This is a genomic window from Streptomyces sp. NPDC028308 (assembly GCF_055565855.1).
Genome location: NZ_JBVHTO010000003.1, coordinates 390,210 through 505,552, shown reverse-complemented (window position 1 = coordinate 505,552; position 115,343 = coordinate 390,210). Strand labels below are relative to the sequence as shown.

At 73.4% G+C, this 115,343-nt stretch carries 95 protein-coding genes (1 of these 95 only partly in view); 39 read left to right on the top strand and 56 right to left on the bottom strand.

Going from position 1 to position 115,343, the window contains the following annotated elements:
- Positions 1-91: 91 nt before the first annotated feature.
- The 9 genes from ACZ4VA_RS09795 to ACZ4VA_RS09755 all read right to left on the bottom strand — a co-directional run bounded on the left by ACZ4VA_RS09795 (position 92) and on the right by ACZ4VA_RS09755 (position 12,772).
- Positions 92-2,704, bottom strand: a complete 2,613-nt coding sequence (locus ACZ4VA_RS09795) for an SWIM zinc finger family protein (protein WP_468080666.1) — start codon at positions 2,702-2,704, stop codon at positions 92-94.
- Complete coding sequence (locus ACZ4VA_RS09790) at positions 2,701-5,688, bottom strand: DEAD/DEAH box helicase (protein WP_468080664.1); 2,988 nt, start codon at positions 5,686-5,688, stop codon at positions 2,701-2,703. Before ACZ4VA_RS09790 ends, ACZ4VA_RS09795 begins: the two co-directional genes overlap by 4 nt.
- A gap of 409 nt (positions 5,689-6,097) precedes the next feature.
- Positions 6,098-6,679 carry a sugar kinase gene (locus ACZ4VA_RS09785; RefSeq protein WP_355782830.1) on the bottom strand — a complete coding sequence of 194 codons (582 nt, stop codon included), beginning with the start codon at positions 6,677-6,679 and terminating at the stop codon, positions 6,098-6,100.
- The gene (locus tag ACZ4VA_RS09780) at positions 6,676-7,857 is read right to left on the bottom strand and encodes an ROK family glucokinase (protein WP_355782833.1); all 1,182 of its coding nucleotides are present in this window, start codon (positions 7,855-7,857) and stop codon (positions 6,676-6,678) included. The genes ACZ4VA_RS09785 and ACZ4VA_RS09780 overlap by 4 nt, the downstream gene beginning before the upstream one ends.
- A 60-nt stretch (positions 7,858-7,917) precedes the next feature.
- Positions 7,918-8,769, bottom strand: a complete 852-nt coding sequence (locus tag ACZ4VA_RS09775; protein WP_355782836.1) for an ATP-binding cassette domain-containing protein — start codon at positions 8,767-8,769, stop codon at positions 7,918-7,920.
- Entirely contained in the window at positions 8,766-9,821 is a 1,056-nt protein-coding gene (locus ACZ4VA_RS09770) for an ABC transporter permease (protein WP_468080660.1), read from the bottom strand. The genes ACZ4VA_RS09775 and ACZ4VA_RS09770 overlap by 4 nt, the downstream gene beginning before the upstream one ends.
- Complete coding sequence (locus ACZ4VA_RS09765; protein WP_355782841.1) at positions 9,818-10,822, bottom strand: sugar ABC transporter substrate-binding protein; 1,005 nt, start codon at positions 10,820-10,822, stop codon at positions 9,818-9,820. Before ACZ4VA_RS09765 ends, ACZ4VA_RS09770 begins: the two co-directional genes overlap by 4 nt.
- Positions 10,823-10,890: 68 nt before the next feature.
- The gene (locus ACZ4VA_RS09760; protein ID WP_355782844.1) at positions 10,891-11,883 is read right to left on the bottom strand and encodes a sugar ABC transporter substrate-binding protein; all 993 of its coding nucleotides are present in this window, start codon (positions 11,881-11,883) and stop codon (positions 10,891-10,893) included.
- 151 nt (positions 11,884-12,034) lie between these two features.
- The gene (locus tag ACZ4VA_RS09755; protein WP_355782853.1) at positions 12,035-12,772 is read right to left on the bottom strand and encodes a GntR family transcriptional regulator; all 738 of its coding nucleotides are present in this window, start codon (positions 12,770-12,772) and stop codon (positions 12,035-12,037) included.
- A 128-nt stretch (positions 12,773-12,900) separates the two neighbouring features.
- Between ACZ4VA_RS09755 and ACZ4VA_RS09750 the strand changes: the two genes are divergently transcribed.
- On the top strand, positions 12,901-13,911 hold the full coding sequence (locus ACZ4VA_RS09750; protein ID WP_355782846.1) for a Gfo/Idh/MocA family protein: 1,011 nt from the start codon (positions 12,901-12,903) through the stop codon (positions 13,909-13,911).
- Between the two features lie 15 nt (positions 13,912-13,926).
- On the opposite strand, the gene ACZ4VA_RS09745 is transcribed toward ACZ4VA_RS09750, so the two are convergent.
- The 3 genes from ACZ4VA_RS09745 to ACZ4VA_RS09735 form a co-directional block, all read right to left on the bottom strand.
- Positions 13,927-14,598, bottom strand: a complete 672-nt coding sequence (locus ACZ4VA_RS09745) for a response regulator (RefSeq protein ID WP_468080657.1) — start codon at positions 14,596-14,598, stop codon at positions 13,927-13,929.
- Positions 14,599-14,641: 43 nt separating this feature from the next.
- Positions 14,642-15,565, bottom strand: coding sequence for a hypothetical protein (locus ACZ4VA_RS09740; RefSeq protein ID WP_355782851.1), 924 nt, complete (start codon positions 15,563-15,565; stop codon positions 14,642-14,644).
- Positions 15,566-15,877: 312 nt separating this feature from the next.
- Entirely contained in the window at positions 15,878-17,116 is a 1,239-nt protein-coding gene (locus ACZ4VA_RS09735) for a sensor histidine kinase (RefSeq protein ID WP_356166993.1), read from the bottom strand.
- 227 nt (positions 17,117-17,343) lie between these two features.
- Between ACZ4VA_RS09735 and ACZ4VA_RS09730 the strand changes: the two genes are divergently transcribed.
- Positions 17,344-17,541, top strand: coding sequence for a hypothetical protein (locus tag ACZ4VA_RS09730; protein WP_355789475.1), 198 nt, complete (start codon positions 17,344-17,346; stop codon positions 17,539-17,541).
- A gap of 52 nt (positions 17,542-17,593) precedes the next feature.
- On the opposite strand, the gene ACZ4VA_RS09725 is transcribed toward ACZ4VA_RS09730, so the two are convergent.
- Positions 17,594-18,403, bottom strand: coding sequence for an AIM24 family protein (locus ACZ4VA_RS09725; protein ID WP_468080745.1), 810 nt, complete (start codon positions 18,401-18,403; stop codon positions 17,594-17,596).
- Positions 18,404-18,498: 95 nt separating this feature from the next.
- Here ACZ4VA_RS09725 and ACZ4VA_RS09720 point away from each other — a divergent pair, with 95 nt between their 5' ends.
- On the top strand, positions 18,499-19,278 hold the full coding sequence (locus ACZ4VA_RS09720; protein ID WP_468080654.1) for an SDR family oxidoreductase: 780 nt from the start codon (positions 18,499-18,501) through the stop codon (positions 19,276-19,278).
- Between the two features lie 233 nt (positions 19,279-19,511).
- Here ACZ4VA_RS09720 and alc read toward each other — a convergent pair whose 3' ends face one another.
- Entirely contained in the window at positions 19,512-20,648 is a 1,137-nt protein-coding gene (gene alc / locus ACZ4VA_RS09715; RefSeq protein ID WP_468080652.1) for an allantoicase, read from the bottom strand.
- Positions 20,649-20,715: 67 nt separating this feature from the next.
- A complete protein-coding gene (allB, locus tag ACZ4VA_RS09710) occupies positions 20,716-22,053 on the bottom strand; it encodes an allantoinase AllB (RefSeq protein ID WP_468080650.1) in 1,338 nt (445 codons plus the stop codon).
- A gap of 254 nt (positions 22,054-22,307) precedes the next feature.
- Between allB and ACZ4VA_RS09705 the strand changes: the two genes are divergently transcribed.
- Positions 22,308-23,120, top strand: coding sequence for an IclR family transcriptional regulator (locus tag ACZ4VA_RS09705; RefSeq protein ID WP_356166794.1), 813 nt, complete (start codon positions 22,308-22,310; stop codon positions 23,118-23,120).
- A gap of 114 nt (positions 23,121-23,234) precedes the next feature.
- On the opposite strand, the gene ACZ4VA_RS09700 is transcribed toward ACZ4VA_RS09705, so the two are convergent.
- Positions 23,235-23,549, bottom strand: a complete 315-nt coding sequence (locus ACZ4VA_RS09700; RefSeq protein WP_356166797.1) for a DUF5955 family protein — start codon at positions 23,547-23,549, stop codon at positions 23,235-23,237.
- A 210-nt stretch (positions 23,550-23,759) separates the two neighbouring features.
- Here ACZ4VA_RS09700 and ACZ4VA_RS09695 point away from each other — a divergent pair, with 210 nt between their 5' ends.
- Both ACZ4VA_RS09695 and aceB read left to right on the top strand, forming a co-directional pair.
- Entirely contained in the window at positions 23,760-24,359 is a 600-nt protein-coding gene (locus tag ACZ4VA_RS09695) for a nucleotidyltransferase family protein (RefSeq protein WP_355786408.1), read from the top strand.
- 271 nt (positions 24,360-24,630) lie between these two features.
- The gene (aceB, locus tag ACZ4VA_RS09690; protein ID WP_468080647.1) at positions 24,631-26,256 is read left to right on the top strand and encodes a malate synthase A; all 1,626 of its coding nucleotides are present in this window, start codon (positions 24,631-24,633) and stop codon (positions 26,254-26,256) included.
- 63 nt (positions 26,257-26,319) lie between these two features.
- Here aceB and ACZ4VA_RS09685 read toward each other — a convergent pair whose 3' ends face one another.
- The 3 genes from ACZ4VA_RS09685 to ACZ4VA_RS09675 are packed head-to-tail and all read right to left on the bottom strand — an operon-like array spanning position 26,320 to position 29,117.
- Positions 26,320-26,595 carry an Rdx family protein gene (locus ACZ4VA_RS09685; RefSeq protein ID WP_356237823.1) on the bottom strand — a complete coding sequence of 92 codons (276 nt, stop codon included), beginning with the start codon at positions 26,593-26,595 and terminating at the stop codon, positions 26,320-26,322.
- Positions 26,596-26,599: 4 nt separating this feature from the next.
- A complete protein-coding gene (locus ACZ4VA_RS09680; RefSeq protein ID WP_389390364.1) occupies positions 26,600-27,523 on the bottom strand; it encodes a HipA family kinase in 924 nt (307 codons plus the stop codon).
- 40 nt (positions 27,524-27,563) lie between these two features.
- Positions 27,564-29,117, bottom strand: a complete 1,554-nt coding sequence (locus ACZ4VA_RS09675; RefSeq protein ID WP_356166806.1) for an IucA/IucC family protein — start codon at positions 29,115-29,117, stop codon at positions 27,564-27,566.
- 175 nt (positions 29,118-29,292) lie between these two features.
- Between ACZ4VA_RS09675 and ACZ4VA_RS09670 the strand changes: the two genes are divergently transcribed.
- Genes ACZ4VA_RS09670 through ACZ4VA_RS09660 form a run of 3 tightly spaced genes read left to right on the top strand, consistent with a single transcriptional unit; the run spans position 29,293 to position 32,932 of the window.
- Positions 29,293-30,804: an IucA/IucC family siderophore biosynthesis protein gene (locus ACZ4VA_RS09670; protein ID WP_356166809.1), complete on the top strand. Its 1,512-nt coding sequence runs from the start codon at positions 29,293-29,295 to the stop codon at positions 30,802-30,804.
- 32 nt (positions 30,805-30,836) lie between these two features.
- Positions 30,837-32,111, top strand: a complete 1,275-nt coding sequence (locus tag ACZ4VA_RS09665; RefSeq protein WP_355785157.1) for a VWA domain-containing protein — start codon at positions 30,837-30,839, stop codon at positions 32,109-32,111.
- Positions 32,111-32,932 carry a hypothetical protein gene (locus tag ACZ4VA_RS09660; protein WP_468080643.1) on the top strand — a complete coding sequence of 274 codons (822 nt, stop codon included), beginning with the start codon at positions 32,111-32,113 and terminating at the stop codon, positions 32,930-32,932. The genes ACZ4VA_RS09665 and ACZ4VA_RS09660 overlap by 1 nt, the downstream gene beginning before the upstream one ends.
- Positions 32,933-33,041: 109 nt before the next feature.
- On the opposite strand, the gene ACZ4VA_RS09655 is transcribed toward ACZ4VA_RS09660, so the two are convergent.
- The gene (locus ACZ4VA_RS09655) at positions 33,042-33,692 is read right to left on the bottom strand and encodes a winged helix-turn-helix transcriptional regulator (protein WP_468080641.1); all 651 of its coding nucleotides are present in this window, start codon (positions 33,690-33,692) and stop codon (positions 33,042-33,044) included.
- 86 nt (positions 33,693-33,778) lie between these two features.
- On the opposite strand from ACZ4VA_RS09655, the gene ACZ4VA_RS09650 reads away from it, so the two are divergent.
- The 4 genes from ACZ4VA_RS09650 (at position 33,779) to ACZ4VA_RS09635 (ending at position 37,012) form a co-directional block, all read left to right on the top strand.
- Positions 33,779-34,987, top strand: coding sequence for a pyridoxal phosphate-dependent aminotransferase (locus ACZ4VA_RS09650; protein ID WP_356166814.1), 1,209 nt, complete (start codon positions 33,779-33,781; stop codon positions 34,985-34,987).
- A gap of 131 nt (positions 34,988-35,118) precedes the next feature.
- Complete coding sequence (locus ACZ4VA_RS09645) at positions 35,119-35,718, top strand: histidine phosphatase family protein (protein WP_468080638.1); 600 nt, start codon at positions 35,119-35,121, stop codon at positions 35,716-35,718.
- Between the two features lie 93 nt (positions 35,719-35,811).
- Positions 35,812-36,441, top strand: coding sequence for a hypothetical protein (locus ACZ4VA_RS09640; RefSeq protein WP_356166818.1), 630 nt, complete (start codon positions 35,812-35,814; stop codon positions 36,439-36,441).
- A gap of 148 nt (positions 36,442-36,589) precedes the next feature.
- Entirely contained in the window at positions 36,590-37,012 is a 423-nt protein-coding gene (locus tag ACZ4VA_RS09635) for an acyl-CoA thioesterase (protein WP_355785611.1), read from the top strand.
- A 73-nt stretch (positions 37,013-37,085) separates the two neighbouring features.
- Here ACZ4VA_RS09635 and ACZ4VA_RS09630 read toward each other — a convergent pair whose 3' ends face one another.
- Positions 37,086-37,487 (bottom strand): winged helix-turn-helix transcriptional regulator, encoded by a 402-nt coding sequence (locus ACZ4VA_RS09630; RefSeq protein ID WP_355785608.1) that lies wholly within the window; start codon positions 37,485-37,487, stop codon positions 37,086-37,088.
- 90 nt (positions 37,488-37,577) lie between these two features.
- Here ACZ4VA_RS09630 and ACZ4VA_RS09625 point away from each other — a divergent pair, with 90 nt between their 5' ends.
- Positions 37,578-39,062: an MFS transporter gene (locus ACZ4VA_RS09625; RefSeq protein ID WP_356166825.1), complete on the top strand. Its 1,485-nt coding sequence runs from the start codon at positions 37,578-37,580 to the stop codon at positions 39,060-39,062.
- Here the strand turns inward: ACZ4VA_RS09625 and ACZ4VA_RS09620 are convergent.
- Positions 39,035-39,889, bottom strand: a complete 855-nt coding sequence (locus tag ACZ4VA_RS09620; RefSeq protein WP_468080635.1) for an NAD(P)H-binding protein — start codon at positions 39,887-39,889, stop codon at positions 39,035-39,037. The genes ACZ4VA_RS09625 and ACZ4VA_RS09620 overlap by 28 nt on opposite strands.
- Positions 39,890-39,984: 95 nt before the next feature.
- Between ACZ4VA_RS09620 and ACZ4VA_RS09615 the strand changes: the two genes are divergently transcribed.
- On the top strand, positions 39,985-40,839 hold the full coding sequence (locus ACZ4VA_RS09615) for an AraC family transcriptional regulator (RefSeq protein ID WP_355794490.1): 855 nt from the start codon (positions 39,985-39,987) through the stop codon (positions 40,837-40,839).
- Between the two features lie 110 nt (positions 40,840-40,949).
- Complete coding sequence (locus tag ACZ4VA_RS09610) at positions 40,950-41,765, top strand: chitosanase (RefSeq protein ID WP_356237818.1); 816 nt, start codon at positions 40,950-40,952, stop codon at positions 41,763-41,765.
- A 130-nt stretch (positions 41,766-41,895) separates the two neighbouring features.
- On the opposite strand, the gene ACZ4VA_RS09605 is transcribed toward ACZ4VA_RS09610, so the two are convergent.
- The 7 genes from ACZ4VA_RS09605 to ACZ4VA_RS09575 all read right to left on the bottom strand — a co-directional run bounded on the left by ACZ4VA_RS09605 (position 41,896) and on the right by ACZ4VA_RS09575 (position 47,848).
- Positions 41,896-43,281 (bottom strand): nucleobase:cation symporter-2 family protein, encoded by a 1,386-nt coding sequence (locus ACZ4VA_RS09605; protein WP_355786860.1) that lies wholly within the window; start codon positions 43,279-43,281, stop codon positions 41,896-41,898.
- A 327-nt stretch (positions 43,282-43,608) separates the two neighbouring features.
- Positions 43,609-44,985, bottom strand: coding sequence for an 8-oxoguanine deaminase (locus ACZ4VA_RS09600; protein WP_452921712.1), 1,377 nt, complete (start codon positions 44,983-44,985; stop codon positions 43,609-43,611).
- 181 nt (positions 44,986-45,166) lie between these two features.
- Complete coding sequence (gene pucL, locus ACZ4VA_RS09595) at positions 45,167-46,114, bottom strand: factor-independent urate hydroxylase (protein ID WP_355786854.1); 948 nt, start codon at positions 46,112-46,114, stop codon at positions 45,167-45,169.
- Between the two features lie 5 nt (positions 46,115-46,119).
- The gene (uraH, locus tag ACZ4VA_RS09590) at positions 46,120-46,509 is read right to left on the bottom strand and encodes a hydroxyisourate hydrolase (protein ID WP_355786851.1); all 390 of its coding nucleotides are present in this window, start codon (positions 46,507-46,509) and stop codon (positions 46,120-46,122) included.
- Positions 46,506-47,021, bottom strand: coding sequence for a 2-oxo-4-hydroxy-4-carboxy-5-ureidoimidazoline decarboxylase (uraD, locus tag ACZ4VA_RS09585; RefSeq protein ID WP_356166837.1), 516 nt, complete (start codon positions 47,019-47,021; stop codon positions 46,506-46,508). The genes uraH and uraD overlap by 4 nt, the downstream gene beginning before the upstream one ends.
- A gap of 201 nt (positions 47,022-47,222) precedes the next feature.
- Positions 47,223-47,591, bottom strand: a complete 369-nt coding sequence (locus ACZ4VA_RS09580) for a helix-turn-helix domain-containing protein (RefSeq protein ID WP_356237815.1) — start codon at positions 47,589-47,591, stop codon at positions 47,223-47,225.
- On the bottom strand, positions 47,588-47,848 hold the full coding sequence (locus ACZ4VA_RS09575; RefSeq protein ID WP_468080630.1) for a YkoF family thiamine-binding protein: 261 nt from the start codon (positions 47,846-47,848) through the stop codon (positions 47,588-47,590). The genes ACZ4VA_RS09580 and ACZ4VA_RS09575 overlap by 4 nt, the downstream gene beginning before the upstream one ends.
- A gap of 137 nt (positions 47,849-47,985) precedes the next feature.
- On the opposite strand from ACZ4VA_RS09575, the gene ACZ4VA_RS09570 reads away from it, so the two are divergent.
- From ACZ4VA_RS09570 to ACZ4VA_RS09555, 4 genes are all read left to right on the top strand, one after another.
- Positions 47,986-48,825, top strand: a complete 840-nt coding sequence (locus ACZ4VA_RS09570; protein ID WP_356166843.1) for a TIM barrel protein — start codon at positions 47,986-47,988, stop codon at positions 48,823-48,825.
- A 56-nt stretch (positions 48,826-48,881) separates the two neighbouring features.
- Positions 48,882-49,775 carry a 2-hydroxy-3-oxopropionate reductase gene (locus tag ACZ4VA_RS09565; RefSeq protein ID WP_355795096.1) on the top strand — a complete coding sequence of 298 codons (894 nt, stop codon included), beginning with the start codon at positions 48,882-48,884 and terminating at the stop codon, positions 49,773-49,775.
- 189 nt (positions 49,776-49,964) lie between these two features.
- Positions 49,965-51,422 carry a catalase gene (locus ACZ4VA_RS09560; protein WP_356166846.1) on the top strand — a complete coding sequence of 486 codons (1,458 nt, stop codon included), beginning with the start codon at positions 49,965-49,967 and terminating at the stop codon, positions 51,420-51,422.
- A 386-nt stretch (positions 51,423-51,808) separates the two neighbouring features.
- Entirely contained in the window at positions 51,809-52,033 is a 225-nt protein-coding gene (locus ACZ4VA_RS09555; RefSeq protein WP_356166849.1) for a hypothetical protein, read from the top strand.
- Between the two features lie 366 nt (positions 52,034-52,399).
- Here ACZ4VA_RS09555 and gcl read toward each other — a convergent pair whose 3' ends face one another.
- Positions 52,400-54,184 (bottom strand): glyoxylate carboligase, encoded by a 1,785-nt coding sequence (gene gcl, locus ACZ4VA_RS09550; protein WP_356166852.1) that lies wholly within the window; start codon positions 54,182-54,184, stop codon positions 52,400-52,402.
- A gap of 476 nt (positions 54,185-54,660) precedes the next feature.
- Between gcl and ACZ4VA_RS09545 the strand changes: the two genes are divergently transcribed.
- Positions 54,661-55,560 (top strand): hypothetical protein, encoded by a 900-nt coding sequence (locus ACZ4VA_RS09545; protein ID WP_468080740.1) that lies wholly within the window; start codon positions 54,661-54,663, stop codon positions 55,558-55,560.
- 60 nt (positions 55,561-55,620) lie between these two features.
- Here the strand turns inward: ACZ4VA_RS09545 and ACZ4VA_RS09540 are convergent, their stop codons facing one another.
- Positions 55,621-57,243 carry an AMP-binding protein gene (locus ACZ4VA_RS09540; protein ID WP_468080625.1) on the bottom strand — a complete coding sequence of 541 codons (1,623 nt, stop codon included), beginning with the start codon at positions 57,241-57,243 and terminating at the stop codon, positions 55,621-55,623.
- On the bottom strand, positions 57,240-58,943 hold the full coding sequence (locus ACZ4VA_RS09535) for an AMP-binding protein (RefSeq protein WP_468080623.1): 1,704 nt from the start codon (positions 58,941-58,943) through the stop codon (positions 57,240-57,242). The genes ACZ4VA_RS09540 and ACZ4VA_RS09535 overlap by 4 nt, the downstream gene beginning before the upstream one ends.
- Before the next feature lie 101 nt (positions 58,944-59,044).
- Here ACZ4VA_RS09535 and ACZ4VA_RS09530 point away from each other — a divergent pair, with 101 nt between their 5' ends.
- Complete coding sequence (locus tag ACZ4VA_RS09530) at positions 59,045-59,893, top strand: helix-turn-helix transcriptional regulator (protein WP_356166860.1); 849 nt, start codon at positions 59,045-59,047, stop codon at positions 59,891-59,893.
- A gap of 797 nt (positions 59,894-60,690) precedes the next feature.
- Positions 60,691-63,507, top strand: a complete 2,817-nt coding sequence (locus ACZ4VA_RS09525; protein ID WP_389390354.1) for a helix-turn-helix transcriptional regulator — start codon at positions 60,691-60,693, stop codon at positions 63,505-63,507.
- Between the two features lie 521 nt (positions 63,508-64,028).
- Here the strand turns inward: ACZ4VA_RS09525 and ACZ4VA_RS09520 are convergent.
- The gene (locus ACZ4VA_RS09520; RefSeq protein WP_468080621.1) at positions 64,029-65,243 is read right to left on the bottom strand and encodes a winged helix DNA-binding domain-containing protein; all 1,215 of its coding nucleotides are present in this window, start codon (positions 65,241-65,243) and stop codon (positions 64,029-64,031) included.
- 177 nt (positions 65,244-65,420) lie between these two features.
- Between ACZ4VA_RS09520 and ACZ4VA_RS09515 the strand changes: the two genes are divergently transcribed.
- On the top strand, positions 65,421-66,581 hold the full coding sequence (locus tag ACZ4VA_RS09515; protein ID WP_356166867.1) for a CorA family divalent cation transporter: 1,161 nt from the start codon (positions 65,421-65,423) through the stop codon (positions 66,579-66,581).
- A gap of 90 nt (positions 66,582-66,671) precedes the next feature.
- Here ACZ4VA_RS09515 and ACZ4VA_RS09510 read toward each other — a convergent pair whose 3' ends face one another.
- Together ACZ4VA_RS09510 and ACZ4VA_RS09505 are read right to left on the bottom strand one after the other, a co-directional pair.
- Positions 66,672-68,231, bottom strand: coding sequence for an MFS transporter (locus ACZ4VA_RS09510; RefSeq protein WP_355788584.1), 1,560 nt, complete (start codon positions 68,229-68,231; stop codon positions 66,672-66,674).
- Between the two features lie 119 nt (positions 68,232-68,350).
- Positions 68,351-69,355, bottom strand: coding sequence for an Lrp/AsnC family transcriptional regulator (locus tag ACZ4VA_RS09505; protein WP_356237810.1), 1,005 nt, complete (start codon positions 69,353-69,355; stop codon positions 68,351-68,353).
- A 186-nt stretch (positions 69,356-69,541) separates the two neighbouring features.
- On the opposite strand from ACZ4VA_RS09505, the gene ACZ4VA_RS09500 reads away from it, so the two are divergent.
- A complete protein-coding gene (locus tag ACZ4VA_RS09500) occupies positions 69,542-70,330 on the top strand; it encodes a polysaccharide deacetylase family protein (RefSeq protein WP_389390353.1) in 789 nt (262 codons plus the stop codon).
- 26 nt (positions 70,331-70,356) lie between these two features.
- On the opposite strand, the gene ACZ4VA_RS09495 is transcribed toward ACZ4VA_RS09500, so the two are convergent.
- Positions 70,357-71,574, bottom strand: coding sequence for a cytochrome P450 (locus ACZ4VA_RS09495; RefSeq protein ID WP_356166874.1), 1,218 nt, complete (start codon positions 71,572-71,574; stop codon positions 70,357-70,359).
- Positions 71,575-71,953: 379 nt separating this feature from the next.
- Here ACZ4VA_RS09495 and ACZ4VA_RS09490 point away from each other — a divergent pair, with 379 nt between their 5' ends.
- A complete protein-coding gene (locus ACZ4VA_RS09490) occupies positions 71,954-72,394 on the top strand; it encodes an SRPBCC family protein (protein WP_355794261.1) in 441 nt (146 codons plus the stop codon).
- Positions 72,395-72,423: 29 nt separating this feature from the next.
- Here ACZ4VA_RS09490 and ACZ4VA_RS09485 read toward each other — a convergent pair whose 3' ends face one another.
- The 6 genes from ACZ4VA_RS09485 to ACZ4VA_RS09460 all read right to left on the bottom strand — a co-directional run bounded on the left by ACZ4VA_RS09485 (position 72,424) and on the right by ACZ4VA_RS09460 (position 80,046).
- The gene (locus ACZ4VA_RS09485) at positions 72,424-73,134 is read right to left on the bottom strand and encodes a hypothetical protein (RefSeq protein WP_468080616.1); all 711 of its coding nucleotides are present in this window, start codon (positions 73,132-73,134) and stop codon (positions 72,424-72,426) included.
- 155 nt (positions 73,135-73,289) lie between these two features.
- Positions 73,290-74,441: an XdhC family protein gene (locus ACZ4VA_RS09480; RefSeq protein WP_356237808.1), complete on the bottom strand. Its 1,152-nt coding sequence runs from the start codon at positions 74,439-74,441 to the stop codon at positions 73,290-73,292.
- A 33-nt stretch (positions 74,442-74,474) separates the two neighbouring features.
- The gene (locus ACZ4VA_RS09475) at positions 74,475-75,932 is read right to left on the bottom strand and encodes an NCS2 family permease (protein WP_468080613.1); all 1,458 of its coding nucleotides are present in this window, start codon (positions 75,930-75,932) and stop codon (positions 74,475-74,477) included.
- 225 nt (positions 75,933-76,157) lie between these two features.
- Positions 76,158-78,542 (bottom strand): xanthine dehydrogenase family protein molybdopterin-binding subunit, encoded by a 2,385-nt coding sequence (locus ACZ4VA_RS09470; protein ID WP_356166880.1) that lies wholly within the window; start codon positions 78,540-78,542, stop codon positions 76,158-76,160.
- A 2-nt stretch (positions 78,543-78,544) separates the two neighbouring features.
- The gene (locus ACZ4VA_RS09465; protein WP_355783766.1) at positions 78,545-79,147 is read right to left on the bottom strand and encodes a (2Fe-2S)-binding protein; all 603 of its coding nucleotides are present in this window, start codon (positions 79,145-79,147) and stop codon (positions 78,545-78,547) included.
- Positions 79,147-80,046 (bottom strand): FAD binding domain-containing protein, encoded by a 900-nt coding sequence (locus ACZ4VA_RS09460; RefSeq protein ID WP_356237806.1) that lies wholly within the window; start codon positions 80,044-80,046, stop codon positions 79,147-79,149. The genes ACZ4VA_RS09465 and ACZ4VA_RS09460 overlap by 1 nt, the downstream gene beginning before the upstream one ends.
- Before the next feature lie 412 nt (positions 80,047-80,458).
- Between ACZ4VA_RS09460 and ACZ4VA_RS09455 the strand changes: the two genes are divergently transcribed.
- Positions 80,459-82,132, top strand: a complete 1,674-nt coding sequence (locus ACZ4VA_RS09455) for a PucR family transcriptional regulator (RefSeq protein ID WP_356166886.1) — start codon at positions 80,459-80,461, stop codon at positions 82,130-82,132.
- Between the two features lie 149 nt (positions 82,133-82,281).
- On the top strand, positions 82,282-83,055 hold the full coding sequence (locus tag ACZ4VA_RS09450) for a hypothetical protein (protein ID WP_356166889.1): 774 nt from the start codon (positions 82,282-82,284) through the stop codon (positions 83,053-83,055).
- 955 nt (positions 83,056-84,010) lie between these two features.
- Here ACZ4VA_RS09450 and ACZ4VA_RS09445 read toward each other — a convergent pair.
- Complete coding sequence (locus tag ACZ4VA_RS09445; protein WP_452921725.1) at positions 84,011-84,838, bottom strand: GntR family transcriptional regulator; 828 nt, start codon at positions 84,836-84,838, stop codon at positions 84,011-84,013.
- A 156-nt stretch (positions 84,839-84,994) separates the two neighbouring features.
- Here ACZ4VA_RS09445 and ACZ4VA_RS09440 point away from each other — a divergent pair, with 156 nt between their 5' ends.
- Together ACZ4VA_RS09440 and ACZ4VA_RS09435 are read left to right on the top strand one after the other, a co-directional pair.
- Complete coding sequence (locus ACZ4VA_RS09440; RefSeq protein WP_356166895.1) at positions 84,995-85,870, top strand: (2Fe-2S)-binding protein; 876 nt, start codon at positions 84,995-84,997, stop codon at positions 85,868-85,870.
- Positions 85,871-86,197: 327 nt separating this feature from the next.
- Positions 86,198-87,232: a DUF2637 domain-containing protein gene (locus ACZ4VA_RS09435; RefSeq protein ID WP_355794801.1), complete on the top strand. Its 1,035-nt coding sequence runs from the start codon at positions 86,198-86,200 to the stop codon at positions 87,230-87,232.
- A 62-nt stretch (positions 87,233-87,294) separates the two neighbouring features.
- On the opposite strand, the gene ACZ4VA_RS09430 is transcribed toward ACZ4VA_RS09435, so the two are convergent.
- The 3 genes from ACZ4VA_RS09430 to ACZ4VA_RS09420 all read right to left on the bottom strand — a co-directional run bounded on the left by ACZ4VA_RS09430 (position 87,295) and on the right by ACZ4VA_RS09420 (position 91,844).
- Positions 87,295-87,777 (bottom strand): ATP-binding protein, encoded by a 483-nt coding sequence (locus ACZ4VA_RS09430; RefSeq protein ID WP_356166898.1) that lies wholly within the window; start codon positions 87,775-87,777, stop codon positions 87,295-87,297.
- 511 nt (positions 87,778-88,288) lie between these two features.
- Positions 88,289-90,031, bottom strand: coding sequence for a pyruvate dehydrogenase (locus ACZ4VA_RS09425; protein WP_355780909.1), 1,743 nt, complete (start codon positions 90,029-90,031; stop codon positions 88,289-88,291).
- Positions 90,032-90,095: 64 nt separating this feature from the next.
- Positions 90,096-91,844 (bottom strand): protein phosphatase 2C domain-containing protein, encoded by a 1,749-nt coding sequence (locus tag ACZ4VA_RS09420; protein WP_356166903.1) that lies wholly within the window; start codon positions 91,842-91,844, stop codon positions 90,096-90,098.
- 508 nt (positions 91,845-92,352) lie between these two features.
- On the opposite strand from ACZ4VA_RS09420, the gene ACZ4VA_RS09415 reads away from it, so the two are divergent.
- Both ACZ4VA_RS09415 and ACZ4VA_RS09410 read left to right on the top strand, forming a co-directional pair.
- Positions 92,353-93,342 carry a helix-turn-helix transcriptional regulator gene (locus tag ACZ4VA_RS09415; protein WP_356166906.1) on the top strand — a complete coding sequence of 330 codons (990 nt, stop codon included), beginning with the start codon at positions 92,353-92,355 and terminating at the stop codon, positions 93,340-93,342.
- Positions 93,343-93,378: 36 nt separating this feature from the next.
- On the top strand, positions 93,379-93,861 hold the full coding sequence (locus tag ACZ4VA_RS09410; protein WP_355793983.1) for a DUF456 domain-containing protein: 483 nt from the start codon (positions 93,379-93,381) through the stop codon (positions 93,859-93,861).
- Between the two features lie 31 nt (positions 93,862-93,892).
- On the opposite strand, the gene ACZ4VA_RS09405 is transcribed toward ACZ4VA_RS09410, so the two are convergent.
- On the bottom strand, positions 93,893-95,353 hold the full coding sequence (locus ACZ4VA_RS09405; protein ID WP_356166908.1) for a GDSL-type esterase/lipase family protein: 1,461 nt from the start codon (positions 95,351-95,353) through the stop codon (positions 93,893-93,895).
- Between the two features lie 131 nt (positions 95,354-95,484).
- Between ACZ4VA_RS09405 and ACZ4VA_RS09400 the strand changes: the two genes are divergently transcribed.
- Positions 95,485-95,853, top strand: coding sequence for a PPOX class F420-dependent oxidoreductase (locus ACZ4VA_RS09400; RefSeq protein ID WP_355782906.1), 369 nt, complete (start codon positions 95,485-95,487; stop codon positions 95,851-95,853).
- A 22-nt stretch (positions 95,854-95,875) separates the two neighbouring features.
- On the opposite strand, the gene ACZ4VA_RS09395 is transcribed toward ACZ4VA_RS09400, so the two are convergent.
- The 5 genes from ACZ4VA_RS09395 to ACZ4VA_RS09375 form a co-directional block, all read right to left on the bottom strand.
- On the bottom strand, positions 95,876-96,376 hold the full coding sequence (locus ACZ4VA_RS09395; protein WP_389390344.1) for a methylated-DNA--[protein]-cysteine S-methyltransferase: 501 nt from the start codon (positions 96,374-96,376) through the stop codon (positions 95,876-95,878).
- Between the two features lie 2 nt (positions 96,377-96,378).
- Entirely contained in the window at positions 96,379-97,827 is a 1,449-nt protein-coding gene (locus ACZ4VA_RS09390; RefSeq protein WP_356166996.1) for a bifunctional transcriptional activator/DNA repair enzyme AdaA, read from the bottom strand.
- Positions 97,828-99,023: 1,196 nt separating this feature from the next.
- A complete protein-coding gene (gene rsgA / locus ACZ4VA_RS09385; RefSeq protein ID WP_355794319.1) occupies positions 99,024-100,136 on the bottom strand; it encodes a ribosome small subunit-dependent GTPase A in 1,113 nt (370 codons plus the stop codon).
- Positions 100,137-100,398: 262 nt separating this feature from the next.
- A complete protein-coding gene (locus ACZ4VA_RS09380) occupies positions 100,399-101,886 on the bottom strand; it encodes a cellulose-binding domain-containing protein (protein WP_356237800.1) in 1,488 nt (495 codons plus the stop codon).
- Between the two features lie 203 nt (positions 101,887-102,089).
- Positions 102,090-103,421, bottom strand: coding sequence for a radical SAM protein (locus ACZ4VA_RS09375; protein WP_355793300.1), 1,332 nt, complete (start codon positions 103,419-103,421; stop codon positions 102,090-102,092).
- A 256-nt stretch (positions 103,422-103,677) separates the two neighbouring features.
- On the opposite strand from ACZ4VA_RS09375, the gene ACZ4VA_RS09370 reads away from it, so the two are divergent.
- From ACZ4VA_RS09370 to ACZ4VA_RS09360, 3 genes are all read left to right on the top strand, one after another.
- Positions 103,678-104,922, top strand: coding sequence for an FAD-binding protein (locus tag ACZ4VA_RS09370; RefSeq protein WP_356166915.1), 1,245 nt, complete (start codon positions 103,678-103,680; stop codon positions 104,920-104,922).
- Positions 104,923-105,151: 229 nt separating this feature from the next.
- Positions 105,152-106,426 (top strand): ROK family protein, encoded by a 1,275-nt coding sequence (locus ACZ4VA_RS09365; protein ID WP_468080603.1) that lies wholly within the window; start codon positions 105,152-105,154, stop codon positions 106,424-106,426.
- Between the two features lie 82 nt (positions 106,427-106,508).
- Positions 106,509-109,403, top strand: coding sequence for a glycoside hydrolase family 2 TIM barrel-domain containing protein (locus ACZ4VA_RS09360; RefSeq protein WP_468080601.1), 2,895 nt, complete (start codon positions 106,509-106,511; stop codon positions 109,401-109,403).
- A 115-nt stretch (positions 109,404-109,518) separates the two neighbouring features.
- Here ACZ4VA_RS09360 and ACZ4VA_RS09355 read toward each other — a convergent pair whose 3' ends face one another.
- Positions 109,519-110,034, bottom strand: coding sequence for a hypothetical protein (locus ACZ4VA_RS09355; RefSeq protein ID WP_355795325.1), 516 nt, complete (start codon positions 110,032-110,034; stop codon positions 109,519-109,521).
- A complete protein-coding gene (locus tag ACZ4VA_RS09350; RefSeq protein ID WP_356237797.1) occupies positions 110,031-111,731 on the bottom strand; it encodes a PHP domain-containing protein in 1,701 nt (566 codons plus the stop codon). The genes ACZ4VA_RS09355 and ACZ4VA_RS09350 overlap by 4 nt, the downstream gene beginning before the upstream one ends.
- A 207-nt stretch (positions 111,732-111,938) precedes the next feature.
- On the opposite strand from ACZ4VA_RS09350, the gene ACZ4VA_RS09345 reads away from it, so the two are divergent.
- Positions 111,939-112,523, top strand: coding sequence for a TetR-like C-terminal domain-containing protein (locus ACZ4VA_RS09345; protein WP_355795006.1), 585 nt, complete (start codon positions 111,939-111,941; stop codon positions 112,521-112,523).
- An 85-nt stretch (positions 112,524-112,608) separates the two neighbouring features.
- On the opposite strand, the gene ACZ4VA_RS09340 is transcribed toward ACZ4VA_RS09345, so the two are convergent.
- The gene (locus tag ACZ4VA_RS09340) at positions 112,609-113,376 is read right to left on the bottom strand and encodes an isocitrate lyase/PEP mutase family protein (protein ID WP_356166928.1); all 768 of its coding nucleotides are present in this window, start codon (positions 113,374-113,376) and stop codon (positions 112,609-112,611) included.
- Positions 113,373-113,786: a hypothetical protein gene (locus ACZ4VA_RS09335; RefSeq protein ID WP_356166999.1), complete on the bottom strand. Its 414-nt coding sequence runs from the start codon at positions 113,784-113,786 to the stop codon at positions 113,373-113,375. Before ACZ4VA_RS09335 ends, ACZ4VA_RS09340 begins: the two co-directional genes overlap by 4 nt.
- 397 nt (positions 113,787-114,183) lie before the next feature.
- On the opposite strand from ACZ4VA_RS09335, the gene mmuM reads away from it, so the two are divergent.
- Positions 114,184-115,110, top strand: coding sequence for a homocysteine S-methyltransferase (mmuM, locus tag ACZ4VA_RS09330; RefSeq protein WP_468080597.1), 927 nt, complete (start codon positions 114,184-114,186; stop codon positions 115,108-115,110).
- 68 nt (positions 115,111-115,178) lie between these two features.
- Positions 115,179-115,343 carry the beginning of an ester cyclase gene (locus ACZ4VA_RS09325; RefSeq protein WP_356166934.1) on the top strand. It continues 258 nt past the right edge of the window, so only the first 165 of its 423 coding nucleotides appear in the window; the start codon lies at positions 115,179-115,181; its stop codon lies off the right edge, out of view.

The window sequence follows — 115,343 nt, the reverse complement described above, 5'->3', positions numbered from 1 at the left end:
GGCGAGGAAACGGCGTAGTCCGACCACAGGGAGGGGAGGGACACCTGGCGGCGAGTGCGGGTGGACGCGTGAGCGTCGGGTCGCCCCACGCTCACAGGTCGTCGGGCGTGCCCAGGCCGGTGAGCGCGCCCACCGGGTCGAGGTCGGGGGTGCCGCGGGGCCACCAGTCGTCGTGGCCCGGTTCGGACTCGTACGCGTACCAGAGGCCGTCCCGGCCGAGGCGGAGCTGGACGTGGCCGCGCGGGTGCGTGAGGTGGTTGCGCCAGGGCCGGAAGGCGGGGAGGTCGGCGGCGAGGAGCAGCGGGCGGGCCCGGTCGAATCGGCCCGCGGGCGGGTCCCAGGGCTCTTCGAGGACCGCGAGCCCCTCGATCCCGCCCTGGCGCCAGGCGGCCACCGCACGCGCCAGCTCGGCCGGGGTGCGCCCGGTGGCGGTCGCCAGCGACGAGTACAGGGCGCGGGTGCCCGCCGTGAGTCCGGAACCCGGACGGGCGGCGGCGAGCCGTACCGCGTCCTGCCACAGCGTCAGGTCCCCGACCGGATCCCGTCCCGCCGTCAGCAGCGCGTGCGCGCGGGCGGCCGCGTCGGTGGCCAACTGGTCGAGCGCGAACGGGTCGGGGCCGCCCGGCGCGCCCGGGTACGTCGGCGGCTGCTCGGGATGCGGCGGCGCGGGCAACGGGGCCGGCAGCGCGGGCAGCGAGCGGGGCGCGAGGGCGTCGCGGGCCCGTACGCCCGGCAGCGGGGCCGGTTCGCGGTCCTGGGCCGCGCGGGCCGCGCGCGCGGCGTTCCGGCGGGACAGCTCGTCGAGCAGTTCCCGTTCCCCGCGACCGCGCAGCAGGAGCAGCACGAAGGGGTCCTCGTCCAGGAGCCGGGCGGTCTGGTAGCAGAGGGCCGCCGCGTGCTTGCAGGGGTGCCCGGAGTCGGGGCAGCTGCACTGTGGTTGCAGGTCCCCGGGGCCGGGGAGCAGGGCCACGCCGCAGTCGGCGAGGGACTGGGGCATCTCCTTGTCGAGCAGCGCGGCGATGTCCGCGGGCCGCTCGGCCGCGATGTCGAGGAAGCGTTCCCAGTCGGCGTCGGTGAGCGTCCGCAGCCGTACCTGCACGCGGTACGGACGCGCACGCGTGCCGTGCACGTACGCGAGAACGACCCCCGGGGTGACCGTGATGGCGTCCACGTGGCCCCGTCCGGCGTATCCGCGCCCCCGGGCGAGCCGTGCCGGGTCGAGCGCCCCCTCCTCCAGCGCCGTCACCCACGCGTTCCCCCACCACGTCTCCGCGAACGCGTCGGAGGCGGGCGCCGACCGCGCCGGGAAAGCCGGAAACGTCCTGCGCAGCTCCCCGTCCCGGCCCGGCGATGCCATGGAGCGCCGGCCCGGTCCGCCCGCGTGCGTGCCCTGTGCTTCGCTCTCCCGCCGTGCCGGGCGGGCGGGCGCCGGCTCGGCATTGTCGCCGTCGCCGTCACCGCGTCGTGCGGCGCGGATGTCGCCGACGGAGGCCGTCGCCTGCCGCGGGTGCGGGGTGGACGCCCAGCCGGAACGCCATCCCGCGTCCGCCGCGTCGGCGTGTGTCCCGGCGTCGGCGTGCGTCTCCACGTCGGCATGCGTCTCCGCGTCCGTGTACGTGTCCGCGCCCGCGTAGGTGTCCGTGCCGGCGTCCGGGTCCGCGTCCGCTTGCCCGGATGCGCTGCGCGTCTCGTCGCCCGCTGTCGGTACGGCTTCCGCGGTCTCCGTGGAGGCGTGCGCCCGGCCCGAGGACTGTTCCTCGGCAGGGACGCGCCGCTCCCCGATACCGCTCCCCTCCTCCAACTGGGGCTCGTCCGTGGGGAGTTTGAAGGCTCCCGCCAGAAGGTCCCTGAGGTCCTGGGCGCGGTTCCCCGGCGAGGGGTGTCGGGCCGGACGACGCTCCCGGTCGCCGGGGGGTGCTCCGCCGGCGGCTCGGCGCCCGCGCTCGATGTCCCGGCGCGAGGCGGCTTTCCGCTCGCGGTCCTGCGCTCCGCGGGCGGCACGCAGGGCCTCCCGGGCGATGTCGGCGGGACGCGAGGTGCCGGCTGTCTCGCCGGTGTCGGCGGGACGCGCGGTACCGACGGTCTCGTCGGCCTCGTCGGCCTCGTCGGTCTCATTGGTACCGGGCGGCGCCTCGTGAGGTGTCGTCTCTCGACCCGCAGGGCTTCCCGGCTCGCTCGCGGGCTCCGGGGTGGGCCCGTCCTCTCCGGTCACCGCCGCCTCAGGGGCGACGGGGGCCGCCGTATTGCCGGTGGCCGCACGGCGCAGGGCCTCGCGGGCCGCGTCGCCCGGGCGGGTGCGGGGTGGCGCCGCCTCGACGGGCGCCGGAGTCCGAGTCGTCCGCGCCGGGTGCGCGTCCGGGCGGTCGCCGAACGCCTCGGACGCGCGGATGTCACGCTCCCGAGCGGCGCGCAGTGCCCGTCGGGCCGCGTCGGCGGGCCGGACGCCCTCGGGCTCCGCGGACTCGTCCTCCCGGTCGCGGTCGACCGGCGGCTGGTCCTCGGCCCCTGCTGCCCCCGCCCCTGCCCCTGCCCCAGGGGAGGACTCGCCGGAGGTCCCGGTCACCGGGGTCCGACCGGCGTCCGCGGAGCTCTCCCCCGCGGCTCCCCCGTCGGCGTCCCTCACCGTGCCGGTCCCCCCGGCGTCCTCCGCCGTACGCGTCTCCGTGAGGCGGTCCTCGCCAGGCTCGTCCGTCGCGGCGTTCATGCGGGCCTCCGCAGGGAGACCAGGTCGGACAGTTCCCGGTCGGTCAGTTCGGTGAGGGAGGCCTCGCCCGAGCCCAGGATGGCGTCGGCGAGGGCGCGCTTGGCCTCCAGCATCTCCGCGATGCGGTCCTCGACCGTGCCCTCCGTGATCAGGCGGTGGACCTGGACGGGCTGGGTCTGGCCGATGCGGTACGCGCGGTCGGTGGCCTGCTCCTCGACGGCCGGGTTCCACCAGCGGTCGAAGTGGACGACGTGGCCGGCGCGGGTCAGGTTCAGCCCTGTGCCCGCCGCCTTGAGGGAGAGCACGAGGACCGGCGTGGCACCGCTCTGGAAGCGGTCGACCATCCGCTCGCGCTCCACGACCGGTGTGCCTCCGTGCAGCAACTCGGCGGGGATCGCGCGGGTGGCCAGGTGGGAGGAGATGAGCCGGGCCATCCCCACGTACTGGGTGAAGACCAGCGCGGAACCGTCCTCCGCGAGCAGCGTGTCCAGCAGTTCGTCCAGCAGCGCCAGCTTGCCGGACCGGGCGGCCAGACCCTGGGCGGCCGCTGCCGCGCCCTCCTTCAGGAACAGCGCCGGGTGGTCGCAGATCTGCTTGAGGGAGGTGAGGAGCTTGAGGACCATGCCCCGTCGGGCGATGCCCTGGGCGGCCTCGATCGCGAACATCGACTCCCGCACCACGGCTTCGTAGAGCGAGGCCTGTTCCCTGGTGAGCGGGACGGGGTGGTCGGTCTCCGTCTTGGGCGGCAGCTCGGGGACGATGCCGGGGTCGGACTTCTTGCGGCGCAGCAGGAAGGGCCGGACGAGTCGGGCCAGCCGGGCCACGGCCTCGTCGTCCTCGCCGTTCTCCACCGCGCGGGCGTGGCGGGCGCGGAACGACTTGAGGGGGCCCAGGAGTCCGGGGGTGGTCCAGTCGAGGAGCGCCCACAGCTCCGAGAGGTTGTTCTCCACGGGGGTGCCCGTCAGCGCCACGCGCGCGGGGGACGGGATGGTGCGCAAGGCCTTGGCGGTCGCCGAGTACGGGTTCTTGACGTGCTGGGCCTCGTCCGCGACGACCATGCCCCACTGCTGCTGGGCGAGCCTGGTCGCGGCCGAGCGCATGGTGCCGTAGGTCGTGAGGACGAAGCCCCCGCCGAGGCCGTCCAGGGTGCGGTCGGGTCCGTGGAATCGGCGCACGGGGACGCCGGGGGCGAAGCGGGTGATCTCCCGCTGCCAGTTGCCCAGCAGGGAGGCGGGGCAGACGACGAGGGTCGGCTCGGCGCGGTCACGTCGCAGGTGCAGCGCGATCAGGGTGATCGTCTTGCCGAGGCCCATGTCGTCGGCGAGGCAGCCGCCGAGTCCGAGGGACGTCATGGTGTCCAGCCAGCCCAGGCCCCGGAGCTGGTAATCGCGGAGGGTGGCCGCGAGTCCGGGCGGCGGCGGCACGGGCGCCACACCCGCCGTGAGCCGGTCGCGCAGGGCGGCGAGCGCGCCGACGGGCACCGCTTCCACCGTCTCGCCGTCGACCTCCGCGCTGCCGCTGAGGGCGACGGAGAGGGCGTCGACCGGGTCGAGCAGGCCCAGCTCCCGCTTGCGCGCCTTGCGGACGAGCGCCGGGTCCACGAGCACCCACTGGTCACGCAGCCGCACCACCGGACGGTGGGCCTCGGCCAGGACGTCCATCTCGGCCTCGCTGAGCGGGTCGCCGCCGAGCGCCAGCTGCCAGCGGAACTGGAGGAGGTCCTCGCTCTCGAAGAAGCCCGTGCCATCGGTCGCGGAGCCGGGCGCCGGGCGGACCACGGCGGCCGCGGTGAGGTCCTGGGCCAGGTCCCGGGGCCAGTGGACGGCGACGCCCGCCGCGCCCAGCCGGGTCGCCGCCACGCCGAGGAGATCGGACAGCTCCTGCTCGGACAGGGCGAGGACATCGGGCGTGTCCTGCTCCGACAGGCGGTCCAGGGGCGGCCAGACGCGGGCCGCGCGGCGGACGGCGAGGGCGGCGTCCACCCGCGCGCGTGGCCCGAACGTCGCGTCGGCCGTGCCGGCCCACAGTTCGGCCGCGTCCACGACGAGCGTCGGGTCGGCGAGGCTGTGCACCTGGACGACGGCCGCGCCCGCACGGTGCGCGTCCTCGCTGTCGTCGAACAGCTGGTACGCCGACAGGTCCAGGCGCAGGGAGATCCGGACGCCCGCGTCCATGCCCGCGGCGACCTCGGCCGCCCAGTCGTGGGCGCCCGGCATGCGCTGCGGGCCGCGGGCGGCGAAGGGCCGGCCGGAGGCGTACGGCGCGGCGGGGGTGCGCGGCAGGGTGTCGGCGACCGCGTCCAGGAACGAGCGCATCAGCGCCTCCGGCTCGGGCAGCCGGAGCGGGCCCTTGCCGGGGAGGGGCACCGCGTGGCCCTCCGGGGGCAGGGCCGCGGCGATGGCCCTCAGGTGGGCGATGTCGTCCGGGTCCAGCGGTCCGGCCCGCCAGGCGTCGTGGGCGTCGGCCGTCAGGCCCGGCAGCAGCCGCCCGCGCGCGACGAGCCGCAGCGCGTGCAGTGCGGCGGCGCCCCAGCAGGCGGTGGCGGGGTGGGCGCCCGGGTGGCGCCGGGCGTCGGTGAGCAGCGGGAGGGCCTCGGCGATCCCCAGCGTCAGCGCGGGCACGGTCGCCCGCCGCACTCCGGAGTCGTGGCGCCGTACGACCGTCAGCTCGCTCCGTCCGACGGGGGGCGCGTCCGAAGCGGCATCCCGCGCGTGCCGGTCGTCCGGTCCTGCCGTCCCGCTCCCTCTTCCGGGGGCCGGTCCCCCGGTGTCTTCGGGCTCGCGCCCGGCCTGCGTACGCGCGGTGTCCTCCGCGTCGGGGTCCCAGAAGGCGATCCGGCCGTCGCGCGGCAGGGGCGCGGGCAGGAAGACGGCGGCGAGCCGCACGGACACGGCGGGGCCGCTCCCGGCCGGGGACCCCGCGGAGGCGTCTCCCAGGGAGCCCGGGCCGGTCCCGGCGGTCGCCGACAGCACCGCACCACTCATACGCCCGGTCACCTCCCGCCCCGTGTCGATTCAGCTGTCTTCGACTCTACGGGCGAGGTCTGACAATCGACCGCGCCACCAGCACCGACGGCCGTCCACGCGCCCCGGCGAACCGGGGCCGACGGCCACTCACGAACCCCGCGGAGCCGGCACTGCCGTGCATCCACGGACCCCGCGGAGCCAGTACCGCCCGGCACTCAGGGGCCCGCAGAACCGGTCCCCGACGAGCATCCACGGACCCGGCAGAACCGAGGTGGACGGGCGACGCCCGACCCCGGAGCGCCGGCGCGGGCGCGCACCGGCGCCCGGGGCGCCGGCCGTCGCCATGGTCGCCGCGACGGAACCCGCCGTCGGCCCCGCGGCACTGGCGAGGCCCACTCCCCCGCCGCGTCCCCGCTCCGTCCGCCCGTCAGGGCGTCGTGCGGGAGACGACGTACACCATGGGGTGCTCGGGGTCGGAGCGGTTCACGACGACGTCGTGGTTGGGCGCCGGGTTCTTCGTCTTGTGGACGAGTCCCGACCAGGGGCCGGGGCCCGTGAACTCCCAGCCGGTGACGCGCCGGTCGCGCGCGCTGATGGTGATGTCGTCCAGTTCAAGCTCGCTGCGGCTGGTCCCGATGTTCTGGAAGAACTCGGTCAGCTCCGCGTCGCTGGTGCGGAACTGGACGTACAGCCGGCTGGTCTTCCAGTTGTTCGTCTCGTAGTACGCGACGTCGGTGGAGTCGCCGGGGACGGGCACCTTGTACAGGCGGCGCTGGACGCGGGAGGGCCAGCCCTCGGTGAGGCCGGTCGCGGAGTACTTGGCCTCCTTGTCCTTGCCGCTGTTGCGGCTCTGGTCGGCCGAGATCACCAGGTAGCCGGCGGGCACGCCGATCAGGAGCACGATGATCAGCAGGGTCAGGGCGCGCCTGCGGATCACGTGGCGCCGGTCCTCGGGGGGCCTCGGCGGCTCGTCCGGCGGGGTGGCCTGGCGCGGCAGCGAGGCGGTCACATCGAGTCCGTGGTGGTGCGGCGGGACTCCGCGAAGCGCTCGTAGCGCTCGTAGCGCTCCACGCGGCGGCGCTTGGCACGGCGGAAGCGGCGGGCGACCAGCCGGGCGAGGTCGGCGGCGCCGACCATGCCGGCCTCGGGGCCGAGCTGGGCACGGGCGATCCGGGCCTCGGGGCGGTAGCCGCGGCCCGTGAGGTGCCGCCGGAACGCGTCGCGCGCGGGGCCGATCAGCAGGTCGTCGGCGGCCGAGACACCGCCGCCGATGACGAAGCAGGAGGGGTCCAGAGCTGCGGCCAGGTTGGCGATGCCGACGCCGAGCCACTGGCCGATGTCCTGGAGGAGCTCGATGCACATGGCGTCGCCCTCGCGGGCGAGTTCGGTGATGAGCGGTCCCGTGATGTCGGGGATGTTGCCCTTGACGCGCTCCACGATCCCGTACGCCACCGGGGAGTCAGCGGCGGCGAGTTCGCGGGCCTCGCGGACCAGCGCGTTGCCCGAGCTGTACTGCTCCCAGCAGCCGCGGTTGCCGCAGGGGCAGCGGTGCCCACCGGGCACGACCTGCATGTGGCCGAACTCGCCGGCGACGCCGAACTTGCCGCGCTTGACCTGGCCGTCCTCCAGGATCGCGCCGCCGATGCCGGTGCCGAGCGTGATCATGACGAGGTGGTCCTCGCCGCGGCCCGCGCCGAAGCGCCACTCCGCCCAGGCGGCGGTGTTGGCGTCGTTGTCGACCAGGACGGGGACGGCGAGGCGCCCGGCGATGCGGTCCCGCAGAGGCTCGTTGCGCCAGGACAGGTGGGGCGCGAACAGGATGCGGTTGCGGTCCGCGTCGACCCAGCCGGCCGCGCCGATGCCCACGGCGTGCACGTCGTGCCGGTCGGAGAGGTCCAGCACCAGCTCGACGATGGTGTCCTCGACGACCTTGGGGCTCTTGGACTTGTCCGGCGTCTCGGCGCGGACCTTCTCCAGGATGTTGCCGTCGGCGTCGACGACGCCCGCCATCACCTTCGTACCGCCGATGTCGATGCCCACGGTGGGGACGCGGGGCGCCGTCAGGTGGGATCGGCGCTCACGCGTGCCCACGGTCAGGACGGTGGCCCGGCGGGAACCGATGGGGGCGCTCCCTGCTCGAGCCGAGCCGAGAGCCCGGGGCAGGGCGAGGTCGCGGTAGGTGCTCATCGCGCCGATTCTGCCTCACACCTCCGCGGCCCCGCATGGCGGCGCCCTGACAAGGGTCCGTCACTCCCCGGGGACGTCGCTCCTGGAGTGCCCGCCGAGGTGGGTCGGGACCGGAGCGCGCTCCAGCTCGTGGCGGAGATCGTCCAGCTCGCTGCCGCCCGCCATCTGACGGGTGAGCTCGTCGAGGGTGATCTCGTCCCGGGTGTTGCTGCCGAACATGGCGCCGCGCTTGAGGAGCACGAAGCGGTCGCCCACGAGGTACGCGTGATGGGGATTGTGGGTGATCAACACAACACCCAGTCCGGCATCCCGTGCGGCAGCCACATATTTGAGGACCACACCGGACTGCTTCACGCCGAGGGCGGCGGTGGGCTCGTCCAGGACGAGGACCTTGGCGCCGAAGTAGACGGCGCGGGCGATCGCCACGCACTGGCGCTCGCCGCCCGACAGGGTGCCGATGGGCTGGTCGACGTCGCGCAGGTCGATGCCCATGCGCAGGAGTTCCGCGTGGGTGGTCCTGCGCATGAAGTCGACGTCCAGGCGCTTGAAGGGTCCGGCGCCCTTCGTCGGCTCGGAGCCGAGGAAGAAGTTCCGCCAGACCGGCATCAGCGGGACGACGGCGAGGTCCTGGTAGACCGTGGCGATGCCGAGGTCGAGGGCCTCGCGCGGGGAGGACAGCCGGGTGTCCGCGCCCTCGATGCGGAAGACGCCGGAGTCGTGCTGGTGCAGCCCCGCGATGATCTTGATCAGGGTCGACTTGCCCGCGCCGTTGTCGCCGAGCACGCAGGAGATCTCGCCCGCGTGGACCTCCAGGGACACGCCTTCCAGGGCGCGGACGTTGCCGTAGTACTTGCTGACGTCGGCCAGCTCCACCAGCGGCGTACGTTCCTCGACTGCCGTCTTGTCCGTCACTTCGTGGCCTCCGCGCGCTTGCGGACCCAGGCGTTGAGCAGGGTCGCGAGGAGCAGCATCGCTCCGAGGAAGAACTTGAACCAGTCGGGGTTCCACTCGGCGAACACGATGCCCTTGTCGGTCATGCCGAAGATGAACGCGCCGACCGCCGAGCCCACCGCCGAGCCGTAGCCGCCGGTGATCAGGCAGCCGCCGATGACGGCCGCGATGATGTAGATCAGTTCCTTGCCGACGCCCTCGCCGGACTGCACGACGTCGAACGAGAACAGCAGGTGCTGGCCGGAGATCCAGGCGGCGAAGGCGACGCCCATGTAGAGGCCGATCTTGGTCCGGTCGACCGGGACGCCGACCGCGCGGGCCGCGTCCTTGGCGCCGCCGACCGCGAAGATCCAGTTGCCGACGCGGGTCCGCAGCAGGATCCAGGACGCGACGGCGACGAGGGCGAACCACCACAGGATGGTGATCTTGAAGTCGACGCCGCCGACGGTGAGGACGGAGGCGAAGACGTCCTTGGCGGAGTCGAAGCCCTCCATGTCGGAGATCGACTTGGTGGAGACCGTGCCGCTGATGAACTTGGTGAAACCGAGGTTCATGCCGGTCAGCATCAGGAAGGTGCCGAGCGTGACGATGAAGCTCGGGAGCTTGGTGCGGGTCAGCATGAAGCCGTTGAAGGCGCCGATGGCGAGCGTCACGACGAGGGAGACGAGGACACCGACCCACACGTTCGCGGTCATCTGGTAGCTGAACATCGACGAGACCAGCGCGGACGACGTCACCATGACGCCCGCCGACAGGTCGAACTCGCCGCCGATCATCAGCAGCGCGACGGGCACCGCCATGATCCCGATGGTCGAGGCCGCGTAGAGGACCGTGCTGAGGCTGGACGCCTGGAGGAAGCTGTCCGCGACGACGGAGAAGAACAGGAACACGGCGATCGCGCCGACCACCGAGCCGAGCTCGGGACGGCCGAGGAGCCTGCGCAGCGGCGAGGTCTTCATCAGCCGTTCGTCGGCCTGGGTCTCCGGCGCCGGTGCCGGTGCTGTCGCGGTCATCGCGTCCCCCGCTTCGTGTACTCCTCGAGCGCGCCGGCCTGGTCCTTGGTGATGATCTGCGGGCCGGTGAGGACCGGCTTGCCGCCACCGAGGACGTCGGCGTTGTACTTGTACAGCCACAGCAGGTCCACTGCCTGGTAGCCCTGGAGCCAGGGCTGCTGGTCGACGGCGAAGCCGAGCGTGCCGTCCTTGAGCTCCGCGGCCACCTTGGCGTTCAGGTCGAAGGTGTCGACCTCGGCCTCGCTGCCCGCGTCCTTCTTGGCCTTGACCGCGGTGTCCGCGTAGGGGGCGCCCAGGGTGACGATCGTGTCGATGGACTTGTCGGCCTGGAGCTTGGCGCCGATGGAGGACTGCACGGCGGACATGTCGGTGCCCTGGACGTACAGGTTCTGCACGTCGCCGCCGAAGGTCTTCTTGACGCCGTCGCAGCGCTGCTCGTGTCCCACGTTGCCCTGCTCGTGCAGGATGCACAGGGCCTTCTTGCGGTGGCGCTTGTCGAGCTCGTCGCCGACGGCCTCGCCGGCGATGGTCTCGTCCTGGCCGACGTGGGTGAGCGCGCCGAAGGCCTTGGACTGCTCGGAGCCGGAGTTCACGGTGATCACCGGGATGCCGGCCTTCTCGGCGCGGGCGACGGCCGCCTTCATGGCGTCCGGCTTCGCGAGCGAGACGATGATGCCGTCGACCTTCTTGTCGACGGCCGCGTCCACGAGCTGCGCCTGCTGCTGGGCCTCGGCGTTGTGCGAGTACAGGAACTTGATGTTGTCCTTGACGGCGGCCTGCTCGGCGCCGCTCTGGACGATGTCCCAGAAGGTGTCGCCGTCACCCGAGTGAGTGATCATGGCGAAGGTCCAGCGGGGGGTGTTCACCGCCGCCTTCCCCTGGGCGGACGCGGCCTTGCGGGCGTCCTCGGCGCGCTTGCCGCCGGTGCTGCTGCAGCCCGCGAGGGACACGCCGAGCGCCCCTGCCAACGCGATGGATACCCATGTCCGAGTCCGTGCCACGAGGCCGTGCCCTTCTTGCTCTGCTACTTGGTCCGCCCAAGTATCGAACACGGGGAGCGTGCACGTGTTCATCGGGTACCGCGCGCGGTGTACTTCTCGAGTGCGGGCACGTCCTTCTCGGTGATGATCTGCGGGCCGGTGAGGACGGGCTTGCCGCCGCCGAGGGTGTTGGCGTTGTAGGCGTTGAGCCACAGCTCGTCGACGGCGAGGTAGCCCTGGAGGTAGGGCTGCTGGTCGACGGCGAAGCCGACCTCCTTGGCCTTGAGCCGCTTGACGACCTCCGCGTTCAGGTCGAAGGTGTCGATCTCCGCCTTGCTGCCCGCGTCCTCCTTGGCCTTGACGGCGAGGGCCGCGATCGGGGCGCCGAGCGTGACGACGGCGTCGATGTCCTTGGACGCCTGGAGCTTCGCCTCGATCGCGGACTGGGCGGAGGGGGCGTCGGTGCCCTCGACGTTGATGTTCTCCACCGAGCCGCCGAAGGTCTTCTTGACGCCCGCGCAGCGCTGCTCCAGGGAGACGTTGCCCTGCTCGTGGATGACGCACAGCGTCTTCTTCAGGTTGCGTCCGCTCAGCTCCTCGCCGACCGCCTCGCCGGCCACGGACTCGTCCTGGCCGATGTGCGAGAGGGCGCCGAAGTCCTTGGAGAACTCGGAGCCGGAGTTGATGGTGACGACCGGGATGCCGGCGGTGCGGGCCCTGGCGAGGACGTCCTTCATGGCCTCGGGCTTGGCGAGGGAGACGACGATGCCGTCGACCTTCTTGTCGATGGCGGACTGGACCAGCTCGGCCTGTCCCTTGGCCTCCTTGTCGTTGGAGTACAGGAACTGCACGTTGTCCTTGGCCGCCGCCTGCTTGGCGCCGCTCTGGACGATGTCCCAGAAGGTGTCGCCGGCGCCCGCGTGGGTCACCATGGCGATCTTCAGCCGGGGGGTGTCGACGGACTTGCCGCCGCTCGCGCCGCCGCCCGAGTCGTCCTCGGAGTCCTTGCCGCCGGAGCCGCTGCACCCGGCGGCGAGCGCGATCACGGCCAAAACCGCTGCTGCTGTTCGGGCTGTACGCATCCTGGGACCACCCTCTCTCGCGCCGCCCCGTTGCGGCTGAGGGGAGTTCTAGCCTCGGCCCCGCGCACCCGTCAATGGGTTTGTCAGAACATTCTTACGATTGAGATTGACGGACTCCCGGAGCCCTCCGCGGCGACGCCCACGACGGCGCTCAGGGCCGCACGAGGAGCTGGAACTCGAAGGAGTAGCGCGAGGCGCGGTAGGTGTGCGAGCCGAACTCGACGGCGCGGCCGGTGTCGTCGAACGTGGTGCGCTGCATGGTGAGCAGGGGCGCGCCCGCGGGCTCGCCGAGCCGTTCGCCCTCCTCGGCGGTGGCGGCGCGGGCGCCGACGGACTGGCGGGCGCTGTGCAGGGTGATGCCGGCGGCGCGCATCAGCCGGTAGAGGCCGGTGGCCTCCAGGCGGTCGCTGTCCAGCTGGAGCAGGCCGGGGGGCAGGTGGTTGCAGAGGTACGCCATCGGCTCCCCGTGCGCGAGGCGCAGCCGTTCGACGCGGTGCACCTCGCTGTCCTCGGCGACCCCGAGCGCGGCGGCGACCTCGGCGGACGCGGGTTCGAGGACGTTGTGCAGGACCCGGGTCGCCGGGCGCTGCCCCGCCGCCTCCAGGTCGTCGTACAGGCTGCTGAGTTCCAGTGGGCGCTTGACCTGGCTGTGCACGACCTGGGTGCCGACGCCTCGGCGCCGTACGAGCAGGCCCTTGTCGACGAGGGACTGGATGGCCTGGCGGACGGTGGGCCGGGACAGGCCGAGCCGTCCGGCGAGTTCGATCTCGTTGCCGAGCAGGCTGCCCGGGGTCAGGGTTCCGTGCTCGATCGCGGCCTCCAGTTGCTGCGACAGCTGGAAGTACAGCGGGACCGGACTGCTGCGGTCGACGCTGAGCTGGAGCGACACGGTCGGGTCCACATCTGGTTTCGGCACGGCCCGAGCGTAGCCGCGGGGAATGATGACGGGAAGTTCTGAAGTTCGATTGTCAGGACAAACCATTGACAGGGTGCGGGGTGCGCCCTCAGTTTGTTCCCATGCGCATCGGACTTATCGGAACGGGTCGTATCGGTACATTTCACGCGACCGCTCTCACCCGCCATCGCGAGGTCGGCTCCCTCATCGTCACGGACGCGGACAGCGCGCGGGCGCACGCACTCGCCGACCGGCTCGGTGCCACGGTGGCCCCCGGCACGGACGAGATCTTCACCTGGGGCGTGGACGCCGTGGTCATCACCGCGGCGACCGCGGCCCACGCCGAGCTGATCGGCCGGGCTGCACGCTCCGGTCTACCGGTGTTCTGCGAGAAGCCCATCGCCCTCGACCTGCCGGGCACGCTGGCCGCGCTCGCCGAGGTCGACGCGGCCGGGACGGTGCTCCAGCTCGGCTTCCAGCGCCGCTTCGACGCGGGCTACGCGGCGGCGCGCGAGGCGGTGCGCGCCGGCCGGCTCGGGCGGCTGCACACGATCCGGGCGATGACGTCGGACCAGTCGCCGCCCCCGGCCGCGTACCTCCCGCTCTCCGGCGGGCTGTACCGCGACTGCCTGGTCCACGACTTCGACATGGTGCGGTGGGTGACCGGCCGCGAGGTGACCGAGGTGTACGCGATGGGGTCCGACGCGGGGCCGGCGATGTTCCGCGAGGCGCACGACATCGACACGGCCGCGGCCGTCCTCACCCTCGACGACGGCACGCTCGCCACCGCGACGGCGACCCGGATGAACGGCGCCGGCTACGACGTGCGCATGGAGCTGGCCGGCGAACTGGACCAGATCGGTGTCGGACTCGACGACCGTACGCCGATCGCCTCCACCGAACCGGCCGGGCCACCGGCCGCGGACAAGCCGTGGACCGGTTTCCTGGAGCGCTTCGGACCCGCGTACGAGGCCGAACTCACCGCCTTCGTCGAGCTGGTGCGCGGCGAGCGCACCAACCCCTGCGACGGCCGGGAGGCCCTGCACGCGCTGCGCATCGCGGAGGCCTGCGAGCTGTCCCGCCTCGAACACCGCCCGGTACGCCTCGCGGAGATCCCGGGCGGCAGGAACTGAGGGTCTGTCCGGGCCTCAGGGGGTGTCCTCCTCCAAAAGGCCCGCGTCGTACGTCAACAGGGCTATCTGCACGCGGTTGTTGAGTCCGAGCTTGGCGAGGATGCGGGAGACGTGGGTCTTGACCGTGGCGACGCTCATGAACAGCTCGGCGGCGACCGAGGCGTTGGAGCCGCCCCGGCCGACGGCGACCGCGACCTCCCGCTCGCGGTCGTTGAGGGTGTCGATGCGCCGGCGGGCGGCCGAGCGGCGGGTGTCGGCCGGGGCCCCGGCGGCGTGCTCCATCAACTGCCGGGTGACGGCGGGCGAGAGCACCGGGTCGCCGGCCGCGACGCGACGCACCGCCTGGAGGATCTCGGCGGGCGGGGTGTCCTTGAGGACGAACCCGGCGGCCCCCGCGCGCAGCGCCCGCAGCACCTGGTCGTCGGCGTGGAAGGTGGTCAGGACGATCACCTGGGGCGCGTCCGGGCGGCCGCGGAGCCGCTCGGTGGCGGCGAGTCCGTCCACCCTGGGCATCCGGATGTCCATGAGGACGACGTCGGGCCGGGTGCGGTCGACGAGCGCGCCGACCTCGGCGCCGTCGGCGGCCTCGCCCACGATCTCGATGTCGTCGGCGCCGCCCATCATGAAGGACAGGCCGGCCCGTACCAGGGGGTCGTCGTCGACGAGGAGCAGTCGGATCGCAGTCATGGCCCTACCGTAGTGAGGCCGCCCGGCCGGGCGGCCCCTCCCGTCAGCCGCGCAGGGCGACGCCGTAGCGGGTGCGCAGCCGCTGGACCTCCCACCAGACCACCGCCGTCACCGACGCCGGTCCCCCGAGCAGGGAGCAGGCCTGCACCAGGGGCGGCCCGGGCGGGGGTCCGCCCATCACCAGGCCGATGACGGCGAACTCCCAGACCAGGACGCCGGTGAGCAGGGCGGGCAGCGCCGCGTGCACCGCGGCGGTGTTGAAGGCGCTGCGGACGGCGGGGCCGGTGGCGAAGACGACGAACAGCGCCGCCCACAGCATCGGCACCATCAGCGCGATCGCGGTATAGCCGGCCGCGTCGGGCCCCGCGACCTGCTGGACGCCGTAGGCCCCGAGACTCAGCAGCGGCACGGCGGTGAAGGCGCCGATGTAGCGGACCGCCGACCTGCCCGCGGCCCGTAGCCGCACCCGCATGCTGTCCTTGGCGGCCGGTGACGCCCAGCGGAACAGCATCGCGACGACGACGGGCGTGCTCAGCAGCAGGAGCCAGGGCGTGACGATCAGCCGGAACATGAACTGCTCCTCCGCCTGGGCCATGTCCTCCGGCCTGCCGTACGCGACGAGGATGACCACGGACATGAGGGTGGCGAGCCAGGCGCGCGTCTTCTGCACCCGCATCACCTCGGGGTCCTCGATCCGGCGGTGGCCCCGCGAGGGGAAGATCCGCCGGGCACTGCGGCGCGCCGAGCGGGCCAGCGGGTAGCCCAGCACCACGGGCAGGAACACGGCCCAGGTGCACGGGATGAGCAGCAGCGACCAGGCGCAGCCGCGGATCCTGCCGCCGAGCAGTTCGCGCAGCGGGGGCCACTCGTCCTCGCGCAGCCGCTGCCACACGGACTGCGGCGGTCCCGGCGGGAGGTACGGCGGGTAGGGTCCGGGCTGGGGCGGCCAGCCGGCCTGTTGCGGCACGTACGGCCCCGGATGCGGGGGCCACCCTCCCTGCGGCGGGTACGGGCCGGGCCCCTGCGGATACGGCCTCGGTGGCGGCGGCCGGTACGGATCGTGTCCCCCGAAAGTCACGCTGCGGTCCTCCTGATGCGCGAGTGCTGGGTGTTCCGCAGCCAGTCAACTGCCTCGCCCGCGCCGGGACATGAGGTTGCGCGTCTTTGCCCGGCGCGCGCCCGTGGATACGCTTCGCGCGCCCCCGGAGGGTCGCCCCGCACGCGGCACGCGCGCCCTGCTCGCGGGTGGCGGTGGGGCCGCGCCCGCGCCGGGGCGGTCTCAGCTCCAGGGCAGCCAGGCCCGTACCTCGAACCCGCCGTCCTCCCGGCCGCCGTGGTCGAGCCGGCCGCCCGCCAGCGTCGCCCGCTCGGTCAGGCCGATCAGCCCCTGGCCGGAACCGGGCACGGCCGGGACCGGGCCCACGGGCGCGGGGTTGCTCACGCGGACGGTGAGCCCGTCGCCCGGGGCACCCGCGACGGACACGCTGACCTCGGCCCCGGGTGCGTGCTTGCGGGCGTTCGTCAGGCCCTCCTGTGCGATGCGGTACGCGGTGCGGCCGACGGAGGCGGGGACGCCGGCCGGGTCGCCGACGCGGTGGTCCAGGTGGACCTTCATACCGGCGTCGCGGGACTCGCGGACGAGGGCGTCGAGGGCGGACAGCGTGGGCTGCGGGCGCCCCGACGCGTCGCCGCCCTCGTTCGCCCGCAGCACGCCGATGATCTCCCGCAGGTCCTGGAGCGCCTCGTGCGCGCTCTCCCGGATCACCCCGGCGGCCCGCGCGACCTCCTCCCGGGGGGCGTCCGGCCGGAACTCCAGGGCGCCCGCGTGCACGCTGAGCAGCGTGAGCCGGTGCGCGAGCACGTCGTGCATCTCGCGCGCGATGGACTCCCGGGCGAGCCGCTGCGCCTGCTCGGCCCGTAGCTCCGCCTCGGTCTCCGCCCGCCGTGCCCGGTCCCGCAGGCTCAGCAGCAACTGCCGCTTGGACCGGACGAACATGCCCCAGCCGACCACGGAGACGGTCACCAGCACGGTGAGGGCGACCGCGGCGGCGTAGGGCAGGTCCGGGTCGGGGCGCAGCCAGAAGACGAACGGGACGAGCGACAGTGTCACCCCGGCGACCCAGCCCACGTACGGGAACGGGCGGTGCACGGCGAGGGTGAAGAGGACGACCATGCCGGCGCCGCTCGCCGTGTTGGAGAGCAGGCCGACCGGGACCATCGCCACGGCGAGCGCGAGGGGCCACCGGCGGCGCAGCCACACCGCCGCGCAGGCCAGGGCGCCCAGCCACTGGTCGGCGACGGCGAGTCCCGGCGGGATATTCGGGTCCCCGGACACGGTGTCCGCGGCGAGCAGCCCGATGACGACGGCGAGCAGGAAGCAGCCGAAGTCGACGATCCAGTCGCGCACGGTGCGGCGCGGCCGGCCGGAGCGCCCGGTGCGGTCGGGGCCGGCCTCGGCGGTCAGGGCGGACGGCAGCAGCCAGCGGGGCCCGGGCAGGGGGCGCGGCTCCGGCACCATCCGCTCCGGCGTCCCCCGCGCCGCGAGCGCCGGATGTCTCTTCCTCACGGTCGACGAATCTACGCAGGCGCGGCCGCGCACACCCTCCCCCGGGACCGATCGCCTCCCTAAGTCGCGGCGTTCCGCGACTTTCGGCGAACTCCCCCTGCCCCGGGCGCGACTTCGGTCGCGCGGATCCCGCCCCGCGGCCGATGAGGTCCGGAGTGTCGCGGGGCGAGGATCGCCGGGTGAAAAGGATTCTGGAGGTTCTCGGCTTCGTCGCCCTGGTGCAGGGCACCGTCGGTCTGGTGCAGGAGGTCACGGGCCTGCTGCGCGGCTGGGGTCTCGTGCAGCGGTTCGGCCTGTTCGACGGTTACGAGATCTACGCGAGCGTCGCGCTGCTCGTGCTCTCGTTCGCCCTGTTCGCGGCGGCGGAGAGCGGGTAGGCCCGGCCGGACGCCGGCCGGTCCGTGCCGGGTGTCGCGGACCCGGGGTGCCTCAGCCCGCGTTCGTCGAGAAGAGACCGCCCGTCGGGCCCTGCTTGTCGCCGCCCTGTGCCTTGCGCAGGGCGTTGGCGAGGCTCTCGATCGTGAGGGACTGGAGGATGACGCTGCCGTTGCCCTCCGGGGTCGCGAGCGAGAGTCCCTCACCGCCGAAGACGGCGTTCATCAGCCCCTGGCGGTTGAGTCCGCCGATGCGCTGGACGCCGTACGTGATGCCCTCCTCGAAGGCGACGACGCACCCGGTGTCGACCTCGATCCGGCCCCCGAAGTCGGCGGGGTTCAGGTCGATGAAGTTGCCCGCGCCGGCGATGATCACCGTGCCCCGGCCCGTGAACTTCTCCAGGACGAAGCCCTCGCCGCCGCTGCGCCCGGTGCGTCCGCCCTGGAAGGCGATACCGAAGTCCACGGTCGACTCGGCGGCCACGAAGGCGTCCTTCTCGGCGAACCACGCGCGCGTGCCGTCCAGCTCCAGGGCGCGCATCTCGCCCGGCAGCACGCCCGCGAAGCCGACGGTGCCCTCGCCGCCCGCCGAGGTGAAGTACTGGAACGCGAGCGACTCACCGGCGAGCGCGCGCTGGCCGGCCTGCATGGCGGTACCCACGGCCTGGCGCAGCATCCCGCCCATGCCGCCGCCCGCGCCGGGCTGCCCGCCGCCGCCCGAGGGACCGGAGAGGCGGGTCTCCATGGTCACGTTCGTGGTCTTGAAGAGGAACTTTCCGGCCTCGCAGTACACGGTCTGGCCGGGGGCCAGGTTCACGACCGCCATCTGCATGGCGTTGCCGACGATCTCTCGCTGAAGGGTCACGAGAGGAGAACGCACGAAACGGAGGGAAGAGTTCCGGTCAGTTCGGTGTCCGTTCCCCGCCAGCACCCGGCCCGGCCGGCCGCTGGGATGGAGCCATGACTTCTTCGACGACTGCACGGACGCAGGAACCCGCGGGCGGACCGCTGCGCGGCAAGGTGGCACTGGTGACCGGCGGCGGGCGCGGGATCGGGGCGGCGACGGCGCTGCGGCTCGCCCGGGACGGCGCGGACGTGGCCCTCACCTACGTACACGACAAGGAGGCGGCCGAGGCCGTCGTACGGGAGGTCGCGGCGCTCGGGCGGCGGGCGCTCGCCCTGCGGGCGGACTCCGCGGACCCGGCCGAGGCCGCCGGGGCGGTAGACCGCGCGGCGGACGAGCTGGGGCGGCTCGACGTGCTGGTCAACAACGCGGGCGTGGGCCTGATCGGTCCGCTCGGCTCGCTGTCCCTCGCGGACGTGGACCGGGTGCTCGCCGTGAACGTGCGCGGGGTCTTCCTGGCGTCCCAGGCCGCCGCCGCGCGCATGGAGCGGGGCGGGCGGATCGTCACCGTCGGCACGTGCATGACGCAGCGCGTGCCCGGGCCCGGCGGCACGCTCTACGCGATGAGCAAGTCGGCGCTGGTGGGACTGACGAAGGCGCTCGCGCGGGAGCTGGGCGAGCGGGGCGTCACCGCGAACATCGTCCATCCGGGGCCGGTCGACACCGCGATGAACCCGGCGGACGGGCCGTTCGCGGCGGGGCAGGTGGCGTTGACCGCGCTGGGGCGGTTCGGGTCGGCCGGTGAGGTGGCGTCCGTGGTGACGTTCCTCGCCGGAAGCGGGGGCTCGTTCGTCACGGGGGCCGAGTACTCCGTGGACGGCGGGCACGCCGCGTAGGTACGACCCCGGGGAGCCTCTCCATCCGGGGGTGTGCCACCCGGCCTGCTTTTATCGGGCGTCGCCCCTCGGGCTCGGGGTGGGGTTTCTTCGCCCCCTCCGCCCCTTCCCGTCCCGACACGGGGCTCCGCCCCGGACCCCGCTCCTCAAACGCCGGAGGGGCTGAATTTTGGCGCCGGAGGGCTGAATCCCGGAGGGGCTGGATCGTCGGTCCGGCCCCTCCGTGGGTGGGGTCAGCCGCCGAGTTCGCGGTGGCGGGAACCGAGGCGGGTGGCGCCCTCCTCCGTGAGGGAGCCGAAGAGCCTGAGCCGGGAGATGCCGCCGTCGGGGAAGATGTCGACGCGCGCGTGGGTGGCGACGACGGGTGCGTCGAGGACGAAGCGGTGGTCGGTGTCGGGCTGGAGGCGGGTGCGCGGGAGGATCTCGGTCCACTCCCCGCCGTCCGCCCCGCTCGTGTCGTCGGGGTCGTTCCTGACGGAGACCGAGGCCCAGCCCGCGGAGTTGCCCTTCAGGTAGGCCGTGTCGATCTCGATCGCACGGATCTCCGACTGGGCGGCGAGCCGGTAGCGGATCCAGTCGTTGCCGGTGTCACGGCGGCGGCGGGTCTCCCAGCCGTCGTCCATCTTGCGGGAGCGGCCCGGCTGGATGGTGTTGGTGGCGGGCGAGTAGAAGCGGTCGGACGCGTCCTCGACCTGGCCGCCGTTCTCCAGGGCCGCCACGTCGAAGGCGCCGAGCACGGAGAGCCACTTCGGGTCCGGCACGACCTCGCCGTACACCCGCAGGCGGGCGATGCCGCCGTCCGGGTGCTGGTTGACCCGCAGGTGCGTGAAGCGCTGCTCCACGGAGACCGCGAAGCCGTTCGCCGCGTGGCCGCCGACCGCCGTGCGCGGGACCAGGGTCGTCCACTTCACGTCGTCCCCGAGCAGTTCCTCGGGCGACGGGGACCCGGCGACCGAGGTGCCCTCGACCGACACGGCCTGGGGGTAGTTGCCGCGGAAGTGGGCGGTGTCCACGACGATGCCGCGCACGACACCGGGGGCGCCGAGGCGTACGAGCGCCCAGTCGTGGTCCTCCGCCGTCGGCCACGGGTGCCCGGCCGAGGCGCCGCGCCGGCGGCGGGTCTCCCAGCCGTCCATGATCTTGCCCTTGTGGCCGAAGTGCTCGGGGTCGAACTCGGCGCGCTCCGGCACCAGGAGGTTCTCGCGCTGGGCGAAGAACTCGTCGTTGGCGGCGATGACACCGGCGCCCAGCTGCCGGTCGGCGAGGTTGGCGTACTGGGTGAAGGGGAGGTCGGCCGTGCGGTAGTCCGCGTACGGGTCGCCGCCGCCGTAGGGGTTCGCGTCGCCGGTGAAGCCGGTAATCGCCGTCACGATGATCAGATCTGCCTTTCGGGAGTGTCGGGAGTCGGCTGCCGCGGGTGCGGGCGCGCGGAGTCGGTCAGGGGTGCCGGGTGAGGAGCCGCCCGGCGGGCTCGGAGAAGCGGCCGTCGGCCACGATGCGCTCGCCGCGCAGCCAGGTGGACCTGACGACGCCGCTGAGGGTGCGGCCCGCGTAGGCGGTGACCCGGTTGCGGTGCTGGAGCTCGGCGGGGTCGACGGTGAAGGTCGCGTCCGGGTCCAGGACGGCGAAGTCGGCGTCGCGGCCCGGCTCGATGGCGCCCTTGTGGCCGAGGCCGACGAGTTCCGCCGTGCGCGTCGACATCCAGCGGACCACGTCCTCCAGTCCGTGCCCGCGCCTGCGGGCCTCGGTCCACACCGCGGACAGGCTCAGCTGGAGGCCGGAGATGCCGCCCCAGGCGGTGGCGAAGTCGTCGGTCTTGAGGTCGGCCGTGGAGGGCGAGTGGTCGGTGACGACGCAGTCGACGGTGCCGTCGGCGAGCGCCTGCCAGAGCAGGTCCTGGTTGGCGGACTCGCGGATGGGCGGGCAGCACTTGAACTCGCTGGCGCCGTCCGGGACCTCCTCGGCCGTGAGGGTGAGGTAGTGCGGGCAGGTCTCGACGGTGATGCGTACGCCCTCGGCCTTCGCGGCGGCGATCATCGGCAGCGCGTCGCTGGAGGACAGATGCAGCACGTGCACGCGCGCGTCGAGGCGCCGGGCCTGCGCGATGAGGTTGCCGATGGCGGTGTCCTCGGCGTCGCGGGGGCGCGAGGCGAGGAAGTCGGCGTACTTCCGGCCGCCCTTCTGCGGGGCGGCGGCCAGGTGGTGCGGGTCCTCGGCGTGCACGATGAGCAGGCCGCCGAAGCCGGCGATCTCCGCGAGGGACTGGGCGAGCTGCTCCTGGTCCAGCTCCGGGAACTCGTCCACGCCCGAGGGCGACAGGAACGCCTTGAAGCCGAAGACGCCCGCGTCGTGCAGCGGCCGCAGGTCCTTGACGTTGCCGGGCAGGGCGCCGCCCCAGAAGCCGACGTCGATGTGCGCCTTGGGCCGGGCGACGTCCTGCTTGGCCCGCAGGTGGTCGACCGTGGTGGTGGGCGGGAGGGAGTTGAGCGGCATGTCGACGAGGGTGGTGATGCCGCCGGCCGCCGCGGCGCGCGTCGCGGTCCAGAAGCCCTCCCACTCGGTGCGGCCGGGGTCGTTCACGTGCACGTGGGTGTCGACGAGTCCGGGCAGCAGGACGTCGTCGCCGAAGTCCTCCAGGCGGGCCCCGGCGGGCACTTCGGCGTCGTGCGCGCGTACGGCGGTGATCTTCCCGGCGGCGACGGCGACCGAGGCGGCACGCGTCCCTTCCGGAGTGATGACGCGTGTCGAGCGCAGCACCAGTTCGACGTCGGACACCCGGACCCCTCTCTCGGACGCTGTTCACTTCCACGGAACGGAATTCAACGTTCTGTTGAAGGAGTCTTCACTCCCGCCTCCGCGCCGTCAAGAGCCCGCGTCTCCACTGTGCGCCCGATCGGCCGCACTCTGGACGTTTCCACAAGGCGGAATTAGAATTTCAACAGGCAGAACGTAGCTACGCACAACCGGAGAGCCGACCGACCGCCGGGTAGGCTGCCTCTCTGCCCGCCTGCCCTCGAAAGGACCGCGCCGTGCCGACGTCCAGCGCCAGCGACGCCCCCGCACAAGCCGCCGCCAAGTCTTCCGCCGCCAGCGGTGGTGTCCAGTCCCTGGAGCGCGCCTTCGATCTGCTGGAGCGGATGGCGGACGCGGGAGGCGAGGTGGGCCTGAGCGAGCTCTCCGCCAGCAGCGGGCTGCCGCTCCCCACCATCCACCGCCTCATGCGCACGCTGGTGGCCTGCGGCTACGTACGCCAGCAGTCCAACCGGCGTTACGCGCTCGGCCCCCGCCTCATCCGCCTCGGCGAGTCCTCGGCCCGGCTGCTGGGCACCTGGGCCCGCCCCTACCTCGCCCGCCTGGTCGAGGAGACCGGCGAGACCGCGAACATGGCACTGCTCGACGGGGACGAGATCGTCTACGTCGCCCAGGTGCCGTCGAAGCACTCGATGCGGATGTTCACCGAGGTGGGCCGCCGGGTGCTGCCGCACTCCACGGGCGTGGGCAAGGCGCTGCTGGCGCACACGCCCGACGACGAGGTGCGCTCGCTCCTCGCCCGGACCGGCATGCCCGCCGCCACCGAGAAGACGATCACCACGCCGGACGGCTTCCTCGCCGCGCTGGAGGAGGTCCGCCGGATCGGCTACGCGGTCGACGACAACGAGCAGGAGATAGGAGTCCGCTGCCTCGCGGTCTCCGTGCCCAACTCCCCCACCGCCGCCGCGATCTCGATCTCGGGCCCGGCCGGCCGCGTCACCGAGGCGGCCACGGACAAGATCGTCCCCGTGCTCCAGCAGGTGGCACGGGAGCTGTCCGAGGTCCTGGCGAGCTCGGGTTCGCCGGCCTGACGGAGCCCCGGCACGCTCACCCCCGGCGCCCGCCTCCCCGAGGCGGGCGCCGCGGCGCGCCCGGGGGAAGCCCCCTCGGCCCGGACCGACGGCTCACGGCGGGACATACGGCGTTCAGCGCCGCGGCGGGGTCCCGAAGAGCTCCACCGCGCCGCGCACGTCGGCGAGTCCGGCCGCGAGGGCGCTGACCGAACCGATGGCACCGGCGATCAGCAGCAGGGAGCGGCGCAGCCGCGGGATCTCGGGGGCGCCGCCGACGGCCATCGCGGCCAGGGCGGCGAGTTCGTCCTCGGCGATGCCGCGGTCGGGGAAGTCCGCGGGGAGGGCGGCGAGTTCACGGCGCAGCCGGGACACGGCGGACCGCAGTTCCGCCACCCTCGGATCCTCGCCGCTGCCGGTCACCGGCCTCTGCCCCAAGCTCCGCAACACAGCTCTCCCCCCTCGCACGCCGTTGTGCGAAGCCCTACGTCTTTCGGCCCAACTCGCCCTGGGGCGTTGGTCGGACGCCGGAGGGACGCGGGCCAGTAAACGCCACCCGGCGCGCTCCGCGCCACTCCGCGGACGGAAATTCAGCCCCCGGCACCGTGTGCCCCGCACACCCCGGGAGCACACCCGGGCGGGGTCGGGTATGCAGGGGTCATGACGGAGAAGAAGGAACAGGTCACGGGCCTGCTGCTGGCGGCCGGGGGTGGCCGGCGGCTCGGAGGGCGGCCCAAGGCGCTGCTGCCGTACCGCGGACGCCTGCTCGTCGAACACGCGGTCGACGTCCTGCGGGCGGGCGGCTGCGCCCGCGTCCACGTGGTGCTGGGCGCCCGGGCCGCCGAGGTCCGTGAGCGGGCCGCGCTGGAGGGGTGCGTTCTCGTGGACAACCCCGCCTGGGAGTCGGGCATGGGCACGTCGCTGCGGGCCGGCCTCGACTCGCTCGCGGACACCGGGGCGGAGGCGGCGCTGGTCGCACTGGTCGACCAGCCGGGCATCGGGGCGGAGGCGGTGGCCCGGGTGCTAGCCGCGTACACCTCGCCGCGGACGCTCGCCGCGGCCTCGTACGGCGGGGAGCGCGGCCATCCCGTCCTGTTCGGCGCCGGGCACTGGGCGGGTGTCGCCGCGACCGCGACCGGGGACCGCGGGGCGCGCGCCTATCTCGGGACGCACGAGGACGCGATCACTCTCGTGGAGTGCGGCGACGTGGCGCGGCCCTTCGACATCGACACCGCGGCGGACCTCGTCCACCTGGAGTGAACGGGGTGGCACCGAGCGCCACCTTCTGTCGACCCGGAGAATCTCGACATCAACAAACCATTGAACTTCCACCATGAGGAAACTAGTATCCACTGCTCAGAAGCGCCCGACCGTTCCGAGGGCGCCGTCCGTCGCACCCGGGGGCCCTGGCACCCAGTGCCGCGGCGCATGGGCTCCTCACGTGGTTCGCTTCAGAGGTCCGTGAGAAGCCGTACCCGTGAGAAGCCCGCAAGCCCCCTCGTACGCAGCTCGCTGAAGGAAGTGACAGCTCATGTCCGCACCAGCGCCGTCCCCGCTGGCCATCGTCGACGCCGAGCCCCTGCCCCGGCAGGAGGAGGTCCTCACCGACGCGGCCCTCGCCTTCGTGGCCGAGCTGCACCGGCTGTTCACGCCGCGGCGTGACGAGCTCCTCGCCCGCCGTGCGGAGCGCCGCGCCGAGATCGCCCGCACCTCCACGCTCGACTTCCTCCCCGAGACGGCGGCCGTCCGCGCGGACGACTCCTGGAAGGTCGCCCCGGCTCCGGCCGCGCTGGACGACCGCCGGGTCGAGATCACCGGCCCCACGGACCGCAAGATGACCATCAACGCCCTGAACTCGGGCGCCCGGATCTGGCTCGCGGACTTCGAGGACGCCTCCGCGCCGACCTGGGAGAACGTGATCCTCGGCCAGCTCAACCTGACCGACGCCTACGAGCGCCGGATCGACTTCACGGACGAGCGCACCGGCAAGTCGTACGCCCTGAAGGACAACGCCGAACTGGCCACCGTCGTGATGCGCCCGCGCGGCTGGCACCTGAACGAGCGTCACCTCGTCGACGGCGACGGAACTCCCGTGCCCGGCGCGCTCGTCGACTTCGGCCTGTACTTCTTCCACAACGCCCGGCGGCTCCTCGACCTCGGCAAGGGCCCGTACTTCTACCTCCCGAAGACGGAGTCGCACCTGGAGGCCCGCCTCTGGAACGACGTGTTCGTCTTCGCGCAGGACTACGTGGGCATCCCGCAGGGCACCGTGCGCGCGACCGTCCTGATCGAGACGATCACGGCGGCGTACGAGATGGAGGAGATCCTCTACGAACTCCGCGACCACGCCTCCGGGTTGAACGCGGGCCGCTGGGACTACCTCTTCTCGATCGTCAAGAACTTCCGTGACGGCGGCGCCAAGTTCGTCCTGCCGGACCGCAACGCGGTCACGATGACCGCCCCGTTCATGCGGGCGTACACCGAACTCCTCGTGCGCACCTGCCACAAGCGCGGCGCGCACGCGATCGGCGGTATGGCGGCCTTCATCCCCTCGCGCCGCGACGAGGAGGTCAACAAGGTGGCCTTCGAGAAGGTCAAGGCGGACAAGGACCGCGAGGCCGGCGACGGTTTCGACGGCTCCTGGGTCGCCCACCCCGACCTGGTCCCCATCGCCATGTCCTCGTTCGACAAGGTCCTCGGGGACCGGCCGAACCAGAAGGACCGGCTGCGCGAGGACGTGTCCGTGGCGGCCGGCGACCTGATCGCGATCGACTCGCTCGACGCCAAGCCCACCTACGGCGGCCTGGTCAACGCCGTCCAGGTCGGCATCCGCTACATCGAGGCCTGGCTGCGCGGACTCGGCGCGGTCGCGATCTTCAACCTGATGGAGGACGCGGCCACCGCGGAGATCTCCCGTTCGCAGATCTGGCAGTGGATCAACGCGGGCGTCGAGTTCGAGAACGGCGAGAAGGCCACGCCCGAGCTGGCGCGGAAGATCGCCGGTGAGGAACTGGCCGCCATCAGGGCCGAGATCGGTGACGAGGCGTTCACGGCCGGCAACTGGCAGCAGGCCCACGATCTGCTGCTCCAGGTGTCCCTGGACGAGGACTACGCCGACTTCCTGACCCTGCCGGCGTACGAGCGGCTCAAGGGCTGACCTCCCGAGCGGCAGCGCGCCCCCGGTACCGCACGGCACCGGGGGCGCGCTCGCGTCCGCGGGTCACTTCTCGGAGTGGCCGAGGCTCCTGTCCGGGGCCACCAGGTCCCTGACCAGGCGCTTCACGGCCGTCGGCTCCGGGAAACCCTGCTCGCGGCGGTCCCAGACGACCTCGCCGTCGACCCGGACGACGAAGACGCCGCCCGTGCCGGGCTTCAGCGACAGCTCGGCCAGCTCGGTCTCGAAGGTGGTCAGGAGCTCCTGGGCGAGCCAGGCGGCGCGGGGAAGCCAGCGGCACTGGGTGCAGTACTCGATCTGGACGCGGTGCGGGGAGGTCACGGGTTCAGGGCTTCCTTTCCAGGTGCACGGACCAGTCCTGCTCGGCGGCCGGTTTGCCGTGCAGGTCGGGGACCCGCTTGAGCCAGTCCGGCCGGCCCCGCTGCGTCCTGGCCGCGCGGTGGGCGTCCTCGGCGGCGAGCTGCTCGCGGGTCGGGAAACCGGTGGGGAGCCAGGCGGCGGAGGCCCGCACACGCGCGTGGAGGTAGCGGACGTACGCCTCGCGCACCTCGTCCGGGCCGGCGAAACCGGGCTCGTCCGCGAGCCACGCGTCCGGCACCCGCCCGGCGACCTCGCGCAGCAGCTCCTCGGTCACCCGGGGAGCCAGTTCGGCGTCGGCGGCCCGCAGGTCGGGCGCGAAGCCGCCCAGCGCGTGGTGGCGGAAGTCGTACGCCTTCTCGGGCGAAGAGGCGTCCCAGCGGTGGTGGAAGACGAGGGCCGCGCCGTGGTCGATCAGCCACAGGCGCGGCGGGGCGACACCGAGGGTGGGCCAGAGCATCAGGTTCGAGCTGTGCACGGTCCGGTCCACGTTGACCGTGAGGGCGTCCAGCCAGATCACCCGGCCGGCCTCCAGCGGGTCGACGGTGGCCTGCTCCGCGATCTCGGGTGTGAAGTCCCGCGCTCCCGACAGGTAGTCCATGCCGAGGTTGAGGCCGGCGCTCGCGTGCAGCAGGTCCTGGACCTCCCGGTGCGGCTCGTGCGCGGCGACGGCCGGGTCGAAGTGGGTGAGGACGAGTTCCGGGATCCGCAGGCCGAGCGCGCGCCCCAGCTCCCCGACGATCACCTCGGCGACGAGCGCCTTGCGGCCCTGCGCGGAGCCGGTGAACTTCACGACGTACGTCCCGAGGTCGTCGGCCTCGACGACTCCGGGCACGGAGCCGCCCGCCCGCAGGGGGGTCACGTATCGGACGGCGGTCACTTCGCGCAGCACACGCCAACTGTAGATCAGGCGCCCGCGGCGGCCGCCGGGGTCAGGCGGGGCCCTCCGGCGCGGGCCCGTCCGAGGGGTCGTGGGCCAATGGGTTCGGCAGCGGGAGGTAGCGGGCGTCGGCTCCGTCGGCGCCCGTCCAGCGCAGCAGCAGGTTGGTCTTGCCGGGCAGGGCGGGCGCGGTGAGGAGCTGCCGGATCTCGGGCAGGCCGTGCCCGGCGTCGTAGCGGAGCAGCTCCCTCCGCACGGCGGGCCACGGGTCGGTCCCGGGGTGCCGTTCCGCGAGCAGGGCCGCGAGTTCGGCGAGGTGGTTGACCAGCAGGCAGTACACCAGCCGCTCCCAGCCGGCGGCGCGGGTCACCTCGCCCACGAGCTTGACGCCCTCCGCGTCCCGGAACAGGGCCTGGACGGGCATCCCCGCGCCGTCCACGGCGACGAGCGTGTTCTGCAGATGCGCCTCCAGGACGACGCCGTGGCGCGCGAAGGCGTCGAGGACCGGTGGCACGACCTGCCGCAGGTACGCCGCCCACCAGGCGCCGGTGTCGGTGGCCGTGTCGAGGGGGCTGCCGTCGAAGCCCTCGACGAGGGCGGCGGCGAGCAGCGGGGTCGCGCCGGGCAGGACGTGGCCGCGCAGTCCGTCGCGGACCAGCACGGCGAGTTCCTCGAAGGCGAAGGCGGCCGTGCGGTAGCCGCGGTCGCTCAGCCAGGCGGCGCCGCCGCACCCGGCGGCGAACGCCGAGGTGACCGCCGCGTCCGTGCGGCGCAGTCTCTGCAGGTCGTGGCGCCACAGGCGGCGGACGTCGTTGGTGATGCGCACGTCGAGGCTGAACTTGAGGAAGAGATCGTCCTCGGGGGTGCTGAGGGTGCGCACGGCGGCCGTCGGCCACAGCGGGCGCGCGGTGCGGCCGAGCCGCAGGAGCCTGCCGTCCGCGAGCGCGTCCCGGATCTCCGGGCGGGCGGCGACCAGGTCGAGCTGCCAGGGGTGGGCGGGCAGCAGCCGGTAGCCGTCCGGGGCCGCGCCGAGGGCGTCCAGGGCTCCCGGGTCGCCTTCCTCGGCCACCGCGTCCTCACGCACGGCGAGCAGTTCCAGCGGGAACTCGGCGTACGCCTCGGGCGCGTAGGGCAGCCAGCCGGCGACCGGTCCGCCGCCGCGCGCCTTGGGGGCGGGGTGGTACGGATGGCCCGTGAGCAGGGACTGCTCGGAGCGCCGGTAGAGGTCGTCCGGCGGGGTGGCGTCGGCACGGGCGGCGAGCAGGGCGGCCACCGCGTCCCGGCTGTCGATCATCTCGGCGGGCAGTTCGGAGTTGGAAAGACCGGTGAGGCGGCGCAGCTCGTCGGCGGTGAGTTTCACCAGCTCGGCGTGGGTCAGGCGGTGCCAGGCACCGGCGGCGTGGACCTCGGGGCGGGCGGGCCGCCGGGTGCCGGCGACCCGCAGCAGGCGGCCGCCGGCCCGGAGCCGGTACACGCCGGGAGCGCCCGCGGGCTCCCCGGCCTCCCGCAGCAGACAATTGAGCAGCGGCGCCGCCGCGTACGCGTCGGCCGCCTCCGCCACGTCGTCCAGGGAGGGCCCGGAGTGCAGGGAGTCCACGCGATCCATTCGTTCCCCACGTTCCATACGGTGCACTGTTCTCTGGTGATCAGTATGACCGTGTGTGACCGGTGTGCGGGCGCGCCGCCGTCCGGTCCGTCGTCCGTCGCCGGTGCCGGTGCCGGCTCGGTCCCCGTCGTCGCCGCCGGCCGCGACGCAGTCCCCGTACCCAAGGAGTCCGACCGTGCACCGTCCTTCCCGGCCCGAGGCCGAGTTCGCCGCGGAACTCGACGCCGTACGCCCCGACCTGTCGGAGCCGTATGCGGCGGCGCTGCCCGGCGCGCGGGCGGCCGTCCTGTCCCGGCTGTGGCGCGCGCTGGCCCATGAGCCGCTGCCGTGGGTCGAGTGGCGGGAAGAAGGGCGAGACGGGCTCCGCGTGCGGCTGGCCGACGGGCGGCGGCTGGAGGGGCCGTCCGCCGACCCGTACGCGACCACCGCGTACGCGGCCGAAGTCCGCCTCGACGGGCGGCCCTACGACCGCCCCGAGCGGCTGATGACGGATCTGGGCGTGCGCCACGGGCCCGCCTTCGCGGCCGAACTGGCCGGCAGCGCGGCCTCGTTGGCGCTGTCGCGTGCCGGCCGGCGCGTCCAGGAGCGGCCCGCCGAGACCGGCTGGGAGTGGGAGCAGCGGGTGGTCGACGGGCATCCCTATCACCCCAACTGCCGCTCGCGGCCCGGCTTCTCGGTGGCCGAGCAGCTCGCGTACGGCCCGGAGCACGGGCAGCCGGTGGAGCTGCGGTCCGCCGCCGTGGACGACTGCCTCGTCACCGGCGCGTGGCCGGACTTCCTGCGCGACGGCGGGCGCGTGCTGATCCCGGTCCACCCCTGGCAGGCGGACCACGTGCTGGACACGCCGAGCCACAAGGGGCCCACAGCCCATCCGCTGATGTCGCTGCGCACCCTCGCCCTGCCGGACGGGCCGCACGTCAAGACCGCCTTGAGCGCGCGGCTCACCTCCTCGGTGCGGGACATCTCCGTCTACTCGATCACGACGTCCGAGGCGGTCTCCGCGTTCATGGCGTCGGTCGCGGCGCGCACGGACGGCCTGCTGGACGTCACCCGGACCCTCGGGGCGGCCACCGCCGGCTCCCCCGACCTCGCGGCGGTGGTGCGCGAAGCCCCCGAGACGTACGCGCGAGGCGGTGAACGGGTGGTCCCGGTGGCGGCCCTCGCGACGACGGAACTGCCCCGGTCGGCGCGCTGGTTCGCCCGGTTCACCCGGCTGGCGCTGACCGCCTGCCTGCGCCTGCTGGACCTGGGGGTGGCGCTGGAGGCGCACGGCCAGAACCTCCTGGTCGTCCTCTCCCCCGCCGGCGACCCGGTGCGGCTCGTCTACCGCGACCTCGCCGACATCCGCGTCAGTCCGGCCCGCCTCGCGCGGCACGGCATCCCGGCGCCGCAGCTGTCCGGACGGATCGTCACCGACGACGAGACCGCCCTGCGCCGCAAGCTGTTCGGCTCGCTGGTCGGCGGCTCCCTCGGCGCGACGGCGGGTTCGGCGGCCGTGCTGCGCGAGGCCCTGGCGGACGCCGTACGGGACCTGCCGCGCACCCCGGATCTCGTCGCGCTGCTCGAAGAACCGCTGCCCACCAAGGCGTTGACGCTGATGCGGCTGTCTCCGGAAACGCCCGGCGACCTGTGGGCGCGGCTGCCCAACCCGGTGTCCGGGGAGGGCGCCGAGGGCCGCTCGTTTTGAAGCGCGGCACCTTTGCTCAATAGGATCCGCCGATGATCACAAGACAACGGCTGGCGGCGGGGATCTGCGCCCTGCTCGCCGCTCTGACGGCCGGGGCCGCGTTCCCGGCCGGAGCGGCCGCCGACGAACCGGTGGAGCAGGCCGCTCCCAAGGTCGAACTCGTGCTGGACGTCAGCGGTTCGATGCGCGCCCGGGACATCGACGGCGGGTCGCGGATGGCCGCGGCCAAGCAGGCGTTCAACGAGGTGCTCGACGCGACGCCCGAGGAGGTCCGGCTCGGCATACGCACGCTCGGGGCCAACTACCGCGGCGACGACCGCAAGACGGGCTGCAAGGACACCGAACAGCTCTACCCGGTCGGGCCGTTGGACCGGACCGAGGCCAAAACCGCGGTCGCGACGCTCACCCCGACCGGCTGGACGCCGATCGGCCCGGCGCTGCGCAAGGCCGCCGCCGACCTGGACGGCGGTGAGGGCACCCGGCGGATCGTGCTCATCAGCGACGGCGAGGACACCTGCCAGCCGCTGGACCCGTGCGAGGTGGCACGCGAGATCGCGGCCAAGGGCATCGGCCTCACCATCGACACGCTCGGGCTCGTGCCCGACGCCAAGACCCGCGACCAGCTCAGCTGCATCGCGGACGCCACCGGCGGCACGTACACCTCCGTCCGCCACAAGGAGGAACTCTCCGACCGGGTGGGCCAGTTGGTGGAGCGGGCCGCCGATCCGGTGGTGACACCGGTGGCCGTGGACGGGGCCGACGCCTGCGCGAAGGCGCCGACGCTGAAGTCCGGGCTGTACACCGACCGCGCGGAGTTCGGACAGCACCGCTGGTACCGCGTCGACGTGGAGCCGGGCCGGGAACTGCGTGCCTCCGTGAGCGTGGCCGCCGACCGCGCGGTGAACCCCGACCACGGGGTGCTGCTGCGCGCGGTCACCGTGCGCGGGCGGGAGATCGTCCGCGGTGAGGCGGCGGGCAACGGCCGCACCGACGTCGTCTCGACCGGACTGCGTTACCCGAAGGCGGAGAGCGACGACGGCGACGAGGACGACGCGCCGGCCGAGGCCGTGTGCCTCCAGGTGTCCCACTCCTTCTCGGCGGCCTCCGGCGTGAAGACCACGCCGGGTCTGCCGGTGGAGCTGACGGTCGACGTCGTCGACGGGCCCGACCAGGCGTCCGACGTCGCCGCCTTCGGTCTCGGGCGCGGCTGGTGGCTGCTGGGCGCCCTGGTGCTCACCGGCTTCCTCGCGGGTGTGCTGTGGGGCTGGATCTCCCGCTGGCGGGTCGCGGTCTGGAGGACCAACTGATGCGTATCGCACGTGTGCTGACCGCGGCACTGTTCATGCTCGGCGCGGCGGTGTCCCCCGCGGTCGCCGACGCCTCGCCCTCGCCGAGCCCGTCGGAGGACGGCGGCGCTCCCACGGAGGCGGGTACGTCGTTCCGCACCGCGACCGAGATCGACCAGGGAGAGCAGGCCACCGCGGGCGGGTCGACCGGTGACTACCTGTACTGGTCCTTCCCGGCCGACGCGGGGCAGCGGCCCACCGTGAAGGCGACGGTGAAGCTGCCCGATGCGTCCACCCGGAACGCCACGGAGACCTGGCAGGTCGACGTGTACGACGGACTGCGGCGTCGGCAGGCGTGCCAGTACGGGGCGCAGACGCGGACGGCGGCGAGGGACGCGGCGACGGTGGAACTGTCGTGCACCCTGCGCACGGTCCGCGCGTGGTCCGAGACGTGGGCCAACGACCCGCTGCCGGGCACGTACTACGTCCGGCTGACGGTCGTGGACCTGAAGGTGTCGGACCTCGGGCTTCCGGTCGACACCGAGGTCCGGGTCGACTCCAAGGACATCGGCGGCTCCGCCGCGGTCGACGGGTCTTTGGGCCGGCCGCTGGTGCCGGGGATCGCCGTGGCGTCCGCGCGGGACGACGAGTCCGAGGACTCCGGGTCGCCGGGGGCCGTGCTGTCCTCGATCGAGCCCGACGACGGCTGGGCCTCCGGCTGGTGGACCGACCGGTGGGCGTGGACCGCGGTGGGCGGGGTGCTGGCGGCGCTCGCGGGGGTCGGTGGCTACACGCTGACGCGCGGCTCCGGGCGGCCGTCCCGGGTGCCGCCGGGCGCCTGACCCGCGGGGAATCCGGTAGGAGGAGGCCCGTCGTGCCCTGGGCGCGGCGGGCCTCCGCACGTCCGCGGCCTCCCCCGGTGCGCGGCCCGTGCGGGATGCACGCCCGTCGTCACTCGCCGCGCAGCGCCTTGGCCAGGGCACCCTCGCCCGCGACCTCCACGCGCCGCTCGGCCACGGCCTGACGGAGCGTCAACGCGCCCTGCGCCACGGCCGTGCAGGTCTCCGCGTCCAGGGTCAGCGAGGTGTCGGGTTCGGCCGGCGCCGGGCCCTCCCCGTACGCCGGGCCCTCCCCGTACGCCGGGCCCTCCTCGGCGCCCACCCGCACGAAGAACTCGCCCTCCTCCAGCCGGACATGGACCAGCCCGTCCCCCTCGCCCTCCAGGCAGCGGAGCAGCGGCAGCGCGAACCAGTGGGCGCGGACCGCGTCCGTGGGCCTGCGCTCCTCCAGGGCGGGCGCGCCCCACTCGCCGAGCGCTTGCAGCACGGGGAGCAACTGCCGGCCACGCGAGGTGAGTTCGTACACGTACGCCGCGCCGGGGGGCGGCAGCCTGCGCCGGGTCGTCAGTCCGTCGCGCTCCATGTCCTTGAGCCGCGACGCCAGGACGTCCGTGCTGACGCCCGGCAGGTCCGCGTGCAGGTCGGTGTAGCGGCGCGGGCCGGCGAGCAGTTCGCGGACGACCAGGAGGGTCCAGCGGTCACCGACGGCGTCGAGGGCCCGGGCCGCGGAACAGTACTGGTCGTAGCTTCGGCGTGGTGACATGCGACGCAGTCTAGACATGTTGTTGGACTTTCCAAGCGCCTACTTGGTAAAACCAAGCAACACCACAACACGGAGGTGCGCACCGCATGGAGTTCCGGCAGTCGAGCAAGCTCAGCGAGGTCTGTTACGAGATCCGGGGCCCGGTGATCGAGCACGCCAACGCGCTGGAGGAGGCGGGCCACAGCGTCCTGCGCCTCAACACCGGCAACCCCGCGCTCTTCGGCTTCGAGGCGCCCGAGGAGATCCTCCAGGACATGATCCGGATGCTCCCGCAGGCCCACGGCTACACGGACTCGCGGGGCGTCCTCTCCGCCCGCCGCGCGGTCGCCCAGCGCTACCAGGAGCGCGGCCTGGAGGTCGGCGTCGACGACGTCTTCCTCGGCAACGGCGTCTCCGAGCTGGTCTCGATGGCGGTCCAGGCCCTGATCGAGGACGGCGACGAAGTCCTCATCCCCGCACCGGACTTCCCGCTCTGGACGGCCGTGACGACCCTCGCGGGCGGCAAGGCGGTGCACTACCTCTGCGACGAGCAGTCCGAGTGGTACCCGGATCTGGCCGACATGGAGTCGAAGATCACCGACCGGACCCGGGCCGTCGTGATCATCAACCCGAACAACCCGACCGGCGCCGTCTATCCGAAGGAGATCGTCGAGGGCATCCTCGACCTGGCGCGCCGCAACGGCCTGATGGTGTTCGCGGACGAGATCTACGACCAGATCCTCTACGACGACGCCGTGCACCACAGCGCGGCGGCGCTCGCCCCGGACCTCGTCGTCCTCACCTTCTGCGGGCTGTCCAAGACCTACCGCGTCGCCGGGTTCCGCTCGGGCTGGCTGGTCGTCACCGGGCCCAAGCAGCACGCGCGCAGCTATCTGGAGGGGCTGACCATGCTCGCCTCCATGCGGCTGTGCGCCAACGCGCCCGCCCAGTACGCCATCCAGGCCGCGCTCGGCGGCCGCCAGTCCATCCACGAGCTGACGGCCCCCGGCGGCAGGCTGCGCGAACAGCGCGACCGTGCCTGGGAGAAGCTGAACGAGATCCCCGGCGTCTCCTGCGTCAAGCCGAAGGGCGCGCTGTACGCGTTCCCGCGCATCGACCCCGAGGTGCACCGCATCCACGACGACGAGAAGTTCGTCCTCGACCTGCTGCTGCGCGAGAAGATCCAGGTCGTCCAGGGCACCGGCTTCAACTGGCCCCGCCCGGACCACTTCCGCATCCTCACGCTGCCGTACGCCGACGACCTGGACGCGGCGATCAGCCGCATCGGACGGTTCCTGAGCGGCTATCGCCAGTAGCCCGGCGCACCGCGGGCCGGCGGGCGCGACGGCCTCCGCCCGGCTCCGGACGCCACCGTCTGGCCGATCCGGTGCTGCGCGCCGCCGGGGCCGGTGACACCGTACGGGGAGAGCGACAGGAGGGCGCGGCGATGGGTGATGTGCTTCTGGTACGGCACGGCGAGACCGAGTGGGCGCTCACCGGCCGGCACACCAGCTGGACGGACGTCACGCTGACGGGCCGGGGCCGCGAGCAGGCGCGCGCGGTCGCCCCCCTCGTGCGCTCGCACCACATCGCCGCCGCGTTCGTCAGTCCCATGCGGCGGGCCCGCGAGACGGCGGAACTCGTGGGGCTCGACGGCGTGCGGCTCGACGCCGACCTGTGCGAGTGGGACTACGGCGGCTACGAGGGCCTGACGACCGTCGAGATCCAGCGGACGCGACCGGACTGGTTCCTGTTCCGGGACGGCGTGGCCGAGGGGCCCGCCGAGCATCCCGGCGAGAGCCCCGAGCAGGTCGGGGAGCGTGCCGACCGGATGCTCGCCAAGGTGGACGCGGCGCTGGCGAACACCGAGGGCAGTGTGGTGCTGGTCGCCCACGGGCACTTCCTGCGGGTCCTGACCGCGCGGCGCCTCGGGCTGCCGCCGTCGGGCGGCGCGCTGTTCCTGCTGGGTACCGGGACCATCGGCCGGCTCAGCACGGAACACGGGCGTCCGGTCGTCGCGAGCTGGAATGTCAGACCCCCCTCGTAGTCTTCGACAGTGCGGTGCCCGCCGGCACCGGTGCCTTCGAGGGCGCCGGTCCCCGGCTCCGGGTCCGCGCCCGCCGAGGGGAGGAGACGTGCCGTGACCCGACCGCCGACCGCTGCCCAGCGGCGCGTCCTCGACGCCGCGGACCCCGTCACGGGGCGGCTGCGGGGTACGGAGACCCAGCTCGCCGCCCTGGTGAAGCGCGGGCTGGCCTTCCGGCACCCGAGACCGCCGCACGACCACTTCCTGACGCCCGCCGGCCACCGCCTGCGCGAGGAGGCGTCCACGCCCGAGGAGCCGGCTCAGGCCCCCGCCGTGCGCGACTCCGGGGTCTTCGCCGCCCGGATCGGGGGCGAGGAGGACGCCGAGCCGGGTCCTGCCCGCGCCCGGGAGGTGCACAGCGCCTGGCAGGGGCTCCTGGAGCTGCGGCGGATGACCGGGGCCGGCGGCGCCACGGACCGGCCCTGCGGCTGGGAGCGCGCGCATCTGGTGCAGGCCGCCGCGCTCGCCCTGGAGGCCGCGGGCCACCCCCCGGACGGTCCGGCGGGGCCCGGTTACCGGGTGCGGGCGACTCCGCAGCCGGAGGCCGTCGCCGTGCGCGATCCGGACCCCGAGCGGCTGCGGGCCTGCGCGGCGACACTGGAGGGGGCGGGCTGGCAGGTCAGCGCGCACACCGAGCCCCGTACGGAGGCGCGCTACGTCCTGGCCTCGCCGCGGCGGGCCTGAGGCGCGCACGGGCTGCCCCAGGCCCGCCCGCGCCGGGTGCGCCCGTGGGACCCGGGCGGCGCGTGGGGCGGGGGTGTTGAGATCGTGGGTCCCGGGAACAGGCGTCCGCCTGCCCCGGACGCGTCCGGACCGTCGTGAAGGGGAAGTCGTGGCAGAGCCGTTTTCCGTGGGTGTGACCGTCCGCGGGTACGAGACCGACGTGCAGGGACACCTGAACCAGAGCGTGTACCTGCAGTACGCCGAGCACGCGCGCTGGTGCCTGCTCCAGGCGGCCGGGATCCGGCAGGCCGACCTGATGGCCGAGGGCGTGGGCCCGGTCGCCCTGGAGACGACCATCCGCTATCTGCGGGAGCTGCGCGCGGGCGACGAGACCGAGGTGACCTGCGCCTTCGTCTGGGGCGAGGGCAAGACGTTCCGGATCGAGCAGACGATCCGGAAGCTGGACGGCACGGTGGCCGCCGAGCTGACCGGTGTCGGCGGGCTGATGGACCTCACGAAACGCAAGCTGGTGGCCGACCCGCGCGCGTACTTCCGCACGATGGCCGACGACCCCGGCCCGTTCGGCCTCTGACACCCGCCGGGCGGACGCGCCCGCACCGGCGCGCGCCCGGACCACCGGATCCGGCCCAGGCCGCCGACTCGCCCTAGACGTCCAGCAGTTCGGGCCGGTGCACGGCGTCGTAGGCCGCGCGGGACTCGGCGATCGTGACGCGGTGCCGCTCGGCCCAGTCCGTCAGGGACAGCAGCGTGGCGTGCAACTCGCGGGCCACGGGAGTGAGTTCGTACTCGACCTTCGGGGGCACCGTCGCGTGGACGGTGCGCGTCACGAGTCCGTCGCGCTCCAGGTTGCGCAGGGTGAGGGTCAGCATGCGGCGGCTGATGCCCTCGACGCTGCGCTCCAGTTCGGTGAAGCGGATCGGGCCGTGCGCGGCGGCGACGATGATCAGCACGCTCCATTTGCCCGCGACCCTGTCAAGAACCTCGCGGACCGGGCACGCCTGCGCGAGCACGGCCTGCGGGGTAACACCGGTGTTCCCCTGGGACATCGAGGTGCCTCCTTATGCGGGTCTCCATGGTCACTCACGATGTACCCCGTTACAAGTCGTGCACCTTTGGAGAACGCGGAGGCCCTCACCATGCCGACCAGGACCGGATCACCGAACCGGGGACCGTACTCCCCCCGGGCGTCCCTCGCCGTGCTGTGCGCGGGGACCCTGATGACGATCCTGGACGGCAACGTCGTGACGGTCGCCATGCCCGCGATCCAGAACGACCTCGGCTTCTCGGGTCCGGGCCTCGCCTGGGTCGTGAACGCGTACCTGATCCCGTTCGGCGGGCTGCTGCTGCTCGCGGGCCGGCTCGGCGACCTGCTGGGCCGCAGGCGGATGTTCACCGCCGGGCTCGCGGTGTTCACCGTGGCGTCCGTGCTGTGCGGGGTGGCCACGGACCGGGGCGTGCTCGTGGCGGCCCGCGCCCTCCAGGGCGTCGGGGGCGCGATGACCTCGGCGGTCGTGCTGGGCATGCTGGTCGCGCTGTTCCCCGGGCCGGGCGAACGGGCCGGGGCCATCGCGGTGTTCAGCGCCGTGGGGGCGGCCGGCGGGGCGCTGGGCACCTTCCTCGGCGGGGCGCTGACCCAGGCACTCGGCTGGCACTGGATCTTCCTGATCAACCTGCCGATCGGGGTGGCGGCGTGGGTGGCCGCGCTGCGGGTCCTCGCCCCGGACCGCGGTGCCGGCCTCGGCGGGGGCGCCGACTACCCCGGTTCCGCGCTGGTCACCGGCGCGCTGATGCTGACGGTGTACACGATCGTCGGGTCCGGCGGTCGCACGTCCGGCGCGGACGCCGCCCTCGCGGCGGTCTCGCTCGCCCTCTTCGCCGCCTTCGCCCTGCGCCAGGCACGGGCCGCCCGCCCGCTGCTGCGGCTCGCGCTGTTCCGCTCGCGTCTCCTGACGGGTGCCAACGCCGTCCAGGTCCTGATGATCGGCGCGATGTACGGCTTCCAGTACGTCGGCGCCCTGTACCTGCAACGCGTTCTGGGCTACGGCGAGTTGCTCACCGGCACGGCGTTCCTTCCGGCGCCGGTCGCGATCGGGGTGCTGATGCTGGGGCTGTCCGCCCGGACGATCGCCCGCTTCGGCCCCTACCGGGTCCTGCTCGCCGGACTCGCCCTCGTCACCGCCGGCCTCGCGCTGCTGACCCGCGCCCCGGTCGACGGGCACTACGTCACCGACGTCCTGCCCCCGCTCCTCCTGCTCGCCGCCGGTTTCGCGGCGGCGATGCCCGCGGTGACGGGACTCGCCATGTCGGGCGCCCGGGAGGAGGACGCCGGGCTGGCCTCCGGCCTCTTCAACACCACGCAGGTGGTGGGCGGTTCGCTGGGCCTCGCGGTGCTCACGACGCTCGCGGCGGCCCGCACCGGGCGGCTGCTCGGCGAGGGCGAGCGGGCCGTCGCGGCGACCGCCGGCGGCTACCGGCTGGCGTTCGCCGTGGGCACGGGGCTCGCGGCGGCCGCGCTGGTGCTGGCGGCGGGGGTCCTGCGGCCGGTGCGCGTTCCCTCCGCCCCCGAGCCGGAGGGAACGGCCGCGCCGGGCGGTCAGCCGCCGGCGAACGCCGCCCTGTGATCGCGGGCCCAGCGCTCGTAGGTGCGCGGCTCCCGGCCCAGCACCCGCCGTACGCCGTCCGTCACCACGGCGTTGCGCCCCTGCCGTACGTACGCGGTGCCCGCCAGGACACCCTCGACGTAGGTCTCGGACATGCCCGCCGCGAGGAACCGCTCGCGGGCCGCCTCGGCGGGGACGTCCTCGGTGCGAACCGGGCGGTCGAGGACACCGGCGAGGATCGCCGCCTGGCCGGCCGTGGTGAGGAGTTCGGGCCCGGTCAGTGTGTGGACGCGGCCCGAGTGCCGCGGGTCGAGGAGCGCCGCCACCGCGACCTCGGCGACGTCGCGCGGGTCGACGACGCCCTGGGTGCCGGGGCCGGTCAGGTCGGGCACCGGATCGCCGGAGCGGATCGGCTCCGCCCAGCTCAGGGTGTTGGAGGCGAAGGCGGAGGGGCGCAGCACCGCCCACTCCAACCCGCTGTCCCTGACGGCCTGTTCACCGCCGAGATGCCAGATGCCGACGGGGCCGAGGACCGGGTCGCCGGTGCCGATGGCGGAGAGCTTGACGACCGCGCGTACGCCCGCCGTCCGCGCCAGGGCGACGAGGGCCGCGTCCTGCTCGGCGTCCCCGGGGCCGAGGACGCCCACCGCGAACAGTGCGGTCGCGCCGGCCAGCGCGGCCGCCACCGAGTCGGGCTCGCGGTAGTCCCCGCGCACCGCCTCCACCCCGGGCGGCGGCGTGGCGCGGGACGGGTCCCGGGTGAGGGCGCGGACCTTCTCGCCGCGCTCCGCGAGCAGTCGTACGACGTGGCTGCCGATGGTGCCCGTGGCACCGGTCACTAGGATCATGGCCTCACCGTGCCGGGCGGATGTCGGCCGGAGCTAGGAAATTCCGGCACGGTTCACGGGCCCTGCGGGTGCTGTGCCGCGTCTACCGTGAAGGGGTGAGCACCCCGTACGAGACGAAGCCCGCCGCGGACTCCCTCATCGAGGAACCGCTGGTGCTGCCCGCGGCCCTGAGCCCGTGGTTCGCCCGCGCCGGTCTCACCGCCGTCGACGGCATTCCGGCGGGGCCGTTCGCCCAGGTCCCGGACACGGCGGCGAAGGTGGTCGTGCGGATCGAGGAGAACGGCCGCCGTGACGTCCTGGTGGTGGGACCGCGCACCCGTGCCTCGTACCACGCGGGCAAGCGCCTGGCCTCCTGCGTCCAGTTGCGTCTCGGGCCGGGTGCGGCCCGCCCGCTGCTGGGCGTCCCGGCCGTCGACCTGGTGGGTGTGGTCCGGCGCCTCGGAGACTTCCCGGCCGACACCGCCCGCCTGCTGGCCGGCGAACTGCTGTCGTCGGAGCCGGAGGAGGTGGTCCCCCGGCTGGCCCGGGTGCTGCCGGGGCGGCTCGCCCCCGCCGATCCGGCCCGCGTCCGGCTGCTGCGCGCGGCGGTCCGGGCCATGTCGACCGGGACGGGCCGGGTGCCGCCGGGCGTCGGTGAGCTGGCGGGCCGGCTCTCGGTCAGCGAGCGCCAGCTCCGCAACCTGTTCGCGGAGGGTGTCGGGCTCTCCCCCAAGCACTACGCCCGCATCGCCCGGGTGCGCCACGTCCTCACCCGGGCCCGCCACGCTCCGGACACGTCCTGGGCCCAACTGGCCGCCGCCACCGGCTACTACGACCAGTCCCATCTCACCGCCGACTTCCGCACCCTGATGGGTGTCCCGCCGACGTCGTTCTTCACCGGGCGCCTCCCCGCCGCGCAGCCCTGCCAGGCCCTGACCTCGCGGTCGGCCCGTCCCGCACCCGGCGGCTGAGCGGCGCGCTCCCGACTCGCCGTCCTTGACGGGTATACGTCACCCGCAAAGTCTGGTAGGAAACCTTCCTAACAGTTCGTGAACGACGTACTCCCCTCACTGGAGGTACCGTGCACACCCCCCACATACGTACTTCGCGCCGCACGCTGCTCGCGCTGATCGGAGCCTCCCTCGTGGCGGCCCCGGTCATCGCGACCCAGACGGCGACGGCCGCCCCGGTCGGTCTCGACGACCCGGCGAAGAAGGAGATCGCCATGAAGCTGGTCTCCAGCGCGGAGAACTCCTCGCTGGACTGGAAGGCGCAGTACAAGTACATCGAGGACATCGGCGACGGTCGCGGCTACACCGCCGGGATCATCGGTTTCTGCTCCGGCACCGGCGACATGCTCGACCTGGTCGAGCTGTACGCGCGCCGCAAGCCCGGCAACGTGCTCGCCAAGTACCTGCCGGCGCTGCGTGACGTGGACGGCACCGACTCGCACGACGGTCTGGACCCGAACTTCCCGGCCGACTGGCGCAGGGCCGCCCAGGACACGGTGTTCCAGCAGGCGCAGAACGACGAGCGCGACCGGGTGTACTTCAACCCGGCCGTCCGGCAGGGCAAGTCCGACGGCATCGGCGTCCTCGGCCAGTTCGCGTACTACGACGCCATCGTGATGCACGGCGACGGCGGCGACAGCACCAGCTTCGGCAGCATCCGCCGCCGGGCACTGGCCAAGGCCAAGCCGCCGGCCCAGGGAGGCGACGAGGTGACGTACCTGAACGCCTTCCTCGACGCGCGCGTCTGGGCGATGAAGCAGGAGGAGGCCCACTCGGACACCAGCCGCGTCGACACGGCCCAGCGGGTCTTCCTGCAGAAGCGGAACCTGAACCTGAACCCGCCGCTGGACTGGAAGGTCTACGGGGACAGCTTCCACATCGGCTGACCGGCCGCCCGGAGCAGCGGCCCGGGGCGGACGGCGGAGGGCGCGGCACCCGCGTGGGTGCCGCGCCCTCCGTGTGCCGCGGTGGCGGCGGCCTTGTCCGGAGGCCGGACCGCCGTGGTGCGCCCGGTCGTCAGTGGGCCGGCAGCGCCTTGCCACGCGGGCCGAGTTCCTCGCCCGCCTCCATGGGATGGGTGACGTCCTCCGCGTCCTGGTTCTTGCCGAGGTGGTTGAAGACGATGTTGAGGAGCACGGCGGCCACGCAGCCGGTCGAGATCCCCGAGTCCAGGACGATCTTCGCGGTCTCCGGGAAGGCGTGGTAGAACTCCGGCGCGGTGATCGGGATGATGCCGACGGCGATCGAGACGGCCACGATCAAGACGTTGTTGTCCTTCTCCAGTCCCGCCCGCACCAGGGTCTGGATGCCGCTCGCGGCGACCGAGCCGAACAGGACGACACCCGCGCCGCCGAGCACCGGCCGGGGGACGACCGCGATGAGCGAGGCGGCCATCGGACACAGCCCCATCAGCACCAGGAACCCGCCGCCGGTCGCGACGACGTACCGGCTGCGCACCTTCGTCATGGCGACGAGCCCGATGTTCTGCGCGAAGGCACTGCACATGAAGCCGTTGAAGAGCGGGCTCAGTGCCGAGCCGAGGGTGTCGGCGCGCAGACCGGCCGCGATGGTCTTCTCGTCGGCGGGCCGTTCCACGATCTCGCCCAACGCGAGCATGTCCGCGGTCGATTCGGTCATCGAGACCACCATCACCACGCACAGCGAGAGGATCGCGGCTACCTGGAACTGCGGGGCGCCGAAGTGGAACGGGGTCGGGAAGCCCACCACGTCCGCGTCGGCGACCGGCCCGAAGTCCGTGACGCCGAACGGGATCGCGACGAGCGTGCCGAGCACCAGGCCGAGCAGGACGGCGATCTGCTTGACGAAGCCCCGGGTGAAGCGGCGCAGCAGCAGCACCATGACGAGCGTGACGGCGGCGAGACCCAGATTGGTCTTCGAACCGTAGTCGTGGGCCGCGGGGTTCGGTCCCTGGGCCCAGCCGAAGGCGACGGGCAGCAGCGAGATGCCGATCAGGGTGATCACGGTGCCGGTGACCACCGGCGGGAAGAAGCGGACCGCCTTGCAGAAGAAGGGGGCGGCTATGAAGCCGAGGACACCGGCGACGATGACGGCGCCGAAGATGATCGGCAGCGCGTCGCTCTTGTCGTCGGCGGAGGCGACGACGGCGGTCATCGGCGCGACGCCGGCGAAGGTCACGCCGTTGACGAACGGCAGCCTGGCTCCGATCTTCCAGAAGCCGAGGGTCTGCAGGAAGGTGGCGAGGCCCGCGGTGAACAGGCAGGCGCCGGTGAGGAAGGTCAGTTCGGTTCCGGACAGACCGACGGCGGCGCCGACGATCAGCGGCGGGGCGACCACTCCCGCGTACATGGCTGCGACGTGCTGGAGGCCGCTGGCGGCCATCTTCAGGGGCGGGAGTTTCTCGTCCACCGGGTGCTTGGACACACCAGTGGGGACTGCATCGGTGCGGGGCGCGGGCTGGGCGGCCACGGCGGCTCCTCCGGTCGGTTACGCGTCCGCCACGGCGGCGACGCGGGTTTCAGGGAGGTGATGCGCGGTCGTGCGGGACCGGGACGATACGTCACGGAGAGGGGGTCTCCGGGGCGATGGCCGCCGCGGGGCGCACCGGTCCCCCGGCGTCCTCGCGACGGAGACCGTCCCGGGGAACCCGCACCTGTGTGCGCGTTCCCCGGACACGGCCACCACGGACCCCGCTCGGGTCCATGGCTACCGGCCGAGGGCCGTCCCCCTCAGCCGGAGATCTCCAATTGGTCAGGCCTGCGCGGCGATCCGCGCGAGGCGCTGTGCCTCGTCCCGCGTGGAGCGGGCGACGGCGTCCTCGTCGACGTTCAGGAGCCGGCTGTCCTCGACGACCGGCCTGCCGTCGACGAGCGAGAGGGTGACCGGGGCCGCCGCGCCGAAGACCAGCGCGGTCACCGGGTCGGCGATCGAGGCGTGGGCCAGGGTGTCCAGCTTCCACAGCACCAGGTCGGCGAGCTTGCCGGCCTCCAGGGAGCCGATCTGCGTGGCCCGGCCGAGGACCTGGGCGCCGCCGTACGTGCCGAGGCGCAGCGCCTGACGGGCGTTCAGGGCGGCCTCGCGGTGGGCGCCGAGGCGGTTGATCAGCAGGGCGTTGCGCAGTTCGGTGTGCAGTTCGCCCGACTCGTTGGACGCGGTGCCGTCGACGCCGAGGCCGACCGGGACGCCGGCCGCCAGCATGTCGGGGACGCGGGCGATGCCCGCGGCGAGCCGGGCGTTGGAGGACGGGCAGTGGGCCACGCCGGTCTTCGTGCGGGCGAAGGCGGCGATGTCGGAGTCGTTCATGTGGACGCAGTGCGCCATCCACACGTCCTCGCCGAGCCAGCCGGTGGACTCGAAGTACTCGGTCGGGCCCATGCCGAACAGTTCCTTGCAGAACTGCTCCTCCTCCACGGTCTCCGAGCCGTGCGTGTGCAGCCGTACGCCCTTGCGGCGGGCCAACTCGGCTCCCTGCCGCATGAGTTCGGTGGAGACGGAGAAGGGCGAGCAGGGCGCGACGGCGATCTGGGTCATGGCGTCGAAGGACGCGTCGTGGTGCTCGTCGATGGTCGCCTCGGTGGCGGCCAGCGCCCCGTCGAGGGTCTCGACGGCGAAGTCGGGCGGCAGCCCGCCGTCCTTCTCGCTGCGGTCCATCGAACCGCGGGCGAGGGTGAAGCGGACACCGGTCTCGCGGGCCGCCCGGATGATGGCGCCGGACAGGTCGCCGGAGCCCTTCGGGAAGACGTAGTGGTGGTCCATGGCGGTGGTGACGCCACCGCGGGCCATCATGGCGAGGGAGCCCTGCGCGGCGGAGTACGCCATCCGCTCGTCGACGCGCGCCCAGGTCGGGTAGAGCGCGACGAGCCAGTTGAAGAGGTTGTGGTCCGTGGCCAGGCCGCGGGTGATCCACTGGTAGAAGTGGTGGTGCGTGTTCACCAGGCCGGGGGTCGCCAGGTGCCCGGTTCCGTCGATGCGGCGGACCACGTTCTCCAGGTTCTCGGGGGCCTTTCCGGCTCCCACCGACTCGATCCGGTTGCCGGCGACGACGATGTGGCCCGAGGCGTACTCGGTGTCGCCTGCGTCCACGGTCGCGATGGCGCAGTTCTCGATGACGATGCGCTCGACTGCCACGGCGGTTCCTCGTTCTTCCCATTGGCGGACGGACCCGGGGGTCGAGCGGGGTGACGACCGGGTCCGTGGTGCTGTTGTTGCGCAGATGCCCCCGCTCTCCCCCTGGGATGTCGACGCCGGCGCACGCGTCGGGGGTAGGGCAGCAGTACTGCTGCGGCCCGGTTCGGCCGCTGCGGCAGTACTACAGGTTGGTGAGGTCCACCGGGATGAGCGGCTCGCAGCCGTCGCGCAGGACGGTGGCCTCGATGAGGCCGTACGGGCGGTCGGCCGCGTAGTAGACCTCGTTGTCGTTCTTGAGGCCGAAGGGCTCCAGGTCGACGAGGAAGTGGTGCTTGTTCGGGAGCGAGAAGCGGACCTCGTCGATCTCGCTGCGGTGGTTGATGATGCGCGAACCCATCTGGTAGAGGGTCTGCTGCAGGGACAGCGAGTACGTCTCCGCGAAGGCCTGGAGCATGTGCTTCCTGACCTGCTCGTACGACTTCTCCCAGTGCGGCATCCGCTGCTCGTCGTCGGTCCAGTTGAACCGCCAGCGCGCGGACACCTGCGTCGCCAGGATGCGGTCGTACGCCTCCTTGAGCGTCGTGTACTTGTCCTTGACGTAGCCCCAGAACTCGGAGTTCGTCGAGTTCATCACGACCAGGTCCTTGAGGCCGGAGACGACCTCCCACTTCTCACCGTCGAAGGTGACCTGGGTGACCCGGGTCTCCTGGCCCTTGCGCACGAAGGAGTGGTTGACCTCGTCGGCGCCGATGAACCGCGAGTTGGCGTCGGAGGTGGCGATGCGCTCCCAGGCGTACTCCTCGATGCGGATGCGCGCCCGGTGGATCGGCTCCTGCGAGGTCACGAAGTGCCGTGCGAGGTGGATGCCGAACTGCTCGGCGGACTCGATGCCGTGCTCCTTGGCGAAGGCGAACACCGTGTTCTTGGTGGTGTCCGTCGGCAGGACGTTCGCGTTCGAACCCGAGTAGTGCACGTCGTCCATGTCGCCGCTCAGCGCGACGGAGACGTTCAGGTCCTTGATGTGGTGCGTGTCGCCGTCGCGCGTGATCTTCACGACGCGGTTCTCGGCCTTGCCGTACTGGTTCTGTCCCAGCATGGTCATGCGGGCAGGGCGGGATCGGTCGGTCATGTCTGCTAGCTCCCTCGGTAAACGGAGTAGCCGAACGGGTTGAGCAGCAGCGGTACGTGGTAGTGCTCGCCCGGTGCGACGGCGAACGTGATCGCCACCTCGGGGAAGAACGCGCCGCTGTCCCGGTTCGCGGGGGCGTCCTGCTGCGCATCGGCTTGCTTCTTCTCGAAGTACGGCTCGACGGCGAAGTCGAGCCGTACGTGGGTCGTCCCCTCCGGCAGCGCCGGCAGGTCCTTGCACCGTCCGTCCGCGTCCGTCGCGGAGCCGCCGAGCGGCCGCCAGTCCGCGTCGCGTCCACCGCGGGCGGCGAGACGGACCGGGACGCCCTCGGCGGGGCGGCCGACGCTGGTGTCCAGGATGTGGGTGGACACGGAGGCCGTGCTGTCGGTGCTCATGCCTGCTCTTCCTGTACGAGGGCGGTCAGCCGGATGCGGTTGATCTTTCCCAGCTCGGTGCGGACGATCTCCCGCTCCTGCTCGGGCGCGTTGCCGATGCGCTCCTTGACCGCGTCGCGCATCTGCTCGCCGGTCCGGCCGGTGGCGCAGATGAGGAAGACGTGGCCGAACTTCTCCTGGTACTCCAGGTTCAGGTCGAGCATCTCCGCCTTGAGCTCCTCGGAGGCGCCGGCCATGCCGCGCTGCTCCCGGGAGGAGGTCGGGTCCCCGGGCTTGGGGCGCCCGATGGGCGGGTGCCCGGCCATTGCCTCGGCCAGGTCCGCGCGGGTCAGCTCGGCCATGGCGGCGTCGCTCGCGGCGAGGAGGTCGTCGGCGGTGGCGTAGGGGCGGTGGGCGAGCAGGCGGCGCGCCCATGCCGTGGAGGCGCACGCCTCGTGGAGTGCGGCGAGGGCCGCGTGCTCCTCCAGGGCGTTGAACCGGGCGAGACCGCCAGGTGTCGTACTCGACGTCACGGGAAGCCTCCGTGGCCTTGTGCTGGACGGGCTGCGGATAGCTAACGCCCTCGGAAACACCACGTCAACACTTTGTTGAAAAATCCGGGTAACAAAAAACCGCCGCCCGGACGATACGGGCGGCGGCTCGCCGCGGGCTGTTCCGACACGGCCACGCGCGCCGCGTCCGCCCTGGTCAGGGCCTCGGTCCGGTGTCCCGGCTCAGGACTCCTTCTCGCGGTTCAGGTAGTTGTAGACGGTGAAGCGGCTGACGCCGAGGGCGCTCGCGACGGTCTCCACGCCGTGCCGCACCGAGAAGGCGCCGCGCGCTTCCAGTACCCGTACGACCTCCTGCTTGGCCTTGCGGTCCAGGTCGGCCAGGGGCCTACCCTGCTTGCGCTCCAGGGCGGCCAGGATGTGGTCCAGCGAGTCGGCGAGCTGGGGCAGCCGTACGGCGACGACGTCCGCGCCCTCCCAGGACAGCACGACGTCGTCGGCGCCGGCCTCCCCGGGCGCGAGCATCTCGCCGCCCATGGCGTCGACCAGCGGCTTGACCGCCGTGACGAAGGGGTCGTCCCCGATACCGGTCACTTATCGCCCTCCCCGGCGGCGCCGACCACGTTGACCTGCAGCGAGACGCGGGTGGCGCCCGCCTCCAGGGACCTGCGAAGCAGGGCGTCGACGGCGGTGAGCACGTCGTCGGTGGCCCCCTCCGCGGTGTTGCCGAACGGGCCGACGTCGACGGCGTCCAGCTCGGCCGCCTCGATGACCTCACGGGCGACCAGCGCGTGCCGGGGGGCCTCGTCGAGGTCGAAGGGCTCGGTCGTGAACTCCACTCTCAATCGCACGCGCTCAACCTACTGCGCGGTGCCGATTTTCCGGCAGCCCCCTCTTGACAAGCTCCGACACCCGACGGCAATCTTCCATTAAGCAGAAACGAACTTCCGCAATACGGAACATCGATACGGAAGGGAGCGCCGACCCCATGGGATTCGCAGAGCAGCGCTTCAACGTCAACCTGTCGATCCTCTTCACGGAACTCCCGCTCCTGGAGCGCCCCGCGGCCGCCGCCGCGGCGGGCTTCACCGCGGTCGAGCTGTGGTGGCCCTGGGTCGACTCCCCCACCCCCGAGCGGTCCGAGCTCGACGCCTTGAAGAAGGCGATCGAGGACGCGGGCGTCCAGCTGACGGGCCTGAACTTCTACGCCGGGCAGCTGCCCGGTCCCGACCGGGGCGCCCTGTCGCTCCCCGGCACGGAGTCGGAGCGGTTCCGCGCCAACATCGACGTGGCCGCCTCCTTCGCCGAGTCGCTCGGCTGCAAGGCGCTGAACGCGCTGTACGGCAACCGCGTCGAGGGCGTCGACCCGGCCGAGCAGGACGCGCTCGCCCTGGAGAACCTGGTCCTGGCCGCGCGCGCAGCCGACCGGATCGGCGCGGTCCTGCTGATCGAGACCCTCAACGCGCCCGAGTCGCCGCGCTATCCGCTGGTGTCCGCACCCGCGGGCGTCGCCGTGGTCGACCGGGTGAACGAGGCGACCGGTCTCGGCAACGCCAGGTTCCTCATGGACCTCTACCACCTGTCCATGAACGGCGAGGACCTGCCGTCGGTGATCGAGCGGTACGCCGACCGGACCGGTCACGTGCAGATCGCCGACAACCCCGGCCGCGGGGCGCCGGGCACGGGCTCCCTCCCGCTGGAGGACCTGCTCGACCGGCTCGCGAAGGCCGGGTACGCCGGCTGGGTCGGCCTGGAGTACAAGCCGGGCGACCGCCCGAGCGCCGAGGCGTTCGACTGGCTGCCGCGCGAGTCGCGCGCGGCCCGCTGACGGCCCACGCACCGCGGCAACCCCCAGACGCAGCACAGCAGTAGAGAGGCACCCTCATGAGCAGCAACCTTCCCAAGATCGCCTGGATCGGTCTCGGCATCATGGGCTCCCCCATGTCGGAGAACCTGATCAAGGCCGGCTACGACGTCACCGGCTTCACGCTGGAGCAGGACAAGCTGGACCGGCTGTCCGCGGCCGGCGGCACGGCGGCGGGCTCGATCGCCGAGGCGGTGCGCGACGCCGACGTGGTGATCACGATGGTCCCGGCCTCCCCGCAGGTCGAGGCGATCGCGTACGGCCCCGACGGCATCCTGGAGAACGCCAAGTCCGGCGCCCTGCTGGTCGACATGTCCTCCATCACCCCGCAGACCTCGGTGGACCTGGCCGCGGCCGCGAAGGACAAGGGGATCCGCGTCCTGGACGCCCCCGTGTCCGGCGGTGAGGCCGGTGCGATCGAGGCCGTCCTGTCGATCATGGTCGGCGGCGAGCAGGCCGACTTCGACGAGGCGAAGCCGGTCCTGGAGGCGCTCGGCAAGACCATCGTGCTGTGCGGCCCGCACGGTTCGGGTCAGACCGTGAAGGCCGCCAACCAGCTGATCGTCGCCGTGAACATCCAGGCGTGCGCCGAGGCCGTGGTCTTCCTGGAGAAGTCGGGCGTGGACCTGAAGGCCGCTCTCGACGTGCTGAACGGCGGGCTCGCAGGCTCCACCGTGCTGACGCGCAAGAAGGACAACTTCCTGAACCGCGACTTCAAGCCGGGCTTCCGCATCGACCTGCACCACAAGGACATGGGCATCGTCACGGACGCCGCCCGCAACGTCGGTGCCGCCCTGCCGGTCGGCGCCGTGGTCGCCCAGCTCGTCGCGTCCCTGCGCGCCCAGGGCGACGGCGACCTCGACCACTCCGCGCTGCTGCGCGCGGTCGAGCGCCTCTCCGGCGCACAGCTCTGATCCAGAGCCCCCAGATCTCCGGGCGGCGCCGCCGCTGACACCTGTCCTGTCGCGCCCAGGCGGCGGCGCCGCCCGGAACTCAGCACCGACCACCGGGATTCAACAAACTGTTGACGCCCGGATCGCCCCGAACCTAGGCTCCACGAAGCGGAAGCAGCTTTCCGCTGCCCCTCGTACGGAAGGTCCACGATGTCGAAGCGCGTGCTTACGACCGAGTCCGGCGCTCCGGTCGCCGACAACCAGAACTCCGCCACCGCCGGCGTCGGCGGCCCGCTCCTCCTCCAGGACCAGCACCTTCTGGAGAAGCTCGCGCGCTTCAACCGCGAGCGCATCCCGGAGCGCGTGGTGCACGCCCGCGGTTCCGGCGCGTACGGCTACTTCGAAGTGACCGACGACGTCACGGACTTCACGTACGCCGACTTCCTGAGCACCGTCGGCAAGCGCACCGAGCTCTTCCTGCGCTTCTCGACCGTGGCCGACAACCTGGGCGGCGCGGACGCGGTGCGCGACCCGCGCGGTTTCGCGGTGAAGTTCTACACCGAGGAGGGCAACTACGACCTCGTCGGCAACAACACCCCGGTCTTCTTCATCAAGGACCCCATCAAGTTCCCCGACTTCATCCACTCCCAGAAGCGCGACCCGTTCACGGGCCGTCAGGAGCCGGACAACGTATGGGACTTCTGGGCGCACGCCCCCGAGGCCACGCACCAGATCACCTGGCTGATGGGCGACCGCGGCATCCCGGCCTCCTACCGCCACATGAACGGCTACGGCTCGCACACCTACCAGTGGACGAACGCCGAGGGCGAGGCCTTCTTCGTCAAGTACCACTTCAAGACGAACCAGGGCATCCGCTGCCTGTCCACCGAGCAGGCCCAGGAGATCGCGGGCAAGGACGCCAACTCCCACCAGACGGACCTGCTCCAGGCCATCGAGCGCGGGGTCAACCCGTCCTGGACCCTCTACGTCCAGCTCATGCCGGCGGCGGAGGCGGCCGACTACCGCTTCAACCCCTTCGACCTCACCAAGGTGTGGCCGCACGCGGACTACCCGCTGCGCCGCGTGGGCCGGCTCGTGCTGGACCGCAACCCCGACAACGTCTTCGCCGAGGTCGAGCAGGCCGCCTTCTCCCCGAACAACTTCGTTCCGGGCATCGGCCCCTCCCCCGACAAGATGCTCCAGGGCCGCCTGTTCGCCTACGCGGACGCGCACCGCTACCGCCTGGGCGTCAACCACACCCAGCTGGCCGTCAACGCCCCGCGGGCGACGGTCGCGGAGAACTACGGCCGCGACGGCCTGATGGCCGCCAACCCGCAGGGCCGCGGCGCGAAGAACTACGAGCCGAACTCCTACGACGGTCCCGTCGAGACCGGCCGCCCGCTGTCGGCGCCGCTTCCCGTCGCCGGCCACACCGGCACGCACGAGGCCCCGCTGCACACGAAGGACGACCACTTCTTCCAGGCGGGCGAGCTGTACCGGCTGATGTCGGCGGACGAGAAGTCCCGGCTGATCGCCAACATCGCCGGCGGCCTCTCGCAGGTCTCCCGCGACGACGTCGTCGAGAAGAACCTCGCCCACTTCCACGCCGCCGACCCCGAGTACGGCAAGCGCGTGGAGGAGGCCGTCCGCGCCCTGCGCGAGGACTGAGCCTCACCCCAGGACGCCCGCGACAGCCCAGGACCCGGATGAGGGGTGGTCCACCGGCTGGTCCGGGCAGGACGGGGGCCGCGGCGGTGTGCGAGCCAGTGCGGTGGTCAAGGCCCAGGACTCCCTTCTCGACCTGAGGGAAGGGAGGTCCCGGTCCCATCGCATCCGCCGCGGTCCCCCAGCCACATCCCTCCGGGGACGACACAGACCCCGTCCGGCGGCGCGAACGTCCTGTCGCGCCCAGCCTCGCGCCGTCGGACGGCAACAACAGCACAGCTCACCGGCTCGCAGCGCCGGGTACGGACGGTCCCGTACCCGGCGCTGCGCGTCGTGCGCGCCTGCCGCGCCGACGTGCGGAACGCGGCGGCGCGCAGGAACCTGGGGGCATGGACCATCCCAGCATCGTCGTACACGCGCCCGGCCTGGACGGCTCGCGCAGGGTCACCGCGGATGACGAGGAGCTCGGCGTCGCGTCCCACCTCGACGACGTCGTCGAGATCCTGCGCGAGGCGGGCCTGGACGAGACCGAGGTCGAGGAGAGCGACATCGTCCAGTGGCAGGGCGGCGGCCCGGACGACTGGCCCGGCCTCTCGGAGCACCCGGCACGCTGACCGCGGGACGGGGCGCCGGCCGCGTCCGCGGGACCTGGCCACGGCGTACACCAGCGTGCGTACTCCGCCTACGGAACCCTCAAATCAACCTCTGAACACCGGTGCGAGGGCTTCAACTCCCCGCGCCCGAGGCACATCCTCGCCCTATGAGGCCCGCCGGCACGGGGGCGGCGGGCCTCATGAACGGGGGAAGCACCACCGCACGACGGAGGACGCTTCACGGCGAGCACCACGGCACCACGGCACCACGGGGGAAGCACACGGGGGCGGGACCCGCGCGAGGGCGCGGGTCCCGGGCACGGCGGAAGGGCGGCTCACCGGTGGGTGAGCCGCCCTTCGGCCGTCGTACGGGGATGACCGCCCGCGTCAGACCTTCAGCGTCCTGATCGCGGTGGGCGCGTGGCCCGGCTCGGTCGCGATCTCCTCGAACTCGACGACCTCGCTGATGTCGTTCGTCCTGCTCATCGCGATGTTGGTGACGCGCTCCAGGACGGCCTCGACGACCACCGGCACCCGGTACTCGGCGGCGAGCTTCTTGGCCTGCTCGAAGGCCGCGCCCAGTTCGGCGGGGTCGGTGACCCGGATCGCCTTGCAGCCGAGGCCCTCGACGACCTTGATGTGGTCGACGCCGTAGACGCCCAGTTCCGGGGAGTTGATGTTCTCGAACTCCAGGTTGACCTGGAAGTTGATGTCCAGGCCGATCTGCGCCTGCCGGATCAGGCCCAGGTAGGCGTTGTTGACCAGGACGTGGACGTACGGGATCCGGTGCTGCGCGCCGACGGCCAGTTCCTCGATCATGAACTGGAAGTCGTAGTCGCCGGAGAGCGCCACGACCTGCGCCTCGGGGTCGGCCTTCGCGACGCCGAGCGCGGCCGGGACCGTCCAGCCGAGCGGGCCCGCCTGACCGCAGTTGATCCAGTGCCGCGGCCGGTAGACGTGCAGCATCTGGGCGCCGGCGATCTGCGACAGGCCGATGGTGGTGACGTACCGGGTCTCGGGTCCGAAGGCCTTGTTCATCTCCTCGTAGACCCGCTGCGGCTTGATCGGGATGTCGTCGAAGTGCGTGCGGCGCTGGAGCGTGGCCTTTCGCTCCTGCGCGGACGCGGCCCACGCGGAACGGTCGGGCAGCCGGCCGGCCGCCTTCAACTCCCGTGCCACCTCGACGAAGAGCTCCAGCGCGGCCTTCGCGTCGGAGGCGATGCCGAAGTCCGGGGCGAAGATCCTGCCGATCTGCGTGGGCTCGACGTCGACGTGCACGAACTTCCGGCCGGCCGTGTAGACGTCCAGCTTGCCGGTGTGACGGTTGGCCCAGCGGTTGCCGATGCCGAGGACGAAGTCGGACTCCAGGAAGGTCGCGTTGCCGTAGCGGTGCGAGGTCTGGAGGCCGACCATGCCGGCGTTCAGCTCGTGGTCGTCGGGCAGGATGCCCCAGCCCATCAGCGTCGGGACGACCGGAGTGCCGGTCAACTCGGCGAACTCGACGAGCAGTTCGGAGGCGTCCGCGTTGATCACACCGCCGCCGGCGACGATCAGGGGGCGCTCGGACTCGTTGAGGAGGGTGAGCGCCTTCTCGATCTGGGCCCGGGTCGCGGCCGGCTTGTAGACGCCCAGCGGCTCGTACGTCTCCGGGTCGAACTCGATCTCGGTGAGCTGGACGTCGATGGGCAGGTCGATCAGGACCGGGCCCGGACGGCCGGAGCGCATCAGGTGGAAGGCCTGCTGGAAGACGCCGGGGACCTGGGCGGCCTCCAGGACCGTGACCGCCATCTTGGTCACCGGCTTGGCGATCGAGGCGATGTCGACGGCCTGGAAGTCCTCTTTGTGGATCACGGCGGTCGGGGCCTGGCCCGTGATGCAGAGGATCGGGATCGAGTCGCCGATGGCGGAGTAGAGGCCGGTGATCATGTCGGTGCCGGCCGGTCCCGACGTCCCGATGCAGACGCCGATGTTGCCCGGGTGGGTCCGGGTGTAGCCCTCCGCCATGTGCGAGGCGCCCTCGACGTGCCGGGCCAGGGTGTGGCTGATCCCGCCGGAGGCCTTGAGGGCCGCGTAGAAGGGGTTGATCGCCGCGCCGGGGACACCGAACGCGTCACTGACGCCCTCACGCTTGAGGATCTCGACTGCCGCGCGGGCAGCGGTCATACGAGCCATGGAGTACTCCTGCTTCGGCTGGCGGATTCGCGCTCCCGTCGCGCCCCTCGGAGAGCCGTGTGATCCGTGTGGACCCCGCATCACGAATTCCGTATTGCGGAAACTAACTTCTACTATCTGGAAGCAATGTAAGTGGCGTGCGGACGGGCCGTCAAGGGATGTCCGGGTGCCGGGCCATGCGGTGCGCCGTGGCGCGATCCGGCCCCGGCGGTCCGGCCGTTTCGCTGCCGGGAGGGCGCTGGCTGGAGGACGATGGGGGCGCTGTCCCGACGCCACGTCTGTCCGACGCCCCGTCTGTCCTGGAGTGGGCCATGGCCGAGAGCGTGCCGGTGCGGTGCCCGGCCTGCCGCCGCGAGCACCTCTACGCCGCGCCGTCCTACCCCTGCGTGTGCGGTGCGCCCGTCACACCGTCGCTCGACCCCGACGCGGGGCCGGTCTCCGTCACCCACCGCACCTGGGACGAGGACTGGGTCACCGTGCGCTGCGACGCCTGCGGCCGCGCGCACGAGTGGCCCCACCCGGAACTGGCGTGCCCGTGCGGCACGGCCCTGCGAATCCCGGTGACCCCGGCCGTACGGGACGGTGACACCGGCGGGCCCGCGCGGGCCGAGAGCGACTCCGACTCGGGGGGTGGGGGCGGGGGCGGTGCTGATACGGGCACGGGTGCCGGTACCGACGCAGGGAACGGGACCGACGCAGGTACCGGTACCGGTGTTGGCGCTGGTGCCGGCACTGGTTCCGAGACCGACACTGGTGCTGATACTGGCACCGGCGCCAGTTCCAGCACCGGCACTGGTACCAGCGCCAGTTCCGGCACCGGCACTGGTGCCGGAACCAGTACCAGCCCCAACGCCCGCCCCCGCGGCGGCACCACTACCGGAACAGGCACCGGTACCGGTACCGGAATGGGCAGGACCGTGTCGTCGGCCGCCGCGTCCGGCTCCTCCGACCGTGTCCGGCGCGGCCCTCTCCCCCGGGTCGCCGCGCGCGCCCGGCGGGCCGCGTTCCAGCCCGTCACCATCCGGACGGCCCGGGACGCCGTCACCGCCGCCGCCCTCTATCTCAGATGGCTCGGGTACGAGGACATCCGGCGGGCCGACCAGCGGCCCCCGTCGGGGATCGGCATCGCGGCCCGGGGCGTCGTGGCACAGGTCGACCCGACCGTGCGCCCGGCGTCCGTGCGGGACGTGGAGTGTCTGTGGCTGACGGCCATGACGGAGTCGGCGGAGTGCGTGTACTTCTCGCTCGCCGGGTTCGCGGACGACGCCCGGGACCGCGCCGACCACCTGCGCGTCCCGCTCTTCGTCCTCGACCTCACGGGCACCCCGCAGCCGGTCAACCGCAGCGCCGACGAGCTGGTCGCGGCGCGGCCCTGACGGCGGGGCCCCCGGGGGCCGGTCCCGCAAGGACGCGGGCGGCCCCGGGGACGGGAGGCGCTACGCCCCGTACCCCTGGCGCAGCTCGATCTTGCGGACCTTCCCCGACACCGTCATCGGGAAGGACTCCAGGACGCGCAGCGCGCTCGGGATCTTGTAGTGCGCCAACTGCCCCTCGCAGAAGGCCCGCAGCTCCTCCAGCGTGAGCGGGTCGCCCGGGTCGCGGGGGATGACGCAGGCGAGCACCTCCTCGCCGTAGCGCTCGTGCGGCACGCCGACGACCTGGACGTCGGCGATCTTCGGGTGGGCGTAGAGGAACTCCTCGATCTCGCGCGGGTAGATGTTCTCGCCGCCCCGGATGATCACGTCCTTGATGCGGCCGACGATCTCGACGTAGCCGTCCTCGCGCATCACGGCCAGGTCCCCGGTGTGCATCCAGCGGCCCGGGTCGACGGCCTCCGCGGTCTTCTCGGGCTCGTCCCAGTAGCCGAGCATGACGCTGTAGCCGCGGGTGCACAGCTCGCCCGCCGTGCCGCGCGGCAGCGTCACCCCGTCGACGGGGTCCACGATCTTCACCTCGATGTGCGGCAGGACCCGGCCGACGGTGCCCGTGCGGTGCTCCAGGTCGTCGTCCCGGCGGGTCTGCAGCGACACCGGCGAGGTCTCGGTCATGCCGTAGCAGATGGACACCTCGGCCATGTGCATCTCGGCGACGACCCGCTTCATCACCTCGACCGGGCAGGGCGAGCCCGCCATGATCCCGGTGCGCAGGGAGGACAGGTCGTACGTCGCGAAGTCGGGGAGGTTCAGTTCCGCGATGAACATCGTCGGCACGCCGTACAGCGAGGTGCAGCGCTCCTGCTGCACCGCCCGCAGTGTCGCCGCCGGGTCGAACGACGGCGCCGGGATGACGATGCAGGCGCCGTGCGAGGTGGCACCGAGATTGCCCATGACCATGCCGAAGCAGTGGTAGAAGGGCACGGGCAGGCACACCCGGTCCTGTTCGGTGTAACCGACCGTACGGCCCACCCAGTAGCCGTTGTTGAGGATGTTGTGGTGGGAGAGCGTGGCGCCCTTGGGAAAGCCCGTGGTGCCCGAGGTGTACTGGATGTTGACCGGGTCGTCGCAGCTCAACTCGGCTGCGGCGGAGGCAAGTTGCCCCTGCGGCACCGAGGCCGCCGCTGCCGTCAGCGCGTCCCAGGACGGGTCGCCGATGTAGACCGTCTCGCGCAGTTCGGGACACTTCTCACGGACCTGGCCGACCAGGGCGCGGTAGTCGCTGCCCTTGTGCGCCAGTGAGGCGATCAGGACGGAGATCCCCGCCTGCTTCAGGACGTACTCGACCTCGTGGGCGCGGTAGGCCGGGTTGATGTTGACCATGATGGCGCCGATGCGGGCGGTGGCGTACTGGACGAGGACCCACTCCGGGCAGTTCACCGCCCAGATGCCGACCCGGTCGCCCTTGAGCACGCCCTTGCCGAGCAGTCCGCGCGCCACCTCGTCGACGGCCGCGCCGAATTCGGCGTACGTCCAACGGCGTCCGGACTCCACGTCCACGAGCGCGTCCCGCCCGGGGTGGGCGGCGATCGCCCGGTCCAGGTTGGCCCCGATGGTGTCGCCGAGCAGCGGTGTCGTACTGGTGCCGTGCGCGTAACTCGCTGCGGGCGGTGCGGAGTCACTCATCGGAAGTCCTCCTCGCGGTACTCCGCGGCCGAACCCGCGGCGGTGGCCTCGCGCAGTTCGATCCGGCGGATCTTGCCGGAGACGGTCTTGGGCAGCGCGCCGAACTCCAGCCGGCGGATGCGCTTGTAGGGAGCGAGGACGTCGCGCGAGTGCTCGAAGAGCACCTTCGCGGTGTCGGGGCCCGGTTCCCAGCCCTCGGCCGTCACGACGTACGCCTTGGGGACGGCGAGCCGCAGCTCGTCCGGGGCGGGGACGACGGCCGCCTCCGCCACCGCCTCGTGTTCCAGCAGGGCGCTCTCCAGCTCGAACGGGGAGATCTTGTAGTCGCTCGCCTTGAACACGTCGTCCGCGCGGCCCACGTAGGTGATGTAGCCGTCCTCGTCGCGGGAGCCGATGTCGCCGGTGCGGTAGTAGCCGCCCGCCATGACCTCGGCGGTGCGGTCGGCGTCGCCGTGGTAGCCGGTCATCAGGCCCACCGGACGGTTGGAGAGGTCCAGCGCGATCTCGCCCTCCGACACCCCCGGGGCGCCGGACACCGGGTCGAGCAGCTCGACGCGGAAGCCGGGGCTGGGCCGGCCCATCGAGCCGGTCTTCAGCGGCTGGCCGGGGCTGTTGGAGACCTGGACCGCCGTCTCGGTCTGCCCGAAACCGTCCCGGACGGTCACGCCCCAGGCGCGCCGCACCTGCTCGATGACCTCGGGGTTGAGGGGTTCCCCGGCGGCGAGGGCCTCGCGCGGCGGGGTGCGCAGCCGGCCCAGGTCGGACTGGATGAGCATGCGCCACACGGTCGGCGGGGCGCAGAAGGTCGTGACGCCGGCGGCGTCCATCTCCGCCATCAGCCGGGCCGGGTCGAAGCGCGTGTAGTTGTGGATGAAGACGGTCGCCTCCGCGTTCCACGGGGCGAAGAGGTTGGACCAGGCGTGCTTGGCCCAGCCGGGCGAGGAGATGTTCAGGTGCACGTCACCGGGCCGCAGACCGATCCAGTACATGGTGGCGAGGTGGCCGATCGGGTACGAGGTGTGCGTGTGCTCGACCAGCTTGGGCCGGGCGGTGGTGCCCGAGGTGAAGTACAGCATCAGCGGGTCGTCCGACCGGGTGGGCCCGTCGGGCTCGAACGCGGCGGGGGCCTCGTACGCCTCCTCGTAGCGCAGCCAGCCGGCGCTCTCGGAAGAGGCGTCCCGCTCGGGCGGGCCGCCGACCGCGATCCGGGTGTAGTCGCCGGGCACGTCGGCGAACTTGCCGGTGTCCTCGGCCCGGACGACGACCTGCCGGACCCGGCCGCGCTCGACGCGGTCGCGCAGGTCGGCGGGGCCGAGCAGCGGGGTCGCCGGGATGACGACGGCGCGCAGCTTCATCGCGGCCAGGGCGGTCTCCCACAGCTCGACCTGGTTGCCCAGCATCACGAGGATGCGGTCCTCCGCGCCGACGCCCTGGGCGCGCAGCCAGTTCGCGGCCCGGTCGGAGCGCTCGGACATCTCGGCGAAGGAGACCTGGACGCGGGTGCCGTCCTCCTCGACGAGGTGCAGGGCCGTCCGGTCGTTGCCCTCCGCGATGACGTCGAACCAGTCGAGCGCCCAGTTGAAGTACTCCGGGCGGGGCCAGTCGAACCCCGCGTAGGCGGCCGCGTAGTCCTCGCGATGTGCCAGCAGGAAGTCCCGTGCGGTCCGGAAGTCGTCCGTCGCGCTCGTCTTCGCCGTCATGTGTCCTCCTCGTTGCCGGACAGCCACCTAACATCGTGTAATCCGTGATGCAGGTCTCACCACCCCCGAACGGGGGTGCGCCGCGATGAAGGGGCGAGCACGTGGCAGCTGACGCAGCCGAGGCGGTCGAGATGCGTGGAGCGCTGATGCGGCTGCGGCGTACGACGGGGCTGCCGGTCGCCTTCGGCGGCCTGTTCGAGCCGGGACGCCGGCAGGTGCGCATCAGCGTACTCAGCGGCACGGCGACGGCCGCGCTCAGCGCGCTCGCGGTGTCCTCCGGCAACGGCCTGGGCGGCAAGGCGGTCGCCCTCGCCCGGCCGTGCGCGGTCACGGACTACTCGTCGTCGCGGCAGATCAGCCACGAGTACGACGTGGCGGTCGCCACGGAGGGGCTGTGCTCGGTCCTCGCCGTGCCCGTGGTGGTACGGCGCCGGGTGCGCGGTGTCCTCTACGGCGCCCTGCGGACGGCCCGGCCGCTGGGCGACCGGACGCTGGCGGCGGCGGTGGAGGCGGCGCGGGACCTGGAGCAGGCGCTGGTCGTCCGGGACGAGGCGCGGAGTCTGCTGGCCGCGGTCCAGGCGCCGGACGCGGTGTCCGGGGCGGCGTGGGAGGAGGTCCGGGAGGCGCACGGCGCCCTGCGGGCCCTGGCGCCGCGGGTGGAGGACCCGGCGCTGCGGGCCGAGCTGCTGCGGGCCTGCGGGCGCCTGGCCCGGGCGGCGTCGCCGGAGCCGGCCGGGGCGACCGCCGCCCCCGTTCCCGGGCTGGCCGCGCGGGAGGTGGACGTCCTGGCCTGTGTGGCGGCGGGCGCCACCAATGCGGCGGCGGCCGAGCGGCTCGGTCTCCGGCCGGAGACCGTGAAGAGCTACCTGCGCTCGGCCATGCGCAAGCTGGGCGCCCACACCCGCACGGAGGCGGTCGTCGCGGCCCGCCGGGCTGGGCTGCTGCCGTAGCCGACCGCCGGGGGCGGATGGGCGTCCTCGACCTCGCCGGGCGCGGGCGTGCGCGGCGGGCCTATGGCAGGCGGGGGCAGGCTGCGGAGACCTCGCCGGGCGCGGGCGTGGGCGTCGGCGGCTCGGGCTGCACCCGTCCAGAAGCCGGGGCGGGCGCCGTAGACCCCGCCGGGCGCGGCGGCCGGTGGCAGACGGGGCGGGCACCGAAAGACCCGCTCGGCGTGTGCGGCGGCGGCCGGGACGCACCCGTCCAGAAGCCGGGGCCTGGCCCCCGTAGACCTAGCCGGGCGAGGGCGAGTGCGGCGCGGCCCGTGGCAGGCCGGGGCAGGCACCGAAAGACCCGCTCGGCGTGTGCGGCGGCGGCCGGGACGGACCCGTTCAGAAGCCGGGGCCGGCCCCCGTGGACTCCGCCGCGCGCAGGCGCTGGTGGCGGCCGGGTTTGGCCCCCGTGGGAGCCGAGCCGAGGTCGTCCAGGGTCGTGCCTGCCGGGAAGCGCGCCGCGGGCGTGTCCGCCAGGGAAGCGGGCCTGCGCGGGCCGCGGAACGCCGGTGAGTGTCCGCCAGGGCCGCGTGGACCTGGGCCGCGTGAGACGGGAGCGGCGGGCGGGGAGCCGGTGTCGGCGGACGAGAGCCGGCGCCGTCGGACGGGGCGCGCCTGGCGCGAGATGTCTCCATTCATTCGGCTCGGCACTGAAATGCCTTATGCCGCACTCTTGTTATTTCCCTCACCTTCTCGACCGTCCGGATTTCGAGGGTTCCTTGCCTAATATTGGCCGGACGCGACGCACGAGGGGAGCGGTGACCGTGACAGGGGACTTCCAGGAGCCCGCGCGGCCCCGCTCCGACCTGGTCATCGGCCGGGAGGACCTCTTCGCGGGTGCCCGCGCCCAGCTCTCCCGGGGCGGCAGCGTGCTGGTCCACGGACCCGCCGGAATAGGAAAGTCGACCGTACTGCGGGCCTTGGCCGCGGAATACGCCGGTGCGGCCCGTACCGTCCTGCGCTGCTCGGCCACCGAGTCCGAATCCCACCTCCCCTTCCTGGCCCTCGCCGACCTCCTCGGACTCGTGGTCGACGAGGTGTCCGACGCGCTGCCCGCCCCGCAGCGCACCGCCCTGGAGTCCGCCCTGACCGGCCGCGGCGAGTCCACCCTGCAGCGCGACGGTCTCGCCCTGCGGCTCGCGGTGCTGTCCGCCTTCCGGGCCCTGGCCGCCCGGGGCCCCCTGCTCATCGTCGCGGACGACCTCCAGTGGCTGGATTCGGCCAGCACCGAACTGCTCGGGTTCGCCGCCCGCCGTCTTGGCGAGATGCCGGTGCGGATGCTGTGCGCGGTGCGTACGGAGACGGAGCCCGAGACCCAAGGGCACGACCATCATCTACGCGCATTGCCCCCGGACACCCTGGCCGTCCGCGTCAACGCGCTCTCCCGCACGCAGGTCGCCGAGCTGCTCGGCCGCCGCGGCTACACCGGCCTGCCCCGCTCGGCCGTACGGGACATCCACCGCACCAGCGGCGGCAACCCCCTCTTCGCCCTCGAGCTCGGCCGGGCCCTGGCCGAGAACCCGGCGGCCCCCCAGCCGGGCGAGCCGCTGCCGGTGCCGACCTCACTGCGCGCGCTGGTGCTCCACCGCATCGGGATGCTGCCCGCCGAGGCCCGCCGCACGCTGCTCGTCGCGAGCGCGGGCGCCCGCCCGACCCAGGCGCTGCTGCGCGCCGCGGGCCGTGAGAACGCCGAGACGGAGACCGCGTCGGCCGCCGCGCTCGGACTGCTCGCGCCGGAGCGGGAGGGCCCCGGCATCCGGTTCGCCCATCCCCTCATCTCGGCCGCCGTGTACGCCGAGGCCACCCCGCAGGAGCGGCGCGCCGCCCACGCCGCCCTGTCCACGGCGGCCTCCGACCCCATCGAACGGGCCCGCCACCTCGCGCTGGCCACCACCGGCACCGACGCCCAGGTGGCCGCCCGGCTGGGTGAGGCGGCGTCCGCGGCCCGGGACCGCGGCGCCCCCTCGGTCGCCGCCGGACTGAATCTGCTGGCCGCCCGGCACACGCCGCCGGACACCTCCCCCGGCCCGGACGAGCGGCGGCTCCAGGCGGCGGAGGACGCGCTGACCGCCGGGGAGACCGACCTCGCCCGGGACATCGCCCGCGAGGTACTCGGCCGCGCCACCGGGGCCGCCGACCGCGTACGGGCCTGGATGGTCGTCATCGACGCGGCCGGGCAGGCCATGGCCGAGGTCGACGCCGTCTTCCCGCAGGCCCTCGCCGACGCGGGCGACGAGCCGGGGCTGCTCGCGCTCGTGCGCTACCAACTGGCATGGCGGGCGCTGCTCCTGGAGGGCGAGATGGCGAAGGGCCGCGAGGAGGCGGCACGCGCCGCCGAGCTCGCCGAGCGCGCCGGGGACCGGCGCACCGAGCTGCTCGCGCTCGCCTTCCAGGCCCAGATGGAGACCCTGATGGGGCACTCCGACGCGCCCGCGACCATCAAGCGGGCCATGCGCGAGCCGCAGGACCCCCGGGTGGCGTGCGACCACAACGGCGCCGGCGCGGCCCGTTTCCGCTGGCTGGTCATGGGCGACCAGCTCGCCGAGGCACGGACGACGATCACCGCGCTGCTGCGCGAGGTGCGGCGGCGCGGGATGGTCGAGAGCGAGGTGCACTTCGTGCGCGGGCTCGCCGAGACGGAGTTGCGGGCCGGGCACTGCGGCCGTGCCCTCGACCTCGCCCGGGAGAGCCTGCGGCTGGCCCGGGACACCGGGATCGGGGAGGCGGCCACCGCCATGGTCACCTCGCTCGCGGAGGCCGCGGGCGGCGATCTGGACCAGGCGCTCTCGCTGGCCCGCGAGGCGGTGGAGCGCGCCGAGGAGGACAGCGACCTCATCTACCTCTCGCGTGCGCTGGGCGCCCTCGGGCACGCCTACCTGGTGGCAGGGGACGCGCCGGAGTGCGTCCGGGCGCTGCGCCGGGTCAGGGAGCTGGAGGAGAGCCTCGGGGTCACCGATCCCGCGCGCGGCCGCTGGCACGGGGACCTCGCGGAGGCGCTGGTCAGGATCGGTGAGCCGGCGGAGGCCCAGGACGTCATCGACACGACGCGGGTCCGGGCGCTGCGCCTCGGCCGCGAGAGCGTGCTCGCGGTGCTCGACCGGGCGGAGGCCCTCGCGCGGGCGGCACGGGGCGACACGGCCGCCGCCGTACGGCAGTTGACGTCGGCGCAGGACCGGCTCGCCCGGCTGGGCCACGGGCTGGAGGAGGCGCGGGCCGCGTACGCCCTCGCCGCACTGCGCACGGACCGGCCGGGTCCGGCCGCGTACGACGAGGCGGTACGGCTGTTCCGGCGCTGCCGCGCGCTGCCGTGGCTGCGCCAGGCGGAGACCGCTGCCGCCGCGAACCCGGCGCGTGTCGCCCCGGTGACCGCCTCCGTGGCGCTCGACGCGCTGGCCGCGACGGAACGCCAGGTCGCCGCCCTCGTGATGGAGGGCGCCACCAACCGCGAGATCGCGGGCCGGCTGTTCATCAGCGTCAAGACGGTCGAGGCCACGCTCACCCGGGTCTACCGGAAACTGGGGATCCGGTCGCGGGTGGACATCGTCCGGCTCGCGGCCGGGGGCCGCAGCGGGTGAACCGACGGGCCGCTCGTCACACTGGTCCCCGTGCTGTGTCCCGGCCCACCCGCGTTGTTCGCTCCGGACTCATCTGCGTGATGCGCTTCGGACCCGTCCGCGTGATGCGTTTCGGACCCGCCCGTTCCACGCGCTTTTCGGCACCGGTCCCAACGATTCGTGGCCGGTGGAGGTTTGCACGGCGCGACCGAGGGTTTTCCCTCCGCCGGGCCGCCTAGGGGCTTCCCCCCTTGGGGCGCCCGGGTGCGTGCTCCTAGCGTGAGGGCGTGCCGATCGCCCGGGCACGGAGTACCGGCCCGCCGGGACCCCGCCCGAGCGTCCCCCCACCGGCAACCCGAGGAGACCCGTGTCCAGGTTTGACCGCCGGATTCAGGTCAACTCACTTTGTGTAGAGATTTCCTGAGTACCCCTCAGGCATGAACCGGGGGGCGCCGCGGGCCTCCACGAGCGGCCCGCGACGCCCCCCTTCCACGTCCCGGCGCCGCCCCGTGGACGTAAGGGCCGCGCCGTCCCGCACGGGACTAGGACGTCACGTTCCCGAATCGGACGTCGTGAGCACCCGCACCCTCGCCGGACATCACCCGGAGCATTTGTTCTGCCTCCCGTACGACCTCGTCGCGCTGCGCGCCGGTGAGGGGGACGAAGGGCTCGATTGTCAGCGTCTCTCCCTGCTGCCGCCACACGCCTGCGAGGAAGCCGTCGACGAGCAGCGTGCAGTACGCCTGATTGCCGCGCCACGTACGGCCCTTGAGGTCGGCGGGCACCACGCGGGACCGGTCGGCGTGCGAGAGGAGCAGATTGTCGAACTCCGGCAGGAAGCGCGGCGGTGCCGGGGTGTCCGCGTCCGGCCGGGGCGCGTCGGGGAGGTCGAAGAGCTCGACGCCGTTCTCGTCGCGGAAGGTGACCAGTCCGGGGCGCAGCCGCTCGAAGACCTCACGCAGCCGTGTCAGGCCGGCCCAGGTCTGCATGTCCTTGACCGAGGCGGGCCCGAAGGCGGCGAGGTAGCGCAGCACGGTCGCGTCCGGCGCGGGGACCGGCGCGGCGGGTCGGCCGAACCAGCTTTCGGCCGTGGTGAGTGCGACCTGGCCGCTGCGTCCCCACAGCCCGCGCGGGGTGACCTGCACGAGCGGCAGCCGGCAGCGGGCGGCGATGGCGAGCGCGGTCGGGTCGGCGTCAGGCCACTGGGCCGACAGCACCTCGCGCAACTGCTTCATGGTGCGCGGCTCGGCCTCGACCAGTTCGCGGCCGACGGCGGCGAGCCGGTCCAGGTCGACGCCGACGAGCCCCTTGCGGAAGTTGTTCAGCTCCCGGTCGCGGGCGGCCTGCACCAGTGGGCGCAGGGTGAGGCAGTCGTCCGCGGTGTGGGTGTGGATGGTGGAGCGCATGGTCACGATGCGGGCGACCTCGCGGCCGGCCATCAGACGTGACAGGTCCTCGGGCGCGAAGTCGGCGAGGCGGGCGGCGAGCGCGTAGTACGGCGGCTTCACGTTCTGCGCCTGGAGGCCGAGGAGATGCCCCACGGCGTCCTTCGCGCCGAGCATGGAGCGGCGCAGCAGGAGCTGCCGGTCCAGGGTCGCGCGGTTCAGCGCTCGGGCGCCCAGCACGGGCGCGGTCTTCCTCGTCCCGCCGTTCCGGTCCACCGCGACGCCCGCCTTCCTCGTCCCGCCCGACGCCGCTGTGCCCGTCGACGTCCTGGTCCCGCCCGGCCACCCTGTCACGCCCGTCGTCTTCGTCATGCTCCGACGCTACGGAGACTTGCGGACACCTTCTGTCCGCATCGAGGGTTTTCCTTCGCCGCCGGACGGCGCACCCGGCTCCGCTCCAAGGCCTCCCGGTCTCGCGCCGACGTCATTTACCCCGTATATCCTGCCGGTGATCAGACCGGCCCACGTGTGACAGCGGGAGGCAGCACCATGGCGGAACGCCGCGCCCGTCCGGACGCGAGGAGCGCCCGGAAGTCCGGTTGGCGCCGCGCCCTGACACCCCCGTCCACGCCTCCCGCGGACCGGCGGGACCAGGACCCGGAACCGTCGGCGGCGGAACCGGCCGAGGCGGGCAGCGTCGTGCAGGCCGCGCTGTACCGCGACGGCGTGCGGGTCTCGACGCCGGCCTCGCTCGCGGAGACGTTCCGTGAGCTGCGCGACGAGACCGACGGCATGGCGTGGATCGGGCTCGCCCGCCCCACCGAGGACGAACTCCTCTCCCTGGCCGCCGAGTTCGACCTGCACCCGCTGGCGGTCGAGGACGCGATGGAGGCCCACCAGCGTCCGAAGCTGGAGCGCTACGGCGAGACGCTCTTCGTCGTGCTGCGGGCCGCCCGCTATCTGGACGCGGCGGAGGAGGTCGACTTCGGCGAGCTGCACGTCTTCGTGGGCCCCGACTTCGTGATCACGGTCCGGCACGGTGCCGCGCCCGACCTGTCCGCGGTGCGCCGCCGCATGGAGGACACCCCGGAGCTGCTGCGGCTCGGCCCCGAGGCCGTGCTGTACGCGATCCTCGACTCGGTCGTCGACGGTTACGTCCCGGTCGTCACCGGCGTGCAGAACGACATCGACGAGATCGAGACGGAGGTCTTCCGCGGCGACCCGGAGGTCTCCCGCCGCATCTACGAACTCTCCCGCGAGATGGTCGAGTTCCAGCGGGCGACCCGTCCGCTGGTCAGCATGCTGCACAGCCTGATGGCGGGGTTCGCGAAGTACGGCACGGACGAGGAGCTGCAGCGCTATCTGCGTGACGTCGCCGACCACGTCACGCACACCAGTGAGCGCGTCGACGGCTTCCGCCAGGCCCTCGCCGACATCCTCACCGTCAACGCGACCCTGGTGACCCAGCAGCAGAACGCCGAGATGCGCGCCTTGGCCGAGGCGGGCTTCGAGCAGAACGAGGAGATCAAGAAGATCTCCTCGTGGGCCGCCATCCTCTTCGCCCCGACGCTGGTCGGCACGATCTACGGCATGAACTTCGACCACATGCCGGAACTGCACTGGCTCCTCGGCTACCCGTTCGCGATCGTCCTGATGGCCGTGGTGTGCACGAGCCTGTACGTCGTCTTCAAGCGCCGCGACTGGCTCTGAGCGGGCGGACGCGGGGGCAGCGCCTCGGATGGATACGGCCGCTCACGCGCATCCGCTCGGCGGGCGGCCGCGCGTCCTGGAGGGCCGCCGTCACGTCCTCGCGTCGGCCCGGGTCCCGTGCGCCTGCTCTTGGCCGCCGCCGCCGGTCTGCGCCGCCCTCTGGTGCGCGCCACCCACCGGGAGGCGGACCATCGTGAAGGCGAGGACCGCCGCCACGGCCGCGAGCGCTGCCGCCACCCACAGCATGAGGTCCAGACCGGACGCGAACGCCTCGCGCACCAGGTGCTCCACGCCGGCGCGTTCACCGGCGGGCGCACCGGAGACGACCGACCGCGCCTGCCCACCGCTCAGCGCGACCGCCGTGTCGTGCGGGCCCGGCAGGTCGCCGTTGCCCCTGAGGACGCTCTCCATCCGCGACTGGAAGATCACCCCGAACACCGCGACGCCCAGCGCGAATCCGAGTTGCCGGAACGTGTTGAGCGCGCCGCCCGCCATGCCCGCGCGCTCGGGTGGCACCGAGGCCAGCGCCGCGGCCCCGAGGCTCGGCGTCACGAGGCCGACGCCCATACCCGACACGATCAACCCGGCGACGAGGGCGTTGGCCGAGGACCCCGCGTCCAGCACCGTCTGGAGCGCGGAACCGACGGCGACGAGAACGAGACCCGCGCCCATGGCCGCCCGGGGCGGCAGCGGACCGAACTTCCCGGCCAGCGTCGAGAAGACGAAGGCGGCGCCGCACATGGGCAGGATGTAGAGGCCGGCCTTCACAGGCCCGTAGCCGAGGACGGTCTGCATCCACAGCGACTCGAAGAGCAGGTAGGCGAACGCGCCGCCCTGGAGGAGCAGCCCGCTGATCATGATGCCGGTGAACGACGGCCCGCGGAACAGGGACAGGTCGAGAATGGGGTGCTCGTGCCTCAGCTCGACGACGACGAAGAGCGCGAGAGCCACCACGGCCAGGGCGAACATGCCGAGCGTGAGCGGGGCGCTCCAGCCGTCCGAGTGGGCGTGGATCAGCGCGAACGTGAGCGCTCCGCTCGCCACGGTGAAGCTGAGCGTGCCGAGGACGTCCGCGCGCTGTCCGCCGGTGGACTTCTCCTCGCGCACGACGCGCCTGGTCAGCACGACGGCGGCCAGGCAGACCGGCAGATTGACGAAGAAGATCCACCGCCAGTCCAGGTACTCGGTGAGCAGCCCGCCGATCACCGGACCGGCGGCCGCCGCGATCGCGTTGGTGGCACCCCACACCGCGAACGCCACCCCGCGTTCCCGGCCGGCGTAGTGCATGCCCAGCAGGGCGATCGTCGTACCGAACATCCCCGCGGCGCCGAGCCCCTGGACCGCCCTGGCCGCGATCAGGACGCCCGTGTTCGGGGCGACGGCGCACATCAGCGAGGCGGCGGTGAAGACGACCAGGCCTCCGAGGTAGACCTTCTTGCGGCCGATCCTGTCGGCGGAGGAACCCACCCCGAGCAGCAGTGCCGCCAGTGCCAGGGCGTAGATGTCGACGACCCATTCGAGGTCGGCGAGTGTCGTGTCGAAATCCGCCGCCATGTCGGGGAGCGCCACGGTCACGACCGTGACGTCCACCAGCAGCATGAAGGTGCCCAGGCTGATCGCCGCCAGCGGCCACCACTTGCTTCTACGCATACGAACCCCTTCTCAAGTACGAGAGCCCCCGGGGCCCCGTCGACCCGCCCAGCTTGCGGAGCGGGGACGTCGCGGCCTACGCAGCGCCGGGCAGGTGACGGATATCGACGCCCCAGCGGTCACCGTGAAGGAAAGAGGGGGTTTCCGGTCGGAAGGAGGCGGCCTGCCCGCTTGATCGACTGCAGCACCGGCGCGGTCTCCACGTGCTTCACGCTCCGCAGCGCCCCGATCCGCGTGCTCAGGTACTCGTAGAACTCGCCGATGTCCCGGAACACGGCGATGGCGGCCAGGTTCGACTGGCCGGACGTGGCTGCCGTGAAACCCACCTCGGGATGCCGGGACAGCTCCTCGGCGACGCTCACCAGGTCCGCGGGCGGCACGGTGAGCCAGAGCATGATCTCCGTCTCGTATCCCAGCAGCGCGGAGTCGATCTCGACATCGAAGAACAGCGCCCGCATCTCCCGCAGTTGCTCCAGCCGGCGCCGGACGGTCGACTCCGACCAGCCCGTGGCGGTGGCCAGTTCGGCGTACCCGGCCCGGCCGTCCGAGGCGAGTACGGCGAACAGCGCGCTGTCGCCCTCGCGCATCTGGACGCGCACGCCGCGCGGTGGCGGCTCGGGCAGCCGGGGTCTGAGCAGTTCGGCCTCCTCGTCGGTCAGGGCGTGCGTCTTCCCGTGCCAGCCCGTGGGCCCGCCGAAGAAGGTGTGCAGCAGGTAGTGCGCGGAGATGTCGACCACCCGGGGCGTGCGCGGAAGTTTCTGGAGCAGGAGGGACGCGCCCTCCGCCCGGTGCGGGGCCCGGGTGAGGCAGACGATCTCGGTGCCCCCGGCGGTGAGACTCACCCAGGACGTGTCGTCCCGCCGCGCCAGTGCGCCGGCGACGCTGCTCGCGGTGTCCGGCGTGCACCGGACCCTGACCAGCCATTCGATGTGGCCGAACCGGGCGGCGTCGGGCAGCCCCAGTACCCGCATCGCCCCGGACCCCCGCAGCCGGCGGTAGCGGCGAGCCACGGTCTGGTCGGACACGCCGAGGACCTCGGCAACGTGTTTCAGGGGGGCCCGCCCGTCGAGCTGCAGGGCGTGCACGAGGCGGCGATCCAGCTCATCCAGACTGCGAGATTCCATCTGCAGCACGCTAGTTGACCTCGTGATCCGGCAGGGAGGGTCATTCCGAGCAGCGTTTTCCGACGGAAGACACCTTGTTCACGGTGCCGGACCACCGTGTGCGGCCGTTCTCAGGACCAGAGCGTGCCGAGCTGTCCGGATCACCCACTATAAACTGCGGGTATACATCGCATGTATAGTCCCGGCATGCCTTCTCCGACCCGGAAGACGAAGAACACGGGGACCACGTTCCGTTCGGCGGCGATCCTGTCGGCGGCCCTCGCCCTGGCGCTGCCGCTCACCGGCTGCTCCTCCCTCGACACCACCGCGCCCAGCAGCGCCCGCGCCCACCCGCCGGCGGACACGCAGGCCCGCTTCGGGAGCGTGGACTGCCGCCAGGCCAAGTGCATCGCGCTGACCTTCGACGCGGGGCCGAGCGAGCACTCGGCCCGGCTGCTCGACATCCTCAAGAGCGAACGGGTCCCCGCGACCTTCTTCCTGCTCGGCCGACGGCACATCGAGAAGTACCCGGAACTCGTCGAGCGCATGGCCGACGAGGGCCACGAGGTGGCCAGTCACACCTGGGACCACAAGATCCTCACCCGGCTCCGCCCCGACGAGATACGGGAGGAACTGAAGAGGCCCAACGACGCCATAGAGAAGCTCACCGGACACAAGCCGACGCTGATGCGCCCGCCGCAGGGCCGCACCGACGACACCGTGCACCGCGTCAGCCGCGAGCTGGGACTCGCCGAGGTCCTGTGGAGCGTGACGGCCAAGGACTACACGACGAACGACTCCGCGCTCATCGAGAAGCGCGTCCTGCGGCAGGCGTCCCGGGACGGGATCATCCTGCTGCACGACATCTATCCCGGCACCGTGCCCGCGGTGCCCGGCATCATCGACGCGCTGAAGCGGCGGGGCTACGTCTTCGTGACCGTGCCGCAGCTGCTGGCGCCCGGGAAGGCCGAACCCGGCCAGGTCTACCGGCCTTGACCGCCCCGCTCCCCCGGGGCGAGCGCTCACCACACCAGGTGCAGGGCCTCCGGCGAACGGTGGATCATCGTCGGGCGCATGGTGACCGCCCGGTCCGCGGCGAGCCGCAGCCCTGGCAGCCGCGTGGTCAGCTGTTCCAGGGTCAACCGGACCTGTTCCCGGGCCAGTTGTCCGCCCGGGCAGCTGTGCGCGCCCAGCCCGAAGGCCAGATGACGGTCCGGGTCGCGGGTGATGTCGAACTCGTCGGGCCGCGCGTGACGGGCACCGTCGCGGTTGGCCGCGCCGAACGCCACGAACACCGCCGCCCCCGCCGGGAGTTGGGTGCCCGCGAGGGAGACGGGCCGCGTGGTGATCCGCCGGAAGCCTTGCAACACGCTGTCGTAGCGGGCGGCCTCCTCGACGGCCGCCGGTATCCGGTCGGGCTCGGCGCACAGCAGCTCCCACTGGCGTGGGTGCCGCAGCAGGTGCAGGACGGCGTTGCCGATCAGCGCGGTCGTCGTCAGATGGCCCGCGATCAGCAGGTTCTGCAGATGGCCGACGATCTCGTGTCGCTGGTCGAGCGTCAGCTCGCCGTCCCCGGGAGCGAGCGAGGCGACCAGTTCGGTGACCAGGTCCTCGCGCGGACGGGCACGCCGGTCGCGTACGCACGCGTCGAGGAGGTGCTGCTTCGCCACCGTGTCCCGGGCGGCGGCCACCTGTTCGTCCTCCGGCAGCGGCCGGAAGAGGAGTTCCTCGGCGCGCAGGCCGCCCCTGACGACGGCCGGTACGTCCTCCGGACCGAGGCCGAGGAGCCGGCCGACGACCTCGCCGGGCAGCCGCCGCGCGTACGCGGACATCAGCTCGACGTGGCCGTCCTTCACGAAGCCGTCGACGAGGGCGGCGGCCCGTTCGGCGGCGTACGGCAGGACGGCGGCGACGCGTGCGGGCGACAGGCCCCGGACGATCGGGGCGCGCAGCTCCCGGTGGCGGGCACCGTCCGCGGTGACGACCACGGGGCGCCCGCCGAATCCGCCGTCGAGGACCGCGCGGGCGGCGGGTGACGGCACGGTGTCCGGGCGCAGCGCGTTGCCCGAGGAGAAGTCACCGGGCCGCCGCAGCACCTCGCGCACGTCCTCGTCCCGCGCCACCAGCCAGGCGTCCAGCTCGGCGACGTGCAGGAGGCCCGGGGTGCGCCGCGCCAGCTCGTAGAGGGGGTAGGGGTCGCGCTGGAGCGCGTCGAGCCTGCCGTGCGCTTCGCGGTCCACAGGGGCAGCCTCCCGGGCGACGGCGTGGGACGCACCCATGGTCCCGCACGGCCGGGAGCCGACGGTAGGGCGCTTTCGGCCCGCCGGGAGGGGGTGCGGGGCGCGGCCGGACGAGGGTGAGGGCGCCGCGGGCTCGGTCCGGTGAGGTGGGGGGTGCGGGGCGGCAGGTCCGGTGGGGGGCACGGGTCCCGGGCGGCTGGAACAGGGGCCACGGGTCCCCGGCCGGCCGAGCAGGGCAGCCGCCGGTCCTCGGCGGAGACGGCGGGTCGCGGGTCCCCGTTCAGGCAGGGAGCCGCAGGTCGGTGCGCGGGCCCCGTCGGGACCAGGTGCCCGGCGTACCGGAGGGACCCTCGTGGCCGTGTCGGCATACGATCACCCCGTGGCCCTTTTCGTCCTGGAACGTGACGTCCCGCTGCCCGCCGCCGAAGCCTGGCGCAGGCTCACCCGGTGGGAGCGGCATGCCGACGTGGTCCCGCTGACCCGGGTCACCGTGCTGACTCCCCCGCCGACCGGCGAGGGCACCACGTTCGTGGCCAGGACGGGGGTGGGGCCGCTGGGCTTCGACGACCCGATGGAGGTCGTGGGCTGGCAGGCACCGCGGGAGGAGCGGCCGGGCCGGTGCCGGCTGGTCAAGCGGGGTTCGTTCGTCACCGGGTGGGCCGAGATCGAGGTGCACGCGACCGGCGCCGGGACCGCTCGGGTGGTCTGGCGCGAGGAGCTGCGGGTGCGGTGGCTGCCGCGCCTGTTCGACGGTCCGCTGGCGTGGGCGGGGCGCGGGATGTTCGGCCGGGCGATGACCGGACTGCTGAAGCACGACTGAGGAGGGACCGGACTGAGTGAACTCCCCCTCTAGGGCGACGAGTTGCCCTCCAGGGACGCTCCCGGCAGGCGTGCGCTCACGTGGACCCGCCGCCCGGCCCCGAAGGACGGGCGGCTGTCGCCGGGTCGGTCCGCTCCCCCCTCCGGCTCGAGTTTGTCCTGGCGTTCGCGGTCGCCGTCCCGTCCGGTGCTCAGGATCGTGTCGCAGATCTCGCGCAGCTTGTCCGCGGCCTGTTTGGAGAACAGTCCGCACAGGCCCGCGATCCCGGAGAAGCCGTACGGGTTGGTGGCGCCGGCGCCCGAGCTTCCGGCGAACAGGCCACCGCGCAGCAGGAAGTAGACGAGCAGGGCGAGCGCGACGCCGATGCCGGCCCTGAGCAGGTACCACCACAGCCAGCTCGCGTACAGCCGCCGGTTGCCGACGTAGGTGGCGAACGACGTGGTCGCGTGCACGAAGCTGCCGAGGGCGCTGCAGAGGATGACCGCGAACAGCATCGCCGCGTCGGCGGTGAGCGACCAGCTCCCCAGCCCGAAGGGCGACCACCGGTCGACGGAGCCGTCCTGCGTCTCGGGCTGCACCAGGACGAGGACCACCGGCCACAGGCTGATCAGGGCACCGCAGACGAGGACGACCTCGGCCAGCAGGAAGACGCCCAGCGCCGTGGTGGCGGACGGCGAGAGGCAGCGTGTGGCCTCCGGGTCGTCGTCCGCAGGGTCGCGTCCGTTCTCCGCCTCGCTCAACCGCCCGCCCCCGCTGCGCTCACCCGCGGCGGCACCCCCTGCACCCCCGGACCCTCACCCTGCCGCTCGCGTGCCGCGCGTACAAGTCCGTTGCCGGACAGGGCCGTTGAGGAAACGCTTCGTCTCGTGGACGCCTTCTCCCGCGGGGCCCGGGCTCAGGCCACCGAGCCTATCCGGCCCGCCGGGGTGCGCGTTGCGTCGTGGTGGATCGGCGTATGCGCGCCGGTCAGCGAGACGCCGCTGCCGCCGCGCCGGTTCGCCACGATCTCCGCGGCGATCGACAGCGCCGTCTCCTCCGGGGTGCGCGCTCCCAGGTCGAGGCCGATGGGCGAGCGAAGCCGCGCCAACTCCATATCGGTGACGCCGACTTCGCGCAGCCGTTCGTTGCGGTCCAGGTGGGTGCGGCGGGAGCCCATCGCCCCGACGTAGGCGACGGGGAGCTTGAGCGCGAGCCGCAGGAGCGGTACGTCGAACTTGGCGTCGTGGGTCAGGACGCACAGGACCGTGCGGGAGTCGACGTCGGTGCGCTCCAGGTAGGTGTGCGGCCACTCGACGACGATCTCGTCCGCGTGGGGGAAGCGGGCGGCCGTCGCGAAGACGGGACGGGCGTCGCACACGGTGACGCGGTAGTTCAGGAACTTGCCGACGCGCACCAGCGCCGAGGCGAAGTCGATCGCCCCGAAGACGATCATCCGGGGCGGCGGCACCGAGGACTCGACCAGAAGGGTGAGCGGTGCTCCGCAGCGGGAGCCCTGCTCACCGATCTCGACGGTCGCGGTCCGGCCCGCGTCGAGCAGGGCGCCGGCCTCGCCGGCGACCGTGCGGTCCAGTTCGGGGTGGGCGCCGAAGCCGCCGTCGTACGAGCCGTCGGGGCGGACGACGAGCGCCCGGCCGAGCAGCTCGGAGGGGCCGTCCACCACCCGCGCGACCGCCGCGGCCTCCCCACGGGCGGCGGCGGCGAGCGCGGTGGCGAGGACCGGCCGGGCGGGATCGGCCGTCCGGACCGGTGTGACGAGGATGTCGATGACGCCGCCGCAGGTCAGTCCGACGGCGAAGGCGTCCTCGTCGCTGTAGCCGAAGCGCTCCAGAACGGTCTCGCCGTCCTCCAGGGCCTGACGGCACAGGTCGTAGACCGCGCCCTCCACGCAGCCGCCGGAGACCGAGCCGACCGCCGTGCCGTCGGCGTCCACCGCGAGGGCGGCGCCGGGCAGGCGGGGCGCGCTGCCGCCGACGGCCACCACGGTGGCCACGGCGAAGTCACGTCCCTGCTCGACCCACCGGTGCAGATCGTCGGCGATGTCCAGCATGTCTCGGTCTCCTCGGCGGTCACGCGGAGGGCGTCAGTGGACGCCCATCCAGCTCTCGATCGGGTTGAGGGCGAAGAAGACGATGAAGACCACCGTCAGCCCCCACATGAACGCCCCGATCTCCCGGGCCTTGCCCTGGGCGATCTTGATGGCGGTGTAGCTGATGACTCCGGCCGCGACGCCCGCGGTGATGGAGTACGTGAACGGCATGACGACCACGGTCAGGAACACCGGGATCGCCGTGGCGCGGTCGGACCAGTCCACGTGCCTGGCGTTCATCATCATCATGGCGCCGATGACGACGAGCGCGGCGGCGGCCACCTCACCGGGGACGATCGCGGTGAGCGGGGTGAAGAACAGGCAGGCGGCGAAGAACAGGCCGGTGACGACCGAGGACAGACCGGTCCTCGCCCCTTCGCCGACGCCGGTCGCGGATTCCACGAACACCGTCTGCCCGGACGCTCCGGCGACACCGCCGACGGCACCCCCCGCGCCGTCGATGAACAGCGCCTTGGACAGGCCCGGCATCCGGCCCTGCGCGTCGGCCAGCTTGGCCTCCGTGCCGACGCCGATGATGGTGGCCATCGCGTCGAAGAAGCCGGCGAGCACGAGCGTGAAGACGATCATGCCGACCGTCATCGCGCCGACCTCGCCCCAGCCGCCGAACTCGACGTCCCCGAAGAGCGAGAAGTCCGGCATGGAGACCGCGCTGCCGTGCAGTTCGGGGGCGCCGCTCGCCCACTGCTTCGGGTCGATGACGTCGAAGGCGTTGAGGAGGACGGCGAGCACGGTCCCGCTGACGATGCCGATCAGGATCGCCCCGGGCACGCCCCGGGCCTGCAGCATGAAGATCAGCAGCAGGGTGACCGCGAAGAGCAGCACCGGCCAGCCGGCGAGTTCACCGCTGGCGCCGAGACTGACGGGTGTGGCCTTGCCCTGGTGCACGAAGCCGGCCTTGTAGAAGCCGATCAGGGCGACGAACAGGCCGATTCCCATGGTGATGGCGTGCTTGAGCGCCAGCGGGATGGCGTTCATGATCATCTCGCGCATCCCGGTGACGACCAGGAGCATGATGACCACGCCGTACAGCACGCACATGCCCATGGCCTGCGGCCAGGTCATCTGCGGTGCGACCTGCGAGGACAGCACGCCGGAGACCGACAGGCCGGCGGCGAGGGCCAGCGGCACCTTGCCGAAGAAGCCCATCAGCAGAGTGGTGAAGGCCGCCGCGAACGCCGTCGCGGTGATCAGCGGCTGCTGGCCGAGGGTGTCCCCCGCGACGTCCTTGCCGGACAGGATGAGCGGGTTGAGCAGCAGGATGTACGCCATCGCCATGAAGGTGGTGACACCGCCGCGCACTTCGCGCGCCACGGACGATCCCCGCCGGGATATGTGAAAGTAGCGATCGAGCCAAGACCGGCCGGCCGGGACACGGGTACCCGTGCCCGCGTCCTCCGCCACGGTCTTCGGCTCCAGTGACTGCTGGGTCATGATGCCTGACTCCCAAGGTTCACAGGGGCACCCGCGAAAGCCCTGACTGGCTGCGGGATTTGGGAAGGTGCTTCGGCTGCACGACCCGGGGGACGGCCCGAGGCGAACTGGGGGACTACAACTGCGGGACCTGCTGGGGTGGTTCGCCGGTACCGCGAGCGGTGCGGTGCCGGAGTGCTCCGGGCGGCGCGGAGTTGTGACGTTCCGTGCGCCGCCCGGAGGGTTCTACGCGGTGCCGGTGAGGTGCTCGGGACGTACCGGCGTCCGGTTCAGCTCCAGGCCCGTCGCGTTCCGGATCGCCGCGAGGACGGCCGGGGTGGACGACAGGGTCGGGGCCTCGCCGATGCCACGGAGCCCGTACGGGGCGTGGTCGTCGGCGAGTTCGAGCACGTCGACGGGGATGGTCGGCGTGTCGAGGATGGTGGGGATCAGGTAGTCCGTGAAGGACGGGTTGCGCACCTTCGCGGTCTTGGGGTCGACGATGATCTCCTCCATGACCGCCACGCCCAGGCCCTGGGTGGTGCCACCCTGGATCTGGCCGATGACGGACAGCGGGTTGAGCGCCTTGCCGACGTCCTGGGCGCAGGCCAGTTCGATGACCTTGACCAGGCCGAGTTCGGTGTCCACCTCGACGACGGCGCGGTGCGCGGCGAACGAGTACTGGACGTGGCCGTCGCCCTGGCCGGTGCGCAGGTCGAAGGGCACCGTCGGACGGTGCCGCCATTCGGCCTCGACCTCGACGGACTCGCCTTCGAGGACGTCCACCAGGTCGGCGAGGACCTCGCCGCCGTCGGTGACGACCTTGCCGCCCTCCAGGAGCAGTTCGGCCGTCGCCCACGCGGGGTGGTACGAACCGAACCTGCGCCGGCCGAGCTCCAGGACCTTCTCGCGGACCAGCTCGCAGGAGTTCTTGACGGCGCCGCCGGTGACGTACGTCTGACGGGACGCGGACGTCGAGCCGGCGCTGCCGACCTGCGTGTCGGCGGGGGCGATCGTCACCTGGGTGACGCCGAGCTCGGTGCGGGCGATCTGCGCGTGGACGGTGACGCCGCCCTGGCCGACCTCGGCCATCGCGGTGTGCACGGTCGCGACGGGCTCGCCGCCGACGACCTCCATGCGGACCTTGGCGGTCGAGTAGTCGTCGAAGCCCTCGGAGAAGCCGACGTTCTTGATGCCGACCGCGTAGCCGACACCGCGGACGACGCCCTCGCCGTGGGTGGTGTTGGAAAGGCCGCCGGGCAGCTGGCGCACGTCGGCGCCCTCGCTGCTCTCCCACTGGCGCTCGGGCGGCATCGGCATCGCCTTGACGCGGCGCAGGAGTTCGGCGACCGGGGCGGGCGAGTCGACGCGCTGGCCGGTCGGCAGGAGCGTGCCCTGCTCCATCGCGTTGAGCTGGCGGAAGGCGACCCGGTCCATGCCCACCTGGTCGGCGAGCTTGTCCATCTGGGCCTCGTAGGCGAAGCACGCCTGGACCGCGCCGAAGCCGCGCATGGCGCCGCAGGGCGGGTTGTTGGTGTAGAGGGCGATCGCCTCGATGTCGACGTCCTCGACGACGTACGGGCCGACGCTCAGCGAGGAGGCGTTGCCGACGACCGCCGGGGAGGCCGACGCGTACGCGCCGCCGTCCAGGACGATCCGGCACTTCATGTGCGTGAGCTTGCCGTCCTTCGTCGCCCCGTGCTCGTAGTACAGCTTGGCGGGGTGGCGGTGGACGTGTCCGAAGAAGGACTCGAAGCGGTTGTAGACGATCTTGACGGGCTTGCCGGTGCGCAGGGCGAGCAGGCAGGCGTGGATCTGCATCGACAGGTCCTCGCGGCCGCCGAAGGCACCGCCGACGCCGGAGAGCGTCATGCGGACCTTGTCCTCGGGCAGGCCGAGGACGGGCGCGATCTGCTTGAGGTCCGAGTGCAGCCACTGGGTGGCGATGTACAGCTCGACGCCGCCGTCCTCGGAGGGCACGGCGAGTCCGGACTCGGGGCCGAGGAACGCCTGGTCCTGCATGCCGAAGGTGTACTCGCCGCGGACGATGAAGTCGGCCTTCTTCGCGGCCTCGTCGGCGTCGCCGCGCACGATCGGCTGGCGGTGCACGATGTTCGGGTGCGGGACGTGGCCGATGTGGTGGTCGTCGCGGCCCTCGTGGATGAGGATCGCGTCGGGCGCGGTGGCGGACGCCTCGTCCGTGATGACCGGCAGCTCGCGGTACTCGACCTTGATCTTGGCGGCGGCGCGGCGCGCGGTCTCCGGGTGGTCGGCGGCGACGAGGGCGACGGGCTCGCCGTGGTGGCGGACCTTGCCGTGCGCGAGGACCGGGGTGTCCTGGATCTCCAGGCCGTAGTTCTTGACCGCGGTCGGCAGGTCGTCGTACGTCAGGACGGCGTAGACGCCGGGCGTCGCGAGGGCCTCGCCGGTGTCGATGGAGACGATCTCGGCGTGGGCGACCGTGGAGCGCAGGATCTGGCCCCAGAGCATGTCCTCGTGCCACATGTCGGACGAGTAGGCGAACTCGCCGGTGACCTTGAGGGTGCCGTCCGGGCGGAGCGTGGACTCGCCGATGCCGCCCTTGGTCGCGGAGCGCTGGGTGAGGTTGGTGGGTGTACCCGTGGTTCCCATGGTCAGACCGCCTCAGACTGCCGGGCGGCCGCCAGGCGGACCGCGTCCATGATCTTCTCGTAGCCGGTGCAGCGGCACAGGTTGCCCGAGAGCGCCTCACGGATGTCCGCGTCGGTCGGCGTCGGGTTGTGCTCCAGCATCTCGTCGGCGGCGACGAGCAGACCCGGGGTGCAGAAGCCGCACTGGACGGCGCCGGCGTCGATGAACGCCTGCTGGACCGGGGAGAGTTCGGTGCCCTCGCCGGTGTGCGAGTCCTGGCCCTTGGCGGCCCAGCCCTTCGCGGCGTCGAGCGAGGTCCCCTCCGGCTCCTCGGTGCCGCACGCCCCGCCGGCGCAACCGCCGTGCGCCGCGCGCTGCTTGGCGAAGTCGGCGAGACCTTCGACGGTGACGACCTCGCGGCCCTCGACCTGGCCGGCCGCGACCAGGCACGAACACACCGGCACGCCGTCCAGGCGGACCGTGCAGGAGCCGCACTCGCCCTGCTCGCAGGCGTTCTTGGAACCGGGCAGCCCGAGGCGCTCGCGCAGGACGTACAGCAGGCTCTCGCCCTCCCACACGTCGTCGGCTTCCTGCGGACGGCCGTTGACCGTGAAATTGACGCGCATTACGCGACACTCCCCTTCTGATGTGTCCGGCCGTCGGTGCCGCGGTAGGACTCCCAGGTCCAGGTGAGCGTGCGGCGGGCCATGATGCCCACCGCGTGGCGGCGGTAGCTCGCCGTGCCCCGGACGTCGTCGATCGGGTTGCAGGCGGCGGAGCACAGGTCCGCGAACTGCTTGGCCACCGACGGGGTGATGATCTTCCCGTTGTCCCAGAAGCCGCCCTCGTCGAGCGCGGCGTTCAGGAACTCCTCGGCGGCCTTGGCGCGGACCGGCGTCGGCGCGGCGGAGCCGATGCCGGTGCGGACCGTGCGGGTCTCGGGGTGCAGCGCGAGGCCGAAGGCGCAGACCGCGATGACCATCGCGTTGCGGGTGCCGACCTTGGAGTACTGCTGGGGGCCGTCGGCCTTCTTGATGTGGACGGCGCGGATGAGCTCGTCGGGCGCGAGCGCGTTGCGCTTCACGCCGGTGTAGAACTCGTCGATGGGGATCAGGCGCGAGCCGCGCACCGACTCGGCCTCGACCTCGGCGCCGGCCGCGAGGAGGGCGGGGTGGGCGTCACCGGCCGGGGAGGCGGTGCCGAGGTTGCCGCCGACGCCGCCGCGGTTGCGGATCTGCGGGGAGGCCACCGTGTGGGAGGCGAGGGCGAGACCCGGCAGCTCACCGCGCAGGCTGTCCATGATCCTGGTGTAGGGGACGGAGGCGCCCAGGCGCACGCTCTCCGCACCGACCTCCCACTCGCTCAGCTCGCCGATGCGGTTCAGGTCAAGGAGGTACTCGGGCCGCCGGTGGTCGAAGTTGATCTCGACCATCACATCGGTGCCACCCGCAATCGGCACAGCCGTGGGGTGCTCGGCCTTGGCGGCGAGCGCCTCCTCCCAGCTGGCGGGGCGAAGGAAGTCCATGAGTGGCTCTCTTCATTCGTAATCGTGGGTCGTTCTGATCAAGCCAGATCGTGTGCGGCGGGCCCGGCTCGTTCATGTGCTGTTAACGCGGATCGACGTCAGTACACAGCTCCGTCCTCCATCGGGGTCAGTCACCGAAACCATGAAGGAGTTGGCTGGCCAGCGCACACATCTTGTAGATTCGTATGAACGGAGGCCCTCGGTAACCTCTTCGCTTTCCCCGGGAAACATCCGGCACGTGGCGGGAAACAGGGAGCCCGGCTCACGAAAGCCCAGTACAGGGCCCTGGAGAGCCCGGGGCGACCGTCGGCGAGGGCCCTCAGGGCCTTCCCGCGGAAGCCGGGAACCCACGGCGGGAACCCCACCCACGATCCATCGTAGATTTCGAGACAAAGAACGGCGGCGACGAGACATGCGGCTGCGCGCACTGCTGGACACCGACGCGCTGGGCCTGCGGCTGCTCGGCGGCGAGGACGAACTGGATCGCACCGTGCGCGGCGTGATGACCACGGACCTCAAGGACCCCAGCCGCTACCTCTCGGGCGGCGAGCTGGTCCTCACCGGCCTGGCCTGGCGGCACGACGCCACGGACTCCGAGCCCTTCGTACGCATCCTCGCGGGCGCCGGTGTCGCCGCGCTGGCCGCGGGCGAGGCGGAGCTCGGCGACATCCCCGAGGACCTGGTCCTGGCCTGCGTGCGCCACCGGCTGCCGCTGTTCGCCGTCAACGAGTCGGTCGCCTTCGCGACGATCACCGAGCACGTCGTACGGCAGGTGTCGGGCGAGCGGGCCGGCGATCTGGCCGCCGTCGTGGACCGGCACCGGCGGATGATGACCTCGGGCCCCGCGGGCGGCGGTCCCGACGTGGTCCTGGACCTCCTCGGCTCCGACCTCGACCTGCGGGCCTGGGTGCTCTCCCCCACCGGGCGGACCGTCGCGGGTGCCGACGGCGACGGCCCGGCGCTGTCCGCCGACGTGTGCGCGCGGCTGGCCGCCGAGCACCTGGCCGCCGCCCGCACCGGCCGGCGCGGCCCGCACCGGGTGACGGTGGGCGCGACGACGTACTCGCTGTTCCCCGTCCGCTCGTCCGGCCGCTCCGCGTCCGCCTCCCGGGACGTGCGCGAGACGGTGCTGTCCGACTGGCTGCTCGCCGTCGAGGCGGACGCCGGGGACTGGCCGGAGGAGCGGCTCGACCTGCTCCAGGGCGTCACGCAGCTGATCTCCGTCGAGCGCGACCGGCGCGACGCGGCGCGCACCGTGCGGCGGCGGCTCGCCCAGGAGGTCCTGGAGCTGGTCCAGACGGGCGCGGCGCCCGCCGAGATCGCGGCCCGGCTGAGGGTCGCCGCCCCGGTGCTCCTGCCGGGGCTCGGCGCGGCCCCGCACTGGCAGGTCGTGGTGGCCCGGGTCGAGTGGGACGGCGGCGACGTCGACGGCGGCCCCGTCGCCCAGTCCCTGCTGGAGGAGATCCTCGTGGACCCCCTGTCGAGGGGACCCGAGCACTCCGACCGCATCGCGGTCGCCCATACGGGTGAGGAGGCCATCGCGCTCGTCCCCCTCCCGGCGGTGTCCTCCGAGCACGACGGCTCCGAGTCGGGGCTGCTCGCCGACGTCCTCCTGGAGGCCGTACGCGGCCCGCTGTCGGCCGGGCTGAACGACGACGGGCGGCTCACGCTCGGCGTCAGCGCCGCCGTGCACTCCGCCGAGGGGCTGCGCGGCGCCCTGGAGGAGGCCCGGCACGCCCGGCGGGTGGCCGCGGCGCGTCCCGGACGGGTCTGCGCGGCCGGGCACCAGGAGCTGGCGTCCCACGTGCTGCTGCTGCCCTTCGTGCCGGACGACGTCCGCCGCGCCTTCACCGCCCGGCTCCTGGACCCGCTGCGCGACTACGACCGCCGGCACCGCGCCGAGCTCATCCCCACCCTGGAGGCGTTCCTCGACTGCGACGGCTCCTGGACGCGCTGCGCCAACCGGCTGCACCTGCACGTCAACACGCTGCGCTACCGGGTGGGACGCATCGAGCAGTTGACGGGCCGGGACCTGTCGCGGCTGGAGGACAAGCTCGATTTCTTCCTGGCCCTGCGCATGAGCTGAGGTCGTGGGCCCGAGCGGTGGGCCGCGCCGGGTGCCGCCGCCGTCCCACGACTTTGTGAAATCCTTCACCCACCCTCTTGGCCGGGCGCCGGAATCCGTGCTGAGATGCCACCACTCAACAGCTCAACGGTGTGCTCGGGGAGGGCAACGTGGCGCATACCGCCATGTCTGGTTCCGGAACGACTGCAGGGGACGATCCACTCCAGACCGCGGTATGGCGGCTGCGCTCGCGCGCCTGCTGGGCCGACGCGGCCGCGCTCCTGGAACCGCACACCGCGGACGCGGCGCTGCAGAGAGCCTCGCTCCTCGTCGAGCGGTGCCTCTACACCGAGCACGGCTGGGCCGAGGCGGAGGACGCGCTGCGCACGGCGGAGGCACAGGCCCGCAGCGACGACGAGCGGGGCGCGGCGGCCTGCGAGCGCGGTCATCTCGCCTACGCGGCCACCCTGTTGGGCGTACGCGACCGGGCGGACGAGGCGCGGGCCGCGCTCGGCCGGGCCGCCGCGCTGATCGCCCCGGGTGCCCCGGGGCGGGCGCTGCTGGACTTCCGGCGGGGACTGCTCGCCGAGAACCTCGCCCACTCCCCGCAGTCGGCGCGCGCCGCCTACCGCCGCGCCCACGCCGGCGCCACCGCCCAGGGCGATCCGCTGCTGCTCTCGTTCACCTGGCGCCATCTCGCCGGACTCGCCCTGCGGGAGGGCGAGTTGGCCGAGGCCCGGCACGGCTTCGCCGAATCCCTGCGCATCCGCGAGGAGTTGGGCTTCCTGGTCGGTACGGCACCCGCGCTGGCCTCGCTCGCGGACGCCGAGTCCGAGCCGGAGGCGTCCCGGCTGCGCGCGGAGGCCGCTCGGCTGTACCGGCTCCTCGGCGGCGTACCCACGTGGCTGGCCCGTCAGTTGACCCCACCGGCCGCGACGGCCTGAGCGGGGCGGCGCGCCGCGGGCCGCCGGGGCTCCCTTAGGGGGGGGCGACGGCACCCCGCCAGTGCCGGGGCGCACCCGGCCGGAACGCCGCTGGCACGGCGGATCACCGGGGACGCGGGCCTCAACGGCCGGGCCGGTGATGCCCCGGCCTGCGGCTTGTATCAGGTCGGCTGCGACCGAAGGCCGGCCCCGGTCGACTCCGAGCGGGCTCGGGGCGTACGGCTCCGAGGCGAGGGGGACTGGACGCGGGACCGTCGGAAACCGGACCGGCGACAGCGCTACGGGCACCCGAACCGAGCCCCGCGGGCACGCGGGCACGGGGGTGCGCGGGCACGGGGGTGCGCGGGCACGCGGGTGCGCGGGCACGCGGGTGCGCGGGTGCGCGGGCACGCGGGTGCGCGGGCGAAGCACCGCGGGTACGCGGGCGAAGCACCGCGGGTACGCGGGCGAAGCACCGCGGGTACGCGGGCGAAGCACCGCGGGTACGCGGGCGAAGCACCGCGAGCGCATCCCCACGGGCACCCGAGCGGAGCGCCGCGGGCACCCGAGCGGAGCGCCGCGGGCACCCGAGCGGAGCGCCGCGGGCACCCGAGCGGAGCACCGCGGGCACCCGAGCGGAGCACCGCGGGTACGCGGGCGGAGCACCGCGGGTACGCGGGCGGAGCACCGCGGGTACGCGAGCACAGCGCCGCGGGTACGCGAGCACAGCACTGCGGGTACGCGAGCACAGCGCCGCGGGTACGCGAGCACAGCACCGCGGGTACGCGAGCACAGCACCGCGGGTACGCGAGCACAGCACCGCGGGTACGCGAGCACAGCACCGCGGGTACGCGAGCACAGCCCCGCAGGCACCCGAACCGAGCCCCGCAGGCACCCGAACCGCGCCTCGCGGGACGACCGCGGTGCCGTGGGCACACGTGCCGGGCGCCGCTCGGGGTGGGTCTGACTGGAGGGGCTAGGCGCCGGTGAAGTGTTCGCGGACCAGGGACTGGACCACCGAGAGGTCCTGCGCGGTCAGGGCGTCGAGCAGTGCCGTGTGTTCGGCGGCGTCGGCCACGAGGTCGGCACGGCCGCGTGACACGGGGCCGCCGACCAGGGGCCACTGGGCCCGGCGGTGCAGGTCGTCGGCGATGCGCAGCAGCTGCTCGTTGCCGGCGAGGGCGAGGACGGCGCGATGGAAGGCGCGGTCGCACTCCGCGTAGCTCGCGCGGTCCCCGGTGGACGCGGCCCGCGCAGTCGCCTCGGCGAGCGGGCGCAGCTCCGCCCAGCGGGCGGCGGGCACCGTGCGGGCGAGCCGCAGCATCACCGGCACCTCGATCAGCGCGCGGACCTCCGCCAGCTCCGCCAGCTCGCGGGGGCACCGCACGACGACCCGGAAACCCCGGTTCGGCACGACCTCGACGGCACCTTCGAGGGCGAGCTGCTGCATGGCCTCACGGACGGGCGTCGCGGACACCCCGAACCGCTCGCCCAGCACGGGCGCCGAGTACACCTCGCCGGGCGCCAACTCCCCCGAGACCAGTGCCGTCCGCAGCGCGTCCAGGATCTGGCCGCGCACGGACGAGCGCTGGACGAGCTGCCGTCCGTCGCGGCGGGGCCGCGGCAGGGGCGTCTCGCTGTGCGTGTGCTCGCCGCGCGCCCCGCCCGCGGAGCCGGCGGGGCGGGCCGCGCCCCGTCCACGGTCCCGGTCCGCCGCGCGCGGCTGCGGGGGTACGCGCGTGGCGGTGTCCGGGGTCGCCGAACCCGTGGGGCGGTGCGCGTCGCGCGGGCCGGCCTGCTCCACGGGCTCCTCCTCCGGGCTTGGTGGTACTTGGGGGTCAATGCGGTGGTTGTCACCTGTCCGTCAAGACCATAGGCGCCCGGGCCCCCAGTTCAAACCTCCGGGCGTGTGGGTAAGGTAAGGCTTACCTGCAAACGAGCGTGAAGCGGTGGTCCTCGCATGCCTCTCTCCGCCTTGGTCCCGGACCTCCCGGCCGGCGTCGCCCCCGCGGCTCCCTCGGCCGTGTCGGAGGCGTACGCGCGCCTCACCGAGGTGTTCCCGGGGCTGGCGGTCGAGGAGCTCGGCCCCGCGCAGGCGGCACCCGAAGACGGCGGCTGGGTAGGCGCCGCACGGCTCGCGGAGGGCGGCGCCGAGCTCGACGCCTTCCTCGCCTGGGACGAGGAGCAGGTGCTCCGGGACTACGGGCAGCGGGCCCGTCCGGACGTCGTCGCAAGCTTCGGACTGCACCGCTACGCCTGGCCCGCCTGCCTGCTGATCACCGTGCCGTGGTTCCTGCTGCGCCGGGTCCCGCGGCTGCCTGTGGAGCACGTCACGTACCAGCGGGCCCTGGGGCGCATGGCGGTGCGCGTCGAAGAGTTCGCCTGCCTGCCGGACGACCCCGCGGCCGGCCTGCCCGGCGCTCGCGTCGTACCGGACGAGGCGGCCCTGGAGGCCGAGGTGCGGGCCGCCGTGGCCGAGCACCTGGAGCCGGTCCTCGGGGGCTTCGGCCCGCGGATGCGGCGGCGCGGTCGCGCCCTGTGGGGCATGGCGACCGACGAGGTCGTCGAGGGGCTCTGGTACGTCGCCCACCTCCTCGGCGAGGAGCGGCGGGCGATGCGAGAGCTGGAGCGGCTGCTGCCGGGCACGACGAAGCCGTACGCCGGTTCCGCGGCGTTCCGCGAGCTGACCGGACCGGACGGCGAGGCCCTGCCCACCCGGGACCGGGCGAGCTGCTGCCTCTTCTACACGCTGCGGCCCGAGGACACCTGCGTCACGTGCCCGCGCACCTGCGACACGGACCGCGTCGCCAAGTTGACGGCGTCCGCGGCGGGTTGAGGCCCCCGGGGCACCCCGCCGCACCGCGTTCCCCCTAAGATCGACTCGCGCCGCGGCGGCCCACGGGCACCGGGTGCGGCACCCCGCGGATCACGGTCAGTTCACAACTTCCTCACCTGCCGCAGGAACTTTCCGTGGAACCACCCGTACGGGTAGTCTTATTCGTACTCAACTCCCGTTCCTCGCGCGGCAGTTCGAGCAAAGTGTCGCCTTGCGCATGCCCTTGCACTCCCTTGGCGGCCTCTTGCCCCGAAACCCCCTGAGGGCCGACGGGATTGGGCCACTATGGCGGGCGTTACGCCCTATCCCAATGCAAGGGACCCCCTGATGAGACTGACCGACATATCGCTGAACTGGCTGCTTCCGGGCGCCGTCTTGCTCCTGGGCATGCTGGCGGCGGTGGCGGTGCTCGCACGCGGGAAGCGGGCCGGGGAGAAAGCGCCGCGCGCGGAGGACTCGTGGGAGCGCAGCGAGGAGCGCCGCAGGCGCAAGGAGGCCATCTACGGAACCGCCTCCTACGTACTGCTGTTCTGCTGCGCCGCGGTCGCCGCGGCTCTCTCCTTCCACGGCCTCGTGGGCTTCGGCGAGCAGAACCTCGGCCTCTCCGGCGGCTGGGAGTACCTGGTGCCGTTCGGCCTGGACGGCGCGGCCATGTTCTGCTCCGTGCTCGCGGTGCGCGAGGCCAGCCACGGTGACGCGGCCCTCGGCTCCCGCATACTCGTGTGGACGTTCGCGGGCGCGGCGGCCTGGTTCAACTGGGTGCACGCGCCCCGGGGCCTGGACCACGCGGGCGCACCGCACTTCTTCGCGGGCATGTCCCTGTCCGCGGCGGTGCTGTTCGACCGCGCGCTGAAGCAGACGCGTCGGGCGGCGCTGCGGGAGCAGGGTCTGGTCCCGCGCCCGCTGCCGCAGATCCGCATCGTCCGCTGGCTGCGCGCTCCCCGCGAGACGTACAGCGCCTGGTCGCTGATGCTGCTGGAGAACGTCCGTACGCTGGACGAGGCCGTGGACGAGGTGCGCGAGGACCGGCGCCAGAAGGAGCAGAACCGACTGCGCCGGCGCGAGCAGGAGCGGGTCGAGCGGGCGCACCTCAAGGCGCTCAGCCGGGGTCACCGCGGCCTGGTCGGCCGCGGCAACCGGCAGCTCGAGACCACCGTGGAGCGGGCTCCCGCCCAAGCCTCCTCGGAGCCTGCCATATCGGCGTCGGAGCAACTGCCCGTACGCGCCCGCGCCTCCCTGCAGCCGGTCCGCGGCGCCACTGACCCGGTCATCGACCTCACCGCGGAAGACGACACCATGGCGCTGCCGCGCCTCGACTCCCTGGAGCGCAAACTGAAGGACCTGGAGCAGCAGTTCGGCTAGGACCGGACCGACGGGGGTCCGGCGGGTCCGGACGCCTCACTGGACGGGGGCGCGGCATGAGGTCATGCCGCGCCCCCGTCCAGTTCGAACCAGACCGCCTTGCCCACGGCGTGCACGCGTACGCCCCACGCGTCGGCCAGGGACTGCACCAGGACCAGCCCCCTGCCGTGCGTACCGTCGTCGGCGTTCGGTACCCGCAGCCGTGGCCTGCGTCCCACGAAGTCCCTGACCTCCACCCGGAGTCCGCGCGGCGAGACGGTGGCCGTCAGCAGCGCGTCGTGGTCGGTGTGCACCAGGGCGTTGGTCACCAGCTCGCTGGTGAGCAGTTCGGCGACCTCCGACCGTCCCGGTCGCCCCCAGTGACGTAACAGCTCCCTCAGTGCCTTGCGGGCCTCTGGCACGGCCCTCAGGTCCCCCCGTCCCAGCCGGCGCCGGAGCTGCGGCGCTCCCGGCTTCTCCCCGCCCCCGTCGACCGTTTCCTCCACTGTCTTCGCCGCGGGTGCCCCCAGTGTCCCGGGGCCGCCCGCACGTGCCTGCCTCTTCATGACCCCCGCCCGCACGCCGATGTCGGTTTCCCTCCTGCTCGAACACGTTCACGGGGATCCATGCCCGGCCGCGGAAGACGACAGTCATGCTGAATCGTCAATCACGCGCCGGACACCGGAGGGTTCCCGGCGCGGCACCCGGGAAGCGGCCCGCCGGGACGGAGCCGGCCGGGCTCCTGGGAGGGGAGCATCCGGCCCGCGCCCGCCTGCGAGGGCGTAACCGGAGTGCGTGCAGGGGCAGTTCGGACGGGTGGTGCGACAGTCACCGGACGCCCCGGCGCCCGCGCGGGGACGCGGGCCGGTGCGGGTGCCGGTGGACGCTCCGGGCCCCCGGGCACCGCACCGCCCCCATCGGGCCTACCGTCCGCGGCGGCGCCCCGACCGCGTGAGATCGCCCCAACTGCCTACACGGGACTGCCTATTCCGCCGTAGACGACGAGGAGGGACGGCTCCCGTCATTCGACACCGCCCCCGGGACCGGCCGGGCGACCGGCCCCGCGCCGGCCGTGCCTCAGGGCCTCGGTACGTTGCGCAGGTTGGAGCGGGCCATCTGCAGCATGCGGCCCACGCCCCCGTCGAGGACGATCTTCGACGCGGACAGGGCGAAGCCCGTGACCATGTCGGCGCTGATCTTCGGGGGGATGGAGAGGGCATTGGGGTCGGTGACGATGTCGACGAGCGCCGGGCCCTTGTGCCGGAAGGCGTCCTTGAGGGCACCGGCGAGCTGCTTGGGCTTCTCGACGCGGACGCCGTACGCCCCGCACGCCTCGGCGACGGCGGCGAAGTCGGGGTTCCTGTTCGCCGTGCCGTACGAGGGCAGTCCGGCGACCAGCATCTCCAACTCCACCATGCCGAGCGAGGAGTTGTTGAAGAGGACGACCTTCACCGGCAGGTCGTGCTGGACGAGGGTGAGGAAGTCGCCCATCAGCATGCTGAATCCGCCGTCGCCGGACATCGAGACGACCTGGCGGCGCCGGTCGGTGAACTGGGCGCCGATCGCCATCGGCAGCGCGTTCGCCATCGAGCCGTGCGAGAAGGAACCGATCACCCTGCGGCGCCCGTTGGGCGAGATGTAGCGCGCCGCCCAGACGTTGCACATCCCGGTGTCGACCGTGAAGACCGCGTCGTCGTCGGCGACCTCGTCCAGCACCGCGGCGACGTACTCGGGGTGGATCGGGACGTGCTTGTCGACCTTCCTGGTGTACGCCTTGACGACTCCTTCGAGCGCGTCGGCGTGCTTCTTCAGCATCTTGTCGAGGAAGCGCCGGTTCTTCTTCGTCCGCACCCGCGGCGTCAGGCACCGCAGGGTCTCGCGCACGTCGCCCCACACGGCGAGGTCGAGCCGGGAGCGGCGGCCCAGGTGCTCGGGACGGACGTCGACCTGGGCGATCTTCACGTCGTCGGGCAGGAAGGCGTTGTACGGGAAGTCCGTGCCGAGCAGGATCAGCAGATCGCACTCGTGGGTCGCCTCGTAGGCGGCGCCGTAGCCGAGCAGGCCGCTCATCCCGACGTCGAACGGGTTGTCGTACTGGATCCACTCCTTGCCGCGCAGCGCGTGCCCCACCGGCGACTTGATCTTCTCCGCGAACTCCATGACCTCGGCGTGCGCGCCCGCCGTGCCGCTGCCGCAGAAGAGCGTGACCTTGTCGGCCGCGTCGATCAGCGCGACCAGCTTGTCGATCTCGGCGTCGCCGGGGCGGACCGTCGGCCGCGCGGTGACCAGGGCGGTCTCCGCCGACTTCTCCGGGGCCGCCTCGCCCGCGATGTCGCCGGGCAGCGTCACGACACTGACACCGCTGCGCCCGACGGCGTTCTGGATGGCCGTCTGGACCAGCCGGGGCATCTGCTTCGGGTTGGAGATCATCTCGTTGTAGTGGCTGCACTCGTCGAACAGCCGCTCCGGGTGCGTCTCCTGGAAGTACCCGAGCCCGATCTCGCTGGAGGGGATGTGGGAGGCGAGCGCGAGCACCGGGGCCATGGAGCGGTGGGCGTCGTACAGGCCGTTGATGAGGTGCAGGTTTCCGGGGCCGCAGGAACCCGCGCACGCGGCGAGGTTCCCGGTGATCTGGGCTTCCGCGCCGGCGGCGAACGCGGCGGTCTCCTCGTGCCGGACGTGGATCCAGTCGATGGCCGCGTTGCGCCGGATGGCGTCCACGACCGGGTTGAGGCTGTCGCCGACGACTCCGTACAGCCGTTTGACGCCCGCGCGGACGAGGATGTCGACGAACTGCTCGGCGACGGTCTGCTTGGCCATGACTTCACGTGCCCTTCGGTCTCCGGAGATCCCCTCGGGTTCCATGAATCCACACGGCGGGGGGTTACGCCTCCCAAACGGCGGCGGCCGTCCGGTCGTCGGCGTACCCCTTGACCCTGACCTGACTGTCCACGAGGAACGTCGCGAGCCCGGGCGGCTCGGGCGTGGACCAGCGTGTCGTCAGATGCGCGGCGAGCTCGGGTTCCCCGCGCAGCGGCTCCGCGAGGCCGTCCGTGCACAGCAGCAGCGTGTCACCCGGGCGGGCGACGGAGGCCCGGAAGCGGAAGGGGGCGCGGGGCGGCCGGGGCGCGGGCTCGTACGGGCTCGGGGGTGTCGTGATCCCGAGGTCCATGGTGAGCCGGTCGCCCTCCGGGGTCTCGTGGGGCGGCGAGCCGAACCCGACGACGGGCTCCCCTGCGGTCTCCGCCACCCGGGGCTCGATGTCCTGCCACTCGCCGTCCCGCAGCCGGAACAGACCGCCGGGGCCGACGCCGAAGAAGACGCGCGTACGGCATTCCGGGTCCGCGGGCAGCAGCAGGCACCGCAGGCTCGCGGTGTACTCCTCGGGCTCGACGCCCTGTTCCGCCGCGCTGGCCCGCAGCCTGCCGAGACTGCGGTCGGTGAGGCGGTGCAGGCCCGACTTCAGGTCGCCGCGCCGGCCGGCCCGGATGTCCTCGGCCAGCCGTGCCTGGCTGCGGCCGACCGCCCGGCCGATCCACCGGCACGCCTCAGCGGCCGCCCGGTGCGCGCCGGGGGTGGCCCGCGCGCCGGTCGCCATGGCAACGAGGACCAGGGCGTCCTCCCCCGTCCCGAAGCGGGCGGTCAGCAGGGCGTCCCGGCGCGGCTCGCCCCGGTACCGGGCGGAGTCCCCGCGCACCGAGACCGCCCGCAGGGTGCACGCCCCGTACTGGGCGCCCTCCAGCACCGTGTCCGCGACGAGGTCCGCCAGCGCGTCCGGGTCGGCGGGCGGCAGTGCCGTGGGTTCCGCGTCGTAGGTGGGCGGCCCGGATCCGACGTGGCCGACGGGGTCGGGCAGTCCCGGACCCGCGGCCGGGGACCCGGACTCCGCGAGGGACGGCCAGGCCGACCCGGCGGACCGGCCGAGGGGCGCGAGGGTGGGCTCGTCGGGCGGCGCGGGGGCCGTCCCGCCGGGCTCCTCGACGGGCAGGTAACCCGCGGGAGGCGGCGGCACACCGACGGGCGGGGACCCGGCGGGCGGCCGGGGGCTCGCGGTCGGCGGCGGGGGGCCGACGGGAAGCGGAGGGGTCTTTGGCGGAGGACCTACGGGCGGTACGGCGGGCGAGGCCGGCGCGGGCTCGTCCTCGGCGGCCGGGCGGGGGCCGGTCGGCGGCGGATTCCCGGCCGCATCGGGCGACGCGCTCCAGGCCGCCCCGGCCGACGGGCGGACCCCGGCCGTTCCGCCCGGCGGGCGCCCTCCCCCGGTGCCGTCCGCCGGCGGAGTTCCGTCCGTCGCGGCGGGCGTCCGGTCTTCGGGGGCGCCGACCTTTGGTCCAGGTCCCCGGTCGCGTGGCCCGGGGCCCGGGTCGCGTGGCCCGGAGGTGGCGGACGGGGTTCCGGAGCCGCCGGTGCGCTGCTCCGGGACCGCGTGCGTCTCCCCGGGGCGGGGCGGGACCTCGTCGGCGTACGCACCCGGTGCCGGGTCGCCCCGCCCGACCGTTCCCGACGCCGACGCGAACCGGTCGTCGAGGGAGTCGGCCGCCGCCGCGGGACCCGTGTCTCCGGTGGAGTCGTCGTACAACTGCCCCCACCAGTCGTCCTCGTGACCGGTAGGACTCTCCCCCTGCTGGCTCATGCCCTTGATTGTCCACCGCGGGAGCCGGAAGAAAACGGTGCATCGGGAAAATCCGGCGGACGGAGATCGCCGGGCGGCGTGTCGGACGACGGAAGGGCGTCGGCTCGAACAGCCGTGCGTGATACCGCCGGGCGGTCCCACCCCCCACGGGAGAACCGCCCGGCGGCGCCGGAGTGACTCGGACCCACCGCACGTCGTGGGTCCGGTCACGGTCTGGACGACCGGGCCGCCGCGTATGTCGGTCCGTCCCGGTCCTGAGTGTGACCTGGTTCCCTGATGCTCCGCGGTGATGCGCGGTCACGTCCGTCGGGAACCGCCCCCGCCACGTCCGCGCAGGCCGGACGGTCCCAAGCCGGGCATTACGGGCGGTGGTTGGTGCCCCAGTGACGCAACCTTGTCAGAGAGACGGGTGGTGCGGCGATGATGTGGGAAGGCGGGTTTGCGCCGTGGCTGTTTTCCGCCACGGCCCGGCCGTCACGGATGATCCTTTGGGGAGGGACGTCTCCGCATGCTGGGAGCGATAGGTCTGGACGAGACGCACGAGTCGGCGTACCGGGCACTGGTGTCCGTGGGCGCCGCCGACGTGCCCGATCTCGCACGCCGGCTCATGCTCGGCGAGTACGACACGGAGCGCGCCCTGCGCCGTCTGGAGCGGCACGGACTGGCGGCGCAGTCGACGGCCCGCCCCGGGCGGTGGGTCGCGGCGCCGCCCGGTGTCGCGCTGGGCGCGCTGCTCACCCAGCGGCGGCACGAGCTGGAGAAGGCGGAGCTGGCGGCGGCGCTGCTCGCCGAGGAGTACCGGGCGCAGGCCGCCGAGCCCGCCGTGCACGACCTGGTCGAGGTGGTGATCGGCGCGGCGGCCGTCGCGCAGCGGTTCCTCCAGCTCCAGCTGGGCGCCAGTGAGGAGGTGTGCGCGCTGGTCACCGGGAACCCGGTGGTCGTGTCCGGGACGGAGAACGTCGCCGAGGAGCAGGCGGCCGGCCGCGGGGTGACCTACCGCGTGGTGGTGGAGCGGGCGGTCCTCGACCTGCCCGGCGGGATCACCGAGCTGTCCGCCGCCCTGGGCCGGGACGAGCAGGTCCGCGTCGCGGACACGGTGCCGACCAAACTCGTGATCGCCGACCGGACGCTCGCCATGGTGCCGCTGACCTCCCACACCGCCGAGCCCGCCGCCCTGGTCGTGCACGCGAGCGGACTGCTCGAACTGCTCTCGGGGCTCTTCGAGTCGGTGTGGCGGGAGGCGCTGCCGCTGCGCCTCGGCAGCACGGGCGTGGCCGAGCAGGAACCGGACGGCCCGGACAGCACGGACCTCGAGGTGCTGTCGCTGCTGCTGGCCGGGCTGACGGACGCGAGCGTCGCCAAGCAGCTGGACCTGGGCCTGCGGACCGTGCAGCGCCGGGTGAAGCGGCTGATGGAGCTGACCGGCGTGACGACCCGGCTCCAACTGGGCTGGCACGCGTACGAGCGGGCCTGGGTGGCCCGGGACCGACAGGACTGACCTGCGGGTTCACCCGTTCTCCTGCACCCTGGACAGATGGGAGTGTGGGAGCTCCTGCTGGTCGGGGTGGTGATCCTGCTCGGCCTGTTCGGAGTACTGGTGCCCGGCGTGCCGGGATCGTGGCTCGTCTGGGCCGCGGTGCTGTGGTGGGCACTGGAGGACCCCCGCAAGCTCTCCTGGAGCGTGCTGGTGGGCGCGACGGTGGCGCTGCTGCTGGCCCAGGCGGCGCGATGGGCGCTTCCCCCGCGCAGGTTGAGCGCGAGCGGCGCGACGCCCCGCATGGCGGCGTACGCCGGGTTCGGCGCGCTGCTCGGCTTCGTCGTGCTGCCGGTGCTGGGCGCGCTGCCCGGTTTCATGGGCGGCATCTATCTGTCGGAGCGGCTGCGTCTCGGGCGGCACGGGGAGGCGGTGGCGGCCCTGCGCACGGCGATGCGGTCAGGGGGCTGGAGCGTGCTGGCGGAGCTGTTCGCCTGCCTGCTGATCATGGGGGCGTGGGTCGCGGCGGTCCTCTGGGGCTGACCCGCCGCGGCCCACACCCGGGCGCGCGTCCTCAGCGGATGAGGGATGCCAGGTCGACCCGGTCGGCCAGGGCCCGCATACCGGCGTCGTTGAGGTGCAGGTGGTCGCCGGGGTCGTAGGCGGGGCGGATACGGGTCGGGCGGGCGGGGTCGCGGACGGCGGCGTCGAAGTCGGCCACGTCGTCGAAGATGCCGCCCGAGCGGACGAGGGAGTTGACCGCCCGGCGCGCGGCCTCGCGGGACGTCGTCCAGGCGCCGTGCCCGCCGTACGGGGTGAGGGTGGCGCCGATGACGCGGATGCCGTGCGCGTGGGCGCGGCGCACGATGCGGCGGTACGCGTCCTCGAAGGCGGCGGGGTCGAGTTGCTCCGGCGTGCCCTTGATGTCGTTGACGCCCTCCAGCACGATCAGCGCGCGCACCCCGGTGCGGGACAGGACGTCGGCGTCGAGCCGGGACAGGGCGTCCGGTCCGACGCCCGCGCGCAGGACGCGGTTGCCCGAGATCCCGGCGTTCAGGACGCCGAGCCGGCGGGCCGGCGGCAGGCCGCGCAGCCGCTCGGCGAGCCGGTCGGGCCACCGGTGGTTGGCCCCGTACGTGGACCCGGTGCCGTCGGTGAGGGAGTCGCCGAGGGCGACCACACTGCCCGCCGCGGGCGCGTCGAGCACGTCGACGCCGGTCACGTGGTACCAGTTCCCGAGCGTGACGGTGTAGGCGTCGCCGTGCTCGTCGCGGGTGTGGTCGCCGCGGCGGGCGAGGAAGTTGGTCTGGAGGGCGGAGCGGTGGTACGTCGCCGGGCCCGCGGCGTCCGGGGTGTGCACCGAGATCAACAGGTCGGCGCCGGCCGGCACGCGCAGCCGTACGGGGTCGCTGACCAGGTCCCAGCCGGCCGGGACGACCACGGACCGGGCGCCCGCGAAGGTCGCGGTCCGCAGCGAGCCCGGGACGGCGTCCGGGCTCGCGGGGGCGCCGGGCCGGTGCAGCGCGACGGTCAGGGAGCCGAGGCGAAGCGGCGCGGTGCCGAGCCGGTTGGAGATCCGGACCCGGACCGCGCTGCCGCCGACGCTCGTGTGGACGACGTTGCGGACGGAGGCGCCGGGCAGCCCCGGCACGGTCCCGGAGGGGGCCGCCTCCCAGGTGCCGGTCCAGTCCTCGTCGGGGGGACGCAGTACGCCGGACGTCAGTGCCTCGGTGACGGAGGGGACGGGCGGCAGCGGATCGGCGCCCGAGGCGCGGTAGCCGGGGGCGCCGAGGGCACCGGGCGCGGGGGCGCCGACGGCGGGGACCGGAGCGTGGACGGTCGGGCCGGAGTCGTGGCCCGGGACGACGTACGCGGCGCCCCGGTTCGCGGCCGGGCGCTCGACGGCGTCGCGCACGGGGGCGCCGGCCGGCCGGGCGGGCCCGGAGCCGGTGGCGGCGCCTGCCGTCGGCGGGGCGAACGCCAGCGCCGTCACCAGGGCGGTCAGGAGGTACCTGGCCTTGATCACTCGGGTCATGGGCCCATGGGTTCCCAGGCATCGGCCGGTCCCAACACTCCGTCACACCCCTGGCCGCAGAGGCCGGTTCCGCGGGCGGCTCAGGGCCGTCGGCCGGTGTGCGGCGGGCGCGGGGGTGCTTGGCTGCTGCCATGACCGAATTCAGCGAGGCGGAACGCGCCTACCTCAGATCGCAGCGGCTGGGCCGGCTGGCCACCGTCGACGCCCACGGACAGCCGCAGGCGAACCCGGTCGGCTTCTTCCCGCAGGACGACGGGACGATCCTGATCGGCGGGTACGCGATGGGGACGACCAAGAAGTGGCGCAACCTGCAACGGAACCCGAAGGTGGCGCTCGTCGTCGACGACATCGTGAGCCTGGACCCCTGGCGGGTGCGCGGCGTCGACATCCGCGGCGAGGCCGAACTCCTCACCGGCCCGCATGACTTGGGCCCGCACTTCAGCGAGGAGCTGATCCGCGTCCACCCGAGGCGGATCCACAGCTGGGGCCTGGAGGACTAGGGCGTGTCCGCCCCTTCCACCTCTACGGGGTGAGCACTCCTTCGAGGGTGAGGAGCCGCTGCTTGCGGTCGAGGCCGCCCGCGTAACCGGTCAGCGAGCCGTCCGCGCCGATCACCCGGTGGCAGGGGCGCACGATCAGCAGGGGGTTGGCGCCGATCGCGCCCCCGATAGCGCGGACGGCGGCGCGCGGGGCGCCGATCCGCGCGGCGATGGCACCGTACGTGGTCGTCTCGCCGTACGGCACGGAGTCGACGGCGGCCCACACCCGTTCCCGGAACTCGGTCCCGGCGGCCCTGAACTCCAGGGTGAAACGGTCGAGTTCACCGGCGAAGTAGGCGGCGAGCTGCTCCTCGGCGGCCCGGAAGAGCGCGGGCGTGTGCCGCCACTCCGGCCGGCGTTCACGGCCGCCCTTCTGGCCCGGTACGGACAGGGAGGTCAGGGCGCCCGAGTCGTCGGCGGTGAGGAGCAGCGGGCCGACCGGGCTGTCCACGGTGGTGCAGTGCGTGACGGTGTGCGAGGACATGATCAGTGGGTTTCCCGTTCCGAGTCGGTGGCGCCGTCGTGGGCGCCGTCCGCGTCGTCTGCTGCGAGCGCGGCGTCGAGGTGGTGGAGGGCGTAGGCGCGCCAGGGGCGCCAGGTGTCCGGGACGTCGTCGTCCGGTGGCGCGGCGTCCGGGTCGCCGAGGGCGCGGTTGCGGATGACCGCGACGGTGCGGGGGTCCATGCCGGGCAGGGCGAGGAGCGCGTGCTGCGCGTCGTCCCGGTCGGCGCCCGCGTCGAGCCGCAGGGTGCCGTCGGCGAGGGCGGCGGCCAGCGCGCCGAGCGTGCCGTCCGGCTCCGCCTGCGCGAGGACGCCGGCTTCGGGGAAGAGGTGGGTGAGCGTGCCGCAGGGGGCGTCCAGCGTCTTGCCGTACCGCTGCACGAGCCGCTCGGCCTCCGCCCGGCCGACGAGCGCGCGCACGGCAAGCTCGTCCGGGTCGGCGGTGCCGGGCGACCGCAGGCCCGGGCGGGCGGCGACCAGGGGTGCGAGGCGGGGATCGGCGGCGAGCCGTTCGTCCACCGCGTACGGATCGGCGTCGAGGTCGAACAGCAGCCGCAGCCGCTGTACGGCGGTGGTGAGGTCACGCAGGTCGGTGAGGTGCAGCAGGGCGTCCAGCCAGCCGCCGGGGTGGGCGGGCGCGGGGCGTGCCGGGCCGCCCGGGCGTTCGGCCACGGCGACGATTCCGGTGCCGTACGGCAGGCGCAGGGTCCGCCGGTAGGTGCGGCGCCCCCGGGTGCCGGTGACCTCCTCGACGCCCGGGACCGCCTCGCGGGCGAGGACGTCGAAGAGGGCGGTCGACTGGTACGGGCCCCGGTGGGCGAGTCGCAGCGGGATCCCCGCGGAGGGGGTCGCGGCACGGCGCCCGGCGGAGCCGCGCCGGGCCGACGCCGCGCGCAGCTCGCTCGGCGTGGACGCGTAGACGGCGCGGACCGTGTCGTTGAACTGGCGCACGCTCGCGAACCCGGCGGCGAACGCGATCTCGGTGATCGGCAGGCCGGTCGTCTGGAGCAGCACCCGCGCGGTGTGGGCGCGCTGGGCGCGGGCGAGTGCGACGGGTCCCGCCCCGAGTTCGGCTGTGAGCTGGCGCTGCACCTGGCGGGCGCTGTACCCGAGCCGCACCGCGAGCCCGGCGACGCCCTCCCGGTCGACGACGCCGTCGCCGATCATGCGCATGGCCCGGCCCACTACGTCGGCGCGTACGTTCCAGTCGGCCGAGCCCGGTACCGCGTCCGGGCGGCAGCGGCGGCAGGCCCGGAAGCCCGAGCCCTGTGCCGCTGCGGCCGTCGGGTAGTACCGGACGTTCTCCCGCCTCGGCGTCACCGCCGGGCAGCTGGGCCGGCAGTAGATCCCGGTCGTCTGGACGGCGAAGAAGAACTCCCCGTCGAAACGGGCATCGCGGCTGCGCACCGCCTCGTACCTGGTCTCTTCATCGATCACACCGTCCAGTCTCCGTCACCACGACACCGGCCGCTGGCGGAAATCGGACACGGCGCTGAGCCGACACGGCGCGGGGTCGCACGTGCGGGGCCCGAGCCGTTCCCCAGGGCGCCCAGGCGGTACGGCGACTCGACGGCGCCGGGATCCGGGCGGCACGACGACTCGACCACGCCGGGTCCGAGGCCGTACGGCGACTCGACCACGCCCAGTCCGGGGCCGTACGGCGACTCGACCAGGCGGAGCCCGGGACGGGACGGCACGGCACGGCACGGCGAGTCGGCCAGGCCGGTCCCGGGCGGCACGGCGACTCGACCACGCCGGTTCCGAGGCGGTACGGCGACTCGACCACGCCCGGTCCGGGGCCGTACGGCGACTCGACCGCGCCAACTCCGAGGCCGTACGGCGAGTCGACCACGCCGGACCTGGGACTCGATCCCGCCAAGGTCTGCGCGGCCCACACTCCTCTGGGCGTACGACCCACGGCTCGGGTCGATGTCCGGCACCCGCGGGGTCGGGACACCCGGCGTCGCCGGGTCAGGGCCCTCGGTGCCTGGGCCTGCCGCCTCCCCGGCGACCTGGGCGAGGCCGGGGGGACGGAGGACGCTGTCCACCCGGCCCAACCAGCCCTCGGTGGCTGGGGCGCGCTGTCCCGGTCCGCCGAGCCGCCGTAGCGCGGCCGCGCAACGACACGACGGCCGGCGCGGAACCCCGCGCCGGCCGTCAAAGTCCGCCTCGGCGGGCGGTGTTGGCCCGGGTCGGCCGGAGCGTGAGCAGGCTTCAGCCCGCCGTCGGCCCGGCACGAGCCGGAGTTCGGCCGCTGGACGTCGGCGTACAGCCCGGCGTCAGCCGGGCACCCTGGTCGAGCGCCAGCCCCACATCGGCCCCGGCGTCAGCCGGACCCCAGCCCCGCATCCGCCTCGGCCTGAGCTGGACGCCGCCCCAGCGAGAGCCCACGTCGGCCCCGAGACAGGCCCCGGCGGGAGCCGGACCACCTTCGGCCTGAGCCGGACGCCCGCCCACGGGTCGGCCCCGGCCTGAGCTGGACGCCCCCACCGGGAGCCCACGTCGGCCCTGAGGTAGACCCCCGGCGCTAGCCGAGCCCCAGCCCCCGGCGACGGCCGGACGCCCGCCCATGGGTCGGCGTCGGCCTGAGCCGGCGTCGGCCCCCGAGTCGGGCTGGGCGTCAGGCCAGGTCAGGCCCAGTGGCCGCGCTTGGCCGCCACCGCGGCGCGTCCCTCCGCCATCTTCCGCCTCCAGTCGCGGCGGATCTCGGCCCGGACCCGGGCGTCCGTCTTGGCGACGATGCGCTGGTTCTCGCGCAGGAGCTTGCGGTAGCTGTCGAGGCGGCGTTCCGGGAGGACGCCGTCCTCGACGGCGGCGAGAACCGCGCAGCCGGGCTCCGCGACATGCGCGCAGTCGTGGAAGCGGCAGTCGGCGGCCAGTTCCTCGATCTCGGCGAAGACCTGGCCGACCCCGGTCCCGGCGTCCCAGAGGCCGACGCCCCGCAGACCGGGGGTGTCGATGAGGACGCCGCCGCCGGGCAGGACGAGGAGGTTGCGGGTCGTCGTGGTGTGACGGCCCTTGCCGTCCACGTCGCGGATGGCCCGTACGTCCATCACGTCCTCACCGAGCAGCGCGTTGGCGAGGGTGGACTTGCCCGCGCCGGACTGCCCGAGCAGCACCGAGGTGCCGCCCGACAGGACGGCCGCGAGGACGTCGATGCCCTCCCCGGCGCTGGAGCTGACGGGCAGCACCGGCACCCCGGGTGCCGTCGTCTCCACGTCCTGGACGAGATGCCCGAGCGTGGCGGGGTCGGGCACGAGGTCGGCCTTGGTCAGGACGACGAGCGGCTGGGCGCCGGACTCCCAGGCGAGCGCGAGGAAGCGCTCGACGCGGCCCAGGTCGAGTTCCAGGGCGAGGGACACGGCGACGACGGCGTGGTCGACGTTGGCCGCGAGGATCTGGCCCTCGGAGCGCTTGGAGGAGGTGGAGCGGACGAAGGCGGTACGGCGGGGCAGGTACGTACGCACGTAGCGCGGGTTGCCGGTGGGTTCGACGGCGACCCAGTCGCCGGTGCACACCACACGCAACGGATCGTGCGGCGTCACGAACGCGGTGTCGGCGCGCATGACCCCGTCGGCGGTGACCACGTCGCACTGACCGCGGTCGACTCGGATCACCCGCCCGGCGAGCAGCCCCTCGGCGTCGTGGGGGGCGAACTCGCGCGCCCATTCCTCGTCCCAGCCGTAGGGGGCGAGAGGGTGCGCGGAGAGAGCGGAAAGGGAGGTGGAAGCGGAGGAAGACAAGGGAGACCCTTCGAGGGGCGGCCCCGGCACGCGCGCTCAGGCGCTGAGAAGTGAGAAGGAGGTCAGCCGGCGGCCACGGAGGTGGACTTGATGGACTTCTGGATGCGGGCAGCGCCCGTCGCAGTGACAGCCATCGGTCAACACCTCCTGGTTTCCGCTCGGTCGGGCCCCCGGCGGCGTGCGCCGCGGGGGAACGAGGTACACCCTAGGCCGGGCCCTCGGGCGGACGCCACCGATTATTCGGGGCGTGCCGAAACCCGGTTCAGGAGACCGTCGTGCAGCCGTGCCCGTTCAGGGTGAAGTCGTGCGCGGGCCCGTTGCCGCCGTGCCAGGAGGCGATGAAGCCGACACCGAAGGTGCCGCCGGCGCGGACGGACTTGTTGTAGTCGGCGGCGGTGGCGGTGACGCGGGAGCCGCTCTGGACGTAGTCGCCGTCCCACATCTGGCTGACCCGCTGGCCGTCGCCGAAGGTCCACGCGACGCGCCAGGTGTCGAGGGCCTTGCTGGAGGTGACGGTGACGGCGCCCTGGAAACCGTCGGGCCACTCGTCGACGACCTCGTAGCGCACCCGGCAGGTCGCCGTCGGGCGCTTCGTGGACCGTGTGGGGCTCGGGGTGCGGTCGGGCGTGGAGGAGCCGCCCTGGATGCCGGGGCCGGGATCGGGGGCGGAGCGGGTCCGGGAGCGGGACGGCCGGGGTGAGGCCGTCGAGCCGGCCGTGGTGGTGGCGGTGGCGGAGGCGGAGGGGAAGGACGGTCCGGGGTCCGCGACGGGCCGCCGGTCTCCGGCCTCGTCGCGCACGGAGGTGCTGCCCTCGGAGCCGTCGAAGGGCATCAGCGAGACCGCGAGGGCCAGCGCGGACACCAGGACGGCGGTGACGAGCGTGCCGGTGCGGCCGATCCGGGGCGCGGCCTCCTCGCCCTCGGCGAACCCGGTGTCCGTGGCGGCGTCGGCGCGTCCGCCGACCAGACCGGCCTCCGCGGCCCGGCGCCGGCGCTCCAGGTAGGCGAGGCCGCCCCAGCCGATGACCCCGCCCGCCAGGGCGGCGGGCAGTCCGCCGCCGTGCAGGCGCAGGCAGGCGGCGGCCTCCGCGCACTCCACGCACCGCGCGAGGTGGCGGGAGAGGTCCTCGGGCGTCTCGGCGCCGGGCGAGCGGGTGACCGCGTCGAGGAGCCGTGCGAAGGCGCGGCAGCGCGCGTCCATGGGTGTGTCGAGGTGGGCGCGGTGGCAGCGGTCCCGGAACAGCGCCCGTACCTGGGCCAGTTCGGCGGCCGCGGTGGCGGGGTCGAGGCCGAGGCGCCGGGCCACGACCGGCAGCGGCAGCGCCTCGACCTCGGCGAGCCACAGCAGCGCGGCGTCCGGTTCCTGGAGGTCCCGCAGTCCGCGCAGCGCGAGCGGGCGGCTCAGCGGAGGCCCGGTGTAGCGGGCGGCCTTCCCGGAGGTGAGCCACAGCCGCAGGTCGGGGTCGAGGCGGTGACCGCTGCCGGCGGCCTCCCAGGCGGCGGCGGTGGTGCGGACCGAGGTCAGCAGCAGCGGGATCCGGGGCAGCCGCGACACCCGGCGCCCGCTCCCCTTCGCCCCGCCGTCGTCGTCACGCGCCTGGCGTATGCCGTGCGTGAACGCCTCGGTGGCCAACTGCGTCGCCGAGGCGGATCCGGACGTGCACAGATCGGCGTACGACAGGACCGCGTCCCAGCACTCCGAGAACCACGCGGCCTCGGTGGCGTTCCGGGGGGTCGGCAGGTCGGGCAATGGGGACTCCTGCGTCAAGTGCATCCACGACGTCAACTCGCTGCCGCTACTGGGGAGTTGGCCACTGGGGTTGGCCATCGGCTCACGAGAGGCCCCGACCTTTTCACGGTTCCCGCACAACTGACAAGGAGCATATCCATCTGCGCGCGGGACGTACGGCGACCCGGAAGAACGGGCCGCCGTACTCGTGGAAGGGGCGCGGGTTACCGGGCGGAGGGCTCGGTCGCCGGTTCGCGCGCCGGAAGGCTGTCCATGAACGAGCTCACCGAGAAGACGGCCTGGCCGGGGCCGGGCGGGCCGTAGCCGGGGGGCGAGGAGAGGCCGAAGTCCTCCATCGTGGAGCGGTAGGCCTCCAGCAGGCGGATGTGGTACTCCAGCGGGGCGCCCTGCGGGTTGGCCTTGCCGAGCGGGGTCGTCGGCTCCGGGCACCAGGTGGTGAACCGGGGTGTGATGCCGTGCGACATGAAGAAGCGCAGCCCCTCAGTGGTGGAGGCGATGGCCTCGTCGACCGTGGTGAAGCCGAAGGGCTCGGCCATCTCCACGCCCGCCACGAAGTTGGGGATGACGTTGCGCGCGCCGAAGATCTCCGCCGAGTCGAGGATGCGCTTGTGCCACTCGTCGCGGCCGACGTAGCGCTCCTTGCCGGGGCAGTACAGCTCGAACAGGCGGCGGTCCCACACCTCGTAGTTGGGGTGGTAGATCTGCACGCCGTAGTCCTTGAAGCGCTGCACGTCGTCGCGCGGGAGGGCCTGGGCGACGACCTTGCCGATCCAGCGGCCGGGGAAGCGCTCCTCGATGGCCTTGGCGTAGTGGCCGTAGAAGTCGGCCTCGTCGCGCCCGGCGACCGTCTTGGTGATCGCGCCGCCGGTGAGCGTGTAGGCGGTGGAGGTCTTCGCGGTGTCGTACCGGTCGATGATCTCCAGCGCCTCCAGGACCTCCTCGACGTCCTTCACGCCCGTGTAGGGGCGGCCCGCCGCCTTGTGCTGGCGCCAGTTGTGGTTGATGTCGCAGTACTGGCACTCCTCCTTGGCGCCGAAGTACTGGCAGACCCGGAAGACGGTGAGGTAGATCAGGTAGCCCCACTGGATGGTGGGGGCGACCTCCATCACGGACTTGCCGTTGGAGAGCTTGTGCCGGTAGTAGTCCGGCATCGGCGGGACACCGACGTCGGAGATCCGCTTCCCGTCCAGGTAGAGGCCGAGCATGCCCTCCTCGTCGGCCGCGACGCGGTACGGGGAGGCGGGGTTCACGCGGACCGAGACGACCGTGCGCCGCAGGTCGTACGGGCCGCCGGTGAGGATGATCTCCTCCGGCGGGCGGCGCAGCGCGGCCTCGCCCAGTTCGGGCAGGGTGCCGTGGTCGAAGGAGAAGATGAAGTACGACTTCGGCTTGACGTCGCCGTCCTCGTTGTCCGAGAGGGCCGAGTCGTCGAAGGCGACGCCCCCGCGGAGCAGGTCCTCCTTGAAGACGGCTTCCCGTGGCACGTGCGGGAACCGTTCCATCAGATCCTCGACCAGCGCGGTGCGGCTGCCCATCCCGTTCTCCTCGCTCCCGGCGTTCGTGCTCGACTCCTCACGGTATGCCCCTGCCTGCGGTGCGGGCGTGCCGGGTCCCCCCGAGAGGCGCGAGCCGCGCCGACGGACCGTACGGGGTGCTCCGGGCCGCCGCCCTCGCGCACCGGGGCGTACGGTCTTGATCACGAGGAGTCCGTGAACTGGGATTCACTCGTACGCGGCACGTCGTCACGGCGGGTGCACGGCCGACAGGGACTTCCCGGGGAGGACGCCACACATGACCGAGATCCTGACCAACTGGGCGGGCAACATCACGTACTCCGCGAAGGAGCTGCACCGGCCCGAGTCGCTCGACGCGCTCGCGGCGCTGGTGGCCGCCGGCGCGCGGGTGCGGGTGCTGGGCAGCGGGCACTCGTTCAACACGATCGCCGAGCCGGGCGACGGCGGCGTGCTCCTCTCGCTGACGGCGCTGCCGCCGGCGGTGGACGTCGACACCGGCGCCCGTACGGTCCGGGTCGCGGGCGGTGTCCGGTACGCCGAGCTGGCGCGGCGGGTGCACGAGCGGGGGTTCGCGCTGCCCAACATGGCCTCGCTCCCCCACATCTCCGTGGCGGGCTCGGTGGCGACCGGCACCCACGGCTCGGGGGTGGCGAACGGCTCGCTCGCCTCGGTCGTGCGCGAGGTGGAGCTGGTCACCGCGGACGGCTCGGCCGTGACGATCGCGCGCGGCGACGAGCGCTTCGACGGCGCGGTGACCTCGCTCGGCGCACTCGGCGTGGTCACCGCCCTCACGCTCGACCTGGAGCCGGACTTCGAGGTGAGCCAGCACGTCTTCACCGAACTCCCGCTGGCGGGGCTCGACTTCGAGGCGGTGGCGGCGTCGGCGTACAGCGTCAGCCTGTTCACGGACTGGGGTGCGCCGGGCTTCCGGCAGGTGTGGCTCAAGCGGCGCACGGACCGGCCGGCCGCCGACTTCCCGTGGGCCGCCCCGGCCACGGCGGCGATGCACCCGGTACCGGGCATGCCCGCGGTGAACTGCACCGAGCAGTTCGGTGTCCCGGGCCCCTGGCACGAGCGGCTTCCGCACTTCCGCGCCGAGTTCACCCCGAGCAGCGGCGCCGAGCTGCAGTCCGAGTACCTGCTGCCGCGCGAGCACGCGCTCGGCGCGCTGCACGCCGTGGACGCGATCCGGGACACGGTCTCGTCCGTGCTCCAGATCTGCGAGGTGCGGACCGTCGCCGCGGACCGGCAGTGGCTGAGTCCCGCGTACGGGCGGGACACCGTGGCGCTGCACTTCACCTGGATCGCGGACACGGCGGCCGTGCTGCCCGTGGTGCGGCGGGTGGAGGAGGCGCTCGACCCCTTCGGTCCCCGGCCGCACTGGGGCAAGGTGTACGCGATGCCGTCCGCCGTGGTGCGGGGACGCTACCCGCGCCTGGCCGACTTCGCGGCACTCGCCGCCGAGCTGGACCCGGCGGGCAAGTTCCGCAACGCGTTCGTCGACGAGGTCCTCGGCGACTGACTCCGGAGGGCTGGGGGCGCCCGGAGGCTGACTCCCGACACCCGGCTCCGGGAGGTGTCCGGCCGCCGGCTGGGACCGGTCTCTCGGAGCCCGCCGGGCACCACTCCCGCCCCTTCTTCCAGCCCCTTTCCTAACCCCTTGTAGAAAGTCCGTGCCGGACCGTAGCCTGACGAGGCGCGCGGGGGCCGAGGCCCCGTCATGGTCCGTCCGGGGCGAGGGGGCACGTCCGGTGAAGCGCACGTCCCGCGACATCCGCACCGCCCACCGCTACGAGGTGCTGCGCCAGATCATCGCGGCCTCCCCGACGTCCCGGCAGGAACTGGCGGCGGCGACCGGGCTGAGCCTCGCCACCGTCGCGACGCTGGTCGGGGAGCTGCTCGGGCTGGGCATGCTGACCGAGGTCGGCTTCGAGGACTCCGCGGGCGGCCGGCCGCGCGGCCTGGTGGCCGTGGACGCCGCGGGCGGCGCGCTGATCGGCGTCGACATCGCCGAGACGTACGTGCGCGCGGAGCTTTTCGACCTCTCGCTGGCCGTCCTCGCCCGCGCCGAGGCGGACATGCGGCCCGGCGAGACCCGCCCGGACCAGGTGGCGGGCCGGGTCGCCGAGACCGTCGCCGCCGTGGTCGCGCGGGCCGGGGTGGCGGACGCCCGTGTCCTGGGGGTGGGCGTCAGCGTCCCCGGGCAGGTCGACCGCGAGCGCGGCGTCTGCCAGTACGCGGCGAACTGGGACTGGCACGACGTACCGCTGCTCGACCTGCTCGCCGGGCACATCACGTATCCGCTGCACCTGGACAACCCGCTGCGCGCCTGCGCGGTGGCCGAGCTCTGGTTCGGCGCGGCCCGCGGTCGCGGCGACGCCGTGGTCGTGAACCTGGGCACGGGAGTCGGCGCGGGGCTCGTGCTCGGCGGAGGCGTGCACCGCGGGGTCAGCAACAGCGCCGGCGAGTGGGGGCACACCACGCTCGTGCTGGACGGGCGGCTGTGCCACTGCGGCGGCCGGGGCTGCGTGGAGACGTACGTCGGGGCGCCCGGCATCATGCTGAACCTGCGGGAGCTGAGCCCCGGCAGCCCGTTGCTGCACCCCGGGGACCAGACCGCGACGATCGACGCGCTGGCCCGTGGCGTCGCCGCGGGGGACCCCCTGGCGCTCAAGGTGGTCGCCGACACCGCCCGCTATCTCGGCGCTGCTGTCTCCGACCTGGTGAACCTCCTGAATCCGGAGGTGATCGTGCTCAGCAGCTGGGTCGCGGCGGCGCTCGGCGAGCCGCTGCTGCGCGAGGTGCGGGCGGTGGTGGGGCGGCACGCGCTGAAGCGGCCGCTGGCCGCCACGGAGATCGTCCTGTCCCCCGTCCCCACCGACCCGGTGTGCCTCGGCGCGGCCACGTTCGCGCTGGAGTGCGCCCTGTCGGCCGTGGGCCGGCGCCCCGCACCCACCGGGACCGCCGCCCCGCGCGCCGGCACCCCGTCCGCCCCCGCCGGGACCCGCACCGCGCCACCCGCGTGACCCGCCGGCCGCCTCCCCACGGAAGGGCGCCCGGCACCCGCACGACGACCGCACCCCTGGGCCGATCCGATCTAGGAGACCGATGTCGTTCCGCACCTCCCCCACAGGCCGATCCCAGTCCGCCACCGACTACGTCGAGGACATCTCCCCCGGCGCCGGAGCACTCCCCCCGCGCGCCTGGTACGCGTCCTCGGACGCCGACTCCCTTTCCCTGAACGGCAGTTGGCGCTTCCGGCTGTCCCCGGCGGCCGACACCGAGGACGAGTCGTTCGCCGCGGACGGCTACGACAGCGGGGACTGGGCGGAGGTGTTCGTCCCCGGCCACTGGGTCCTCCAGGGCGACGGGGCCTTCGGCGCGCCGATCTACACCAACCACCGCTACCCCTTCCCGGTGGACCCGCCGCGGGTGCCCGACGAGAACCCGACCGGGGACCACCTGCGGTACTTCGACCTGCCCGGCGGGTGGCCCGCGGAGGGCGGCGGCGTGCTGCGCTTCGACGGGGTGGAGTCCTGCGCCCGGGTCTGGCTGAACGGCACCGACATCGGCGAGTTCAAGGGCTCGCGGCTGCCCCACGAGTTCGCGGTCGGCCACCTGCTCAGGCCGCGGGGCAACGTGCTCGCGGTCCGGGTCCACCAGTGGTCCTCGGGTTCGTACCTGGAGGACCAGGACCAGTGGTGGCTGCCCGGCATCTTCCGGGACGTCACCCTGCTGCACCGTCCGCCGGGCGGCGTGCTCGACTTCTTCGTGCACGCCTCGTACGACCACGTGAGCGGCGAGGGCACGCTTCGGGTCGACTCCGACGTCGACGGCCGGGTCACCGTGCCCGAGCTGGGCGTCGACGTCGCCACCGGCGAGTCCGTGACCGTGCCGGTCGCGCCGTGGACCGCCGAGACCCCGCGACTGTACGACGGCGTGCTGGCGACGGAGGGCGAGCGCGTCCCCCTGCGGATCGGCTTCCGCACGGTCGCCCTGCGCGACGGGCTGATCGAGGTGAACGGCCGCCCGCTGCTGTTCAGGGGCGTCAACCGGCACGAGTGGCACCCGGAGACCGGGCGCGCCCTGGACCGGGAGACCATGCGCGCGGACGTGCTGCTCATGAAGCGGCACAACGTCAACGCCGTGCGGACCTCGCACTACCCGCCACACCCCGCCTTCCTGGACCTGTGCGACGAGTACGGCCTGTGGGTGATCGACGAGTGCGACCTGGAGACCCACGGCTTCACCGAGCAGGCGTGGCGCGACAACCCGGTGGACGACGACCGGTGGACCCCGGCACTGCTGGACCGGGCGGCCCGCATGGTCGAGCGCGACAAGAACCACCCCTCGGTGGTCCTCTGGTCGCTCGGCAACGAGGCGGGCACCGGACGCGGGCTGACCGCCATGGCCGAGTGGATCCGCGGCCGGGACGGCTCGCGGCTCCTCCACTACGAGGGCGACCACGACTGCCGTAACACGGACGTGTACACGCGGATGTACGCCCCGCACGCCGAGGTCGAGCGCATCGGGCGGGGCCTGGACGGCGGCTCCCGGCGGCGGCGGTCGCTGCCGTTCGTCCTGTGCGAGTACGGGCACGCGATGGGCAACGGTCCCGGCGGACTCGCCGACTACCAGCGGTTGTTCGAGTCCCACGCGCGCCTCCAGGGCGGCTTCGTCTGGGAGTGGATCGACCACGGCGTCAGGGACGAGCGGTACGGCTTCGCGTACGGCGGCGACTTCGGGGAGGAGCTGCACGACGGGAACTTCGTCTGCGACGGACTGCTCTTCCCGGACCGCACGCCGTCGCCGGGACTGGTGGAGTACAAGAAGGTGATCGAGCCGGTCCGGATCACGGGAGACGCGGCGCACGGCACGCTCCGGATCACCAACCGGTACGACTTCGCGGATCTGTCCCCGCTGGCCTTCGCGTGGTCGTTCCAGGTGGACGGCGAGACCGTCGCGACGGGCACCCTCCCCGTGCCCGCTCTCGCACCCGGCGAGACGGCGGACGTGAAGCTGCCGGAGCCGCCCGCCGACGGAGGCGGCGCCGAGACCGGCTGGACGGTGCGGGCGGTACTTGCCGAAGAGGCCGCGTGGGCGCCCGAGGGGCATCCGGTCGCGTGGGCCCACCTGCCGCTGATCGGACGGGTCCCGGGCCGGGTGGCCGCGTCCGCCGCGCCGGTGCGGGGCGGACGCACGATCGGCTTGGGCCCCGCCTCCTTCGACGCGCGCACCGGCGCCCCGCTCACGATCGGCGGGACCGCTGTGACCGGGCTGCGCCTGGACGTCTGGCGCGCGCCGACCGACAACGACGAGGGCGCGCCCTGGCAGCCGGACCAGCGCCTCGGGCCGCGGTGGCGGAGGCTCGGCCTGCACCGGATGCGGCACCGCGTCGACGCGGTCGAGGCGTCCGGCGACGCGCTGACCGTACGGACCCGGGTGGCGCCCGCCGGAGGGGAGATCGGCCTGCGCACGGTGTACCGGTGGACGTCCGACGGGACCCTGCTGCGGCTGACGGTGTCCGTGGCGCCCGAGGGCGACTGGCCGGTGCCGTTGCCGCGGCTCGGGATCCGGTTCGGGCTGCCCGCGTCCGCGGACCGGGTGCGATGGTTCGGCGGTGGCCCCGGCGAGGGCTATCCCGACACCCGGGCGGCCTCACTGCCGGGCCGCTGGGAGGCGTCGGTGGACGCGCTCCAGACGCCGTACGTCCGCCCGCAGGAGAACGGGGCGCGGGCCGGGGTGCGGTGGGCGGAGCTCGGCGGGCTGCGGGTCGAGGGCGACCCGGAGTTCTGGTTCACCGCCCGGCGCTGGACGACCGAGCAGCTCGACGCGGCGGACCACCTGACGGACCTGGTGCCCGGGGACACGGTCTGGGTGAACCTGGACCACGGCCAGCAGGGCATCGGCTCGCAGTCGTGCGGTCCCGGCGCCCTGCCGCGGTACCGGCTCGACGCGGCACCGGCGGAGTTCTCGTTCGTCTTCTCGCAGCCGCGGGACTGATGTGTCTTCCCGGAGACGCGGGACTGACCCGAGGGGCCCCGGACCGGCCGGCCGGGCACGCACACGTACCCGGCGGGGGGGTGCGGACCCCGAAGCCGCCTCCGCGAGAGGTACGTCAGTGGTCCGCGCAGCACGGGGTCGGGTCCGGGACCTCGAAGGGGACGAGGGTGCCGCCGGCGGCGGGCATCGCGGCCAGGACGAGTTCGCCCCCGCGCCACTCGGGGCGTACGTGGTCCCGGGTGACGAGCCGCCGGTCCGGCGGGGGCGGCCCGGGTTCGCCCAGTACGGCGACACGGACGATCGCGGAGGCCGACAGGACCTCCGCGACCGTCACGGTGCCGGTGAGCCGCGCGACGCCGGGGTACAGCACCGCGCGGCCCACCGCGTCGGGCGCCCCCGGCGACACCTCGTACCCCCGGTCCGCGAGGCGCTGCCGGACGGTGCTCAGCAGTGACCGCGAGGGGGCGGAGAGGGAGAGGGCGACCCGGGGGCGGTCGCCCCGCACCAGGTGGGTGCAGCCGAACCAGCGCTCGTCGAGGGCCAGTTCGTCCGCCAGGGCGCGCAGCCGGTGATCCGCCGCACGCAGGTCGCCCGTCCCCGCGTCCACCGTCAGGGTGTGGGGTCCGCTCACGAGGGCAGGACCCACACCGGGTTGGAGTAGAACCACAGGTCGCGCCACGGGTCGGCGTCGCCGACGACGTCGACGGCCGGGCCGGCCGGGTCGACCGCGGCGCCCATCAGACCGGTCGCCGAGCGGTTGCCGTCCGTGCCGCGGAACCGGACGTAGAGCGGACGGTCGACGGCGCCGAGGGAGTACGTCAGCCGGACCGTGCCGGAGGACTTGCCGACCTCGTACGACCGGACGACCTTCGCCGTGGGGGCGGTGAACGTGTCCTTGTCCTTCGCGGCGCCCGTGACGTCACCGAGGATGACGTCGACCCGGTCCAACTCCGGTACGAAGCCAGCCCAGTTGGGGCCGCCGGCCAGGGCGACGTCGATCGTGACGGTGACCTTCGTGCCCTTCTTGACGTGCAGCGCGCCGCCGAGGGTGGCCCACCGGCCGCCGCCCGACACCCGCGCGTCGAGGCCCGCGATCAGCCCGCCGTGGTCGACCCAGATCCGTCCGGCGCGAATGCCGTCCATGACGGCGGCGTACGAGAAGCCGTCGGCGCCGACGTGGGTGCGGCTGTACTGGCCGGGCCAGTAGTCGCCCTGCGTCAGGTCGACCTTGCCGCCGTAGACGGGGTCCGTGTGCCTGCCGTTGGCGGTGAAGTCGCTGTCCGGTCCGCCGCGCACGGCGGTGTCCGTGTAGACCTGGTGCGAGTCTGAGTTGGCGGTGATCCACCAGGGCTTGCCCTCGGCGAGCAGGCTGTCCCAGAGGCCGCCGACGGTCGCTGTCATCCAGTCGAAGCCGCCCCAGGTGCGGTAGCTCTCCAGCGGGTAGCCGGCGAAGGAGTTGGCGCTCGGGCTGTTGTCGTAGATGCCGCGGGCGCGGCCCATGCCGAGGGGGGCGGCGATACCGGCGGCCTGGTGGCCGGGCGCGCCCTCGAAGCCGATCGCGATCTGGCGGCCCGAGCCGGTCGCGTCACGCCAGCCGCGGATCTCGTGCGGGGAGTCGACACCGCGCCGCGCCGGGTGGTTGGCAAGCATCAGGGCGTCCTTGACCTTGCGCCGCTGCACCTGCTCCGCGAGGAAGTTGAGGCCCGCGACGGCCAGCGCCTCGTTGGCGGGCGTGGAGTCGGAGGCACCCTTGACGCTGCCGTCGTAGGAGGTCTCGAACTGCTTGAGGACGGAGACCTCGTTCCTGCCGGGGTGGACGAAGACCGTGCCGTGCTCGGCGGCCGGGATGTTCCACTCCAGGCCCTGGAAGACCAGGGTGTCCTGGTGGGCGGCCCTGGCCTCCTTGATGTCGGGGTTGACCTTCTCGACGCCGATCTTGGCGTGCGTCTCGCTGCCGTGGTCGGTGATGACCATCCAGTCGAGCCCGTGCCGGGCGCCCTGGCGGACCTGGTCACCGACGCGGTACTTGCCGTCGCTGCTGTACTGCGTGTGGATGTGGTGGTCGCCGGAGAGCCAGAGGAACCCGTTGTTCCTGCGTCTGCCCTCGGAGGCGTACGCGGGCGCCGTGGCGCCCTGGGCGAGCACGCTGCCCGCGGCGAGGCCCGCGCCCAGCAGACCGGCGCGCCGCAGCAGGGAGCGGCGCGAGCGCTGCTCGGGGGTCAGCGCCTCGTCCGGCACGGAGGTGTCGAAGGCCGCCGGCAGCGGTTCCGCCGTGTGCTCGTGCGGGTGCGGGTGATGGTGGTGCCCGTGTCCGTGTGCGTGCCCCATGTCGGCCTCCTGAGTCCGGCGGCGCCGGACGGCCGCGCGACAAGGAGGATCGACGGAAAACATGAACGTTCAACGGCCGCCGCGTGAGCTGCGGACGACCTGGGAACGGCGGGTGCCCGCCGGCCCTTCCGGATGTCGGTTCCTGTGTATATTAGGCTTTTGCCTAGGAAACCTAGGTTCGGATGCGCGCGGAGGTGGTGGGCGGACATGGCCCGTGCCGGACTCACGGTCGACCGGCTCGTGGCGGCCGCGGCCGATCTCGCGGACGAGGTCGGCTTCGACAACGTCACCGTCTCCGCGCTGGCACGCCGCTTCGGCGTCAAGGACGCCAGCCTGTACTCCCACGTCAAAAGCCTGGCGGAGCTGCGCACCCGGGTCGCCCTGCTGGCCGGCGAGGAGATGATCGAGCGCATCGCCGACGCGGTGGCCGGGCGGGCCGGGAAGGACGCGCTGGCCGCGTTCGCCGGGGCCTACCGGGAGTTCGCCCTGACGCGGCCCGGACGGTACGCCGCCACGCAGATCCGCATCGACCAGGCACTCGTCACCGACTCCCGCGGCCTGCGCCGGACCGCCGAGATCACCTACGGCATGCTCCGTGCCTACGGCCTCGACGAGCCCGATCTGACCGACGCGGTACGGCTGTTGCGCAGTTCCTTCCACGGCTTCTGCGGCATCGAGGCCGCCGGCGGCTTCGGCGCGCCCCGTGACGTGCAGACGTCCTGGGACCGGGCCGTCGACGCCCTGCACGTCCTGCTCCTCCACTGGCCCGCGGAGGGAGCGGGCGACGCGTGAGACCTCACGAGTTCCCTGGCGGGCACCTCGGAGCGGTGGCCGGGACGCTCAGGGGTGCCCCGCCCGCGCTGCCGCCCCGTACCCGTCAGCCGCCGGGGGCACGCGCACCCAGCGCTTCGACCTGCGCGTACGTGGGCGCCGCACCCCGCGGTGGCCGTCCCGCCCGGATGTCCGCGGCGGTCTCCGCGGCGGCGCCCAGCGCCCGGCGGTACAGCAGGGAGCCGAGGCTGACCCTGCGGACGCCGAGGTCGCCCAGCCGGTCGACGCCCGGGCCGAGCGGCGACCAGAGGATGTTGAGCGGCACGTCGAGGCCGCGCACCAGCTCGGCGATGCGTGCCGGGTCGCCGACGCCGGGCACGAACACCCCGTCCGCGCCCGCCCGTTGATAGACGTCCAGGCGACGGCAGGTCTCGGCGTGACCGCCGTCGCCGAGCCAGTACGTGTCCGTGCGGGCGTTCACGAAGAGGTCCGGCACGGCCGCCTTGACCGCTGCGATCTTCGCGGCGTGCAGCCGGGCGGGAGCGAGGGCGTCCTCCAGGTTGATGCCGACGGCCCCCGCGCCGGCCAGCCGCACGGCGAGTGCGGCCACCTCGTCGGGGTCCGGGCCGAAGCCGTCCCCGGCGTCGACGGAGAGCAGGAAGGGCTCCGTGCCGAGGCGCCGGGCCAGCCGCTCCGTCGGCTCGCGCAGGGCCGCGGAGCCGTCCGGCAGCCCGCTCGCCGCGGCGACGCCGAGGCTCGTGGTGCCGATCGCGGCGAACCCCTGGGCGGCGAGGGCGGCGGCCGACGCGTGGTCCCAGGCGTTGGGCAGCAGCAGGGGCGTGTCGCCGTGGTGGAGGTCCCGGAAGGCGGTCACGCGAGCCGGCCCACCGCGTCGGCGTAGTACACCGACTCCGTGAGGTGCGCGGCGAGTTCACGGAAGGACCAGCCCTCGCCCGGGGAGTCGTCGAGCTGCCGTTCCGTCAGCGCGTCCAGGCGATTCGCCCAGATCCCGGCGAGTCTGGTCAGCCGGCTGCGGGCCTCGTCGAGGTCCTCGGCCGTGAACGGGGCGAGGTCCGCCGGGGTCGTCGTCGCCGAGGCGTGCCAGTGGTCCGGCAGCGGGTCCTCGCCGGCGAGCCTGGCCTCCAACTCGGCCAGGTGGTCCACGAGATGGTCGGCGACCCGGCGGATCGCCTTGTGCGGGGTGTGGACGCGGCCGTCGGCGTGGACGGGCGTGCCGTCCCAGGCGGTCCAGGTGGCCGCCAGCGCGAGGACGTGGTCGACCATCGCGACCAGGTCGTGTCCGCGAAGCCCCGTCGTCCGCCCGGAGGGCGGGTTCCGCGGCGTCTGGTGCGTGCTCTCGCCGTGGCGGGCGGAGTCCCTCGTACTGGGCGTACTCGGGGCTTCGCCCGGTGCGGCGAGAGTGCGTGCCAGGCGTCGCGGAACAGACGGGAGTTCGCGGACACGACCCAGGGCCCCGGCGGGATCGCCGCCGGCGGTCCGCTCCCCCGGGCTCGTGCCCGACGCCGTCCCCTGCCGGGCCTCGTCCTGCCGCGTCTCCTGCGGGTGCTCGTTCATGAGGGAGACGCTAGGGCGCCGACGGTTCGGTGCCCGCCGAAGCGTCGTGTGCCGGTGACGCCCCCGCGGACACCGGGCACGGCGGCGTATCGGCTAGCGTCGGGCCATGACCAGCGACACCTCCCGCAGCCTCCCCGACGCCCTCGCCACCGGCACGGTCGTCCTGGACGGCGGCCTGTCCAACCAGCTCGCGTCGGCCGGGCACGACCTGAGCGACGAGCTGTGGTCGGCACGGCTGCTCGCCGACCGGCCGGAGGCGCTCACCGAGGCGCATCTCGCCTACTTCGAGGCGGGCGCGGACGTGGCGATCACCGCCAGCTACCAGGCCACCTTCGAGGGCTTCGCCGAGCGCGGCGTCTCCACCGGCCGGGCCGCGGAACTCATCGCGCTCAGCGTCGAACTGGCCCGCGAGGCGGCCCGGCAGGCGCACGCGGGCGGGGCCGACCGGCCGCTGTGGGTGGCCGCGTCGGTGGGGCCGTACGGGGCGATGCTGGCGGACGGTTCCGAGTACCGGGGCCGGTACGGGCTCACCGTGTCCGAGCTGGAGCGCTTCCACCGCCCGCGCCTGGAGGTGCTGGCCGCCGCCGCCCCCGACGTACTGGCCCTGGAGACCGTGCCGGACGCCGACGAGGCCGAGGCGCTGCTGCGGGCGGTGCGCGGACTGGGCGTACCCGCGTGGCTGTCGTATTCGGTGGACGGTGACCGCACCCGGGCCGGGCAGCCGCTGGAGGAGGCCTTCGCCCTGGCCGCCGACGCGGACGAGATCGTCGCGGTGGGCGTCAACTGCTGCGCCCCGGCGGACGTCGACCGAGCCGTGGAGACGGCCGCGCGGGTCACCGGCAAGCCGGTGGTGGTCTACCCGAACAGCGGCGAGACCTGGGACGCGGACCGGCGTGCCTGGGACGGCCGCGCCACGTTCACCTCCGCCGAGGTCACGGGCTGGCGCCGGTCGGGGGCCCGGCTGATCGGGGGCTGCTGCCGGGTGGGCCCGGACGCCGTCGCCGGGATCGCGCGGGCGCTGCGGGCGGGGTGATCCATCGCCTCCCGATACCCCAGGTTTCTGGGGTACCCGGGGCGTGCCCGCGGTCGAAGACTTGAGGCATGGACATCATCGAGCAGAACAAGAAGACCGTTACCGACTTCATCGAGGCGCTGTTCACCAAGGGGGACCTCGGCGCCGTCGACGTCTGGCTCGCCGAGGACTTCGTCGATCACGACCCGCCGTTCGGCGGCCCGGCCGACCGGGAGGGGATGCGCGCGGCGGGC

Coding starts and splice junctions, on each gene's coding strand:
- ACZ4VA_RS09480 (WP_356237808.1), bottom strand. CDS start 74,441: ATGCTGGACATCGCCGACGATCTGCACCGGTGGGTCGAGCAGGGACGT.
- ACZ4VA_RS09560 (WP_356166846.1), top strand. CDS start 49,965: ATGTCGAAGCGCGTGCTTACGACCGAGTCCGGCGCTCCGGTCGCCGAC.
- ACZ4VA_RS09465 (WP_355783766.1), bottom strand. CDS start 79,147: ATGCGCGTCAATTTCACGGTCAACGGCCGTCCGCAGGAAGCCGACGAC.
- mmuM (WP_468080597.1), top strand. CDS start 114,184: ATGACCAGCGACACCTCCCGCAGCCTCCCCGACGCCCTCGCCACCGGC.
- ACZ4VA_RS09660 (WP_468080643.1), top strand. CDS start 32,111: ATGCGTATCGCACGTGTGCTGACCGCGGCACTGTTCATGCTCGGCGCG.
- ACZ4VA_RS09570 (WP_356166843.1), top strand. CDS start 47,986: ATGGGATTCGCAGAGCAGCGCTTCAACGTCAACCTGTCGATCCTCTTC.
- ACZ4VA_RS09335 (WP_356166999.1), bottom strand. CDS start 113,786: ATGGTCGACCACGTCCTCGCGCTGGCGGCCACCTGGACCGCCTGGGAC.
- ACZ4VA_RS09515 (WP_356166867.1), top strand. CDS start 65,421: ATGGCGGAACGCCGCGCCCGTCCGGACGCGAGGAGCGCCCGGAAGTCC.
- ACZ4VA_RS09405 (WP_356166908.1), bottom strand. CDS start 95,353: ATGACCCGAGTGATCAAGGCCAGGTACCTCCTGACCGCCCTGGTGACG.
- ACZ4VA_RS09500 (WP_389390353.1), top strand. CDS start 69,542: ATGCCTTCTCCGACCCGGAAGACGAAGAACACGGGGACCACGTTCCGT.
- ACZ4VA_RS09475 (WP_468080613.1), bottom strand. CDS start 75,932: ATGACCCAGCAGTCACTGGAGCCGAAGACCGTGGCGGAGGACGCGGGC.
- ACZ4VA_RS09780 (WP_355782833.1), bottom strand. CDS start 7,857: ATGAGCACCTACCGCGACCTCGCCCTGCCCCGGGCTCTCGGCTCGGCT.
- ACZ4VA_RS09395 (WP_389390344.1), bottom strand. CDS start 96,376: ATGTCCTCGCACACCGTCACGCACTGCACCACCGTGGACAGCCCGGTC.
- ACZ4VA_RS09370 (WP_356166915.1), top strand. CDS start 103,678: ATGACCGAGATCCTGACCAACTGGGCGGGCAACATCACGTACTCCGCG.
- ACZ4VA_RS09760 (WP_355782844.1), bottom strand. CDS start 11,883: ATGCGTACAGCCCGAACAGCAGCAGCGGTTTTGGCCGTGATCGCGCTC.
- ACZ4VA_RS09410 (WP_355793983.1), top strand. CDS start 93,379: ATGGGAGTGTGGGAGCTCCTGCTGGTCGGGGTGGTGATCCTGCTCGGC.
- ACZ4VA_RS09770 (WP_468080660.1), bottom strand. CDS start 9,821: ATGACCGCGACAGCACCGGCACCGGCGCCGGAGACCCAGGCCGACGAA.
- ACZ4VA_RS09420 (WP_356166903.1), bottom strand. CDS start 91,844: ATGAGCCAGCAGGGGGAGAGTCCTACCGGTCACGAGGACGACTGGTGG.
- ACZ4VA_RS09745 (WP_468080657.1), bottom strand. CDS start 14,598: ATGACTGCGATCCGACTGCTCCTCGTCGACGACGACCCCCTGGTACGG.
- ACZ4VA_RS09555 (WP_356166849.1), top strand. CDS start 51,809: ATGGACCATCCCAGCATCGTCGTACACGCGCCCGGCCTGGACGGCTCG.
- ACZ4VA_RS09620 (WP_468080635.1), bottom strand. CDS start 39,889: ATGATCCTAGTGACCGGTGCCACGGGCACCATCGGCAGCCACGTCGTA.
- ACZ4VA_RS09400 (WP_355782906.1), top strand. CDS start 95,485: ATGACCGAATTCAGCGAGGCGGAACGCGCCTACCTCAGATCGCAGCGG.
- ACZ4VA_RS09655 (WP_468080641.1), bottom strand. CDS start 33,692: ATGTCACCACGCCGAAGCTACGACCAGTACTGTTCCGCGGCCCGGGCC.
- pucL (WP_355786854.1), bottom strand. CDS start 46,114: ATGACCGACCGATCCCGCCCTGCCCGCATGACCATGCTGGGACAGAAC.
- ACZ4VA_RS09735 (WP_356166993.1), bottom strand. CDS start 17,116: ATGGTGCCGGAGCCGCGCCCCCTGCCCGGGCCCCGCTGGCTGCTGCCG.
- ACZ4VA_RS09460 (WP_356237806.1), bottom strand. CDS start 80,046: ATGGACTTCCTTCGCCCCGCCAGCTGGGAGGAGGCGCTCGCCGCCAAG.
- ACZ4VA_RS09650 (WP_356166814.1), top strand. CDS start 33,779: ATGGAGTTCCGGCAGTCGAGCAAGCTCAGCGAGGTCTGTTACGAGATC.
- uraH (WP_355786851.1), bottom strand. CDS start 46,509: ATGAGCACCGACAGCACGGCCTCCGTGTCCACCCACATCCTGGACACC.
- ACZ4VA_RS09435 (WP_355794801.1), top strand. CDS start 86,198: ATGAGACTGACCGACATATCGCTGAACTGGCTGCTTCCGGGCGCCGTC.
- ACZ4VA_RS09625 (WP_356166825.1), top strand. CDS start 37,578: ATGCCGACCAGGACCGGATCACCGAACCGGGGACCGTACTCCCCCCGG.
- ACZ4VA_RS09350 (WP_356237797.1), bottom strand. CDS start 111,731: ATGGGGCACGCACACGGACACGGGCACCACCATCACCCGCACCCGCAC.
- ACZ4VA_RS09645 (WP_468080638.1), top strand. CDS start 35,119: ATGGGTGATGTGCTTCTGGTACGGCACGGCGAGACCGAGTGGGCGCTC.
- ACZ4VA_RS09345 (WP_355795006.1), top strand. CDS start 111,939: ATGGCCCGTGCCGGACTCACGGTCGACCGGCTCGTGGCGGCCGCGGCC.
- ACZ4VA_RS09565 (WP_355795096.1), top strand. CDS start 48,882: ATGAGCAGCAACCTTCCCAAGATCGCCTGGATCGGTCTCGGCATCATG.
- ACZ4VA_RS09505 (WP_356237810.1), bottom strand. CDS start 69,355: ATGGAATCTCGCAGTCTGGATGAGCTGGATCGCCGCCTCGTGCACGCC.
- ACZ4VA_RS09415 (WP_356166906.1), top strand. CDS start 92,353: ATGCTGGGAGCGATAGGTCTGGACGAGACGCACGAGTCGGCGTACCGG.
- ACZ4VA_RS09425 (WP_355780909.1), bottom strand. CDS start 90,031: ATGGCCAAGCAGACCGTCGCCGAGCAGTTCGTCGACATCCTCGTCCGC.
- ACZ4VA_RS09540 (WP_468080625.1), bottom strand. CDS start 57,243: ATGAGTGACTCCGCACCGCCCGCAGCGAGTTACGCGCACGGCACCAGT.
- ACZ4VA_RS09520 (WP_468080621.1), bottom strand. CDS start 65,243: ATGACGAAGACGACGGGCGTGACAGGGTGGCCGGGCGGGACCAGGACG.
- gcl (WP_356166852.1), bottom strand. CDS start 54,184: ATGGCTCGTATGACCGCTGCCCGCGCGGCAGTCGAGATCCTCAAGCGT.
- ACZ4VA_RS09695 (WP_355786408.1), top strand. CDS start 23,760: ATGACGGAGAAGAAGGAACAGGTCACGGGCCTGCTGCTGGCGGCCGGG.
- ACZ4VA_RS09430 (WP_356166898.1), bottom strand. CDS start 87,777: ATGAAGAGGCAGGCACGTGCGGGCGGCCCCGGGACACTGGGGGCACCC.
- ACZ4VA_RS09510 (WP_355788584.1), bottom strand. CDS start 68,231: ATGCGTAGAAGCAAGTGGTGGCCGCTGGCGGCGATCAGCCTGGGCACC.
- aceB (WP_468080647.1), top strand. CDS start 24,631: ATGTCCGCACCAGCGCCGTCCCCGCTGGCCATCGTCGACGCCGAGCCC.
- ACZ4VA_RS09665 (WP_355785157.1), top strand. CDS start 30,837: ATGATCACAAGACAACGGCTGGCGGCGGGGATCTGCGCCCTGCTCGCC.
- ACZ4VA_RS09790 (WP_468080664.1), bottom strand. CDS start 5,688: ATGAGTGGTGCGGTGCTGTCGGCGACCGCCGGGACCGGCCCGGGCTCC.
- ACZ4VA_RS09750 (WP_355782846.1), top strand. CDS start 12,901: ATGCGCATCGGACTTATCGGAACGGGTCGTATCGGTACATTTCACGCG.
- ACZ4VA_RS09795 (WP_468080666.1), bottom strand. CDS start 2,704: ATGAACGCCGCGACGGACGAGCCTGGCGAGGACCGCCTCACGGAGACG.
- ACZ4VA_RS09630 (WP_355785608.1), bottom strand. CDS start 37,487: ATGTCCCAGGGGAACACCGGTGTTACCCCGCAGGCCGTGCTCGCGCAG.
- ACZ4VA_RS09440 (WP_356166895.1), top strand. CDS start 84,995: ATGCCTCTCTCCGCCTTGGTCCCGGACCTCCCGGCCGGCGTCGCCCCC.
- ACZ4VA_RS09675 (WP_356166806.1), bottom strand. CDS start 29,117: ATGGATCGCGTGGACTCCCTGCACTCCGGGCCCTCCCTGGACGACGTG.
- ACZ4VA_RS09360 (WP_468080601.1), top strand. CDS start 106,509: ATGTCGTTCCGCACCTCCCCCACAGGCCGATCCCAGTCCGCCACCGAC.
- ACZ4VA_RS09720 (WP_468080654.1), top strand. CDS start 18,499: ATGACTTCTTCGACGACTGCACGGACGCAGGAACCCGCGGGCGGACCG.
- ACZ4VA_RS09455 (WP_356166886.1), top strand. CDS start 80,459: ATGCGGCTGCGCGCACTGCTGGACACCGACGCGCTGGGCCTGCGGCTG.
- ACZ4VA_RS09535 (WP_468080623.1), bottom strand. CDS start 58,943: ATGACGGCGAAGACGAGCGCGACGGACGACTTCCGGACCGCACGGGAC.
- ACZ4VA_RS09470 (WP_356166880.1), bottom strand. CDS start 78,542: ATGGGAACCACGGGTACACCCACCAACCTCACCCAGCGCTCCGCGACC.
- ACZ4VA_RS09375 (WP_355793300.1), bottom strand. CDS start 103,421: ATGGGCAGCCGCACCGCGCTGGTCGAGGATCTGATGGAACGGTTCCCG.